The 115,343-nt window shown below is 56.1% G+C and carries 109 protein-coding genes and 1 pseudogene (2 of these 110 cut by a window edge); 71 read left to right on the top strand and 39 right to left on the bottom strand.

Annotated elements, in window-relative coordinates:
• The 3 genes from pyrC to grxB form a co-directional block, all read right to left on the bottom strand.
• Positions 1-598, bottom strand: partial view of a dihydroorotase gene (gene pyrC, locus IV493_RS10950; protein ID WP_195857139.1) — the 5' portion only. It extends 446 nt beyond the left edge of the window; the window shows 598 of its 1,044 coding nt (coding positions 1-598); its start codon is at positions 596-598; the stop codon falls past the left edge of the window.
• Between the two features lie 134 nt (positions 599-732).
• A complete protein-coding gene (locus tag IV493_RS10945) occupies positions 733-1,296 on the bottom strand; it encodes a lipoprotein (protein ID WP_013357430.1) in 564 nt (187 codons plus the stop codon).
• A gap of 115 nt (positions 1,297-1,411) precedes the next feature.
• Complete coding sequence (gene grxB / locus IV493_RS10940; protein WP_013357431.1) at positions 1,412-2,059, bottom strand: glutaredoxin 2; 648 nt, start codon at positions 2,057-2,059, stop codon at positions 1,412-1,414.
• Positions 2,060-2,347: 288 nt separating this feature from the next.
• On the opposite strand from grxB, the gene rimJ reads away from it, so the two are divergent.
• The 4 genes from rimJ to murJ all read left to right on the top strand — a co-directional run bounded on the left by rimJ (position 2,348) and on the right by murJ (position 6,174).
• Positions 2,348-2,941, top strand: coding sequence for a ribosomal protein S5-alanine N-acetyltransferase (gene rimJ, locus IV493_RS10935; RefSeq protein ID WP_013357432.1), 594 nt, complete (start codon positions 2,348-2,350; stop codon positions 2,939-2,941).
• 13 nt (positions 2,942-2,954) lie between these two features.
• Complete coding sequence (locus IV493_RS10930) at positions 2,955-3,593, top strand: DUF480 domain-containing protein (protein ID WP_147788400.1); 639 nt, start codon at positions 2,955-2,957, stop codon at positions 3,591-3,593.
• A 1-nt stretch (position 3,594) separates the two neighbouring features.
• Positions 3,595-4,515, top strand: coding sequence for a Gfo/Idh/MocA family protein (locus IV493_RS10925; RefSeq protein ID WP_195857138.1), 921 nt, complete (start codon positions 3,595-3,597; stop codon positions 4,513-4,515).
• Positions 4,516-4,635: 120 nt separating this feature from the next.
• Positions 4,636-6,174 (top strand): murein biosynthesis integral membrane protein MurJ, encoded by a 1,539-nt coding sequence (gene murJ / locus IV493_RS10920; RefSeq protein ID WP_033782617.1) that lies wholly within the window; start codon positions 4,636-4,638, stop codon positions 6,172-6,174.
• A 306-nt stretch (positions 6,175-6,480) separates the two neighbouring features.
• On the opposite strand, the gene flgN is transcribed toward murJ, so the two are convergent.
• The 3 genes from flgN to flgA all read right to left on the bottom strand — a co-directional run bounded on the left by flgN (position 6,481) and on the right by flgA (position 7,987).
• Positions 6,481-6,912, bottom strand: coding sequence for a flagellar export chaperone FlgN (gene flgN, locus IV493_RS10915; RefSeq protein WP_013357436.1), 432 nt, complete (start codon positions 6,910-6,912; stop codon positions 6,481-6,483).
• 5 nt (positions 6,913-6,917) lie between these two features.
• The gene (gene flgM, locus IV493_RS10910) at positions 6,918-7,223 is read right to left on the bottom strand and encodes a flagellar biosynthesis anti-sigma factor FlgM (protein WP_095707389.1); all 306 of its coding nucleotides are present in this window, start codon (positions 7,221-7,223) and stop codon (positions 6,918-6,920) included.
• A gap of 104 nt (positions 7,224-7,327) precedes the next feature.
• A complete protein-coding gene (gene flgA, locus IV493_RS10905) occupies positions 7,328-7,987 on the bottom strand; it encodes a flagellar basal body P-ring formation chaperone FlgA (protein WP_013357438.1) in 660 nt (219 codons plus the stop codon).
• A 154-nt stretch (positions 7,988-8,141) separates the two neighbouring features.
• Here flgA and flgB point away from each other — a divergent pair, with 154 nt between their 5' ends.
• From flgB to flgL, 11 genes are all read left to right on the top strand, one after another.
• A complete protein-coding gene (flgB, locus tag IV493_RS10900) occupies positions 8,142-8,555 on the top strand; it encodes a flagellar basal body rod protein FlgB (RefSeq protein ID WP_013357439.1) in 414 nt (137 codons plus the stop codon).
• Positions 8,556-8,557: 2 nt separating this feature from the next.
• Entirely contained in the window at positions 8,558-8,962 is a 405-nt protein-coding gene (gene flgC, locus IV493_RS10895) for a flagellar basal body rod protein FlgC (RefSeq protein ID WP_013357440.1), read from the top strand.
• A gap of 12 nt (positions 8,963-8,974) precedes the next feature.
• Complete coding sequence (gene flgD / locus IV493_RS10890) at positions 8,975-9,649, top strand: flagellar hook assembly protein FlgD (RefSeq protein ID WP_013357441.1); 675 nt, start codon at positions 8,975-8,977, stop codon at positions 9,647-9,649.
• A 26-nt stretch (positions 9,650-9,675) separates the two neighbouring features.
• A complete protein-coding gene (flgE, locus tag IV493_RS10885; protein WP_195857137.1) occupies positions 9,676-10,932 on the top strand; it encodes a flagellar hook protein FlgE in 1,257 nt (418 codons plus the stop codon).
• Positions 10,933-10,952: 20 nt separating this feature from the next.
• A complete protein-coding gene (locus IV493_RS10880; protein WP_013357443.1) occupies positions 10,953-11,708 on the top strand; it encodes a flagellar basal body rod protein FlgF in 756 nt (251 codons plus the stop codon).
• 17 nt (positions 11,709-11,725) lie between these two features.
• Positions 11,726-12,508, top strand: a complete 783-nt coding sequence (gene flgG / locus IV493_RS10875) for a flagellar basal-body rod protein FlgG (RefSeq protein ID WP_003849881.1) — start codon at positions 11,726-11,728, stop codon at positions 12,506-12,508.
• A 60-nt stretch (positions 12,509-12,568) separates the two neighbouring features.
• The gene (locus IV493_RS10870) at positions 12,569-13,279 is read left to right on the top strand and encodes a flagellar basal body L-ring protein FlgH (RefSeq protein ID WP_033732242.1); all 711 of its coding nucleotides are present in this window, start codon (positions 12,569-12,571) and stop codon (positions 13,277-13,279) included.
• 9 nt (positions 13,280-13,288) lie between these two features.
• Positions 13,289-14,398, top strand: coding sequence for a flagellar basal body P-ring protein FlgI (locus IV493_RS10865; RefSeq protein WP_195857136.1), 1,110 nt, complete (start codon positions 13,289-13,291; stop codon positions 14,396-14,398).
• The gene (gene flgJ / locus IV493_RS10860) at positions 14,398-15,360 is read left to right on the top strand and encodes a flagellar assembly peptidoglycan hydrolase FlgJ (RefSeq protein WP_013357446.1); all 963 of its coding nucleotides are present in this window, start codon (positions 14,398-14,400) and stop codon (positions 15,358-15,360) included. The genes IV493_RS10865 and flgJ overlap by 1 nt, the downstream gene beginning before the upstream one ends.
• Before the next feature lie 123 nt (positions 15,361-15,483).
• A complete protein-coding gene (flgK, locus tag IV493_RS10855) occupies positions 15,484-17,136 on the top strand; it encodes a flagellar hook-associated protein FlgK (RefSeq protein WP_095707387.1) in 1,653 nt (550 codons plus the stop codon).
• 14 nt (positions 17,137-17,150) lie between these two features.
• Positions 17,151-18,116, top strand: a complete 966-nt coding sequence (gene flgL, locus IV493_RS10850; RefSeq protein WP_195857135.1) for a flagellar hook-associated protein FlgL — start codon at positions 17,151-17,153, stop codon at positions 18,114-18,116.
• 348 nt (positions 18,117-18,464) lie between these two features.
• Here flgL and rne read toward each other — a convergent pair whose 3' ends face one another.
• Positions 18,465-21,875, bottom strand: coding sequence for a ribonuclease E (rne, locus tag IV493_RS10845; RefSeq protein WP_195857134.1), 3,411 nt, complete (start codon positions 21,873-21,875; stop codon positions 18,465-18,467).
• A gap of 573 nt (positions 21,876-22,448) precedes the next feature.
• Between rne and rluC the strand changes: the two genes are divergently transcribed.
• Positions 22,449-23,405 carry a 23S rRNA pseudouridine(955/2504/2580) synthase RluC gene (rluC, locus tag IV493_RS10840; RefSeq protein WP_013357450.1) on the top strand — a complete coding sequence of 319 codons (957 nt, stop codon included), beginning with the start codon at positions 22,449-22,451 and terminating at the stop codon, positions 23,403-23,405.
• A gap of 13 nt (positions 23,406-23,418) precedes the next feature.
• Here rluC and IV493_RS10835 read toward each other — a convergent pair whose 3' ends face one another.
• The gene (locus IV493_RS10835; RefSeq protein ID WP_013357451.1) at positions 23,419-24,006 is read right to left on the bottom strand and encodes a nucleoside triphosphate pyrophosphatase; all 588 of its coding nucleotides are present in this window, start codon (positions 24,004-24,006) and stop codon (positions 23,419-23,421) included.
• 140 nt (positions 24,007-24,146) lie between these two features.
• On the opposite strand from IV493_RS10835, the gene yceD reads away from it, so the two are divergent.
• From yceD to ptsG, 14 genes are all read left to right on the top strand, one after another.
• The gene (yceD, locus tag IV493_RS10830) at positions 24,147-24,668 is read left to right on the top strand and encodes a 23S rRNA accumulation protein YceD (protein WP_008925931.1); all 522 of its coding nucleotides are present in this window, start codon (positions 24,147-24,149) and stop codon (positions 24,666-24,668) included.
• 14 nt (positions 24,669-24,682) lie between these two features.
• Complete coding sequence (gene rpmF, locus IV493_RS10825; protein ID WP_003849870.1) at positions 24,683-24,853, top strand: 50S ribosomal protein L32; 171 nt, start codon at positions 24,683-24,685, stop codon at positions 24,851-24,853.
• A gap of 25 nt (positions 24,854-24,878) precedes the next feature.
• A complete protein-coding gene (gene plsX / locus IV493_RS10820) occupies positions 24,879-25,919 on the top strand; it encodes a phosphate acyltransferase PlsX (RefSeq protein WP_013357452.1) in 1,041 nt (346 codons plus the stop codon).
• Positions 25,920-26,873, top strand: a complete 954-nt coding sequence (locus IV493_RS10815; RefSeq protein WP_147788394.1) for a beta-ketoacyl-ACP synthase III — start codon at positions 25,920-25,922, stop codon at positions 26,871-26,873.
• 16 nt (positions 26,874-26,889) lie between these two features.
• Positions 26,890-27,822, top strand: a complete 933-nt coding sequence (gene fabD / locus IV493_RS10810) for an ACP S-malonyltransferase (protein ID WP_195857133.1) — start codon at positions 26,890-26,892, stop codon at positions 27,820-27,822.
• Between the two features lie 10 nt (positions 27,823-27,832).
• Positions 27,833-28,567, top strand: a complete 735-nt coding sequence (gene fabG, locus IV493_RS10805) for a 3-oxoacyl-ACP reductase FabG (protein WP_013357455.1) — start codon at positions 27,833-27,835, stop codon at positions 28,565-28,567.
• Between the two features lie 154 nt (positions 28,568-28,721).
• Positions 28,722-28,958, top strand: a complete 237-nt coding sequence (gene acpP, locus IV493_RS10800; RefSeq protein WP_003849865.1) for an acyl carrier protein — start codon at positions 28,722-28,724, stop codon at positions 28,956-28,958.
• A gap of 85 nt (positions 28,959-29,043) precedes the next feature.
• On the top strand, positions 29,044-30,285 hold the full coding sequence (fabF, locus tag IV493_RS10795) for a beta-ketoacyl-ACP synthase II (RefSeq protein ID WP_033782642.1): 1,242 nt from the start codon (positions 29,044-29,046) through the stop codon (positions 30,283-30,285).
• Between the two features lie 91 nt (positions 30,286-30,376).
• Positions 30,377-31,192: an aminodeoxychorismate lyase gene (gene pabC / locus IV493_RS10790; protein WP_195858179.1), complete on the top strand. Its 816-nt coding sequence runs from the start codon at positions 30,377-30,379 to the stop codon at positions 31,190-31,192.
• On the top strand, positions 31,189-32,208 hold the full coding sequence (gene mltG / locus IV493_RS10785) for an endolytic transglycosylase MltG (RefSeq protein ID WP_195857132.1): 1,020 nt from the start codon (positions 31,189-31,191) through the stop codon (positions 32,206-32,208). Before pabC ends, mltG begins: the two co-directional genes overlap by 4 nt.
• Positions 32,198-32,830, top strand: a complete 633-nt coding sequence (gene tmk, locus IV493_RS10780) for a dTMP kinase (protein WP_195857131.1) — start codon at positions 32,198-32,200, stop codon at positions 32,828-32,830. The genes mltG and tmk overlap by 11 nt, the downstream gene beginning before the upstream one ends.
• Positions 32,830-33,819, top strand: a complete 990-nt coding sequence (holB, locus tag IV493_RS10775; RefSeq protein WP_147788390.1) for a DNA polymerase III subunit delta' — start codon at positions 32,830-32,832, stop codon at positions 33,817-33,819. The genes tmk and holB overlap by 1 nt, the downstream gene beginning before the upstream one ends.
• 18 nt (positions 33,820-33,837) lie before the next feature.
• A complete protein-coding gene (locus IV493_RS10770) occupies positions 33,838-34,629 on the top strand; it encodes a metal-dependent hydrolase (RefSeq protein WP_013357461.1) in 792 nt (263 codons plus the stop codon).
• Between the two features lie 289 nt (positions 34,630-34,918).
• Positions 34,919-36,355: a PTS glucose transporter subunit IIBC gene (ptsG, locus tag IV493_RS10765; protein WP_013357462.1), complete on the top strand. Its 1,437-nt coding sequence runs from the start codon at positions 34,919-34,921 to the stop codon at positions 36,353-36,355.
• A 55-nt stretch (positions 36,356-36,410) separates the two neighbouring features.
• Here the strand turns inward: ptsG and IV493_RS10760 are convergent, their stop codons facing one another.
• Together IV493_RS10760 and IV493_RS10755 are read right to left on the bottom strand one after the other, a co-directional pair.
• A complete protein-coding gene (locus IV493_RS10760) occupies positions 36,411-37,550 on the bottom strand; it encodes a glycoside hydrolase family 105 protein (RefSeq protein ID WP_147788388.1) in 1,140 nt (379 codons plus the stop codon).
• A 3-nt stretch (positions 37,551-37,553) separates the two neighbouring features.
• Positions 37,554-39,152, bottom strand: a complete 1,599-nt coding sequence (locus IV493_RS10755) for an MFS transporter (RefSeq protein WP_095707377.1) — start codon at positions 39,150-39,152, stop codon at positions 37,554-37,556.
• A 360-nt stretch (positions 39,153-39,512) separates the two neighbouring features.
• On the opposite strand from IV493_RS10755, the gene hinT reads away from it, so the two are divergent.
• From hinT to IV493_RS10690, 14 genes and pseudogenes are all read left to right on the top strand, one after another.
• Positions 39,513-39,863, top strand: a complete 351-nt coding sequence (gene hinT / locus IV493_RS10750; RefSeq protein WP_013357465.1) for a purine nucleoside phosphoramidase — start codon at positions 39,513-39,515, stop codon at positions 39,861-39,863.
• 20 nt (positions 39,864-39,883) lie between these two features.
• Positions 39,884-40,252: a YcfL family protein gene (locus IV493_RS10745; protein WP_033732268.1), complete on the top strand. Its 369-nt coding sequence runs from the start codon at positions 39,884-39,886 to the stop codon at positions 40,250-40,252.
• An 11-nt stretch (positions 40,253-40,263) separates the two neighbouring features.
• Positions 40,264-40,863, top strand: a complete 600-nt coding sequence (gene lpoB, locus IV493_RS10740; RefSeq protein ID WP_033782651.1) for a penicillin-binding protein activator LpoB — start codon at positions 40,264-40,266, stop codon at positions 40,861-40,863.
• A 16-nt stretch (positions 40,864-40,879) separates the two neighbouring features.
• Positions 40,880-41,662 carry a thiamine kinase gene (thiK, locus tag IV493_RS10735; RefSeq protein ID WP_195858178.1) on the top strand — a complete coding sequence of 261 codons (783 nt, stop codon included), beginning with the start codon at positions 40,880-40,882 and terminating at the stop codon, positions 41,660-41,662.
• A gap of 39 nt (positions 41,663-41,701) precedes the next feature.
• Entirely contained in the window at positions 41,702-42,742 is a 1,041-nt protein-coding gene (nagZ, locus tag IV493_RS10730) for a beta-N-acetylhexosaminidase (protein ID WP_095707375.1), read from the top strand.
• A gap of 40 nt (positions 42,743-42,782) precedes the next feature.
• Positions 42,783-43,325: an alpha/beta hydrolase YcfP gene (gene ycfP, locus IV493_RS10725; protein WP_195857130.1), complete on the top strand. Its 543-nt coding sequence runs from the start codon at positions 42,783-42,785 to the stop codon at positions 43,323-43,325.
• 212 nt (positions 43,326-43,537) lie between these two features.
• Positions 43,538-44,842, top strand: coding sequence for an NAD(P)/FAD-dependent oxidoreductase (locus IV493_RS10720; RefSeq protein ID WP_013357471.1), 1,305 nt, complete (start codon positions 43,538-43,540; stop codon positions 44,840-44,842).
• A 548-nt stretch (positions 44,843-45,390) separates the two neighbouring features.
• Positions 45,391-47,109: a ShlB/FhaC/HecB family hemolysin secretion/activation protein gene (locus IV493_RS10715; RefSeq protein ID WP_195857129.1), complete on the top strand. Its 1,719-nt coding sequence runs from the start codon at positions 45,391-45,393 to the stop codon at positions 47,107-47,109.
• Between the two features lie 39 nt (positions 47,110-47,148).
• A complete protein-coding gene (locus IV493_RS10710; protein WP_195857128.1) occupies positions 47,149-57,486 on the top strand; it encodes a hemagglutinin repeat-containing protein in 10,338 nt (3,445 codons plus the stop codon).
• On the top strand, positions 57,486-57,869 hold the full coding sequence (locus tag IV493_RS10705) for a contact-dependent growth inhibition system immunity protein (protein WP_236263721.1): 384 nt from the start codon (positions 57,486-57,488) through the stop codon (positions 57,867-57,869). The genes IV493_RS10710 and IV493_RS10705 overlap by 1 nt, the downstream gene beginning before the upstream one ends.
• A gap of 222 nt (positions 57,870-58,091) precedes the next feature.
• Positions 58,092-58,619, top strand: a pseudogene (locus IV493_RS10700) (VENN motif pre-toxin domain-containing protein); the annotation flags it as partial.
• A complete protein-coding gene (locus IV493_RS18675) occupies positions 58,602-58,841 on the top strand; it encodes a DUF6862 domain-containing protein (RefSeq protein WP_370584679.1) in 240 nt (79 codons plus the stop codon). The pseudogene IV493_RS10700 and the gene IV493_RS18675, both read left to right, overlap by 18 nt.
• 30 nt (positions 58,842-58,871) lie before the next feature.
• Positions 58,872-59,528 carry a glycohydrolase toxin TNT-related protein gene (locus tag IV493_RS10695; protein WP_230299966.1) on the top strand — a complete coding sequence of 219 codons (657 nt, stop codon included), beginning with the start codon at positions 58,872-58,874 and terminating at the stop codon, positions 59,526-59,528.
• Between the two features lies 1 nt (position 59,529).
• Positions 59,530-59,940 carry an Imm63 family immunity protein gene (locus IV493_RS10690; RefSeq protein WP_230299965.1) on the top strand — a complete coding sequence of 137 codons (411 nt, stop codon included), beginning with the start codon at positions 59,530-59,532 and terminating at the stop codon, positions 59,938-59,940.
• A 54-nt stretch (positions 59,941-59,994) separates the two neighbouring features.
• On the opposite strand, the gene IV493_RS10685 is transcribed toward IV493_RS10690, so the two are convergent.
• Positions 59,995-60,225, bottom strand: coding sequence for a SymE family type I addiction module toxin (locus IV493_RS10685; RefSeq protein WP_107319537.1), 231 nt, complete (start codon positions 60,223-60,225; stop codon positions 59,995-59,997).
• 1,112 nt (positions 60,226-61,337) lie between these two features.
• On the opposite strand from IV493_RS10685, the gene IV493_RS10680 reads away from it, so the two are divergent.
• The 3 genes from IV493_RS10680 (at position 61,338) to IV493_RS10670 (ending at position 63,676) form a co-directional block, all read left to right on the top strand.
• The gene (locus IV493_RS10680; protein ID WP_013357475.1) at positions 61,338-61,901 is read left to right on the top strand and encodes an Ail/Lom family outer membrane beta-barrel protein; all 564 of its coding nucleotides are present in this window, start codon (positions 61,338-61,340) and stop codon (positions 61,899-61,901) included.
• A gap of 285 nt (positions 61,902-62,186) precedes the next feature.
• Positions 62,187-62,726, top strand: coding sequence for a hypothetical protein (locus IV493_RS10675; RefSeq protein ID WP_195857127.1), 540 nt, complete (start codon positions 62,187-62,189; stop codon positions 62,724-62,726).
• 407 nt (positions 62,727-63,133) lie between these two features.
• Positions 63,134-63,676 carry a glycine zipper 2TM domain-containing protein gene (locus IV493_RS10670; RefSeq protein WP_033732285.1) on the top strand — a complete coding sequence of 181 codons (543 nt, stop codon included), beginning with the start codon at positions 63,134-63,136 and terminating at the stop codon, positions 63,674-63,676.
• Positions 63,677-63,808: 132 nt separating this feature from the next.
• On the opposite strand, the gene mfd is transcribed toward IV493_RS10670, so the two are convergent.
• Complete coding sequence (mfd, locus tag IV493_RS10665; protein ID WP_041456757.1) at positions 63,809-67,252, bottom strand: transcription-repair coupling factor; 3,444 nt, start codon at positions 67,250-67,252, stop codon at positions 63,809-63,811.
• Positions 67,253-67,479: 227 nt separating this feature from the next.
• Complete coding sequence (locus tag IV493_RS10660; RefSeq protein ID WP_013357479.1) at positions 67,480-67,689, bottom strand: hypothetical protein; 210 nt, start codon at positions 67,687-67,689, stop codon at positions 67,480-67,482.
• 247 nt (positions 67,690-67,936) lie between these two features.
• Between IV493_RS10660 and lolC the strand changes: the two genes are divergently transcribed.
• The 4 genes from lolC (at position 67,937) to cobB (ending at position 72,057) form a co-directional block, all read left to right on the top strand.
• A complete protein-coding gene (gene lolC, locus IV493_RS10655) occupies positions 67,937-69,136 on the top strand; it encodes a lipoprotein-releasing ABC transporter permease subunit LolC (protein ID WP_195857126.1) in 1,200 nt (399 codons plus the stop codon).
• Positions 69,129-69,833: a lipoprotein-releasing ABC transporter ATP-binding protein LolD gene (gene lolD, locus IV493_RS10650; RefSeq protein ID WP_013357481.1), complete on the top strand. Its 705-nt coding sequence runs from the start codon at positions 69,129-69,131 to the stop codon at positions 69,831-69,833. The genes lolC and lolD overlap by 8 nt, the downstream gene beginning before the upstream one ends.
• On the top strand, positions 69,833-71,077 hold the full coding sequence (gene lolE / locus IV493_RS10645) for a lipoprotein-releasing ABC transporter permease subunit LolE (RefSeq protein WP_033782665.1): 1,245 nt from the start codon (positions 69,833-69,835) through the stop codon (positions 71,075-71,077). The genes lolD and lolE overlap by 1 nt, the downstream gene beginning before the upstream one ends.
• Positions 71,078-71,223: 146 nt before the next feature.
• Positions 71,224-72,057, top strand: a complete 834-nt coding sequence (gene cobB / locus IV493_RS10640) for a Sir2 family NAD+-dependent deacetylase (RefSeq protein ID WP_195857125.1) — start codon at positions 71,224-71,226, stop codon at positions 72,055-72,057.
• Positions 72,058-72,090: 33 nt separating this feature from the next.
• On the opposite strand, the gene potD is transcribed toward cobB, so the two are convergent.
• The 4 genes from potD to potA are packed head-to-tail and all read right to left on the bottom strand — an operon-like array spanning position 72,091 to position 75,875.
• On the bottom strand, positions 72,091-73,134 hold the full coding sequence (gene potD, locus IV493_RS10635) for a spermidine/putrescine ABC transporter substrate-binding protein PotD (RefSeq protein WP_195857124.1): 1,044 nt from the start codon (positions 73,132-73,134) through the stop codon (positions 72,091-72,093).
• Positions 73,135-73,145: 11 nt separating this feature from the next.
• Positions 73,146-73,919, bottom strand: a complete 774-nt coding sequence (gene potC, locus IV493_RS10630) for a spermidine/putrescine ABC transporter permease PotC (RefSeq protein ID WP_013357485.1) — start codon at positions 73,917-73,919, stop codon at positions 73,146-73,148.
• Positions 73,916-74,767: a spermidine/putrescine ABC transporter permease PotB gene (gene potB, locus IV493_RS10625; protein WP_095707367.1), complete on the bottom strand. Its 852-nt coding sequence runs from the start codon at positions 74,765-74,767 to the stop codon at positions 73,916-73,918. The genes potC and potB overlap by 4 nt, the downstream gene beginning before the upstream one ends.
• A complete protein-coding gene (gene potA, locus IV493_RS10620; protein WP_041456759.1) occupies positions 74,760-75,875 on the bottom strand; it encodes a spermidine/putrescine ABC transporter ATP-binding protein PotA in 1,116 nt (371 codons plus the stop codon). The genes potB and potA overlap by 8 nt, the downstream gene beginning before the upstream one ends.
• A gap of 313 nt (positions 75,876-76,188) precedes the next feature.
• Here potA and pepT point away from each other — a divergent pair, with 313 nt between their 5' ends.
• Complete coding sequence (pepT, locus tag IV493_RS10615; protein WP_095707365.1) at positions 76,189-77,418, top strand: peptidase T; 1,230 nt, start codon at positions 76,189-76,191, stop codon at positions 77,416-77,418.
• A 73-nt stretch (positions 77,419-77,491) separates the two neighbouring features.
• Here the strand turns inward: pepT and IV493_RS10610 are convergent, their stop codons facing one another.
• The 8 genes from IV493_RS10610 to rluE form a co-directional block, all read right to left on the bottom strand.
• Positions 77,492-78,616 carry a cupin domain-containing protein gene (locus tag IV493_RS10610; RefSeq protein ID WP_013357489.1) on the bottom strand — a complete coding sequence of 375 codons (1,125 nt, stop codon included), beginning with the start codon at positions 78,614-78,616 and terminating at the stop codon, positions 77,492-77,494.
• A 57-nt stretch (positions 78,617-78,673) separates the two neighbouring features.
• A complete protein-coding gene (gene phoQ / locus IV493_RS10605) occupies positions 78,674-80,134 on the bottom strand; it encodes a two-component system sensor histidine kinase PhoQ (protein WP_013357490.1) in 1,461 nt (486 codons plus the stop codon).
• 2 nt (positions 80,135-80,136) lie between these two features.
• Positions 80,137-80,805 carry a two-component system response regulator PhoP gene (gene phoP, locus IV493_RS10600; RefSeq protein ID WP_003849836.1) on the bottom strand — a complete coding sequence of 223 codons (669 nt, stop codon included), beginning with the start codon at positions 80,803-80,805 and terminating at the stop codon, positions 80,137-80,139.
• A gap of 104 nt (positions 80,806-80,909) precedes the next feature.
• The gene (purB, locus tag IV493_RS10595; RefSeq protein WP_195857123.1) at positions 80,910-82,280 is read right to left on the bottom strand and encodes an adenylosuccinate lyase; all 1,371 of its coding nucleotides are present in this window, start codon (positions 82,278-82,280) and stop codon (positions 80,910-80,912) included.
• A gap of 44 nt (positions 82,281-82,324) precedes the next feature.
• Entirely contained in the window at positions 82,325-82,966 is a 642-nt protein-coding gene (gene hflD / locus IV493_RS10590) for a high frequency lysogenization protein HflD (protein WP_033732295.1), read from the bottom strand.
• 42 nt (positions 82,967-83,008) lie between these two features.
• Positions 83,009-84,121, bottom strand: coding sequence for a tRNA 2-thiouridine(34) synthase MnmA (mnmA, locus tag IV493_RS10585; protein WP_195857122.1), 1,113 nt, complete (start codon positions 84,119-84,121; stop codon positions 83,009-83,011).
• 42 nt (positions 84,122-84,163) lie between these two features.
• Positions 84,164-84,637 (bottom strand): NUDIX domain-containing protein, encoded by a 474-nt coding sequence (locus tag IV493_RS10580; RefSeq protein ID WP_033782677.1) that lies wholly within the window; start codon positions 84,635-84,637, stop codon positions 84,164-84,166.
• A gap of 44 nt (positions 84,638-84,681) precedes the next feature.
• Positions 84,682-85,344: a 23S rRNA pseudouridine(2457) synthase RluE gene (rluE, locus tag IV493_RS10575; RefSeq protein WP_195857121.1), complete on the bottom strand. Its 663-nt coding sequence runs from the start codon at positions 85,342-85,344 to the stop codon at positions 84,682-84,684.
• A 104-nt stretch (positions 85,345-85,448) separates the two neighbouring features.
• Between rluE and icd the strand changes: the two genes are divergently transcribed.
• The 4 genes from icd to IV493_RS10555 all read left to right on the top strand — a co-directional run bounded on the left by icd (position 85,449) and on the right by IV493_RS10555 (position 88,910).
• Positions 85,449-86,699 carry an NADP-dependent isocitrate dehydrogenase gene (gene icd, locus IV493_RS10570; RefSeq protein ID WP_033782681.1) on the top strand — a complete coding sequence of 417 codons (1,251 nt, stop codon included), beginning with the start codon at positions 85,449-85,451 and terminating at the stop codon, positions 86,697-86,699.
• A 341-nt stretch (positions 86,700-87,040) separates the two neighbouring features.
• A complete protein-coding gene (locus IV493_RS10565; protein ID WP_013357527.1) occupies positions 87,041-87,238 on the top strand; it encodes a hypothetical protein in 198 nt (65 codons plus the stop codon).
• A gap of 163 nt (positions 87,239-87,401) precedes the next feature.
• Positions 87,402-87,602 carry a hypothetical protein gene (locus tag IV493_RS10560; RefSeq protein WP_013357528.1) on the top strand — a complete coding sequence of 67 codons (201 nt, stop codon included), beginning with the start codon at positions 87,402-87,404 and terminating at the stop codon, positions 87,600-87,602.
• 297 nt (positions 87,603-87,899) lie between these two features.
• Positions 87,900-88,910, top strand: a complete 1,011-nt coding sequence (locus IV493_RS10555) for a glycosyltransferase family 9 protein (RefSeq protein ID WP_195857120.1) — start codon at positions 87,900-87,902, stop codon at positions 88,908-88,910.
• Here the strand turns inward: IV493_RS10555 and IV493_RS10550 are convergent.
• The 4 genes from IV493_RS10550 to IV493_RS10535 form a co-directional block, all read right to left on the bottom strand.
• On the bottom strand, positions 88,904-89,233 hold the full coding sequence (locus IV493_RS10550; RefSeq protein WP_033782756.1) for a DUF1493 family protein: 330 nt from the start codon (positions 89,231-89,233) through the stop codon (positions 88,904-88,906). The two genes, IV493_RS10555 and IV493_RS10550, sit on opposite strands and share 7 nt — an antisense overlap.
• The gene (locus IV493_RS10545) at positions 89,233-90,294 is read right to left on the bottom strand and encodes a glycosyltransferase family 9 protein (RefSeq protein WP_195857119.1); all 1,062 of its coding nucleotides are present in this window, start codon (positions 90,292-90,294) and stop codon (positions 89,233-89,235) included. Before IV493_RS10545 ends, IV493_RS10550 begins: the two co-directional genes overlap by 1 nt.
• A gap of 355 nt (positions 90,295-90,649) precedes the next feature.
• A complete protein-coding gene (locus IV493_RS10540; RefSeq protein ID WP_013357533.1) occupies positions 90,650-90,820 on the bottom strand; it encodes a hypothetical protein in 171 nt (56 codons plus the stop codon).
• Positions 90,821-90,983: 163 nt separating this feature from the next.
• Positions 90,984-91,232 (bottom strand): YqjD family protein, encoded by a 249-nt coding sequence (locus IV493_RS10535; RefSeq protein WP_013357534.1) that lies wholly within the window; start codon positions 91,230-91,232, stop codon positions 90,984-90,986.
• 180 nt (positions 91,233-91,412) lie between these two features.
• Here IV493_RS10535 and IV493_RS10530 point away from each other — a divergent pair, with 180 nt between their 5' ends.
• The gene (locus IV493_RS10530) at positions 91,413-91,625 is read left to right on the top strand and encodes a DUF2767 family protein (RefSeq protein WP_013357535.1); all 213 of its coding nucleotides are present in this window, start codon (positions 91,413-91,415) and stop codon (positions 91,623-91,625) included.
• Between the two features lie 19 nt (positions 91,626-91,644).
• On the opposite strand, the gene IV493_RS10525 is transcribed toward IV493_RS10530, so the two are convergent.
• The 3 genes from IV493_RS10525 to IV493_RS10515 form a co-directional block, all read right to left on the bottom strand.
• Complete coding sequence (locus IV493_RS10525) at positions 91,645-92,655, bottom strand: Ppx/GppA phosphatase family protein (RefSeq protein ID WP_147788324.1); 1,011 nt, start codon at positions 92,653-92,655, stop codon at positions 91,645-91,647.
• 23 nt (positions 92,656-92,678) lie between these two features.
• On the bottom strand, positions 92,679-93,236 hold the full coding sequence (locus tag IV493_RS10520) for a hypothetical protein (RefSeq protein ID WP_013357537.1): 558 nt from the start codon (positions 93,234-93,236) through the stop codon (positions 92,679-92,681).
• A gap of 61 nt (positions 93,237-93,297) precedes the next feature.
• Positions 93,298-93,627, bottom strand: coding sequence for a hypothetical protein (locus IV493_RS10515; RefSeq protein ID WP_135909192.1), 330 nt, complete (start codon positions 93,625-93,627; stop codon positions 93,298-93,300).
• 214 nt (positions 93,628-93,841) lie between these two features.
• Here IV493_RS10515 and IV493_RS10510 point away from each other — a divergent pair, with 214 nt between their 5' ends.
• The 3 genes from IV493_RS10510 (at position 93,842) to IV493_RS10500 (ending at position 95,019) form a co-directional block, all read left to right on the top strand.
• Positions 93,842-94,021: a hypothetical protein gene (locus IV493_RS10510; protein WP_013357539.1), complete on the top strand. Its 180-nt coding sequence runs from the start codon at positions 93,842-93,844 to the stop codon at positions 94,019-94,021.
• A 186-nt stretch (positions 94,022-94,207) separates the two neighbouring features.
• Positions 94,208-94,591: a hypothetical protein gene (locus IV493_RS10505; RefSeq protein ID WP_095707355.1), complete on the top strand. Its 384-nt coding sequence runs from the start codon at positions 94,208-94,210 to the stop codon at positions 94,589-94,591.
• A gap of 14 nt (positions 94,592-94,605) precedes the next feature.
• Positions 94,606-95,019: an N-acetyltransferase gene (locus IV493_RS10500; RefSeq protein ID WP_195857118.1), complete on the top strand. Its 414-nt coding sequence runs from the start codon at positions 94,606-94,608 to the stop codon at positions 95,017-95,019.
• Here the strand turns inward: IV493_RS10500 and IV493_RS10495 are convergent, their stop codons facing one another.
• Complete coding sequence (locus IV493_RS10495; protein WP_033782762.1) at positions 95,020-95,682, bottom strand: MBL fold metallo-hydrolase; 663 nt, start codon at positions 95,680-95,682, stop codon at positions 95,020-95,022.
• Positions 95,683-95,704: 22 nt separating this feature from the next.
• Positions 95,705-96,628 (bottom strand): muramoyltetrapeptide carboxypeptidase, encoded by a 924-nt coding sequence (gene ldcA / locus IV493_RS10490; RefSeq protein WP_195858175.1) that lies wholly within the window; start codon positions 96,626-96,628, stop codon positions 95,705-95,707.
• 166 nt (positions 96,629-96,794) lie between these two features.
• Here ldcA and emtA point away from each other — a divergent pair, with 166 nt between their 5' ends.
• Positions 96,795-97,424: a membrane-bound lytic murein transglycosylase EmtA gene (gene emtA / locus IV493_RS10485; protein ID WP_081093833.1), complete on the top strand. Its 630-nt coding sequence runs from the start codon at positions 96,795-96,797 to the stop codon at positions 97,422-97,424.
• A gap of 10 nt (positions 97,425-97,434) precedes the next feature.
• On the opposite strand, the gene IV493_RS10480 is transcribed toward emtA, so the two are convergent.
• Complete coding sequence (locus IV493_RS10480; RefSeq protein ID WP_195857117.1) at positions 97,435-98,391, bottom strand: sugar-binding transcriptional regulator; 957 nt, start codon at positions 98,389-98,391, stop codon at positions 97,435-97,437.
• 183 nt (positions 98,392-98,574) lie between these two features.
• Here IV493_RS10480 and IV493_RS10475 point away from each other — a divergent pair, with 183 nt between their 5' ends.
• The 8 genes from IV493_RS10475 to IV493_RS10440 all read left to right on the top strand — a co-directional run bounded on the left by IV493_RS10475 (position 98,575) and on the right by IV493_RS10440 (position 107,621).
• A complete protein-coding gene (locus IV493_RS10475; RefSeq protein ID WP_195857116.1) occupies positions 98,575-99,516 on the top strand; it encodes a D-ribose ABC transporter substrate-binding protein in 942 nt (313 codons plus the stop codon).
• 2 nt (positions 99,517-99,518) lie between these two features.
• Entirely contained in the window at positions 99,519-100,118 is a 600-nt protein-coding gene (locus IV493_RS10470) for a DUF2291 family protein (protein WP_195857115.1), read from the top strand.
• Positions 100,118-101,632, top strand: a complete 1,515-nt coding sequence (locus tag IV493_RS10465) for a sugar ABC transporter ATP-binding protein (protein WP_195857114.1) — start codon at positions 100,118-100,120, stop codon at positions 101,630-101,632. The genes IV493_RS10470 and IV493_RS10465 overlap by 1 nt, the downstream gene beginning before the upstream one ends.
• Before the next feature lie 2 nt (positions 101,633-101,634).
• The gene (locus tag IV493_RS10460) at positions 101,635-102,741 is read left to right on the top strand and encodes an ABC transporter permease (protein WP_195857113.1); all 1,107 of its coding nucleotides are present in this window, start codon (positions 101,635-101,637) and stop codon (positions 102,739-102,741) included.
• Between the two features lie 183 nt (positions 102,742-102,924).
• Positions 102,925-103,755, top strand: a complete 831-nt coding sequence (locus IV493_RS10455) for a transketolase (RefSeq protein ID WP_033732315.1) — start codon at positions 102,925-102,927, stop codon at positions 103,753-103,755.
• Positions 103,748-104,692 (top strand): transketolase family protein, encoded by a 945-nt coding sequence (locus IV493_RS10450; protein ID WP_013357551.1) that lies wholly within the window; start codon positions 103,748-103,750, stop codon positions 104,690-104,692. The genes IV493_RS10455 and IV493_RS10450 overlap by 8 nt, the downstream gene beginning before the upstream one ends.
• A 2-nt stretch (positions 104,693-104,694) precedes the next feature.
• A complete protein-coding gene (locus IV493_RS10445) occupies positions 104,695-106,182 on the top strand; it encodes an FGGY family carbohydrate kinase (RefSeq protein ID WP_195857112.1) in 1,488 nt (495 codons plus the stop codon).
• A gap of 20 nt (positions 106,183-106,202) precedes the next feature.
• Entirely contained in the window at positions 106,203-107,621 is a 1,419-nt protein-coding gene (locus tag IV493_RS10440) for an L-fucose/L-arabinose isomerase family protein (protein WP_195857111.1), read from the top strand.
• A 120-nt stretch (positions 107,622-107,741) separates the two neighbouring features.
• Here IV493_RS10440 and IV493_RS10435 read toward each other — a convergent pair whose 3' ends face one another.
• Both IV493_RS10435 and IV493_RS10430 read right to left on the bottom strand, forming a co-directional pair.
• Positions 107,742-108,872 carry a mechanosensitive ion channel family protein gene (locus IV493_RS10435; RefSeq protein ID WP_013357554.1) on the bottom strand — a complete coding sequence of 377 codons (1,131 nt, stop codon included), beginning with the start codon at positions 108,870-108,872 and terminating at the stop codon, positions 107,742-107,744.
• A gap of 96 nt (positions 108,873-108,968) precedes the next feature.
• Positions 108,969-109,703 (bottom strand): flagellar brake protein, encoded by a 735-nt coding sequence (locus IV493_RS10430; protein WP_195857110.1) that lies wholly within the window; start codon positions 109,701-109,703, stop codon positions 108,969-108,971.
• A gap of 209 nt (positions 109,704-109,912) precedes the next feature.
• On the opposite strand from IV493_RS10430, the gene IV493_RS10425 reads away from it, so the two are divergent.
• Positions 109,913-110,161, top strand: coding sequence for a GlsB/YeaQ/YmgE family stress response membrane protein (locus IV493_RS10425; RefSeq protein ID WP_013357556.1), 249 nt, complete (start codon positions 109,913-109,915; stop codon positions 110,159-110,161).
• A gap of 66 nt (positions 110,162-110,227) precedes the next feature.
• Here the strand turns inward: IV493_RS10425 and IV493_RS10420 are convergent, their stop codons facing one another.
• Positions 110,228-112,327: a TonB-dependent siderophore receptor gene (locus tag IV493_RS10420; RefSeq protein WP_195857109.1), complete on the bottom strand. Its 2,100-nt coding sequence runs from the start codon at positions 112,325-112,327 to the stop codon at positions 110,228-110,230.
• Between the two features lie 191 nt (positions 112,328-112,518).
• Positions 112,519-114,204 carry an alpha,alpha-trehalase TreA gene (gene treA / locus IV493_RS10415; RefSeq protein ID WP_195857108.1) on the bottom strand — a complete coding sequence of 562 codons (1,686 nt, stop codon included), beginning with the start codon at positions 114,202-114,204 and terminating at the stop codon, positions 112,519-112,521.
• A 210-nt stretch (positions 114,205-114,414) separates the two neighbouring features.
• Between treA and ghrA the strand changes: the two genes are divergently transcribed.
• Positions 114,415-115,343, top strand: partial view of a glyoxylate/hydroxypyruvate reductase GhrA gene (ghrA, locus tag IV493_RS10410; protein WP_110331745.1) — the 5' portion only. It continues 13 nt past the right edge of the window; the window shows 929 of its 942 coding nt (coding positions 1-929); the start codon lies at positions 114,415-114,417; its stop codon lies off the right edge, out of view.

The following is a 115,343-nucleotide window of genomic DNA, read 5'->3' as shown; positions in this document are numbered from 1 at the left end:
TAATGGTTGCGCCCAGCGTCTCACCGGCATCAGCAACATATTCAGCGGCGTCCTGCGTCGTAATGTGCTCCATCACCACTTTCAGTGCCGGAAACTGGCTGCGGAGCGGCACCATCACGGTTTCGATAAAGCGGGCTTCGCGGTCAAAAATGTCGATATGTGCATCAGTCACTTCACCATGGATCAGCAGTGGCATACCGAGCGTCTGCATCCGATCCAGCACGCGGGCAATCGACGCGATATTGGTCACGCCATGACTGGAGTTGGTGGTAGCGTGCGCCGGATAGAGCTTCGCCGCGGTGAACAGACCGGCGGTGAAACCGCGCTCAAGCTCATCAGGATCCAGCGAGTCGGTCAGGTAGCAGGTCATCAGCGGCGTAAAGGCGTGATCGGCGGGCAGTGCCGCCAGAATGCGATCACGGTATGCTTCACCGTCCGCCACGCTGGTTACCGGCGGCACCAGGTTTGGCATCACAATGGCACGACCATTCACCGCGCTGGTATAGGGCAGGACCGTTTTGAGCATCTCATCATCCCGAAGATGAATATGCCAGTCGTCAGGGCGACGCAGGGTAAGTTGCTGAGGTTGTGCTGTCATCAGTGAAGCTCCGGCAGAAAGGAAACAAAAGGCGTGTTTTGGCCGGGGTCTAAGCATAAGGATTCAGGCAACCGTTTGCACCTGCTTTTTATGCCGCCAGAGAAAATCCGCGCCAGTAGGCGCGGAAATCGGGATTACTGCGTAAAGGGAATGACCAGTTCGCCGGGCTTCACTTCCAGTCCTTTGGCAAATTTTTTCGCCAGCGATTCGCCTTTGCTGCGGTCAGCGCTGAGCACATAGGCGGGTTTTTGATCAAAATAGCTTTTCAGCGACTGATTCAGATAAGGCGTCAGCGTCTTCATGATTGAGGCCATTTTTTCCGGGGCAACCTGGGCATCGACAATCTCCAGATCGCGCAGATAAATTGCGCCCTGCTGCTGATCATAAACCGGCTGAGCACGCATCTTCAGTTGCATATCGGCCTGCTGCGGGCCAAACAATGAGGTCACATTAATTTTAGCGTTGCCGGAGAGCGTCACTTTACCCGGCTCTTCGCGGCCAATCTGACTGGTCAGGTTGTTCAGCACGATGTGTGCGTTAACCAGTCCGGAAACGCCAATATCCTTCTCGTAGTTGTTGTGCTTCTGCAGCGCCTGGTTTACTTCCTGTTCGCTGATGGTGTATTGCGTCAGTTGATTACAGCCGCTGACCAGCAGCGCCATCAACAGGGCAGTCAGCCCGAAAAAAGCCTTTTTCATCGATCTTTATCCTGAATATCAGAGCCAGTAAACAGGCCATAGCCTGCCTGAATGCGTGACGGGTGTCATCAGGAAAGGGATGAGAAACGCCGCAGCGTCTCTCATCAGGGCGGGACTAATGCGCTATCGAAGAAAGCAGATTAACCTGGGTCTGTTTGGCCATGTTATCGCGGTAGTCCGCCACCCGGCTCGGCCAGTCGATACCGGCGACCAGCGTCAGGGAGCGCAGTAGCGGGAAGAGATTAAAATCATCTTCCGACAGTTCGCCGTTTACCGCATTAGGCTGAACGATGAGTTTGTCCAGTTTGCGCAGATCCTCACTCACATTCTTAATCAGCCCGGCAGAGTGACTCTTCAGCGTTTCAAAATCACCGAGGCTCGCCTGTTTTTTGCTGCGGAAATAGGCACGCGCCTCAGGCGTCGCGAATTCGGCAAAGGCCGCTTCGGCAATGCGCGGCAGCAGCAGTTTATTGACATAGCTGTTCATGTGGCGCAGCCAGTCGCCAATCGCCGGGTTCAGCGCGCCGGTGATCAGCGGCGCGCCATCCTGCTGATCGACGTAATGCACGATCTCCATGCTTTCAGGCATTGCGCTGCCATCCTGCTTTTGCAGAATCGGTGCCATTTTCTGCCCGATCAGTCGTTTTGGCGTCTCTTCATCGTCGTTGAGCATCACCACCAGCTCAACCGGCTTATTCTTCAGACCGAAAATCATTCGCGCCTTAACGCAGAAAGGACAGTGGTCATAGATATAGAGTTTCATCCTGATCTCCGGGATTTTTACAGGTTTAGTGTTTAACAGAGTGAATCAATTCATCCTGTTTTCGGGCGCTCAAAAAGTATGGAAGAGATTACCCTGCAGGGCAAACCTGCCAGCCAAGATTGGTGGCTGTAGCCGGGCGAACCGACGGGTCATCGCTGTGATAACAGAGCAAAATCAACCTCTTTAAAGCTAAACCGCTGTAACGTTTTACCGCAGCCCAGGCGGCGGTTATAGTGAAAGCCGGGTAATGACGGCTATCACTCACAGCCATTGATTTCAGGAGTCAGGATGTTTGGCTATCGTTCTGCCGCGCCCAGGGTGCGATTAACCACCGATCGACTGGTGGTCCGTCTGGTTCACGAACGTGATGCCTGGCGAATGGCAGATTACTATTCGGAAAACCGCCTGTTTTTAAAACCGTGGGAGCCGGTGCGCGATGACAGCCACTGCTACCCGTCGGGCTGGCAGGCGCGCCTCGGGCTGATTTCCGACATGCATAAGCAGGGGTCGGCCTTCTATTTCATTTTAATGGACAGCGATGAAACCGAAGTGCGGGGCGTGGCGAACTTCAGCAACGTGCTGCGCGGTTCCTTTCACGCCTGTTATCTCGGCTATTCACTGGGTGAAAAGTGGCAGGGGCAGGGGCTGATGTTTGAAGCCTTGCAGTCGGCTATCCGCTATATGCAGCGCCAGCAGCATATTCACCGCATCATGGCGAACTACATGCCGCACAACCAGCGCAGCGGCGATCTGCTGGCGCGACTCGGTTTTGAAAAAGAGGGTTACGCGAAAGATTATCTGCTGATCGACGGACGCTGGCAGGATCACGTGCTGACGGCCTTAACCCTGCGGGAATGGACGCCTGACCGGCGTGGACAATAATGAGGACGCGAGCATGAAGATGGCTTTATCCGCGCAGGCATTGCGCGTGCTGGGCTGCCTGCTGGAGAAGCAGGTCACCACGCCAGAGCAGTATCCGCTGTCACTGAATGGCGTAGTGGTGGCCTGTAATCAGAAATCGAATCGCGAGCCGGTGATGGAGCTGAGTGAAAGCGAGGTACAGAATCAGCTCGATCAGCTCGAAAAGCGTCATCTGGTCACCGGCAGCAGCGCCGCCGGACAGCGGGTGGTGAAATATGAGCAGCGTTTCTGTAATTCCGCGTTTGGTACACTGAAACTCAATAGTGCGGAAGTCGCTCTTCTCACCCTGCTGCTGTTGCGCGGGCCGCAGACGCCAGGCGAACTGCGTACCCGCAGCGGACGTCTGCACGAGTTCAGTGATGTCGGCGACGTCGAGCAGACGCTGGAAGGCTTGATGCAGCGCGAAGACAGTGCACAGGTCATCCGCCTGGCGCGTGAGCCAGGCAAGCGTGAAAGCCGCTTTATGCATCTGCTGGGCGATGAAGATGACGCCCATCAGGCTGCCGACGCGCCGGAAGAGCAGGGCGACCTGGCGGCGCGCGTCACTACGCTGGAACAGCAGGTCGCCGCGCTTCAGGCACAACTCACCCAATTGCTGCAACCGGAGAGCTGAGATGACATTACGTATTGGCGTGGTGGGATTGGGCGGTATCGCACAGAAAGCCTGGCTGCCGGTGCTGTCGGCCGCAACAGACTGGACGCTGGTGGGGGCGTTTTCCCCGAATCAGGCCAAAGCCCGCCCGATCTGTGACAGCTATCGCATGCAGTGCTTTGGCTCATTGAATGAATTAGCCGCAGCCTGCGACGCGGTGTTTGTTCACAGCAGCACCGCCACCCACTATGAGGTGGTCAGGGCGCTGCTGCTGGCAGGAAAAGATGTCTGCGTCGACAAGCCGCTGGCTGAAACCCTGGAGCAGGCTGAAGCGCTGGTGGCGCTGGCGGAAAAACGCCAGCGTAAACTGATGGTGGCATTTAACCGCCGGTTCGCCCCGCGCTATCAGCAGCTGCGGGCGGAGATGGCTGGCGCGGCTTCTCTGCGGATTGAAAAGCACCGCAGCGACAGTGTTGGACCATGGGATCTTCGCTTTACCCTGCTTGATGACTACCTGCATGTGGTGGACACCGCGCTCTGGCTGGGCGGCAAGCCGTTTCGCCAGGTTCACGGACGCATTGATACCAACGAGCAGGGGCAGATGCTCTATGCCGAACACCATTTCGCGGTTGAAGGCCTGGCGATCACCACCAGCATGCACCGGCGCGCAGGCAGTCAGCGCGAGCGGGTCAGCGCAGTGTGTGACGGTAAGTGCATCGACATCAGCGAGATGCGCGACTGGCAGGAAGAGCGCAGTGATGGCCTGCTAATCACTCCGCCGCCTGCCTGGCAGAGTCATCTGACGCAACGCGGCTTCAGCGGTGCCGCACGCCATTTTATTGACTGCATACAAAATCAGACGAAGCCTGAAACCAGCGGTGAGCAGGCGCTGATGGCGCAGCGTGTGGTGGAAAAACTGTGGCGTGAGGCGACGCAGGAATAACGCCTTGTAACACTCCGTGCTGGTCATTTCCCTCCGTGGCAGTAGACTGTCGCCGGGCATCCTCGGGTGCCCGCGCTAATTCTCTTTTTTGCCGATTCTTTTCAGGATGCGCCGTCAATTATGAATTTGTTGAAATCGCTGGCAGCGGTCAGTTCTATGACCCTGTTTTCCCGCGTACTGGGCTTTGCCCGTGATGCCATCGTGGCGCGGGTGTTTGGTGCCGGAATGGCAACCGATGCCTTCTTTGTTGCGTTTAAACTGCCCAATCTGCTGCGCCGTATTTTTGCTGAAGGCGCATTCTCTCAGGCGTTTGTGCCGATTCTGGCTGAATATAAAAGCAAGCAGGGTGAAGAGGCGACGAAACTGTTCCTGGCGTACGTCTCAGGACTGCTGACGCTGGCACTGGCGCTGGTCACGGTGGCGGGGATGATCGCTGCGCCCTGGGTCATCATGGTCACGGCCCCCGGCTTTGCCGACAGTGCCGATAAGTTTGCCCTGACCAGCTCGCTGCTGCGGGTGACGTTCCCCTACATTATGCTGATTTCGCTGGCCTCGCTGGCGGGGGCGGTGCTGAACACATGGAACCGCTTCTCGGTGCCGGCGTTTGCGCCAACCCTGCTGAATGTCAGCATGATTGGTTTTGCGCTGTTTGCTGCGCCGCACTTTCATCCACCGGTAATGGCGCTGGCCTGGGCGGTAGTCGCGGGCGGCGTGCTGCAGCTCGGCTATCAGCTTCCTCACCTGAAAAAGCTGGGAATGCTGGTGCTGCCGCGTCTTAATCTGCGCGACGCGGGCGTGTGGCGAGTGATGCGTCAGATGGGACCGGCCATTCTGGGCGTTTCCGTCAGTCAGATCTCGCTGATCATCAACACCATCTTCGCCTCGTTTCTGGTTTCGGGTTCGGTCTCCTGGATGTACTACGCGGATCGCCTGATGGAGTTTCCTTCGGGTGTGCTGGGCGTGGCGCTGGGCACCATTCTGCTGCCGTCGCTGGCTAAAAGTTTTGCCAGCGGCAACCATGATGAATATTCCCGACTGATGGACTGGGGTCTGCGCCTCTGCTTCCTGCTGGCGCTGCCGAGTGCCGTGGCGCTGGGCATGCTCTCCGGTCCGCTGACCGTGGCGCTGTTCCAGTACGGTAAGTTCACCGCCTTTGATGCATTGATGACGCAGCGTGCGCTGATCGCCTACTCCGTCGGACTGATGGGCCTGATTGTGGTTAAGGTGCTGGCGCCGGGCTTCTATTCCCGTCAGGACATCAAAACGCCGGTGAAAATCGCGATTATCACGCTGATCATGACGCAGCTAATGAACCTGGCGTTTATTGGCCCGCTGAAACATGCCGGTCTGTCACTGTCGATTGGTCTGGCGGCCTGTCTGAATGCGTCGCTGCTCTACTGGCAGCTGCGTAAGAAGAATATCTTTATGCCGCAGCCGGGCTGGAGCAGCTTCCTGCTCCGCCTGCTGATCGCTGTAGTGGTGATGGCCGGCGCGCTGTTTGCCATGCTGCAGTGGATGCCGGCCTGGGAACAGGGCGCCATGCTGTGGCGACTGCTGCGTCTGGCGGCGGTTTGTGCTGTCGGCGGCGGGGCTTATTTCCTGGCGCTGGGGCTGCTGGGCTTCCGGCTGCGTGACTATGCGCGGCGCACGGCTGTGTAAAGCTTGCCGCAATAAATAAACTCAACGCGCAGGTAACAGGGGCAGAGGAGGAAAGCGTCCCGCGCCCTGGACAAAAACGCCGGGAGCGTTTTTGAACAACGCGAAGCGTTGGCCCGGCAACGGGCGCACCTCAGGGATGAGGTGCGTAATCGCGCGGGACGAGCGGCCAGGGATTGGCTTTAGCGTCTTTCCGATCTGCCCCTGTTCCCTGTGCAGGCTCAATTTCAAAGCTAATCATGGTGAAGGAAAAAACGCACCAATAAAAAATCCCGCACCAGGCGGGATTTTTTTTCGCTACTTTTCGGATCAGGCTTTACGACTTAACGTCGCCTGGCCTTTACCCATCCCATCCGGGCCATAGAAGGCCTGAGTCTGATGCGGCTTCAGCACTTCAAGTGCATTTTCCGTGTAGCGAATCTGATGCTGCAGCAGCATGCCATTATGAACATTGGCATCCTGCAGACGACGGGTATGCTGCTGAATAGTGTCCCAGCGGCGCGCCATGTCGTTCTGACCACGATAAGGTGCCGATGTCGCCTGACTCTGTTCAGCGGTGCGGCGCATCTCATCCAGATAGTTCAGCGTACTGAGCAGCGCACTTTTATCTTCGGTGATGCGTTGTAACAGGTTGCTGTTAATGCTGCCCGCTGCCAGTTGCTGCTGCTCTTCTTCCAGCACCGCTGAAAGCGACGCCAGCACGTCCTGCATCTTATCTAATGTGGTCTGCAAATTACTCATGGGAATTAATTACCCTCTAAATACGCCTTAGTGTCGGCAATCAGCGCATCGGCGATTTTGCCGGCATCCATCTTCAGTTCGCCATTACGAATGGCGGTTTTCAGTTGTTCAACGCGCTCGACGTTAATATCTTTGCTGCTCGGCTGCATCAGCTGCGACTGCGCGCTGCTCAGGCTGACCTGAGCTGCAGCGGGGGTCGTGGCTGCTACCGGGCTGGCACTCTGACGCACTTTGCTGCTGCCAGACTCACTGCTGTCGCGGCTCTGTACGGTGCTGGCGGGTTTCAGAGGTTGCGTTCTGTCAATGCTCATATTCGGGCTCCTGTACGGTCAGGGGAAGTCTGCCACCTGAATCATAATAGCGTTATCGCTTTGTTGATTCTTCTATCGGCATCACTGCGGGCTTCTTTAACACTTTACAGCGTTATAAGAATATTCCCATCCTCGCGCACCTTACCGCTGACAATCTGGCCATTTCCCATCCTCACCCGAACTGACTGCGAGCGGGCGGCATTGTTCAGCGCCTTGCCTTCACCGCTGGCGTCAAAGCCGTCGCCGCTGGCAATCACCATCACATTCTGACCCGCCTTAACACGCCATGGCTGACGCAGCGTGGAGGGATTAATCGGCTGTCCTGGCTGGATATCACGCAGCACTACGGCGTCTGCGACTGCGTCCGCATTCAGCAGGGCGCGGGCAGGCAGGGTATCAAGGCGGCCGGTCTGCAGCGTGAAATCACTTTCGCTGACGCTGCTGCCCTGGTTCAGCAGCCGGGTCGCCACCAGATAGGAACCGGTGACCTGAACCTGTACCTGGATATAACGGCGATTCTCATCGCAGTTTGCCGCCACGCTCATGTTGCCCCATAACCGGCTATTGCCTGGCAGGGTAAACTTAGGCGTCTCACAGGCTGGCCATTGCTCTTTCGGCGTGCGAACCACTACCACCATGCCTTCAGCATGCTGAGCGTCACGCGCTTTAAAAAATTGATTCAGTTGTGCATTGAGATCCCCGGCAGCAGCCGGCAGGGCGATCACGACCAGCAGGCTGGTCAGAAGAGTCAGATATCGACGCATTGTGCAGTTCCTCACTGATGATGGCGACGAGTGTACCCGTTAAGAAAAATCCTCAATTGTCAAAATAGCGGTCATTTAAGGCGTTATTCAGACGATGACGGCTTGCTTTTTCAAATTAAGCTGCGAGCTCGAAATTCTCATACGCGGAGGAAACATGCTCGACAAACTGGATGCGGCGCTGAAATTTGGAACGGAGGCCCTCAACCTGCGTGCTCAACGTCAGGAGATCCTGGCGTCAAATATTGCCAACGCCGATACCCCTGGTTATCAGGCCCGGGATATCGACTTTGCCAGCGAGCTGAGTCGGGTGATGTCCAATGGTCGTGCGGAAGGCAGCAGCATGGCGTTAAAAGTCACATCAGCTCGCCACATTGAAGCACAGACAAACGGGGCGCCATCAATGGATATGCTTTATCGCATTCCTGATCAGCCGGCTGCCGACGGCAACACCGTAGATATGGACCGTGAGCGTACACAGTTCGCGGATAACAGCCTGAAATATCAAACCGACCTCACCCTCATCAGTAGCCAGATCAAAGGCATGATGAGCGTGTTACAAGGGCAATAATTATGGCCTTGCTGAATATTTTTGACATTGCCGGCTCAGCGATGACCGCGCAATCACAGCGATTAAACGTCAGTGCCAGTAACCTGGCAAACGCCGACAGCGTCACCGGCCCCGATGGCAAGCCTTACGTGGCAAAGCAGGTGGTCTTCCAGACTGATGCGGCACCGGGTTCAGCGACCGGCGGTGTGAAAGTGGCACGCGTCGTGGACGATCCTACCCCTGCGAAGCTGGTCTATGACCCGGGCAACCCGATGGCCGATGCCAAAGGCTACGTGAAGATGCCGAACGTGGATGTGGTTTCTGAAAGCGTCAACACCATGTCGGCGTCACGCAGCTACCAGGCCAACGTCGAGGTGCTCAACACCGTGAAGTCGATGATGATGAAAACCCTGACGATCGGGCAATAACGGAGAAAAATTATGGCTATCGCGGTAGGCGTTAATGAAAAGCTGGACCCCACGGTCCTTAGCTCATCCAGCACCAGTGGCACCGGCAACAACGCGCAGGATCTGCAGAATCAGTTCCTGACCATGCTGGTGACGCAGTTAAAAAACCAGGATCCAACCAATCCAATGGATAACAGCCAGCTCACCACGCAGCTGGCACAGATCAATACCCTGAGCGGCATTGAAAAACTGAATACCACACTGGGATCGATCTCCGGACAGATCAGCACCAGCCAGTCGCTGCAGAGCTCCACGCTGATTGGGCATGGCGTGATGGTTAATGGCGGACAGATTCTGGTAGGCAACGGCACCACAACGCCATTTGGCGTGGAGCTGGCTTCCGCCTCTACCGGCGCATCCGCCACCATTAAAGATGCCAATGGCACGGTGATCGACACCGTCGATCTGGGCGCGCTGAGCGCTGGCGTCCACACCTTCTCGTGGGATGGCAAGCTGACTGATGGCTCTGTCGCACCGGATGGTAAATACAGCGTTGCGATTGCCGCAAGCAATGGCAACACACAACTGGTGGCACAACCGCTTAACTACGCCTACGTCAATGGGGTGAGTACTGCGAACAACACCACAAAACTGGATCTCGGCACCATGGGCTCCGCCACCCTTGACGACGTACGTCAGATTCTCTGATTAACCTGTAGACAGGAAACAAACACATGTCATTTTCCCAAGCGGTCAGCGGCCTTGGTGCTGCTTCAAGTAACCTTGATGTCATCGGTAACAACATTGCTAACTCCGCGACAGCGGGCTTTAAATCCAGCACCATCGCGTTTGCCGATATGTTTGCCGGTTCTAACGTCGGTCTCGGTACCAAAGTCGCTGCGGTGATCCAGAACTTTAACGATGGCGCGACCACCACGACCAGCCGTGGCCTGGACGTTGCGCTGAGCGGCAACGGTTTCTTCCGTATGACCGACAGCAGCGGCGGCGTCTTCTATTCACGTAACGGCCAGTTAACGCTGGATGCCAACCGTAACCTGGTGAACACCCAGGGTCTGAACGTGACCGGCTATCCGGCAAGCGGTTCACCGGCCACCATCCAGGCGGGTGCGAACCCGGTGGCGCTGAAGATCCCTACCACGCAGATGTCAGCCCGCGCCACCACTACCGCCGGTCTGGTTGCCAACCTGAACTCAACGGATACCACGCCAACGGTGACCACCTTCTCGACGGCGAACGCAGACAGCTACAACAAGAAAACCACCGCCACCGTGTTCGATTCGCAGGGTAATGACCACGCGCTCGACATGTATTTCGTGAAAGACACTACCAGCAACAGCTGGACCGTCCACACCATTGATGGCAACACCGGCACCTCAGCGGGTGACTTCAGAATGGCGTTTGACACCAGCGGTAAGCTGACCAGCGTCTCTAAGCTCGATGCCGCCGGTGCCGTTGTGAGCACCACCACGGATGGCACCGTCGGCCTGACGCTGAACGTAGGCGGCGCCAATGGCGCGGTCGCCAATCAGCCGATCAACCTGAGCATGCTGGGCAGCCTGCAGCAGAACACCGGCGCTACCACCTTTGGCAGCCCGACGCAGGATGGCTATGCGCCAGGCGATCTGACCAGCTACGCGATCAATGATGACGGCACCATTACCGGCAGCTACTCAAACCAGAAAACCCAGCTGCTGGGTCAGATTGTCCTGTCGAGCTTCTCAAACCCGGAAGGTCTGGAATCGAAAGGCGACAACGTCTGGCAGGCTTCGAGTGCATCCGGTCAGGCAGCCATTGGTCTGGCTAACACCGGCACCTTCGGCTCACTGACGGCGGGCGCACTGGAATCGTCCAACGTCGACATGAGTAAAGAGCTGGTGAACATGATCGTCGCACAGCGTAACTATCAGGCGAATGCGCAGACCATCAAAACTCAGGACCAGATTCTCAACACGCTGGTTAACTTACGTTAATTCGCTAACAGGATTGCCATATGGATCACGCGATATATACCGCGATGGGCGCGGCCAGCCAGACGCTGGATCAGCAGGCGGTTACCGCCAGCAACCTCGCCAACGCCTCTACCCCCGGTTTTCGTGCACAGCTGAATGCGCTGCGCGCGGTGCCGGTGAGTGGCTGGTCGCTGCCGACCCGTACGCTGGTCGCCGCCTCTACACCCGGCGCCGACATGAGTCAGGGCGCGATGGATTACACCGAGCGTCCGCTCGATGTGGCGGTGCAGCAGGATGGCTGGCTGGCGGTGCGTACCGCTGACGGCAGCGAAGCCTATACCCGCAACGGCAATATGCAAATCAGTCCGACCGGTACGCTGACGGTTCAGGGCAATCCTGTGATGGGCGATGGCGGTCCGATTGTGATCCCGCAGGGTACGGAAATCACCATTGCGGCAGACGGCTCCATCACCGGGCTGAATGCCGGTGATTCACCGAACGCCACGGTTCAGCTGGGCAAGCTGAAGCTGGTCAGGGCAACCGGGCAGGAGCTGCAGCGCAGTGATGACGGCATGTTCCGTCCTACTGCGTCGACGCAGGCGACCCGCGGTGCTGCACTGCAGGCTGACGCCACTATGCAGGTGATGCCTGGCGTGCTGGAAGGCAGCAACGTCAAACCAGTGGAAACCATGGTCGATATGATCGCCAACGCCCGACGTTTTGAGATGCAGATGAAAGTCATCACCAACGTCGACGAAAATGAACAAAAAGCCAATCAGCTCCTGAACATGAGCTAAGGCGCGAGGATAACAACATGATTCGTTCTTTATGGATCGCTAAGACCGGTCTTGATGCGCAGCAGATGAACATGGACGTCATTGCCAACAACCTGGCAAACGTTAGCACCAACGGTTTTAAACGTTCACGTGCCGTGTTCGAAGATCTGATGTACCAGACTATGCGCCAGCCGGGCACGCAGTCATCAGAACAGACAACGCTGCCATCGGGCCTGCAGATCGGTACCGGTGTTCGTCCGGTGACCACTGAGCGTCTGCACACCCAGGGCAACCTGTCGCAGACCAGTAACTCAAAAGATATCGCTATTAACGGTCAGGGTTATTTTCAGATTCAGATGCCGGACGGCACCTCTGCGTATACCCGTGATGGCGCGTTTCAGGTTGATCAGAACGGCCAGCTGGTGACCAACTCCGGTTTCCCGGTGCAGCCAGGCATTACCATTCCGGCCAACGCCACCAGCATTACGGTGTCGCGTGACGGTGTGGTCAGCGTGACGCAGCAGGGGCAGGCCCAGGCCGCGCAGGTCGGTCAGTTAACACTGAGCACCTTTATGAACGACGCCGGTCTCGATAGCGTGGGTGAAAACCTCTACAAAGAAACGCAGGCATCGGGCGCACCGACAGACAGCACCCCAGGCCAGAACGGCGCGGGTCTGCTCTATCAGGGCTACACCGAAACCTCGAACGTAAACGTGGCGGAAGAGCTGGTCACGATGATTCAGACGCAGCGCGCTTACGAAATCAACAGCAAGGCGATCAGTACCTCTGATCAGATGCTGGCGAAATTAACTCAGCTTTAATCCCGAACAGGGCCAGCCCGTGCTGGCCTGAATGACAGACATTAATAAGGTCGTGACGCCGTGGCGAAGCAACAGATTCTCAAGCCTGGACATTGGTTAGTCGCCTCGTTGCTGCTAACCCTCAACGGATGTGCCCTGGTCCCGCGTACCCCGCTGGTCGAAGGTGCAACTACAGCGCAACCAATGCCGTCCGCGCCACCGGTGGTCAACGGCTCTATATTCCAGGGCGTCGCGCCACTTAACTACGGCTATCAGCCGCTGTTTGAAGATCGCCGTCCACGCAACATCGGCGATACCCTGACCATCACGCTGCAGGAAAACGTCAGCGCCAGCAAAAGCTCCTCAGCCAGTGCCAGCCGCGACGGCAGCAACAGCTTTGGTGTAAGCGGCGTGCCGACGGGTCTGGCAGGCCTGGTGGGTGCAGGTGGCGAAAAAGCCAATCTCAGCGCCGAAGGCAAAAACGACTTCGCAGGTAAAGGCGGCGCATCTGCCAATAACACCTTTACCGGCACCATTACCGTCACCGTGGATCAGGTGTTGTCAAACGGCAACCTGCACGTGGTCGGTGAAAAACAGATCGCCATTAATCAGGGCACGGAGTTCATTCGCTTCTCGGGCGTGGTCAACCCACGCACCATCAGCGCCAGTAACGCCGTGTTATCTACCGCTGTCGCCGATGCACGTATTGAGTACGTCGGAAATGGTTACATCAATGAGGCGCAGACCATGGGCTGGTTCCAGCGTTTCTTCCTGAACATCTCGCCGATGTAAGAGGTTTCAATGAAAAAGTTAACGCTGTTACGCGCCGGACTGGCGCTGCTGCTGGGCGTCAGCCTGCTGGCCAAAGCCGATTTGATTCGCGATTTAACCACGATACAGGGCGTACGTGATAACCAGCTGCTGGGCTACGGCCTGGTCGTGGGCCTGGATGGCACCGGTGACCAGACCACGCAGACGCCATTTACTACCCAGACAGTGAGCAACATGCTGTCACAGCTTGGCATCACCGTGCCTGCGGGTACCAACATGCAGCTGAAAAACGTGGCAGCCGTTATGGTGACCGCTAAGCTGCCGTCGTTTGCCCGTCAGGGACAGAACCTGGATGTAGTGGTCTCATCACTGGGTAACGCCAAAAGCCTGCGCGGCGGCACGCTGTTAATGACGCCGATGAAAGGGGTTGATAACCAGGTCTATGCGCTGGCGCAGGGCAACATCCTGGTCGGTGGTGCGGGTGCCTCTGCGGGTGGCAGCAGCGTTCAGGTCAACCAGCTGAACGGTGGCCGTATCACCGGCGGTGCAACGGTTGAACGTGAACTGCAGAGCAACTTTGGTTCGCAGAACACCATTAACCTGCAGCTTAATAACGAAGACTTCTCAATGACGCAGCGTATTGCTGATGCGATCAACGCCCGTGGCGGTTATGGCGCAGCGCAGCCGCTGGATGCCCGTACCGTGCAGATCCGCGTGTCACCGAATAATGGTGCGCAGGTGCGTCTGCTGGCCGAGATCCAGAACATTGATGTCTCGATTCCGGTTGAAGATGCCAAAGTGATCATCAACTCCCGTACTGGCTCAGTCGTTATGAACCGCGAAGTCACGCTGAATCAGTGTGCAGTGGCGCAGGGCAACCTGTCAGTGACGGTTAACCAGCAGCAGAACGTCAGTCAGCCTGATACACCGCTGGCCGGTGGTCAGACCGTGGCGACGACGCAGACCCAGATCGATCTGCGCCAGACCGGCGGTGCGCTGCAGCGCGTCAATGCCAGCGCTAACCTGAACAACGTAGTGCGTGCGCTGAATGCGCTGGGTGCATCACCTATCGAACTGATGTCGATTCTGCAGTCGATGCAAAGTGCCGGCTGTCTGCGTGCCAAACTGGAAATTATCTGATGGCTGATATGCAATCTGTCACGAGTCCGGCTTTCGACAGCCGCTCCCTGAATGATCTTAAACGCCAGGCGAGCAACGATCCGAAAGGACATGCGTTGCAGGTTGCACGTCAGGTCGAAGGGATGTTTGTACAGATGATGCTGAAGAGTATGCGTGATGCGTTGCCGCAGGACGGCATTATGGGCAACGAGCAGACCAAACTCTTTACCTCTATGTATGACCAGCAGATTGCACAGGAGATGGGCAAGCGTGGCCTCGGCCTGGCGGAAACCATCGTCAAACAGATGCAGCCCGCCACCGCGCCGGATGAAAAAGCCGGTACGGTGCCGATGAAGCTGGATAACAGCTTTATTCTCAGCACCAGCGGGGCCACACCACTGCCCGCCCAGCAGCTGGAGCAGATGGTGCGTAAGGCGATGCCGCGTCTGCCGCCGGTCGCATCACCGACCGGGCTGCCGAGCGACAGCCGTGAGTTTATCGCCCAGCTGACGCAACCGGCACAGGCTGCCAGTCAGCAGAGTGGCATTCCGCATCACCTGATTCTGGCGCAGGCTGCGCTGGAGTCGGGCTGGGGCCAGCGTCAGATCCTGACCCGCGACGGCAAGCCGAGCTATAACGTGTTTGGCATTAAAGCCAGTGGCGACTGGAAAGGTGAGACCACCGATATCATGACCACCGAATATGAGCAGGGTGCAGCGAAGAAAGTGCGTGCCAGCTTCAGGGTGTATAACTCCTATTTCGAGGCGCTGACGGACTACGTCAAACTCCTGTCCAATAACCCACGCTATGCGGCGGTAACCAACGCCACATCGGCAGAGCAGGGTGCGCAGGCGTTACAGGCGGCAGGCTACGCCACCGATCCGAAATATGCGCAAAAGCTGGTGGGAATGATTCAGCAATTCAAAAGTATGGGCGACAAAGTCGTCAAAGCGTACAGCCAGGATATGGGCGACCTGTTCTGATCATTACGCCTCAAGTTTCACTTAAGCAAGCCGATAACATCCCTATAGCCAGAAGCGTTTTCGCCTGCTGGCGCCCACTTTGATGTCTGCCAGCCCGGTTGACGGGGAACGTAAGGAACCGAGATGTCCAGCATAATTAACTCCGCGATGAGCGGATTGAGTGCCGCGCAGGCCGCTCTGAGCACCACCAGTAACAACATTTCTAACTACACCGTGGCGGGCTATTCACGTCAGACCACGGTACTGGCGCAGGCGAACAGTACCCTGCAGGGCAACAGCTATTATGGTAACGGCGTGAATATCACCGGTGTACAACGTGAATATGATGCGTTCATTGCTACGCAGCTGCGCGGTTCCAGCGCGAACTACAGCGCGGTAAGCACTCAGCACAGTCAGATTTCAAACATTGACGACCTGCTGTCGACCTCGACGACCAGCCTGTCGACCTCGCTGCAGGGCTTCTTTACCAACCTGCAGAACGTGGTGAGCAACGCCAACGATCCGTCCGCGCGGCAATCAATGCTCAGCAATGCCCAGGGTCTGGTCAGTCAGTTCCAGACCTCAGCGCAATACCTGAACAATATGCAGAACAGCGTCAATGCGGATATCGGTTCCAGCATCAAGCAGGTCAACACGATTACCAGCCAGATTGCCGATCTTAACAAGCAGATTGGCAAACTGAGTACCGCCAACGGTGCCGCACCCAACGATCTGCTCGATAAGCGCGATCAGCTGGTGAATACCCTGAATAACGTGGTTGGCGTGACCGTATCGCAGCAGGATGGCGGCGGCTATACCGTCGCGATGGCGAATGGCCTGACGCTGGTGAATGGCGACAAATCTCACGATCTGGTGGCGATGAATTCCAGCAGCGATCCGACGCGCACCACTATTGGCTATGTCGATAAGCAGGCGGGCAACGTTGAGATCCCGGAAAAACTGATCACCACGGGTTCGTTGGGCGGTCTGCTGGCCTTCCGTACTCAGGATCTGGATCTGGCACAGAATCAGCTGGGTCAGTTAGCGGCTGCGTTTACTACCAGCTTTAACGATGTCCACAAGCAGGGCTTTGACAGCAACGGCGACCAGGGCGTCGATTTCTTTAATATCGGCAGCCCGCTGGTCGTGAGCAACAGCAAAAACAGCACCGCTGCCTCGGTTACTGCAGAGTGGACCGATACCAGCGCGCTGAAAGCCACTAACTATAACGTCAGCTTTGACGGCACGAACTGGACTGCCACGCGTGCCTCTGACAGCACCGCAGCCGCCATCACGCAGAGTACCGATGCCAGTGGCAATACCACGCTGAGCTTTGACGGCCTGAAACTGACCGTTGGCGCCACGCCTGCACCTGCCGCTAAAGACAGCTTCCTGGTGAAGCCGGTCCAGAATGTGGTTAACGACATGTCCGTCGCCATCACCAATGAATCTCAGGTGGCCGCAGCAGGTGCCGTAGGCGGTGAGAGTGATAACCGCAATGCACAAAAGTTGCTGGCTCTGCAGGACGCGAAGCTGGTCGGCGGCAATGCCACGCTGTCACAGGCTTACGCGACCATCGTCAGTAGCGTGGGCAATAAAACCAGTTCACTGGAAACCACCAGCGATACACAGAAAAGCGTGGTCAGTCAGCTGACTGAGCGCCAGCAATCGGTCTCTGGCGTAAACCTCGATGAGGAGTACGCCAACCTGACTAAATATCAGCAATATTACATGGCCAATGCGCAGGTGCTGCAGACTGCCAGCACCGTGTTTAATGCATTGATCAATATTCGCTAAGGGCAGGAGATAACATGCGAATCAGTACAAATATGATTTTTGAGCAGCAGGTGCGTGGCATCACTGACTCACAGGCCTCCTGGCTGAAATCAGGTGAGCAGCTCTCCAGCGGCCGCCGTGTGAATAATCCTTCGGACGATCCGATTGCGGCGTCCCGTGCTGTGGTGTTGTCACAAACCCAGCAGCAGGGCAAACAATATGCGCTGGCGCGTACCTTTGCCGAGCAGGGCCTGTCACTGGAAGAGAATACGCTGAAAGGCGTCACCGATGGGATCATTGCTGCACAAGGACTGATCGTCAACGGTTCAACCGGTACCCTGAGCGATAGTGACCGTGGATCGATTGCCACCCAGCTGGAAGGTATTCGCGCCCAGTTGCTGAACCAGGCAAACAGTCAGGATGCCAATGGCCGCTATATTTTTGCCGGTTATAAAACCGACAGCGCGCCGTTTGTGGATACGGCGGGCACCGGCGTAAGCTACGCAGGCGGCACCGATGCGATTACCCAGAAGGTTGACACCAGCCGGACCATGACCGTGGGACATACCGGTGACAATATCTTTATGGCAATCTCCGGCAATGCCACTAAGGAGCCGGATGGCAGCGCCAGTGAAACCAACGTGTTTAAAATGCTGGATAGCGCCATTGCGGCACTGAAAGTGCCACAGGATGATGCGGACGCTGCAACCAAACAGACCTTCCAGGATGCGATGGATAAAACCAACCGCGGCCTGGGTAACTCACTGAATAATGTTTTAACGGTGCGTTCTGAGATTGGTACTCAGCTGTCAGAGATTGATACGCTGAATGCGCAGGGCGATGACCGTAGTGTGATTTATGACTCGCAGATGAGTGACCTGGTTAACGTGGATTTAACGGAAGCGGCGTCCAGCTATACCATGCAGCAGACAGCACTTCAGGCCTCTTATAAGACCTTCACTGATATGTCCAAGATGTCTCTGTTTCAGATGAATTCGTAGTCTGACCTGAAATTTTGAGCGTACTTTAACCGGATGCGCTTACTTTTTCCCACCCTCCTGCTAAAGGAGAGTGGGATTTTTTTGCCTGTAATTCAGCTGGTGGCAGGGCGATTTGTCATAAAGCCTGCCTGCGTGGCTTTTCTGCTTCCACACCTGACGTTATCCCGTATCCATGCATGCCTGATGCTTCCCGCACTTTGTTACGGCCAAAATGACTGACGCCGTCTTTCCTGATGGCTGACGACGTAAACGGGGCGGTATTAATTCTTTGTCTGCCTGCGGACTGAATTGATGCCATAAAAAAACCCCGGCTTTCAGGCCGGGGTTCAGTTCACAACAGCTTATGCGTTACGGCTTTGTCGCCGGGGCAGTGGCCTGATGGGTGGCGCTATGACCACCCGCAGAACCGCGACCGTCGAACTCATACGGCGCGCGTACCCAGTCACTGTGCGGAGCGGGTTCTGACTGCCAGACCGGCGCAGGCGCTTTAGTCATCGGCGCAGAGGCATAGTGCTTCCAGCGCGTACCGTCATTTGGCACCGCTTCAGCAGCCGGCGCTGATGAGACAGACTCGACCGCCGTTACCGGTGCTGCAGGCGCGACATCACGCGCGGCAACCGGCGCATGAGGTTCACTGACTGGCGCGATTTCAGCGTTAGCAGCAACCGGCGCGTTCAGCACTTCTTCCACCTCTGCTGCGATCGCTTCGCTGACATCAGTAGCTGACTGCTCAGCAACGTCGGCAGACTGTGCAACGTCGACAGGCTGTGAAACCTCAGCAGCTGGCGTTACCACCACTGTTTCGGTGACCGGCTCAGCAGGCACAGCTTCAGCCGCTACAGCTTCCGCTTTGGCTTCATCAGCAGCCGGAACAACAGAAGGCTGCTCATCAACCGGGGCGTCGATAGCACGGGTATCGTCAGTGTTGACCATCGCCACCGGCGTTTCTGCCTGCGGCTCGGCCTGTTGCACTGGCGCGTCCTGAGCAACCGATTCAACGGCGGCAGCAACCGGCAGCGCAGGGGTCGCGTCTGCGATCTCTTCGCTGTTATAAGCTGGCGTCTCATGCGTTACATTCTGAACCTGCTCTTCGCTGGCCTGGCTCACCGGATAGCGAATCCAGACTTTGCCAGATGCCATTTCAGGTGAAGCAGCGGCAGCGGCCAGTGGCATAGCTGACTGCGTCGGGTAACGCTCATCACGGTAACGACGACGACGCTGTCCGCTGACGCGCAGATGACGTGGTGAACGACGTGAACGACGCGGCATATTGGCGTTATCACGGCTGTCGTTGTCATCCTGCTCGTCACTCTGCGAAGCCTGGAACTCAGGCTGTGTCTGAGCAACGTCAGCTGGCTGTGACTGACGCACTTCAGCAGGCTGGGCAATGTCGCTGGCTTCGGCTGGCATAGGCGGACGGTTATCATCCACACGCACCTTCTGGTTAAGCTGACGCGGCTTACGACGCGGCATAACCTGAACGCGTTCATCATCCTGCGCCTCAGTGACGTCCAGAGCTTCAGCAACGACGGCTGGCTGCTCAGCGGCTTTGGCCGCTTCTTCACCGGCACGTTTCTCTTCCTGACGACGACGCTGACGTTCAGCACGCTGTTCACGGCGCTGTTGCTGCTGCTCATCACGCTGCTGACGCGCTTCTTCGCTCAGTGCCGGACGCTCTTCGCGCACTTCACCCGTCTGAGACTGACGCTTGTTGCGACGGTTGTCGTTGCCATCGCGCGGCTCGCGGCTTTCACGTGGCTCACGACTTTCGCGCGGTTCACGGCTTTCACGCGGCTCGCGACTTTCGCGTGGTTCACGGCTTTCACGGGACTGTGCATTGTCACCGTTACGCGGCGTACGTTCACGGCGATTGTTGTTACGACGGTTGTTATTGTTGCTGCGGCGCTCGCCACGACCACTGTTGCTTTCCTGCTCTTCAGTCGCTTTCTGCGGTTCAGCAACCTCAGTGGCCACTGGTGCAGCAGCAGGCGCTTCTTCGCCAGCGAACATTTTTTTCAGGCCGCCAAGCAGACGCCCGAAGAAACCGGTGCTGACGGTCGCTGGTGCAGCAACAGTCGGGGCTGATTTTGCTGCTGGCTGAGCTTCAGTGCGCTTCACTTCTGGCTCAACTTCTACCGGCGCAGGAGGCGCATCAGGCATCACAAAGGCGGCCAGAGCAGGCTGCTCAGGACGACGGCGCTCAGCATGTTCCTCTTCCGATGGCATCGCCATTTCGGCTTCATGCAGCTTCGGCAGATGATAACTCAGGGTCTGCGTCTCTTCGCCTTTACGTACGCGCAGTACGGAGTAGTGCGGGGTCTGCATCTTGTCATCAGGAACGATGATTGCCCGAACGCCACCCTGGCGTTTTTCGATCGCGTTAACCGCTTCACGTTTTTCATTCAGCAGGTAAGAAGCAACCTGAACCGGAACAATGGCGTGAACTTCTTTGGTGTTGTCTTTCAGCGCTTCTTCTTCAATCAGACGCAGAATGGACAGCGCCAGTGACTCGTTATCACGGATGGTGCCGGTGCCGCTACAGCGTGGGCAGACGTGATGACTGGATTCACCTAATGACGGGCTCAGACGCTGACGGGACATCTCCAGCAGGCCGAAACGTGAAATGTGGCTGATCTGAATACGGGCACGGTCCTGACGGACAGCTTCACGCAGACGGTTCTCAACGGCGCGCTGATGGCGTACCGGCGTCATATCGATGTAATCGATAACGATCAGGCCGCCCAGGTCACGCAGGCGCAGCTGACGGGCAATCTCATCGGCCGCTTCAAGGTTGGTGTTGAAGGCCGTCTCTTCGATGTCACCGCCACGCGTGGCGCGAGCTGAGTTGATATCGATAGCGGTCAGCGCTTCGGTACTGTCGATCACAATCGAACCACCGGAAGGCAGGCGGACTTCACGCTGGAAGGCGGATTCGATTTGCGATTCGATCTGATAGTGGCTGAACAGCGGGATTTCACCGGTGTAGAGCTTAATTTTGCTGCTGAAGTCCGGACGACCCAGCGCCGCGATATGCTGACGCGCGAGTTCAAGCACTTTCGGGTTATCGATAAGGATTTCACCGATGTCCTGACGCAGATAGTCGCGGAAGGCACGCACAATCACGTTGCTCTCCTGATGGATCAGGAACGGAGCAGGGCGGTTTTCAGCGGCTTTCTTAATCGCTTCCCAGTGTTTGAGACGGAAGCTTAAATCCCACTGCAACGACTCGGCAGATTTACCAACGCCGGCAGTGCGCACAATCAGGCCCATGCCTTCCGGCAGATCCAGCGCTGACAGGGCTTCTTTCAGTTCGGTACGATCGTCACCTTCGATGCGGCGAGAGATACCGCCTGCACGTGGGTTATTCGGCATCAGTACCAGGTAGCTGCCCGCCAGAGAGATAAAGGTTGTCAGCGCAGCGCCTTTGTTGCCGCGTTCTTCTTTATCGATCTGAACAATGACTTCCTGGCCTTCACGCAGCACGTCTTTAATATTCGGACGACCATGTGCGTTATAGCTGGAGGGGAAATATTCGCGGGAAATTTCTTTTAACGGGAGGAAACCGTGACGCTCTGCGCCATAATCGACAAACGCAGCTTCAAGGCTGGGTTCGATGCGAGTGATTTTACCTTTGTAGATGTTGGCTTTTTTCTGTTCGTGTCCAGGACTTTCGATATCCAGATCGTACAGACGCTGACCGTCAACCAGGGCAACGCGCAACTCCTCCTGCTGAGTTGCGTTTATTAACATTCTTTTCATCGTGACTTACTCGTTATTCTTTCATGAGTGATTACAGCTGCGGGCATAGTTACCCTGGACGAGTATCAACCGATGGCCCCGTGACTTAGTGCAATGTCGTCAGCCTCACGGCTGTCGACCGCGCGAGGGGCGCAAATAACGTCGGTGGCCTGTTTTTCATAAGGGAAAACAGCACCAGATAGTGGAAATGCCTGAGAGAATAATGAAAACCCGTGCATCCCATACTGTTGTCCAGGCCGCAACCCGCAGCCCGCTAAGTGCCTGATTTCGCATTACGTCTTACGCCATTGCTGCGTGTCTGCTCAATCCGGCAAAATGACAATTTCGCTCGGTTTCTGCTCTGAAATGCTTCAGTTAAGAAACTCAGGCATTATTCCATTGCTAACCTTCATATAGCAAGGCGACTTTAGCCAGCTTGTGAAGTTTCTTTACATTTAACTTGCTAATGTGTCGGACAAAGCAGCGGTTTGCTGAAAAAGCCAGCAGAGAAGCGACCTGCCATCACATCAACCCCAGAGTTAAGCACAGAAAAAGGGGTGGCGCTATCAGGGGACACTATTTAGAATCGCCGCCATGAAAACAGAGAATCCCGGCGTACATTTTGTCGCCATCACGGCTGAAAATGCCGGACAACGTATTGATAACTTTTTGCGCACCCAGCTCAAGGGTGTGCCAAAGAGCATGATTTATCGCATCGTACGCAAGGGCGAGGTGCGGGTGAATAAAAAGCGCGTCAAGCCAGAGTACAAGCTGGAGGAGGGGGATGAGGTTCGCATTCCGCCGGTCCGGGTCGCGGAGCGCGATGAAGACGCCGTATCACCTAAGCTGGCGAAGGTCGCTTCGCTGGCGGACGCTATCCTCTTTGAGGATGAGTCGCTGCTGGTGATGAACAAGCCGTCCGGCACGGCCGTGCATGGCGGCAGCGGGCTCAGTTTCGGGGTGATTGAAGGGCTGCGTGCGCTGCGCCCGGAAGCGCGCTTCCTGGAACTGGTGCATCGCCTGGATCGTGATACCTCGGGCATTCTGCTGGTCGCAAAAAAACGCTCGGCGCTGCGTTCACTGCATGAGCAACTGCGTGAAAAGGGGATGCAGAAAGATTATCTGGCCCTGGTACGCGGCAACTGGCCGTCGCATCTGAAGGTCGTTCAGGCTCCTCTGCTGAAAAATATTCTCCAGAGCGGTGAGCGTGTCGTGCGCGTCAGCAGCGAAGGTAAAGCCTCTGAAACCCGCTTTAAAGTGGAAGAGCGGTTTGAGTTTGCCACACTGGTGAAAGCCAGTCCGGTCACCGGACGCACCCACCAGATTCGTGTACATACGCTGCATGCTGGTCATCCCATCGCCTTCGACGATCGCTATGGCGAACGTGACTTTGACAGTCAACTGGCATCAACCGGTCTGAAACGCCTGTTCCTGCACGCAGCGGCACTGACCTTTACCCATCCCGCCACTGGCGAAGTCATGCGTGTCGAAGCACCACTGGATGAGGGCCTGAAGCAGTGCCTGAATAAGCTGCGTCAGCTGAAAGCATAACGGTTCCCCGGCATCACTCCGTTAAAGGATTGATGCCGGCCTGCTGCAACATCCCGTTGAGCGCAATCAGCGGCAGCCCGACCAGCGTATTAGGATCGCGCCCCTCCAGCCGGTCAAACAGACAAATTCCCAGACCTTCACTTTTAAAACTGCCTGCACACTGCAGCGGCTGCTCCTTTTCCACATATCCGGCGATTTCAGCGTCGGTCAAGGTGCGGAAATGCACCACGAAGGGTTCGCAACACTGCAGCAGCCTGCCACTGGCCGGATGAAACAGCGCCAGTCCGGTGTAAAAGGTAATCGCCTGACCGCTGGCGGCACGCAGTTGCGCCCGCGCATTCTCAGCCGTGTGTGGTTTACCGGCGATCGCGCCATCCAGCACGCAGACCTGATCTGAGCCGATTATCCAGTGGCGGGGATAGGTTCCAGCCAGCGCCTGCGCTTTCGCCACGGCAAGACGAATCACCAGTGCTTCGGCATTTTCACCGGGCTGCGGTGACTCATCCACCTCAGGCGCAGCGGCAATAAAAGGCAGGCCCAGCTTGCGCAGTAATGCCTGCCGGAAGGGCGAGGTTGAAGCTAAAAGAATCGATGGCGTCATTTTTTTTCAATAGTGATAGCGAATTGGTGACAGTCATTTTAAACTGTGCGCCGCACTGGATGCGAATAGTGGTTGAAAGATGCTGTTTAACGGCCTTTTTCTTTGACTCTATGACATTACAAAGTTAATATGCGCGCCCTATGCAAAAGGTAAAATTACCCCTAACGCTGGACCCTGTCCGCACCGCTCAGAAGCGCCTTGATTATCAAGGTGTCTACACATCTGTTCAGGTGGAGCGTGTGGCCGAGTCGGTCGTTAGTGTGGACAGTGATGTGGATTGTGCCATGTCGTTTGCGGTTGATAACCAACGTCTGGCGGTACTGACGGGTACTGCTGAAGTACAGGTGACGTTACGTTGTCAGCGCTGCAACCAGACCTTTCCCCATCACGTAAAAGTGAGTTATTGCTTCAGCCCTGTCTCTTCTGAAGAGCAGGCCGAAGCATTACCGGAAGCGTACGAGCCGGTCGATGTCAACGAGTTTGGTGAAATCGATCTGCTGGCGGTTGTCGAGGATGAACTGATTCTCGCGCTGCCGGTCGTTCCGGTGCACGATTCTGAACACTGTGAAGTGTCCGAGGCGGACATGGTCTTTGGCAAACTGCCTGCAGAGGCGGAGAAACCAAATCCATTTGCCGTATTAGCCAGTTTAAAGCGTAAGTAATAGGAGTAAGGTCCATGGCCGTACAACAGAATAAACCCACCCGTTCTAAGCGTGGTATGCGTCGTTCACACGATGCGCTGACCACTGCTGCTCTGTCAGTAGATAAAGTTTCTGGCGAAACTCATCTGCGTCACCACATCACTGCGGACGGTTACTACCGCGGTCGCAAGGTTATCGTTAAGTAAGTTTCTTGCTTAGCAAGGCGATACCTTGACACGTTTGACCCTGGCGATTGATGCCATGGGCGGGGACTTCGGTCCCTGCGTGACAGTGCCTGCAGCATTGCAGGCACTGGCCTCTCATTCGGAACTATTCCTTCTTCTGGTCGGACATCCCGACACTCTCACGCCATTGCTTGCCAAAGCGGATTCCTCCCTGACGGGGCGTTTGCAGGTGATCCCTGCCGAATCGGTTATTGCAAGTGATGCGCGGCCCGCTCAGGCCATCCGGAACAGTCGCGGCAGTTCAATGCGCGTGGCACTGGAGATGGTGAAAGAGGGACGTGCAGAGGCCTGCATCAGCGCCGGCAATACCGGTGCGCTGATGGGGCTGTCGACACTCTTATTAAAACCGCTGGATGGAATTAAGCGTCCGGCGCTGATGTCCGTTTTACCGCATCAGCAACAGGGTAAAACCGTGGTGCTGGATCTGGGTGCGAATGTGGGCTCAGACAGTGCGATGCTGGTGCAGTTTGCTGTGATGGGGTCGGTGATGGCTGAGCATGTGCTTGGTATTCCACGGCCCCGTGTCGCGTTGCTCAACATTGGTCATGAAGAGACCAAAGGGCTGGAAACCATCCGCGATGCCGCAGTAGTGCTGCGAGAATCACCGCAAATCAACTATATTGGTTACCTCGAAGGTAACGAGCTGCTCACCGGCAAAACGGATGTAATGGTCTGTGACGGTTTTGTCGGAAACGTCACGCTGAAGACGATGGAAGGCGTGGTAAGAATGTTTCTTTCTCTGCTGAAGTCATCAGGGGAAGGTAAAAAACGGTCATGGTGGCTTCAGTTGCTGGGGCGCTTAATCCAGAAACGTCTGGCGAAACGCTTCGGGCAACTCAACCCTGACCAGTACAATGGCGCTTGTCTGTTAGGATTGCGCGGAACAGTGATCAAGAGTCACGGCGCAGCAAATCAACACGCCTTCGCCGTGGCGATAGAACAGGCAGAGCAGGCGGTGAGGCAGCAAATTCCCGAGCGAATTGCTGCGCGCCTTGATGCTGTATTAGCCAGGAGTGACAAAGCCTAGATGTATACCAAAATTATCGGTACGGGCAGTTATCTGCCCAACCAGGTTCGCACCAATGCCGATCTGGAAAAAATGGTGGAGACGTCGGACGAGTGGATTGTTACCCGTACCGGCATCCGTGAGCGTCGCATTGCTGCGCCTGACGAAACCGTCGCCACCATGGGATTCAGCGCGGCGCAACGCGCGCTTGAAATGGCAGGCATTGAGGCGAACGATGTTGGGCTGATTATTGTCGCCACAACCTCGTCCAGCCATGCTTTCCCCAGCTCCGCCTGCATGATCCAGCAAATGCTGGAGATTAAAGATTGCGCGGCATTTGACCTTGCTGCCGCCTGTGCGGGTTTCACCTATGCACTGAGCGTAGCCGATCAATACATCAAAAATGGCGCAGTTAAGCATGCTCTGGTTATCGGCGCTGATGTCCTGGCGCGCGCGCTGGATCCGGAAGATCGCGGCACCATCATCCTGTTTGGTGATGGCGCGGGTGCGGTCGTGCTGGGCCAGAGTGAAGAGCAGGGGATTATCTCTACTCACCTTCATGCTGATGGTCGCTATGCGCAGCTTCTGACGCTGCCTTATCAGGATCGTGCCCATCAGGATCAGCCCGCCTATGTCACCATGGCAGGTAACGAAGTCTTCAAGGTCGCCGTCACCGAACTGGCCCACATCGTTGATGAAACGCTGCAGGCTAATAATCTCGATCGTGAAATGCTGGACTGGCTGGTTCCGCATCAGGCGAACCTGCGCATTATCAGCGCTACCGCGAAAAAACTCGGTATGACCATGGACAAAGTGGTCGTCACACTGGATCGCCATGGCAATACCTCTGCTGCATCGGTGCCAAGCGCACTGGATGAAGCGGTTCGTGATGGCCGCATCAAACCCGGACACCTTATTCTGCTGGAAGCCTTTGGTGGTGGATTCACCTGGGGTTCTGCGCTGGTTCGCTTTTGATTGACAGGAACAGAAGATGACGCAATTTGCATTTGTTTTTCCAGGTCAGGGTTCACAGACCGTGGGCATGCTGACTGAATTAGCAGCAACCTATCCGCTGGTAGAAGAGACCTTCCGTGAAGCCTCTGACTCGCTGGGTTATGACCTGTGGCAGTTAGTGAGTCAGGGTCCGGCTGAAGAGCTGAACAAAACCTGGCAGACTCAGCCTGCGCTGTTAGCTGCCTCTGTGGCCATCTACCGTGTCTGGCAGCAGCAGGGCGGTGAACAGCCTGTCCTGATGGCCGGTCACAGCCTGGGCGAATATTCGGCGCTGGTTTGTGCGGGTGTGCTTAACTTTGCTGACGCAGTGAAGCTGGTAGAACTGCGTGGCAAACTGATGCAGGAAGCGGTGCCAGAAGGCACCGGCGCAATGCAGGCGATTATTGGCCTGGATGACGCGGCTATTCGCAAAGCCTGTGAAGAGAGCGCGCAGGGCCAGGTTGTCTCACCGGTTAACTTCAACTCGCCAGGCCAGGTGGTTATTGCGGGTAACAAAGAAGCCGTTGAGCGTGCAGGCGCTGCCTGTAAAGCTGCGGGCGCTAAGCGTGCCCTGCCACTGCCGGTCAGCGTGCCTTCTCACTGTGCACTGATGAAGCCTGCCGCTGATAAACTGGCGGTTGCGCTGGAGAGCATTACGTTTAATGCACCAGCGGTGCCGGTGATCAATAACGTCGATGTGAAAGCGGAAACTGACGCTGCGGCCATCCGTCATGCGCTGGTTCGTCAGCTCTACAGCCCGGTTCGCTGGACCGAGAGCGTGGAAGCGATGGCGGCACAGGGCGTGACACAGCTGCTGGAGATGGGTCCAGGTAAAGTCCTGACCGGTCTGACCAAACGTATTGTCGATACCCTGACAGCGGCTGCCGTTAACGATACAGCATCCCTGACGGCTGCACTCGGTAAGGAATAAGAGGAAAATCATGAGCTTTGAAGGTAAAGTTGCGCTGGTTACCGGCGCGAGTCGCGGCATTGGTCGTGCGATTGCAGAAACCCTGGCGGCACGTGGTGCCAAAGTGGTAGGAACTGCAACCAGCCAGAGTGGCGCCGACGCCATCAGTGCTTACCTTGGCGACAAGGGTAAAGGCCTGTTACTGAACGTGACTGACGCTGATTCAATTAACAGCGTTTTAGAGAATATTCGCGCTGAATTTGGCGAAGTGGATATTTTAGTCAATAATGCAGGCATTACGCGTGATAATCTTCTCATGCGCATGAAGGACGATGAGTGGCAGGATATCCTGGATACTAACCTCACATCGGTATTCCGCCTTTCTAAGGCGGTCCTGCGTGCCATGATGAAAAAACGCGTGGGCCGTATCATCACCATTGGTTCCGTTGTTGGCACCATGGGTAACGCGGGCCAGGCAAACTACGCAGCAGCAAAAGCGGGTTTGATTGGCTTTAGCAAATCACTGGCGCGCGAAATCGCGTCACGTGGCATTACCGTCAACGTCGTGGCTCCAGGCTTTATTGAGACTGACATGACGCGGGCACTGAACGAAGATCAACGTTCCGGTATTTTGGCGGAAGTCCCTGCGGGTCGCTTAGGCGACGCACAGGAAATCGCCAATGCTGTGGCATTTTTAGCCTCTGACGAAGCAGCCTACATCACAGGTGAAACGCTGCACGTCAATGGCGGAATGTACATGGTCTGATAAATCACGAAATCATTTGCTTTATTTGCGGTTAAAACCGCAAAATAACGCAAAATCGTGGTTCGACCAGCCGGGATTTTGTTGCATCTTTTTCACCATTTTATACACTACGAAAACCATCGCGTAAGCGAGTTTTGATAGGAAATTAAATAGTATGAGCGATATCGAACAACGCGTTAAGAAAATCATCAGTGAGCAGCTGGGTGTGAAAGAGGAAGAAGTCACCAACTCTGCATCTTTCGTAGAAGACCTGGGTGCCGATTCTCTTGATACCGTTGAGCTGGTGATGGCTCTGGAAGAAGAGTTTGATACTGAGATTCCAGACGAAGAAGCTGAGAAAATCACTACCGTTCAGGCAGCGATCGACTACATCAATAGCCATAAAGGCTAATGAATATCTTCAGGCGGTCGCTCGACCGCCTGATTTTTTTGTTTGTCCCACATAGTTCCCTATTTCCCCTCCCTGGAGGACGAACGTGTCTAAGCGTCGTGTAGTTGTGACTGGTCTTGGCATGTTGTCTCCTGTCGGCAATACCGTAGAGTCTACCTGGAGTGCTCTCCTTGCCGGTCAGAGCGGCATTACCCTGATCGACCATTTTGATACCAGTGCTTATGCAACCCGTTTTGCAGGTCTGGTAAGAGATTTTAATTGTGATGACTACATCTCGCGCAAAGATCAGCGCAAGATGGATGCCTTCATCCAGTACGGCATTGTGGCCGGTATGCAGGCCATGCAGGACAGCGGTCTGGTTATTACCGATGAAAATGCAAGCCGTATGGGCGCAGCAATTGGCTCCGGCATCGGTGGCTTAGGTCTGATTGAAGAGAATCATACCTCACTGGTCAACGGCGGCCCGCGTAAAATCAGCCCATTCTTTGTGCCTTCAACCATCGTTAACATGGTGGCGGGTCATCTCAGCATCATGTATGGCCTGAAAGGTCCAAGCATCTCTATCGCGACAGCCTGTACCTCTGGTGTGCATAACATCGGTCATGCCGCACGTATCATCGCCTATAACGATGCTGACGTGATGCTGGCGGGTGGCACAGAGAAAGCCAGCACGCCATTAGGCGTCGGTGGTTTTGGTGCAGCACGCGCCCTCTCAACCCGTAACGACAACCCGCAAGCGGCCAGCCGCCCGTGGGATAAAGATCGTGATGGTTTTGTGCTGGGTGACGGCGCTGGCATTGTGGTGCTCGAAGAGTACGAACATGCGAAGAAACGTGGTGCGAAAATCTACGCAGAAATCGTAGGTTTCGGTATGAGCAGCGATGCCTACCACATGACGTCACCACCAGAAGATGGTTCGGGTGCAGCGGCGGCAATGATCAATGCGCTGCGTGATGCTCAGCTTACGCCAGAGCAGATCGGCTATGTCAACGCACACGGCACCTCCACGCCAGCCGGTGATAAAGCTGAAGCGCAGGCGGTGAAATCGGTCTTTGGGGCAGCAGCCAGCAGCGTCATGGTCAGCTCAACCAAATCAATGACCGGACACTTACTGGGTGCCGCAGGTGCGGTAGAATCGATTTACTCGATTCTGGCACTGCGCGACCAGGCCGTTCCACCGACCATTAACCTGGACAATCCGGATGAGGGCTGCGATCTCGACTTCGTGCCGCACACCGCGCGTCAGGTTCCTGGACTGGAGTACACGCTGTGTAACTCCTTCGGTTTCGGCGGAACCAACGGTTCGTTGATCTTCCGTAAAGTGTAATCGTTGCAGATTGCTAAAAAGGCCCGCGATGCGGGCCTTTTTTTATCCTGCAAAATGCGCTGAAATCACGTCTCACGCTCAGGAGAGAATGATGTGGATTAACGGAGTCAAACAATCGACGCTGGCTGCCAGCGACCGCGGCATGCAGTTCGGCGATGGCTGCTTTACCACCGCCGCCGTCCTTCAGGGTAAAATCCTGCTGCTGGAGAGCCATCTGCTGCGCCTTAAAGCAGGCTGCGAGCGGTTATGGATCGGCGGCGTCGACTGGGATCAGCTGGAGGCTGAGATGAGACAGGCCGCACAGGAGCAGGCGCAGGCAGTGCTGAAAATCATCATCAGCGCGGGCAGCGGCGGACGGGGTTATAGCCGCCTGGGCTGTGGTGAACCCACGCGCATCGTCTCATTAGCGCCCTGGCCGCAACACTACGCCGGGTTACAGCAGCATGGTGCTTCACTCCGGCTGAGTCCGGTTCGTCTGGCGCGAAACCCGCAGTTTGCCGGTATCAAGCACCTTAACCGTCTGGAGCAGGTGATGATTCGGGCTCATCTTGACCAGACAGACGCTGACGAGGCGCTGGTGCTTGACACTGAAGGTTGGGTGGTGGAATGCTGTGCGGCCAATTTATTCTGGCGGCAGGGCGGACAAATTTTTACGCCCGATGTATCCGCGTCAGGCGTGGACGGCATTATGCGGCGAAGTCTGATGGCGCAACTTGCAGCAGCAGGTCACGCTTGTCAGGTGATAAAAAGCGAACCGGCACAGCTGCTGGATGCTGATGAAGTGGTGATATGTAACGCGCTGATGCCGGTTCTGCCGGTCCGACAGATAGAAGCCGTACAGTTTACTGAGCGCTCGCTGTTTAATCAGTTGCACGCTAGCTGTAAAAAGATAATGGATGCATCATGATTCGAAGCAAAAAAATTCTCGTCAGCCTGCTGGCGATTGTGGGTCTCGCGGCTGTGCTGAGTTACTGGCAGGTTAAGCAGTTTGCGGCCACCCCGTTGACCATTAATCAGGAAACTATCTACACATTGCCAGCCGGTACAGGCCGGGTCGCACTCCAGGCGCAGCTGGAAGAGAAAAACATCATTCCGCACAGTATCTGGTTTGGCGCGCTGCTGCGTCTGCAGCCGGAGCTGGCGACCTTTAAGGCGGGCACCTATCGCCTTGAACCGACCATGACCGTGCGCGCGCTGTTACAGCTGCTGGCCAGTGGTAAAGAGGCGCAGTTCCCTGTGCGGTTTGTGGAGGGGCAGAGGCTGAAAGAGTGGCTCAGCGAGCTGCGTAAAGCGCCCTATATCCGCCACACTCTGAAAGATGATCAGTTCGCCACCCTTGCCAGCGCACTCAACGTGGAGCCAGAGCAACTGGAGGGCAACTTCTTTCCGGACACGTATCTCTACACCGCCAACACGACTGATATGGCGCTGCTGCAACGTGCGCATGCTCGGATGAAGAAAACCATCGATGAGGTGTGGCAGGGACGGGCGGATAATCTGCCTTACAAAACGCCACAAGATCTGGTGACCATGGCCTCGATCATTGAGAAAGAGACCGGCGTCAGCGAAGAGCGCGCGCGCGTGGCCTCGGTGTTTATTAATCGCCTGCGCACAGGTATGCGTTTGCAGACCGATCCCACAGTGATCTATGGCATGGGTGACAGCTACAACGGTACACTGACCCGCAAAGATCTTGAGACGGCCAGCGCGTACAATACCTATATTATTAATGGCCTGCCGCCTGGACCGATCGCGATGCCGGGCAAAGCCTCATTGCAGGCAGCGGCCCATCCCGAGAAAACGAACTATCTCTACTTTGTTGCAGACGGCAAGGGCGGACATACGTTTACCACCAACCTCGCCAGCCATAACAAGGCGGTGCAGGTCTACCGGCAGACGCTGAAGGAAAAAAATGAACAGTAAGTTTATCGTCATTGAAGGCCTGGAAGGCGCCGGAAAAACCACCGCGCGCGACGCCATTGTCGCTACACTGCATGCCCGTGGTATCAGTGATCTGGTCTTTACCCGCGAGCCTGGCGGTACGCCGCTGGCAGAACAGCTTCGGGTTTTGGTTAAGCAGGGTATTGAAGGTGAGCAGGTGACGGATAAAGCCGAACTGCTGATGCTCTATGCAGCGCGGGTTCAGCTGGTAGAGACCGTAATAAAACCGGCGCTGGCTCGCGGTGCCTGGGTAATCGGCGATCGTCACGATCTCTCCTCGCAGGCTTATCAGGGTGGCGGTCGGGGTCTTGACAGCGGACTGATGCAGACGCTGCGCGATGCGGTATTAGGCGATTTTCGTCCCGATCTGACGCTCTATCTTGATGTCACGCCTGAGATCGGTCTGCAGCGCGCCCGTGCGCGCGGTGAGCTGGATCGTATTGAGCAGGAGTCGCTGCGCTTCTTTGAACGTACCCGAGCGCGCTATCTGGCCCTTGCTGCAGAAGATTCCACTATCCTGATCATCGACGCCACTCAGTCGCTGACCGAGGTGACAGCGTCACTTCAGGTGGCGCTGGCGAGCTGGCTGGCGGAGCAGGCGTGATGAACTGGTATCCGTGGCTGAATCAGCCTTATCGCCAGGTGATTGGCCAGCATCAGGAGAATCGCGCGCATCATGCGCTGTTGATCCAGGCGATGGCTGGCATGGGCGATGACGCGCTGGTCTGGGGGATGAGTCGCTGGCTGATGTGCCAGCAGCCGGATGGACTGAAAAGTTGTGGATCGTGCCACGGTTGCCAGCTGATGCAGGCTAATACTCACCCTGACTGGTATCGGTTAGAGGCGGAGAAGGGCAAAAGTACCCTGGGCATCGATGCGGTGCGGCAGGTGACAGAAAAAATGTATCACTTTGGCCAACAGGGCGGCGCGAAAGTGGTCTGGCTGCCGGATGCTGCACAGCTTTCGGAAGCGGCCGCTAACGCCCTGCTGAAAACGCTGGAAGAGCCGCCAGCCAACAGCTGGTTCTTCCTCAGCAGCCGCGATCCGTCACGTCTGCTGGCCACACTGCGCAGTCGCTGCATGACGCTGCATCTGACGCCGCCCGATGAAGGACAAAGCCTGCTCTGGCTGAAGAAGCAGTCCTCGCACGATGAACAGATGCTGCTGGCGGCGCTACGCCTGAGCGCCGGCGCGCCGGGGGCGGCGCTGAGCCTGCTGGAAAACGGGCCGTGGCAGACGCGGCAAAAGCTCTGCGATGCGCTGCCCGCGGCATTGCAGCAGGACATCCTGCAACTGTTACCTGCGCTGAATGCTGACGATGCGGCAGCACGTATCGGCTGGCTGCTCTCTTTGCTTCTGGATGCGATGAAATGGCAGCAAAATGCAGGTCAGTGGCTGAGTAATATTGACCGCCAGGATGTGGTGCAGTTGCTGGCCGGATGCTTTTCAGCCTGCGCACTCAACAGCAGTACCCTGGCATGGATGCGCTGTCGCGAGCAGTTACTGCATGTGGCGTCAGTGAATCGCGAATTATTGCTGACCGATCAGCTTCTGAGCTGGGCGGACCAACAGAAGCCTGCGCTGGTCGGCTAAACCTATCTGAGAGTAATTATGTTTATTGTGGATTCCCATTGCCATCTCGATGGCCTGGATTATGAAAAGAACCATCGTGACCTTGATGATGTGATCGCTAAAGCGGCGGCACGTGATGTGAAATTTATGCTGGCTATCGCCACTACGCTGCCGGGTTTCCATACCCTGAAGAGCCTGGTCGGCGAGCGGAAAAATATTGCGCTCTCCTGCGGCGTGCATCCGCTGAATCAGGAAGAGGCTTATGACGTTGAAGAGTTTCGCCGGCTCTCTGCCGATCCTCAGGTGGTAGCGCTCGGTGAAACCGGGCTGGATTATCACTATCAGCCAGAGACCAAAGATCAGCAGCAGCGCTCATTCCGGGAACATATCCGAACCGGGATCGCGCTGAATAAGCCGATCATCGTCCACACCCGTGATGCGCGCGAAGATACGCTGGCGATTCTGCGAGAAGAGCAGGTTGAGCGCTGCGGCGGCGTGCTGCACTGTTTCACTGAGGATCAGCCCACCGCCGCTAAGCTGCTCGATATGGGCTTTTATATCTCCTTTTCCGGGATCGTCACCTTCCGTAATGCTGAACAGCTACGCGAAGCTGCGCGTTATGTGCCGCTGGACCGGATGCTGGTGGAAACGGATTCACCTTATCTGGCACCCGTGCCGTATCGTGGCAAAGAGAATCAGCCTGCTTATACGCGCGATGTTGCCGATTACCTGGCGGTACTGAAAGGTGTCGATGTGGAAACGCTGGCTGCCGCTACCACGCAAAATTTCTCAACGCTGTTCCATATCCCGATGAGCCAGCTCGGCGCCTGATCGGCTTTTATTTCAGCCTCTGTAATTAATCTGTAACCTGCCTATATGACCCTGTTTTTTCAGACAGGGTCAGCGTTTTATCGTCAATTACCGATGCACGTCAGTGAGAAATTTCGTAAAGTGCGCCCCTGTGATTGTCGAAACGTGATAGCCATCAAAGTAACAAAAGGGGATTTATTTTACCCTTCGTAATAAATCAAAAGGCGGTCACCGCCAGCCCGGCAAAGAATCCTCCCTCTTTGCCATGCGCATTGCGCAAATATGCACTCATACTCAGGAGCTTCACGCTATGTTCAAAAATGCTTTTGCCAACCTTCAAAAGGTCGGTAAATCGCTGATGCTGCCGGTATCGGTTCTGCCGATAGCCGGTATTTTGTTAGGGGTCGGTTCAGCCAATTTTAGCTGGTTACCTGCAGTGGTTTCGCATGTAATGGCAGAAGCGGGTGGATCGGTGTTCGCCAACATGCCGCTGATTTTTGCTATCGGTGTGGCGCTGGGCTTTACCAATAACGATGGCGTTTCGGCGCTGGCAGCAGTTGTTGCCTATGGCATCATGGTGAAAACCATGGCGGTGGTTGCGCCGCTGGTGCTGCATATGCCTGCGGCAGAGATCGAGGCTAAACACCTCGCCGACACCGGGGTACTGGGCGGTATTATCGCGGGTTCCATCGCCGCCTATATGTTCAACCGCTTCTATCGCATTAAACTGCCGGAATATCTGGGCTTCTTTGCCGGTAAACGTTTTGTGCCGATTATTTCCGGTCTGGCCGCTATCATTCTCGGCGTGCTGCTCTCCTTTATCTGGCCACCGATTGGTTCCGCGATTCAGGAATTCTCGCAGTGGGCGGCCTATCAGAACCCGGTTGTCGCCTTTGGTATTTATGGCGTAATCGAACGCGCACTGGTGCCGTTTGGTCTGCATCATATCTGGAACGTTCCTTTCCAGATGCAGATTGGTGAATACACCAATGCGGCAGGTCAGGTGTTCCACGGTGATATCCCACGCTATATGGCGGGTGACCCGACCGCAGGTAAACTCTCAGGCGGCTTCCTGTTCAAAATGTACGGTCTGCCAGCGGCAGCGATTGCTATCTGGCATTCAGCGAAGCCTGAAAATCGCGCTAAAGTGGGCGGTATTATGATCTCCGCTGCGCTGACCGCATTTCTGACCGGTATCACCGAACCGATTGAATTCTCATTCATGTTCGTCGCACCGATCCTGTATGTGATCCATGCGCTGCTGGCAGGTCTGGCATTCCCAATCTGTATCCTGCTTGGTATGCGTGATGGCACCAGCTTCTCACACGGTCTTATCGACTTTATCGTGCTGAGCGGCAACAGCAGCAAAATCTGGCTGTTCCCGATTATCGGTATCATCTACGGCCTGATTTACTACACCATATTCCGCGTGCTGATCGCCAAACTGGATCTGAAAACGCCTGGCCGTGAAGAGAGCAGCAACAGCGAGCAATCTACCGCGACCGGTACAGAGATGGCGGGCAAACTGGTGGCGGCGTTTGGTGGTAAAGAGAACATCACTAACCTGGATGCCTGTATCACCCGTTTACGCGTCAGCGTCGCTGATGTGGCTAAAGTGGATCAGACTGAACTGAAAAACCTCGGCGCCCGTGGCGTGGTGGTAGCCGGTTCCGGTGTGCAGGCAATTTTCGGGACTAAATCCGATAACCTGAAAACCGATATGGATGATTACATCCGCAGCATGTAATGATTCAGCGAAATGAAAAAGCCCCGCTTAGCGGGGCTTTTTTTTGGGGCGCGTGTTACAGGTAAACGCGCAAGTACTCAGTCAGGCAGAGCAGGGCCATCGCCTGACCGTAAGGCATTGAGGTGAGAGGAACAGTGCGGTAATAGTCCAGGTCACTGCCCATCGCGGTTCCAAAGGAAACCTGTTTCAGCTCGCCATCGTCATCGATATTCGCAATCACGCCGCGCAGCGCTTTTTCTGCTACCTCCAGATACTCCGCGGGGAGATAGCGCTTGCGAACCCCTTTCAGAATGCCATAGGCAAATCCTGCCGTGGCAGAGGCTTCCAGGTAGCTGTTCGGGTCATCAAGCAGAGTGTGCCACAAGCCGCTGCTGTGCTGACAGGCCTTAAGCGCTTTGACCTGGGTCTCCAGAACCTGCTGCAGGAAGCGGCGGGTCGCGTGATGCTCAGGCCAGTTCATCATCTCCAGGAAGTCAGGAATCACAATCGTCACCCAGCTGTTGCCACGCGCCCAGCGTGCATCAGCAAAGTTATGGCGACCGTCGAAGTTCCAGCCGTGGAACCATAAGCCGGTTTCACGATCCATCAGATACTGGGTGTGTAGCAGGAACTGATAGCTCGCTTCTTCCACCCACTCATCGCGTTTCAGCAACTGGCCGATTTTGGCCAGCGCCATGACGCTCATCATCAGCGTATCGTCCCAGAGCTGCTGGGTGTTTTCATTGTTATAGACGATGTGCTGCAGGCCGCCCTGTTCGGTGCGCGGCATTTCATACATGACCCACTCAGCCCAGCGCTCAAGTACCGGCACCCAGGCCGGGTTACCGGTCTCTTCATAACGGTAAGCCAGCGTCAGAAAAGGACAAACGGTATTCACATTTTTGGTCGGCGTTCCTTCCGCCAGACGCTCAGTGAACCATTCATCAATGATCGCCAGCGTCTGCTGGTCGCCGGTTTGCTGATAGTAGTGCAACATGCCATACAGACCGATGCCATGTGTCCATTCCCAACCCGCCCAGCCTTTGGTATCAATCACCCGGCCATCGTCCAGCCGCAATAAAAATTCGCCTGTCTCATCGGTGATGTTAACCAGATTTTGTGTCAGCTTTTGAATCAGCTGTACCAGTTCGCTGCGTGGCAGCAGATGCTCAGGTTGGCACAATAATTTGCTGTGTTTAACGGGAAATACAGTCATGGTTTATTCCTGTCGTTTTAAGGTCGAGTTTATAGAAGGGTGTAAAGAGGGATGCGCGGACAATTTTTCCGGCGCTGGCTTATTCCGGTTAAGGAAGCCAATGTTATTGTTGCCCCACAGATTTTCGTAAGGCATGCCAGCCAGTGTTTCAACTATCCCGCGTGCTTCCGGGGTGATGCTTTCCGGCACGATGCGGTCCGCTTCACGCATTTTCAGCGTTTCCTGGCGCAGGACAGTATGGGTCTGCAGATTAAGTTTAAAGCGCAGTGACACGATAAAGCCGCAGGCCAGAACGGCCACTGTACCGATACTCAGGATCGCCAGGATGGTGTGGCTGACGCCGGGTACCTGGGTTGCCTGGCCAGAGACAAAACCAGAGAGCTGCAGCACGATACCGACCAGCATGACGGCACCCGCCTGCGACGCTTTACGCGTCAGGGTCATAATGCCGGCAAAAATGCCTTCACGGCGCTGACCGGTGATGGCCTCATCGACATCCGCGATATAGGTGTAGGTGTTCCATGGCACATAGTTAATGCCGCCACGTCCCAGACCTGCCAGGGCAGAGATCACTAACAGCAGTGACATATTGTCGTTCATGCCGGCATACCACAATCCGGCATAGGATAGCGACGCCAGGCCAAACAGGATGGCCACCAGACGGTAGGCAGGTGCAGGCCCCATGCGGATACAGAGCGGGATCATCGCCATCACAGCAATAAACTGCAGCACTGCCATGGTGCCCATCAGGCTGGAGGCAACCTGAGCACTCTGCATCAGCACAAACACCACATACCAGGTAAAGACGGCATTAAACACATCCTGGGCGATATAGCCGCCGAGATACATGCCAAGGTGCTGGCGGAAGATGCGAATACGTAAAGTTGAGGCCAGCTCAACATAGAGCCGTTTAAGGTTCTGCATCAGCGTCAGCTGCTGTTTTTCCTGCTCAGCACGCCGCGACTCGGCAGAGAAATCATCCGGGTGACGTTCCCAGGTAAAGCACCACACCAGCGTCAGCACCAGTGCGCAGATTACCGAGAACACCAGGCTGGCGTAGAAAAAGGAGTCGGGATTATCTTTGCCCAGCATACCCAGTAAAATGCCGGGTAAAAATGCGGCCAGAATGGCTGAGAGCTGCGCCAGACCAATACGCGCGCCGGAGAACCGGGTTTTCTGTTTGAAATCGTCAGTCATTTCCGGGACCAGCGTTTCATAAGGTACCAGGATCATGGTGTAGACGATATCAAACAGCAGGTAAGTGCAGAGATACCACCAGAAGCTCATGTCGCTGACCCACATCAGGCTATAACTGAATACACAGGGTATGCCTAACAGGATAAAGAATTTGCGGCGGCCAAAGCGTTTGCCCAGCCAGGTTGAGCCAAAGTTGTCGGTAATAAAGCCCATGAGCGGGCTGACCACGGCATCCAGCACGCGAGCGGTAGCAAAGATTAAGGTGGCCTGAATCGGGGTTAATCCACAGAAGGTGGTATAAAAATAGAGCAACCAGGCGGCTGTGAGCGCCGTGGTGCCTGCTCCGAGAAAATCTCCGGAACCATAGGCCAGATAGTGGCCAAGACCAATTTTACGTGAGCGCATGGCTAATGCTCCTTGATGTTATATGGCGGTATATCCCTGGTGACGCCGGACTTCTCACCCGGACTGGTTAGCAAAGTAGAGCTGACCGGGCGGCTAAACCTTCGCAATTTGGCTAACGCCTGGGCTGAAGTGGCAGCCATATAAAGAAAAGGGTGGCGAAATTCTAATTTATAAAACAGCGTTTCATTTTAGTGGTATGGCAGGCAGCTTGCGAGCATCTGGAATGCTGTTCAGGTGACAGAGGAGAGGAGCTGCTGCAAAGGCAGGCGAACAATGCAAGAAAAGTGGTACTGAGGTTGAAAGAAAACAAATTTCTCCCGCATACTGATTGATTACGACTCAGGCTCAAGGAATTGCACCATGGCTGAAGAAACCATTTTTAGTAAAATTATCCGCCGCGAAATCCCCGCTGATGTGGTTTATCAGGATGAACTGGTTACGGCTTTCCGTGACATTTCGCCTAAAGCACCGACCCATATTTTAATCGTGCCAAATGTGCTGATCCCAACGGTCAACGAGGCGGAAGCGGCCCATGAGCATGCGCTGGGACGTATGTTTACCACCGCAGCGAAAATCGCCCGTCAGGAAGGGATCGATCAGAATGGTTATCGGCTGATTGTGAATTGCAATCAACATGGTGGTCAGGAGGTCTATCACATCCATATGCATCTGCTGGGCGGCGAACCGCTGGGCCCGATGCTCTCAGACTGACCTGATAACGGAAAAAAGCTATGCGATCCTGGCTGACTGGCCTGCCGATCCTGCTCTGCCTGACGGCCTGCAGCAGTGAAAAACCGATGATCAATACCTCACAGTCGCTGGTGATGGAGTCTTCTGTGCTGTCAGCAGGGATCATTACCGATGAACCGACGCTGGATGAGAACGATGGACTGAAACGAGCCACCAGCGTGCTCTATAATCAGCGCGAAACACCGGTCGTTGTGCACTATCGTTATTACTGGTATGACGACAAAGGTCTGGAAATCACCCCGCAGGAACCGGCGCAGACCGTTACCGTTCCGGCGCAGGGCAGTATTGTCGCCACCTCGCAGCTGGGTAACCTGACTGCCAGCAAGGTTCGTCTTTATCTCTATCTTTAAGGATTTTCTACGTGATACGCAGTGTTAATCGTACCGGAGCGCTCCTGATGGCGCTCATTCTGACCGGCTGTGTAGTGAAACAACAGCAGCCGGCCACAGTTGAACCGACCCAGCCAGCCGAGCCGGTGCAGCCTGTTCCGCAACCTGAGCCGGTGCCACAACCGCAGCCTCAGCCTGTGCCACAGCCACCGAAGCTGGTCACTATCAACTGGGATGCCAGCGTACAGCCGCTGGTGGCGCAGATGTTGCAGGCCGCCAGCGCCGAGCCGGGTAGCGTGTTGCTGGTCGACCGCATCAAAAACAGCACCAATGGCGCGCTGCAAAGCGAGAAAGCAACAGCGGCTATTCAGAATGCGCTGAACAACAATGGCAAATTCACGCTGGTTTCTGCCGATCAGCTGGCGCAGGCCAAGCAGACGCTGGGATTATCGCCGGAGGACAGCCTGAACTCGCGCAGCAAAGCGATTGGTCTGGCACGCAACGTTAATGCCCAGTATGTGCTCTACAGTAACGCACGCGGCGATGTTAAAGCGCCAGCTCTGCAGATGCAGCTGATGCTGGTTCAGACCGGCGAGATCATCTGGTCCGGCAACGGCATTGCACAGAATTAATCCCGTCTTTCAGCGGATAATTCAGCAGGCGACCGGCGAGCCAGGAAAGGTATCAACTATCCCGCTGGCCGGTCTGACCGGTCACAGTCAGAAGATTGTCAGCTCGTGCGGTACCTTCATCGCGCGGGCGGCGCCACAACCGGCAATTCCATTTGTGGATCGGCAGCGCGAATTCCGGCTGTTGCGAAAAATGCGAGCCAGCGGACTGGCACCGCAGCCCGTTGCTGGTCATCGTCAGGGCATTGTGCTGACCTGGTGCGCAGGCGACGCGCTGGATGAACAACGCTTCAGCCAGCAGCGTCCGCAGATTGTGGCACTGCTGCGGCATCTGCATCAGCAGCCGTTAACCGGCTATCGCCTGCAGTTGTTGCCGCTGTTATGGCGCTACTGGCAGCTCTCGCCACAGCGGCATCACCGCTGGCTGCGGGCGCTCAGACGTCTGACGCAGCAGGGTGAACCTCAGCCATTAAGGCTGGCACCGCTGCACATGGATCTGCATGCCGGAAATGTCATACAGAGCCCGGAGGGCCTGCGTCTGATCGACTGGGAATATGCCGCTGATGGCGATGTGGCGCTGGAGCTGGCGGCCGTCTGTGCCAGCGATCCGCAGCATCAGACCGACTGGCTGGCAGAGTACGCCGCAGCGATGCAGCTGCCGCTTCCGGTGCTGGTGCAGCAGGTCAGACGCTGGCAACCGTGGCTGCGTCTGCTGATGGCCAGCTGGTATCAGCTGCGTGCCGGTCAGGGTGACGACGACACATTACACCAGCTGGCCCGACAGAGCTGGGAACAGATTTAATCGCGTTATGCAGGTGCGTAACGCTACAGGATTCAGGTTATGAGATCACATTTACCCGGCCCGCTGATGCTCGACGTTGAGGGTTATGAACTGGATGGCGAAGAGCGCGAGATCCTTAAGCATCCACTGGTAGGCGGCTTAATTTTATTTGCCCGAAACTATCACGACCCGGCCCAGCTGGCAGAGCTGGTGCGGCAGATCCGCGCGGCCTCTCACGCCCGGCTGGTGATTGCGGTGGACCAGGAGGGCGGTCGCGTGCAGCGTTTCCGTGACGGCTTTACCCAACTGCCCGCCATGCAATCTTTTGCGGCGCTTCACGATGCAGAAACCGCCGGTGAAATGGCGCAGCAGGCGGGCTGGCAGATGGCAGCCGAGATGATTGCCATGGATATCGATATCAGCTTCGCGCCGGTGCTCGACATTGGTCATATCAGTGCTGCGATTGGCGATCGTTCTTTCCATGCCGATCCGTCCATCGCGCTTGCTGTTGCCCGCCGCTTTATTGCGGGGATGCATGAGGCAGGCATGAAAACGACAGGCAAACATTTTCCGGGACATGGCGCGGTCAGCGCTGATTCGCATAAAGAGACGCCACGCGATCCACGCGATGAAAAGACGCTGCGTGAGCACGACATGGCGATTTTCAGCAAGCTGATTACCGAGCAGGCACTGGATGCGATTATGCCTGCACATGTCATCTACACTGACGTTGATCCGCTGCCCGCCAGTGGTTCGCCCTACTGGCTCAAAACCGTGCTGCGTGAGCAACTGGGCTTCGACGGTGTGATTTTCTCCGACGATCTCTCAATGGAGGGCGCCGCCGTGATGGGCAGCTATCCTGAGCGGGCGCAGCAGTCTCTTTCTGCCGGTTGTGACATGATTCTGGTCTGCAATCAGCGTCAGGGTGCCATTAGCGTGCTGGATAACCTGATCCCGGTCGGGTCAGAGCGGGTTACGCAGCTGTATCATCAGGGCAGGTTCACCCGCGATGAGCTGCAGGCAACGCATCGCTGGAAAAACAATGCCCAGCAACTGAGTGCACTTCAGGAACGCTGGCTGGCTCACAAAGCGTCGTGGTAAGCAGTGACTGCCCGGCGCTATCACTAACCTGAGGATTATCATGATCATCTATCTGCACGGTTTTGATTCCAGTAGTCCGGGCAATCACGAAAAGGTGCTGCAACTGCAATTTATCGATCCTGATGTCAGGTTGCTCAGTTACAGCACCCTCCATCCTAAACATGACATGCAGTTTCTGCTGAAAGAGAGCGATAAAATGCTGACGCTGTCCGACGACGATCGTCCGCTGATTTGCGGCGTCGGGCTGGGCGGCTTCTGGTCAGAGCGCATCGGTTTTCTGTGTGGTATCCGGCAGGCAATCTTCAATCCCAACCTCTTTCCGCAGGAGAACATGGAAGGGAAGATTGACCGGCCAGAAGAGTATCAGGACATCGCCACCAAATGCGTCAGCGATTTTCGCGAACGCAATCGTGACCGCTGTCTGACCTTTCTCTCCCGTCAGGATGAGGCGCTGGACAGCCAGCGCACCGCCGGGCAGCTGCATCCTTTCTATGAAATTGTCTGGGACGAGACAGAAGGGCATAAATTCAAAAACATATCCCCACATCTTCAGCGGATAAAAGCTTTCAAAACATTAGGTTAAGCAGGACAGGCACCGCAAGGTGCCTGTTTTCATTACGTAATTATCCGAGTTTTATTTCCCCGCTTTGATGTATATCAATATTCTTATGTTCTCCTCTTCCCGCCATGCTATTCTGCGAGCAGATAGCGATTTTAACTTCGCCAACCCTATGTTTCTTAAGGTTTAATTTAACCTTTGGTTAACTTTTGGTTCACAATTTGAGGGGGTCTTTGTTGACTACGTCTGTTAAGAGAATTGTTATTGTCGGAGGGGGAGCGGGCGGCCTGGAAATGGCGACGCAGCTGGGTCATAAACTGGGTCGTAAAAAGAAGGCCGAGATTATCCTGGTGGATCGTAACCATAGCCATCTGTGGAAGCCGTTGCTGCACGAAGTTGCTACCGGTTCGATGGATGAAGGCATTGATGCGCTGAGCTATCTTGCCCATGCACGCAATCACGGTTTCGAGTTTCAGTTGGGTTCGCTTACCGACATCGATCGCAGCCGCAAAGTGATCCGTCTGGCCGAAGTGCTGAACGCACAGGGCGAAGTGCTGGTGCCACAGCGTGAAGTGGCCTATGACCAGCTGGTGATGGCGCTGGGCAGCACCTCAAATGATTTCGGCACGCCGGGCGTCAAAGATCACTGCATCTTCCTGGACAACCCACATCAGGCACGCCGTTTCCACAACGAAATGCTCAACCTGTTCCTGAAATTCTCTGCCAGCGAAGGCAAGGTCGAGAAAGTTAACATCGCCATCGTAGGCGGCGGTGCAACGGGCGTTGAGCTGTCAGCGGAGCTGCACAATGCGGTCAAACAGCTGCACAGTTACGGTTTTAAAGGGCTGGGACGCGAAGCGCTGAACGTAACGCTGGTCGAAGCGGGCGAACGTATTCTGCCTGCACTGCCACCGCGCATCTCTGCTGCAGCGCATCAGGAGCTGACCAAACTGGGCGTGCGCGTTCTGACGCAGACCATGGTTACCAGCGCTGAGCAGAATGGCCTGAATACCAAAGGCGGTGAGTTTATTGAAGCCGATCTGATGGTCTGGGCGGCGGGCATCAAAGCGCCGGACTTCCTGAAAGAGATTGGCGGACTGGAAACCAACCGCATCAATCAGCTGGTGGTAAAAGAGACGCTGCAGACTACGCTGGATGATGACATCTACGCCATTGGCGACTGCGCCTCCTGCGCATTGCCGGGCGGCGGCTTTGTGCCGCCTCGTGCCCAGTCAGCGCACCAGATGGCCTCACGCGCAATGGACAACATCCTGGCGCAGCGCCACGGCAAACCGCTGAAGGCTTATGTCTACAAAGATCATGGTTCGCTGGTGTCGCTCTCCCGCTTCAGTACGGTCGGCAGCCTGATGGGCAACCTGATGCGCGGTTCAATGATGGTGGAAGGGCGCATTGCGCGCTTTGTCTACATCTCTCTTTATCGTATGCACCAGATCGCACTGCACGGCTATTTCAAAACCGGCTTGATGATGCTGGTCGGCAGCATCAACCGGGTTATCCGCCCGCGGCTTAAGCTGCACTAAGCAACTGCGCTTAATCTGGTAAAGGCTGAGCCTCCTCCATTCTGAGGGGGCTTTTTTATGCCCTGAAAAGTGGCTGAAACCGATTCCGGCAGCAGAAAAAGACCTTAATCTCGCCAGCATTAATACATTGATTAACACGGCTTAATGAATTGCCTGTAGCGATCGCCAGCTGACAGGGAAGGGGGACTGGAATTACGTGCCATCTTAAATAAGAGGTAAGTCCGGGTGGTCAGATTTAATCGTGGACCCTCTTTCCAGCGTGTCCGACATCCATTTAAGTCGGAACATCCGTGCTGCAGATTTTACCCAGCTTGCTGCGTCGACGATTCAACACGAGCTGATGCACGGCTGAACAGGCTTCTGTCCCTGCTATGAGCGGATTTCTGGTCAGGGATGGTACGTTTTTAAATGGGGCGCGCAGTTTGCTATTGTAAGTTTTATGTAAGTTTTTCTGCATTTTTTCTTGAGATTTAAGATTGCGGCGGCATAATGTGCGCAGAGTAAGCAGCCATATACATTTTGTAACATCTTAACCACATGGACAGGTTATGCGGCCCGATAAAAATGGACTTCTCGCAGCGCTGGCACTTCTGCCCGGCGCGCTGCTGATCAACGCCCTGGCAGTGCACACGGTGCAGGCGGCACCCGGTGATGAGCAATTGCAGCATCAGCAGGCGCAACAGAAAGCGCGTCAGCAGCGGCTGATGCCGCAGGTGCCTGATGTGCGTCTCTCAGAAACGGTTCCGTCACCTTCCCGTCTTAAGTTTCCGCAGGAAACCCCCTGTTTTGTTATTCAGAAGGTCAGCCTGTCCGGGCAGGAAGCGCTGCCACACTGGGTGCCTCTGCAACGTCTCGCCAGTCAGGCGAATGGCCACTGTCTCGGCGTAAAAGGGATTAGCCAGTTAATGGGCACGCTGCAAAACCGGCTGATTAATCACGGCTGGGTGACAACGCGCGTACTGGCTCCGCAGCAGGATCTGCGTCAGGGCGTGCTGCAGCTGCTGATTGTGCCCGGCCGGATCCGCAATGTGGAACTGTCACCCGCCTCATCACGCTACGTCAGCCTGTGGCCGACATTACCCGCTCATGCCGGCAATCTGCTGGATTTGCGGGATATTGAACAGGGGCTGGAGAACCTGCAGCGTCTGCCGACGGTAGAGGCGCACATGGCGCTGCGCCCTGGCCTCAATCCGGGTGAAAGTGACATTGTGATTGAACGCACGCAGCATCGTTTCTGGCGACTCGGCGCATGGCTGGATGACTCGGGCACCGAAAGTACCGGGCGTTACCAGAGCGGGATCATGCTGGCGCTGGATAATCCCACCTCCCTCAGCGATCTCTTCTACCTGACCGCCAGCCGCGACCTGGGATTTGCGGGCAGAAAAAGCAGCAAAAGCCTGTCAGGACACTACTCGGTACCTCTGGGCTACTGGCTGTTTGGCGTTACCGCCAGCGACTACGATTATCATCAGACGGTTGCCGGTTACAGCCGCGATTTTCTCTACGCCGGTAAGAGCCGATCGCTGGATGTTCAGGCCAGTCGGGTGATCTACCGCAATGCGACCGCCAGAACCACCGTCAGCGCTGATGTGCTGGTCAAAGCGTCACGCAACTTCATCAACGACACCGAAATTACCAGCCAGCAGCGTCGTACCAGCGCATGGCGACTCGGCCTGTCGCACCGGCACTATATCGGCGCCGCCACGCTGGACGCCGGTGTCAGTTATCAGCGCGGCACGCGCTGGTTCGGTGCGCTGCCCGCCTGGGAGGAGTCCTATCAGGATTCCACCTATGCCACCGCGCTATCAAAAATTCTGACCTGGCAGGCGGGACTCACCACGCCGTTCACGCTGGGTAATCAGCATTTAAGTTACAACATCCAATACCGTCGCCAGATGAGCAACACCCCGCTGACAGCGCAGGATGAGTTTGCGATTGGCAACCGCTGGACCGTGCGCGGTTTTGATGGTGAACGCACCCTGAGTGCCAGCCGGGGCTGGACCGTTCAGAACACGCTGGCCTGGCAGACGCCGCTGCCTGCGCAGGAACTCTACCTGGGCGCCGACTATGGCGAGGTAGGGGGCAACAGTGCCTCACAGGGTGGGCCACTGGGACGTCATCTGGCGGGTGGCGTCATCGGGCTGCGCGGCGGCATCACGCCCGCCGGTGTCAGTTACGACTTGTTTGCCGGAATGCCTCTGTCGAAACCGGACGGCTTCAAAACCGATCCTGTAACGTTTGGTTTCAGCGTGAACTGGAACTACTAAATCCTTTATCAATATTGCTGACAATGGACTGTGCGCATTATGAATAAACTTTGCTATCGCCTTATCTTCAACCGGGTTCGCGGCATGTTAATGGTGGTGTCCGACATCACCCGCAGCGGCTATTCGCGCGTTGCCCGCAGCCCGAAACGCACCTCACTGTCAGAGACACGGGTAAAGATCTCACCGCTCAGCTTTGCACTCTGGCTGGTGGCTGGGGTAATCAGCCTGCCAGCGCAGGCTAACATTGTGGCCGACAGCAGCGCGCCGGGCAGCCAGCAGCCTACCGTTATGGCCACTGCCAACGGTCTGCCGCAAATTAACATTCAGACGCCCAACAGTCAGGGCGTTTCCCGCAATCAGTACAGCCAGCTCGACGTCGATGCGCGTGGCGCAATCCTCAACAACAGTCATCAGAACACCGCGACTCAGCTGGGCGGTATGGTGGCGGCAAACCCCTGGCTGTCAAAGCAGGAAGCGACGGTCATCCTCAATGAGGTGAACAGCCGTAACCCGAGCCAGCTGAACGGCTTTATCGAAGTGGCGGGTAAACGGGCGGCGGTAGTGATTGCTAACCCTTCAGGCATCACCTGTAACGGCTGCGGATTTATCAATGCCAGCCGCAATACGCTCACCACCGGGCAGGCGCTGATCGAAAATGGTCAGCTTAAAGGCTTCGATGTGAATGGCGGCCGCATCAATATCGAAGGTAAAGGCCTGAATGACAGCGATGCGGACTACACCCAGATCATTGCGCAGTCGGTAGCGGTGAACGCCAGAGTGCATGCCCGTGAACTTAATGTGGTCACGGGCAGGAACCAGGTCGCGACTGAAAGTAACGTCACGACGGTTAAAGCGGATGATGGGGCGACACGGCCTGAGTTTGCGCTTGATGTGGCGGCAATTGGCGGCATGTATGCCAATAAAATTACCCTGACCGGGACTGAAAAGGGCGTTGGCGTGCGGAATGCCGGTGAACTGGGGGCCAGTGCCGGTGAGCTGCATCTGACGGTAGATGGCCGGCTGGAGAACAGCGGCACGCTGCAAAGTCAGGCCGCACTGCAGATAGCCAGCAATGGCGACCAGGATAACCGCGGGAATATCGTCTCACAGCAGGATGTTACGCTGACGTCCGGCGGTACGCTGCGCAACAGCGGTCTGGTGAGCGCGGGCAGAAACGCCACGCTCTCTGCCGGCACCCTGCAGAGTAGCGCTGAAAGCACGCTGGCGGCAGGCGTTGACGGCAACGGTACACTGAGTCAGCCCGGCAATCTGCTGCTGAACAGTCAGGGCGAGCTGAAAGCTCAGGGTAAAAATCTGGCGCATGACCAGATTCAGGCGCGGGGCAGTCGGGTCGATCTGGCCGGCAGTCAGACCTCAGCCGATGCGATTGCGCTGACCTCCACCCAGGCGGATATCAGTACCCAGGGGGCAACGGTAGCGGGCCGCACGCTCGGGATCCAGGCCGCAACAGCGCTTAACAATGATGATGGCAAACTGTCTGCTGGCAGCCTGGCCATCACAGCCCAAAACGTCAGTAACAATCGCGGTCTGCTGCGCCAGCAGAACCGTGAAGCGCTGACTCTCTCCACCGGTTCATTACTCAACAATCAGGGTACGCTGAGCAATGAAGGCGATACCCGGCTGCAGGCACAGCACATTGAAAATCGCGGTGGACTCATCGCAGGCAACGGTGATTCGCTGCAGCTTGATACGCCATGGCTGGATAATCAGGGCGGCACGGTGCAGCTGGCGGGCAACGGCGCGCTGACCCTTAATGCAACCCGGCTTGAAGGCAATAAGGGCAATCTGCTGTCAGCGGGTGCGTTAACGCTCAGCGGTGACAGGATCGATCTCTCAGAGGGACATACCCAGGCAGAGGCGCTGACGCTGACGGCGGGCACGCTGGATCACCATCAGGGTCTGCTGTCGCAGCGTGGCACAGGCGAGATGGCGATCGCGGTTTCAGGTGATGCAGACAACCGCGGTGGACGGATTGAGAGCGGCGGTAACCTTAATCTCGCCTTAGGCAGCCTGGATAACAGTAGTGGCACCTTGCTGGCGGCGGGCAGCGGCGATCTGCAACTGCAGGTTCAGGAAACCCTGACGAACGTACAGGGGGCGCTGCAGGCCAGCCACAATCTGCAACTTAATAGTGCTGGCCTGAGTAACCAGCAAGGTCGCATCACTGCCATCAGCGGCGATGCCACATTAACGACCAGTCAGGCTATCGATAATGAGCAGGGCCGCATCGAAGCGGGCCAGCAACTCACCCTGCGCAGCCAGGGAGTAGATAACCACAGCGGAACCGTGCTCGGTGATGGGGTAACCCTCAATACCCAACAGGGCCAGATCGGTAACACCGGTGGAAATCTGGTGGCCCGGCGCGATTTGAAGATCTCCAGCGGTAAAACGGATAATAGCACCGGCCTGATACAGTCCGGCGGCGATCTGGCGATCAATACTCACGACCAGGCCCTGATCAACCGTGACAGCGGTAAAGCCGGAATAGTCAGCGGCGGCGCACTTGCCATCACCAGCGGCGACTTTGATAACCAGAACGGCGTAATAGCAGCGGCCTCGGCAGCGACGATCAGTAGTGCAGGTGTGACCAACGGTGACGGCACGCTGCTGTCGGATGGCGCACTCACGCTGAACAGTGGCGCGTTCGATAATCAGCGCGGCCTGATCCAGTCCGGTGCATCGCTGTCGCTGGACACCCACGGCGCGCAGCTGACCAACACGGCCAGTGGCGACCGCGGCGGCATTGTGGCGCGCGGTGATCTGCAACTTTTAACCGGAACGATTGCGGGCGACCACGGCGTCATTCAGGGACAAAACCTGTTCATTGATAGCCGGGGCCAGGCTGTCGATATTGAAGCGGGGCTGGTCAGTGCCAGAGGGGAAGTGCAGCTGAGTAGCGGTGCGCTGAATAATCGCGCCGGACGGCTCCAGTCTGGCGGTGATATGCAACTGGATACGCAGGGAGAGTCGCTGAATAACGCGGCATCCGGCGTTATGGTGGCGGGCGGCAATCTGCGCGTGAGTAGCGGTGATATCAACAACAGCGGCGGTTCACTGGTCTCGGCGGGCAACGCCCAGCTCAACAGCGCTGCGGTAAATAACACTGACGGCACCCTCACTGCCGATCGTGCGCTGACGCTGGAGAGCGGCAGCGTGGATAACCAGCATGGCCTGCTGCAGGCGGGTGAAACGCTGTCGCTGAACACCCATGGCGCGCAACTGACCAATACCGCCAGCGGTGAACAAGGGGGGATCGTTGCGGGTGGCGATCTGCTCCTCTCCACGGGCCAGATCGATGGCCAGAACGGGGTGATGCTGGGCCAGAATGTCCGCATCGACACCCATCAGCAGACCTTCGATCATCAGCAGGGACAACTGGGTGCTAAAGGCACGCTGCAACTGGACAGCGGGCTGCTCAACAACCGTGCAGGCAGGATTGAGTCGGGTGGCGATCTCAATCTGGATACTCATGGCAACGACTTCATTAACCGTGACAGTGGAGCGGCAGGCGGCCTGTTCAGTGCGGGTATCCTGAAGCTCTACAGCGGCACGCTGGATAACCTGCGCGGCTTTATCACCGGCAGCAAAGGGGCACAGATTGCGGCAGGCGACATTCACAACCAGTCCGGCACGCTGACGGGCGGTAAAGGACGGCTTGATCTCACCAGTGGCGAGCTGCAGAACCAGGGCGGTCTGTTACAGGCCGGCAGCGACATGACGCTGGACACCCAGGGCCACGCCCTGATCAATCGCGACAGTGGCAGTCAGCGCGGCATCGTTGCCCTGAACAGTCTGGATTTGCGCAGCGGTGCGATTGATAACCAGACGGGCTTTATTGCCGCTGGAAACCAGGCCACGATCGGTGCCTCTGAGCTGAACAACAGTCAGGGACAAATCGCAGGTAATGGTGGGCTGTTGTTCAGCGGTCAGGCACTGAACAACAGTGACGGTAAACTGCAGTCGGCGGGGGATATCACCCTTAACACATCCGGCCAGACGCTGGCTAACCAGCGCGGACTGATTGCCAGTGGCGGTAACCTTCACATCGACAGTGGCGCGCTGGATAACCAGCAGGGGCAGATACAGGGCGGCACCGATTTGACGCTCAATGCGGGACAAAATGCACTGTTTAATCAGACAGGCAAACTCCTCTCGGCAGGCACGCTATCACTGACGGCAGGTCAGCTCACCAACAGTGACGGACTGGTGCAAAGCGTCGGTGACGGCTTACTGTCGCTGAGCCAGCAACTGGATAACCGGAGCGGGCTGATTCAGGGCGGCCAGCAGATGACGATTACCACGCCATCGCTGATCAACCGCGATACCCGACAGAGCGGCAAAGGGATCGAAGCGGGCAGCTTAACCCTCGAAGCCGATACCCTGGATAACAGCCAGGGTGCGTTACGTGCAAATCAGCGGCTGGCATTAATCGTTCAGCAGGCGCTGGACAACGTCAGCGGGCTGATCTCATCCGCCGATACCCTGACCATCCAGCAGAGTGCGCCAGCCCGGTCTGCTGCCTCTAAAACCCAGCAGCGTCGGATGCTGGCCATCAATAATGCGCCGGGTCAGACGCTGACTATCAACAACCAGCAGGGCACCCTGATCGCCGATCACGACGCGCAGATCAACGCGGCTGCGCTGAGCGGCGACGGGCAGGTGTTATCGCAGGGCGATCTTGGCATCACCCTGGCGGGTGATTTCCATAATACCTCGGCGGTCAAAGCCAATGGCACACTGCGCCTGACGACAGGGGGTGACGTCATCAACGACGGCACCCTCGCGGCCCAGCAGGCGCTATTTCTGACTGCACAGAATGTCAATAACCAGGCAGGTGGTGAGATCAGCGGCGGACAGACCGACATCACGGCTGCGGATACCCTGAATAATCGTGGTCTGATTGACGGTGGCCTGACGCATCTGGTGGCGGGCGTTCTGAATAATAGCGGCACCGGTCGCATCTTTGGTGATCACATTGCCATTACGGCTTCGTTGCTCAATAACCTCAGTGAAGAGGGCAAAGCGGCGGTGATTGCTGCCCGACAGCGACTGGATATCGGGGCGGGCACCCTGAATAATCGTGACCATGCGCTGATTTACAGTGATGGCGATCTGCATATTGGCGGCCAGCTGGATGCGAATTATCAGGCCACCGGACAGGGGCAGCAGCTCAACAATGACGGGGCAACCATTGAGGCAGGGCAGGATGCCACGATCAGCATGGCGGAAATCAACAATACCAACCGTCATCTGACCACGCAGGTCGTTACGACTGAAGATAGCCAGCACCATGACGCGGTGCTCAAAGGCCATACTGACCGCTTCGACTGGGCCAAAGTGGACACCAGCAAAAAAAATAAATATGGCGTGCACACGGCAAAAATGCCGGACGGCACCAGCGGCAGCGAGTTTTATGAGTATGACTACCGAAGGGTAGTGAAAGAAACCCAGATCCAGGAGAGCGATCCGGGCAAAATCCTGTCAGGCGGCAACATGACCTTTAGCGCCGGCCGTCTCAATAATCAGGACAGTCAGATTGTCGCGGGAGCCGTGCTGGGCGGTCAGATAGGTGAGCTGAATAATCAGGCGACGAAAGGGACGCGCGTCACCACGGACGACGGGAAATCGGTGCGCTGGTACGCGAAGAAGAAGAAAAAGAAATTTGGCGGGACCGAAACCTCGCAGGGCAAGGATCGGAAAACCTATCGCCCGGCCCCCGTAACGGAAACCATCGATCTGCAGACGCTGAGCTGGCAGGCGAATGCCGCGCCGCAGGGTAATGGCTACCAGACCGGCAACCGGCAGCAGCAGGGTGTCACTGCGCAGGCCGACAGTATTGGCTCGCCTTCTCTTCAGCAGGCGGTTACCGCCGTGGCGCTGAGTGCCACGGATAGCGGCAGTACCTTACTGCCCGCCGGATTGCGCTATGACAGCGCACTGACGCTGGACAAACTCGGCAGCCTCAAAGACCGGCCGCTGCTGTTACCTGCCGGGCAGCAGTTCTCGCTGACGCTGCCCGCGAAGGTGGTCGACGGACAGACGATTACGCCTGTGATCCGCGCCGTCTCACCGGACATCCGTCTGCCGGATAACAGCCTCTACCAGTTGCAACCCGGCAGTGACAGCCACTACCTGGTTGAGACCGATCCGCGTTTTGTGAATCAGAAACAGTGGCTCAGCAGCGACTATATGCAGAATGCCCTGACCACCAACAGCAGCCTGATTCTGAAGCGGCTGGGTGATGGTTATTACGAGCAGCGGCTGGTGCGTGATCAGATTATTCAGCTGACCGGCAACCGCTATATCAGCGGGTATGGCAGCGATGAAGATCAGTATCGCGGGCTGATGAATAATGGGGTAGCCTTTGGCAAAGCCTACAACCTGGAGCTCGGCGTGGCGCTGACTCCGGCACAGATGGCACTGCTCACCAGCGACATCGTCTGGATGGTGAACCAGACCGTAACGCTGCCGGATGGCACACAGCAGACCGTGCTGGTGCCGCAGGTTTATGCGAAGGTAAAACAGGGTGACTTAACCGGCGACGGCGCGTTGATCGGGGGCGGTAGCGTGGCGCTGAACGCCCGCGATGACATCACCAACAGCGGGACCATTCAGGGACGTGATGTGACGCAGCTGACGGCGCAGTCGCTGACTAACAGCGGTTACATCAGCGGCAACACCGTTAATCTTACCGCCCGCCAGGATATCACTAACCTCGGCGGTACCCTGCGTGGCGACAGTCAGCTTACGCTGCTGGCGGGGCGCGACATCACCAGCCAGTCCACGCTGCGCGGCGACGGCACCGACCGCTGGATCGATCGTCCGGCCGGTATCTACGTGCAGGGCAGTGACGGTGCGCTGACGCTGAGTGCACTGAACAATATCAATCTGGCCGCCAGCGATATCGGCAACGCCGGAGAGAAGAGCACCACGAACATTCAGGCGGGCAATGACCTGACGCTCGGCACCCTCAGCACGCAGCACAGTGAAGATGACAGCTGGAACAGCAGCAACTACCGTCGCCTGTCACAGCAGAGTGATGTCGGAACACGCATCAGCGCCGGTGGCGCACTGCAGCTGAGTGCCGGACAGGATATCCGCGCGACCGCCGCTGACGTCACGGCGGGCGGTGCACTGACCGCCAGTGCCGGACGCGACATCGTGCTCAGCGCGGGCAACAGCCGGACCGATCTCACCGAACACAGTAAGCAGACCAGCAAAGGACTGCTGTCGGGCAGCAGTCTGGAAACTCACGACGAGCTGCACAGCAGTCAGGCGCTCAGCACCACGCTGAGCGGCGACAGCGTCCGGCTTCAGGCGGGCCGCGATATTGCCGTGACCGGCAGCAACGTCGCTGGTACGCAGGATGTGGCGCTGACGGCGGGCCGCGATCTCAGCATCACGACCGCCACAGAAACGAATAATGAAGTGCATCAGCGCGAGGAGAAAAAATCGGGCCTGATGGGCAGCGGCGGCATCGGTTTCACCGTGGGTCAGGCAATGCAGAAGAGCAGCACCGACGCCAGCGGCGCACTTAACCGGGGCAGCACGGTGGGCAGCAGCGACGGCAGCGTGACCCTCAGCGCCGGTAATCAGCTTACCGTGCACGGCAGCGACGTGATCGCCGGTAAGGACCTCTCCCTGAGCGGCAGCGACGTGACCCTCAGCGCGGCCGAAAACAGCCACACGGCGCTGACGAAAACCGAGCAGAAACAGAGCGGCCTGACGCTTGCGCTGTCCGGCACGGTGGGCGCGGCGCTGAACACGGCGGTGCAGACCGCCCGCACCGCCGATGAGAGCGATGATGGCCGGCTGAAGGCACTGCAGGGCACCAAAGCAGCGCTGACTGCAGCGCAGGCCGCGCAGGCTTACCAGATGGACGGCGCGCAGACCGACGCGGCGAACGCCAGAAACACCGCTTCGGGCCTGAAGCCGGGCCAGGAAGGTTATGAAGAAGGCTCGACCAGCTCGGTCGGCATCAGCCTCTCGTACGGCAGCCAGTCGTCGAAAAGCGAGACCCGCTCCGAAAGCCGCGAGGCGCAGGGCAGTACGCTGGGTGCGGGCGGTAACCTGAATATCACCGCCACCGGCGCGCAGCCGGGCAGCGCGGGCGATATCCTCGTGCAGGGCAGTCAGCTGCAGGCGGCGGGCGACCTCGGGCTGACGGCGAAAAACGACATCAGCCTGCTCTCTGCGCAGAACAGCGAGCGCACCGACAGCACCAACAGCAGCAAGGGCGGCAGCGTCGGTATCGGGCTGACTGCCGGATCGGGCGGCTACGGCATCAGCGTGTCGGCCAGCGTCAACGCGGGCAAAGGCCGCGCAAACGGCAACGGGCTGACCCACACCGAGACCACGCTCACGGCGGGCAACGGGCTGAGCCTGAACGCCGGGCGCGACACCACGCTGACCGGGGCACAGGTGCGCGGCGAGAGCGTGAAGGTCGACACCGGCCGCAACCTGACGCTGACCTCAGAGCAGGACAGCGACCGCTACGACAGTAAGCAGCAGAACGCCAGCGCGGGCGGCAGCTTCACCTTCGGCTCGATGACCGGGTCGGCGAGCGTGAACCTCAGCCAGGACAAAATGCACAGCAACTGGCAGAGCGTGGCCGAACAGACCGGCATCTTTGCCGGTAAGGGCGGCTTTGACGTGACGGCCGGTGAGCACACCCAGCTCAACGGTGCGGTCATCAGCTCCACCGCCAACGCGGATAAAAACCGGCTCGACACCGGCACGCTGGGCTTCAGCAACATTGAGAACCACGCGGACTACAAAACCGAACACCAGAGCGTGGGGATGAGCACCGGCGGCAGCATCGGCAGCCAGTTTGAGGGCAACATGGCGAACGGCCTGCTGGCGGGGCTGAACGGCAGCGGGAGCGCCTCGTCGGTGACGAAGGCGGCGGTAAGCGACGGCACGATTGTTATCCGGGATAAGGCGAATCAGACGCAGGACGTGTCGGCGCTGAGCCGCGACGCAGAGGGGGCGAATCCGGGGCTGGATAAAATCTTCGATAAGGATAGAGAGCAGCGCCGGATGGAGACGGCGCAGCTGCTGGCGGAAATCGGCAGCCAGGCGGGGGACATCGCGCGGACGCAGGGCGAGATAGCGGCGACAAAGGCCGCTACTGAGAAGATGAAAAACATCTCGCCGGACCAGAGAAAGGACGCCGAAGCGCAGTGGCGGAAGGCGAATCCGGGTCATGAACCCACCACGGCCGACATCACGGGTCAGGTGTATCAGACGCTGTACAACCGGGCGATGCTGGACAGCGGAATGGGAACCGGCGGGGCAGTGCAGCAGGGTATCAGCGCGGCGACGGCGGCGATACAGGGGCTGGCGGGAGGCAACATCGCCCAGGCGCTGAGCGGGGCGGCGGCACCGTACCTGGCGGAGCAGATACATACGCTGACGACCACGAAAGGCCCGGACGGTAAGGATGTGGTGAACGTTCAGGCGAACCTGATAGCGCACGCGGTGGTGGGTGCGGTGACGGCATACGCATCGGGCAACGCGGCACTGGCGGGAGCCTCGGGCGCGGCGATGGGCGAGTACATCGCGCAGCAGATGTATCCGGGGGTCAAGCGCGAGGACCTGAGTGAGGAGCAGCGCCAGACCATCAGCGCGCTGGGGACGCTGGCGGCGGGCCTTGCGGGCGGCATTGCCGGAGACACTACGGGCAGTGCGGTGGCGGGCGCGCAGGCGGGTAAAAATGCGCTGGAAAATAATAGTCTTCTCCTGCCAAGGCCTGTGCCGGTACCCGTTCCGGGATTACCATTGAGTCCTGGTGATAAGGCAGTTCTGAATGCGAATAACAAAATTGCATCGGAACTGGATAAGACCCTGAAAGGGTCAGGAACTGAGGCGGATACGCCACCGATTACTGATGGTCGTGCAATCGTTGAAGCGCGTGATGAGGCTGCCAAATCGCGCGATCCAAATGTGGCGAAGGATCTGACGGATGCTGAGAAAGCGGAGCTGGGAGGAACAGGATCAGGAAGTGTAACACCACCACCTCCAGAAAATGATCCTAAGCAGCAAAATGAAAAACCTGTACAAAAGCTCAATCAGAAGCAAGAAAGTGCTATCCGGAAAATTGATAATACTATAAAAAATGCCCTGAAAGATCATGATATAACTGGGACACTTAAGGATATGGATGGTAATCCAGTCCCTAAAGAAAGCGGAGGGCATTGGGATCATATGCAGGAAATGCAGAATACGCTCAGAGGATTGAGGAATCATGCGGATACGTTAAAGAACGTAAATAATTCCGAAGCGCAAGCCGCTTATGGCAGAGCAACGGATGCTATTAATAAAATAGAATCAGCTTTAAAAGGACATGGGATATAATGACTTTTCGTGAATTAATAGGAAATATTAATATAGCTAAAGATTTAGGTCAGAAGTCTCCGCTTGAACTCTGGTTCGAAGGTGTAATTGATACACCTATTGAAGAGCTAACTGTGGAAGATCTATGTCGTGCAATTCGGCAGGAAATATGTATAGCTCAATTAATGCCGCGAGTTTTGGCGATTTTGAAAAATGATCCGTTGGCTGGGGAGTATTACGATGGTGAACTAATAGCTGCAATATCGACGATAAAAGAAAATGAGCTAAAAGATCAGGTGGATATTTTTATCCAAATACAGAAAATTGTAAACCAACTACCTCCCTCAGAAATTAATGACGACTTGAGGAGGGATATCCTAAATATCAATAAAATAATCACATAGCTCATCCTGGGTAGCCAGCCGGGATTTTTAGCATTAAGTCACTAATCCAGTGGGTTTCTCCAACTGAAACCGGAGCATAACAGGACAGCGATAATTTCCGGCTTTTTATTACTTTTAATACAGAATAATACTCAAACCGGCCAACCTATGGTCACCGATAATTACTTCAATGTTATCCGCTGCTAAGTTCGCGTCCACATCTTGCTACTGTTACTTACTTGGCTCAACGGACAGATTTATCAGACGCTGTATAACCGGGCGATGCTGGACAGCGGAATGGGGACCGGCGGGGCAGTGCAGCAGGGTATCAGCGCGGCGACGGCGGCGATACAGGGCCTGGCGGGAGGCAATATCGCCCAGGCCGTGAGCGGGGCGGCGGCACCGTACCTGGCGAAGCAGATACATACGCTGACGACCACGAAAGGCCCGGACGGCAGGGATGTGGTGAACGTTCAGGCGAACCTGATAGCGCACGCGGTGGTGGGTGCGGTGACGTCATACGCATCGGGCAACGCGGCACTGGCGGGTGCCTCGGGCGCGGCGATGGGCGAGTACATCGCGCAGCAGATGTATCCGGGTGTTAAGCGCGAGGACCTGAGTGAGGAGCAGCGCCAGACGATAAGCGCGCTGGGAACGCTGGCGGCGGGCCTTGCGGGCGGCATTGCCGGCGACAGCGCCGGCAATGCGGTGGCGGGCGCGCAGGCGGGTAAAAATGCGGTTGAGAATAACTGGCTGAGCGTTCAGGAAGCCGACAGAAAGAAACAGCTGGAGACGAAGCGCGACTACCTGAAACAGGAACTGACATCGGCTGAAACGAAAGAACTGGCAGATATTAATCAGTCAGATAAAGCGCGTAATAAAGCAATAAAGTCGGTCTGCACTGATGGCAATAAAGGTGGAGCAGCCTGTGGTGCTCTGATTGGCCCGGCACAGGATGCGCTGAAGAAGTACGGTGAAAATGCCACCTACTAATTATTGTACAAAGATTTATACCCACAGGATGTGAAAAATCTGGAAGGTGTTTTGCAGGGACTGGATGCAGGCAGCATCAGCCGCGACCAAGCCATCACAGCAATAGCACAGGCCTCCGGTGTAAGCTGGGAAACAGCAGCTGGCCGTTATGATACAGCAATGCAAACTCAGGAGCTGACTGCCGCTCTGGCTGGTGCTTATGGGCTGAAGAGTGTAATTAAGGAACCGACAAAAGAGAGTTCAGCTAAACAACAATCTCAGCCTTCAACGGGAAGAACAGCAGAGCCAAATAGAATTGCTGCTGACGAGGAAGCTTCAGGATGGCCACAGTACAATAAATACCGTAATGAAAGTGGAGACTGGAACTGGCCTGCAAAATTAGGTTTTGCCGAAGAACCAGTAAAAGCAACGCTTCCTGTAGGTACTCGTTTGGATAGGTATGGAGAACCAAGTGGGTCTTTTCTGGCACCTAAGGGAACTCCTTATGAACAGCGCGCTCTTGCTCCTGGAGCGGGCGCAGAAAAATATTATGAATATGAGGTCATTAAACCTTTGCCAGTCATACAAGGAAAAATAGCCCCTGCTTTCGGTGAGGCTGGAGGAGGCATTCAGATTCTGCCTAATATGCAAGAGCGTGTGAATGTTGAATGGCTTCTGAAAAATGAATATATCCGTGAGGTTCACTAATATGCTAAGTATTGAAGAATTGCAAAAGAAAGTTGATGAACTGATTTTCAAAGCAGGCCTGCCAAGGCTTTCAGTTAATCTTTGTACAGCTCCTATTGGTGATGGAACTCCTTATATTTCATTTGAGAACGGAAAGTATAATTACATTTGTTCCGAAAGAGGTTATGAGTTCTCCAGAAAGGTTACAGATTCAACAGATGAGCTACTTTATTGGATTATGTCAGAGCTTGCTTATAAGATCGCATTTCAATATGAATTAGAAAATCGTATTGGGGGTAGAGATGGAAGGCGTATTGCTTTTCCAAATTATATTGAGCTAATGACGAAAATGAATTCGTCATGGAAATCAAAAGCAGAAGATGAAATCGAAAAAACTCTTGCTGCCAGTCCTTATGACGATAGACTCTACTAATGCTTTTAATTCAATTAATCCCGGCTACCGAGCCGGGATGTCTTTACTTGTCGATTACACCCCAGCCAGCCGGATGATCAACTGCCCCGGTCCAGTGATCACCTCGATCTTCTGCCCGGTCGTAAATCCCAGCGTTTCCAGCCAGCGGCCTTTAATAGTCAACTGCGGCAGCGGGTTCGGCTGGCCTTTATTAGGCCGGTAACCCACTTTGTAATAATGCACCTGCGATTCGCTGGCGGTAGTTGTGGGCATGTGCGTCTCTGGCTTATGATGCGTATCAGCCATGATCAACTCCTTATCAGTTGGTTGTGGTTAGCGGGCTGTTGGTGTTCCACCACCTTCAGTCCGCGCTAAAATCTCTCGTTACGCTCTTCCTCTCCTGTTTTCTCCTGTTCAAATATACACCTTCCGTCGGGTAAACTCGCTGAAAGCGAAGTAGTAAACTGCGAGGCATCTCTGAAAACGGATTTTTTTTCCGGTCTGCATTTCGCTTATCCCTTCTTCATATCGCCTTACGGAATATTCTTTCCTGGCGGAATGCCACACTATGATTCCGCATTAACCTGCCTTCATTCTGTCTTACTGATTACGCCTTACCTCCACTAAAATCGTTAACAACGGCTGGGACGTGACGCAGCTGTAACATGATTGTGGATGAGCACTTCCGGCAGAAGGGAGCATTAACAGCCTCCATAGCTACAGTAAATAAAAATCGTTCCGGCATCAGATTGCAGAACTCCGGCAACATCGGGAACAATGTGCACTGCACAACAGAGCACACTGGTGGGAGCATAAGCATTGGCAGTCAGTTTCAGGTCAGCATTTTTGAATAAGTGCAGGTGTAACTCGCCAATTGCATTTTTCCATACAGGTCAATTTAAATAGAACTGTAACTCAGAGTCTGAATAAAGGGGAGCCTTGCGGTCAGGTTGAGAATCCGTGTTAATAGACGGTATAAAACCGTGTGGTTTTCTGGATGTATTAGCGATAATATTTTCGGTGATTTTTCTTTTTTTTGTGGCGATGCGGTCTTGATACCTCTGATTATTTTTGGTCTAATAATGCCCTGAAAATGGATTGATAAATAAAGTACATTAGTTATTCAGGTGGTGAAATTCCTGACTTAACTAAAATTAAATGGACGAAATGCCATTGTCAACGAGTGGGATTTAAATCCCAGATTTCCACAGGTCAGCCTGTTTTAAAACACCCGGGTATAAACAGATGCACTCCGACCCTGTCTGAGCATAAGGCGCGGAGCGCTAAAGGAAATTCCTGACCGGTACAGGCGGATTGATAAAACGATAACCAGTCCGTCGGGTATGGGTGATTCAGGGAACGAAGTCCTGCGATAAGCGCATGGAAATAATGTTAAATTATGAAAAGGAATTAACCAGATGACCTCTAAGTTAACGATGCTGGCATTACTGTGTGGGGGTTTGTTCGTGGGCAGCAATGCGCTGGCTGATAATCACACTGTCTCGATCGGCTATGCTCAAAGCAAAGTTGATGACTTCAAAAACATTCGCGGTGTCAATGTTCAGTATCGCTATGAGTGGGACTCTCCTCTCAGCGTTATTGGTTCGTTCAGCTATCTGAAAGGCGATCAAAGTTTTTCTGAGCGCGAAGATTTTTATGGCGATGTCAGCGGGTATGACGGCAAAACTAAAGTGAAATATTACTCACTGATGGCTGGTCCGGCATATCGTATCAATGACTATGTCAGCTTCTATGGATTGATCGGTGTTGCCCATACCAAAGTGGATGAGAACGTGACTTATCTCGGAGCGTATTCCGAAGATTATAGCGAAAATAAATCCTCTTTTGCCTATGGCGCAGGTATTGTCGTGAATCCAGTCAGTAACCTCTCTGTGAGTGTTGGCTATGAAGGTACTCGCGTGAAATATAACGAAGATGTTGCTATCAATGGTTTCAACATTGGTATCGGCTACCGTTTCTGATTTAACGCTAAAATCTGCAACCCTGATCATCTGGTCAGGGTTGTTTTTTTGCGGCCTGTGAAGGGTAGTATGTAATGAATCTCAGGTCTTAGTTAGTTGTCAGATATAGATACCTTATTTTATTTTCCTCGCAGGATTAATAAAGTCTTTGCACAATGATTTGGCCAGCCATTTTGTTTAATAGTTGCATCGCCCCATAAAGACTGTGCAACGCAACAGGCACCCGGCTCCGACATCATTAAAATAATCCCATTTTTATTTCAGTTAAATTAAGGACAATAAACAATGGCGGCAAAAATCATCATCTCCGGATTGATAGCACTATTATTGAGTGGCTGCACCGCAGGTTTCAGACCTTCTCTGGATGATTATAAAGGACAGGATGCGGCCCGGATTCGCGTCGCTTCAGAGGGCAATACGGCTCTTCAGTTCTTTGAAAAGCAGGGTTCAGGTTGCTATAAAAAAGTACTGGAACGCCGTATTACTTCTGGCTTTGCCATTCTGGGTATCCCTGTCACAGGGAATAAACGAATAGGTATGCCAGCCTCATCTGATAATAATGGTGTTTTCATCAATGAGTTCACCCTGAAGCCGGGACAAATGATTCGGATCATCCACTACTGGACTGAGACTGGGTACTACCAGAACACTCAAAAATCTGCCACTGCTGAATTTATTCCTCAGGCTAACCATGACTACGATATCGTGGTCAGAGGCTCTGAATATTCAGGCGATAGCGTGTCCATCAAAAATCTCACTCCAGACGGCGCCGTAGTGGGCTGGAGCGACGTGAAGGAATGCCCGTCAGAGGGTATTTTTGATTAGTTTTCTCTTCCTTCATTCCTGAAGCCTGGTTGCTTAAGGAATGAATGTCCACGTTTACGGCATAGTCAGTCACCTGCTTACAGGTAGCAATGGAAATGCCGTTACCAGAACAGGCAGTCAGCGTCTTTATAACGCTTTGTAAAGGTTTATCACATTGATTTAAATACTTAAATTTCTGGCTTAAATCGGTACCAGTAATAATTCGCTGTACCTCAGAACTCTCCTAAAAACTGGCCCTGATAGCAAAGTGACCAATTTCCTCCATTTATCTGATGTTGCATTTTCGGTCCATCTGTAAAACTTCATCTCAACAAACACGGCGCGTCGCGCACGCCGGTTATACCTCAGTTACTGAGGATGCTTTAACAGCAGGATTGCGCGGTAACACTTTTCAGGAGGAACTTCCTGTGAATAAATCAATGTTAGCGGGTATCGGTATTGGTGTGGCAGCAGCGCTGGGTGTTGCCGCCGTAGCAGGCATGAACGTGTTTGATCGCGGTCCTCAATACGCTCAGGTACTGGCTGCAACGCCAATCAAAGAGAGCATCAGACAGCCACGTCAGGAGTGCCGTAATGTCACACTGACGCATCGTCGGGCCGTACAGGATGAAAACCGTCTTGCTGGCTCTGTATTAGGTGCAGTGGCAGGTGGAGTGCTGGGTCACCAGTTCGGTGGCGGTCGCGGTAAGGATGTTGCGACGGTAGCAGGTGCATTGGCAGGCGGTTATGCGGGTAATCAGGTCCAGGGCGGACTGCAGGATCGTGATACCTACACGACAACCGAACAGCGCTGTAAAACAGTGTATGACAAACAAGAGAAAAAACTGGGATATGACGTGACCTATAAAATAGGCGATCAGCAGGGTAAAATCCGTATGGAAAATGACCCCGGCACGCGTATTCCACTGGATCGCAATGGTCAGCTGATTCTCAACGGTGACCAGGCGTAATTGGGCAAAGCTTTGCCGCACTCGCGGCCACACAGCAAGACGTAATGAAAAAGGCGCATCTCAAAGATGCGCCTTTTTTATCGCCATTTTCCTGCACTTTACCGATTAGCTCAGCAAAGCGCGGGCAGAGGGTTACGCCTGATGCTCAGCCAGTTGTGAAACGAAGCCCTGCACCCAATCCATACGGATTTTTCTTTCCGACAGCTCGCGGGTAAATCGCAGGCGTGTTGGCCCATCCAGTTTCCACTGCTGCGGCTCTTTCTGCAGCAGACTAATCAGCCATGCCGGATCGACCTTGTTCTGCGGCGCAAAATCGAAATAGCCACCTTTGTCGCTGGCTTCAATCTTACGCAGACCGACCGCGCGGGCTTTCAGGCGAATAATCGCCACGTCCAGCAGATTACGCGCAGGGTCAGGCAGCAGGCCGAAGCGGTCGATCATCTCAACTTTCAGCTCCTGCAACTCCTCTTCAACCTCCGCGCTGGCAATGCGCTTATAAAGTGAAAGACGGGTGCTGACATCCGGGATAAAGGTCTCGGGCAGTAGCGCTGGCATGCGAAGTTCCACCTCGGTCTGGTTGCTGGTGAGATCCTCCAGTGACGGCTCGCGACCCGCTTTCAGCGCATCGACGGCATTCTCCAGCAGCTCCATGTAGAGCGTGAAGCCCAGCGTCTCCATCTGTCCGCTCTGCTCATCACCCAGCAGTTCGCCCGCCCCGCGAATCTCCAGGTCATGGGTTGCCAGCGCAAAGCCGGCGCCCAGATCTTCGAGTGAGGCGATCGCCTCCAGGCGTTTATGCGCGTCCGTGGTCATAGACTTCGGATGCGGCGTCAGCAGCCAGGCATACGCCTGATGATGCGAACGACCGACGCGACCACGCAGCTGATGCAGTTGCGCCAGACCAAAGTGATCGGCCCGCTCAATGATGATGGTGTTAGCGGTCGGAATGTCGATTCCGGTTTCGATGATGGTGGTACAGACCAGCACGTTGAAACGCTGATGATGGAAATCGTTCATCACCCGCTCCAGTTCACGCTCACGCATCTGTCCATGACCAATCGCCACCCGCGCTTCCGGCACCAGATCGCTGAGACGCTGCGCCGCTTTCTCAATATTTTCGACGTCGTTGTAGAGGTAGTAAACCTGGCCGCCACGCAGAACTTCACGCAGAATCGCTTCACGGATCACCAGATCGTCGTATTCACGGACAAAGGTTTTTACCGCTAAACGGCGGGCAGGCGGGGTAGCGATAATCGAGAGATCGCGCATGCCGCTCATGGCCATGTTCAGGGTGCGCGGGATCGGCGTGGCGGTCAGGGTCAGGATGTCCACATCGGCACGCATCGCTTTAATGCGCTCTTTATGACGCACCCCGAACCGGTGCTCTTCATCGACAATCAGCAGGCCGAGATCGTGCCACTTGAGGTCACTCATCAGTAGTTTGTGGGTGCCGATCAAAATGTCGATCTTGCCCTCGCTGGCCTGTTCCAGTACCTGCGCCTGCTCTTTGGCGGTACGGAAGCGGGAGAGCATCTCAATGCGAACCGGCCAGTTGGCGAAGCGATCGCGGAAGTTATCGTAGTGTTGCTGTGCCAGCAGGGTGGTCGGCACCAGCACGGCCACCTGTTTGTGGTTTTCTACCGCCAGAAACGCGGCGCGCATCGCCACTTCCGTTTTACCAAAGCCCACGTCGCCGCACACCAGTCGATCCATCGCCAGCGGCTGACACATATCGCTCAGCACGGCGTTGATCGCCTGTGCCTGATCGGGCGTAGTTTCAAACGGGAAACTTTCGCAGAACAGCTGATACTGCTCGCGATCATGCTTAAAGGCAAAGCCGGTTTTAGCGGCGCGCTGGGCATAGATGTCCAGCAGCTCAGCCGCCACATCGCGTACTTTCTCCGCCGCTTTCTGCCGCGCGCGTGACCAGGCATCGCTGCCCAGCTTATGCAGTGGCGCGTTATCGTCAGCCCCGCCCGCATAGCGGCTGATCAGGTGCAGCGATGAAACCGGCACATAGAGTTTGGCGTCATTGGCGTAAGAGAGCATCAGGTATTCCGCCTCAATGCCGCCTGCTTCCAGCGTAGTCAGGCCGATATAGCGGCCCACGCCGTGCTCCAGATGCACCACCGGCTGGCCGGGATGCAGCTCCGCCAGGTTACGAATCAGAATGTCCGGGTTAATGGTGCGACGGGTATCCTGACGGCGACGGCTGACGCGTTCGCCCAGCAGATCGCTTTCGCAAATCAGCGCCCGGTTGCCCTGGGTATCGATAAAACCGCGCTCGCTGGCCCCAATCATCAGCGTGAAACGATCGTCGACGGTTTCATCAAAACGGTGCACCGGCTGAGGACGCAGTTTAATCCGTGCCAGCAGCTCCTGCAGGCTCTCGCGGCGGCCTTCACTCTCTACCGAGAAGACCACGGCGCCGCTGAAGGTCTCAATAAACTGCCGCAGATGATCGAGCGGCGCTTTCGCCTGCGCCTGAACGGTGAGGTCTGGCAGCGGGGTATAACCGAGATTGGTGTTGGCAGCTTTGGCAGGCAGCACCTCATTGGTCATCTGGATGCGCGGCCAGGCTTTCAGTTCACCCATTAACGCATCGGGACGCAGCCACAGAGTGACCGGCTCCAGCAGCGGACGCATCGGGTCCACCCGGCGGTTCTCATAGCGCGCCTCAGCATCCTGCCAGAAGCGGGTGGCACTGCCTTCAAGGTCGCCGCAGTTCACAATCAGGGTGTTGTCAGGCAGATAGCTGAACAGGCTGGGTAACGGCTGCTCAAAGAACAGCGGCTGCCAGTATTCGATGCCCGCTGGCAGCGTGCCTTTGCTGACCTGCTGATAGATGTGCTCCGACTCGCGGCGCACATCAAAAATTTCGCGCCAGCGGCTGCGGAACAGCTCAATGGCGGCTTTGTCGCTGGGAAATTCATGCGCAGGCAGCAGGTTAATTTCTGCCACCGCTTCCAGCGTGCGCTGATTATCGACGTCGAACAGGCGCAGGCTGTCGATCTCATCATCGAAAAAGTCGATGCGATAGGGCTGATCGCTGCCCATCGGGAACAGGTCGAGCAGGGCGCCGCGCGTGGCGTATTCGCCGTGCTCCATGACCTGATCGACATGACGATAACCCGCCTGCTCAAGCTGATCGCGCAGCCGGTCGCGTGACAGCTTTTGTCCCTGCTTCATCACCAGCGCATGACCGTGCAGGAAACTGTGCGGACAGACGCGCTGCATCAGGGTGTTGACCGGCATGATCAGCATGCCGCTCTGCATCACCGGCAGCTGATAGAGGGTCGAGAGGCGCGCGGAGATAATATCCTGATGCGGCGAGAAGCTGTCATACGGCAGCGTCTCCCAGTCGGCGAGGTGCACCACCGGCAGATCGGTAAACTGACGGATTTCATCCAGCAGACGCAGGGCGGTTTGGGTATCGGGGGTAATCATCAATACCGGGCCAGCATGACGTTCGGTAATGCTGGCACACTCTACCGCATGCGCAGCGCCGATGAGCTGGCCGAGCTGGCGGTGGTCGCCGGATTTAACGGGCAGGGTATAACGAGTCTGTTCGGGCATGGGATCTCGGGGTTGCTCCATTTTTCCAGGACCTAATCATTCCATATTATGTCAGGGGGATCACCTTTGCGGCACAATTTTCCTGCCGCGCCGCGCTGAACACGGGGATCGGTCAGCCATTACCGGGCGTCGGCGGTAATACAGCGGATAGAGAGAGGATAGACGAGTCTGGAGCGGGATCAGAAAAAACCGCCGTCGCTCTGCAGCGACGGGGTTAAACGGGCATTCTATTTTATGGATTGCTGTGTGTAATACATGCGTGGGCGGTCGATATTTGCCCAGGATAACTCCTGCTCAGGATGATAGCTGAGGTTGCCGTCGTCCCACTTTACGTAGTAGCCGGCTGGTGCGCTTCCCTGCTCAAAGACGTTGATGATTTCGCCTCTGATTTCCCCGGATTGATGTTTAACGATACTGCCTTTGGGAAATTTCAACATGGCCGCTACCTCTATCGCTGTGCGATAAATACCCTCTTATCCTGTTACAGATTGTAGTCTACGCGCCAGGGCGCTGGATAATCAGCCAATAAGCGATGGCTTTATCGTCTATTCTGCGGCTTTGGTCGTGAATGTGACGTATCCTGACGCAACTTTGCTGCCGACTCAGAGGGTTAGAGGTTTCATAAAGCGAGCCGCTCCTTTATCATCCCCCTACCTATTTTCAGGCAACGGCTAACTGGATTCCATGTATCAACCTGTCGCGCTATTTATCGGTCTGCGTTACATGCGCGGACGAGCATCGGATCGCTTCGGTCGCTTTGTCTCCTGGCTCTCAACGATTGGCATTACGCTCGGCGTGCTGGCGATGGTCACCGTGTTATCGGTGATGAATGGTTTTGAGCGTGAACTCGAAGGCAATATTCTTGGCCTGATGCCTCAGGCGCTGATCACCAGCGACAAAGGCAGTCTCAATCCCCAACAGCAACCCGCTGACTCGCTGAATCTGCAGGGTGTCAGCCGCATCGCACCGCTGACCACCGCCAGTGTGGTGCTGCAAAGCCCGCACAGCGTCTCGGTTGGCGTGATGCTGGGCATTGAGCCGGATGAAAAGGATCCGCTGACGCCGTTCCTGGTGAACACCCAGCAGAGCGTGCTGCAGGCCGGGCAGTACAATATGATCCTCGGTGAACAGCTGGCGTCACAGCTTGGCGTAAAACGTGGCGATCAGCTGCGTCTGATGGTGCCGTCGGTCAGCCAGTTTACCCCGATGGGACGCGTGCCGAGCCAGCGTCTGTTTACGGTGGCGGGCACCTATGCCGCCAACAGCGAAGTCGATGGTTATCAGATTCTGGTTAATCTTCAGGATGCGTCGCGCGTAATGCGCTATCCGGCCGGGAATATTACCGGCTGGCGGCTGTGGCTGGATAAACCGCTATCGGTTGACAGCCTCAGCCAGCAGACGCTGCCCCAGGGTCTGGTCTGGAAAGACTGGCGTGAGCGCAAAGGCGATCTCTTCCAGGCGGTGCGCATGGAGAAGAACATGATGGGCCTGCTGCTGAGCCTGATTATCGCTGTGGCCGCTTTTAACATCATCACCTCATTAGGCCTGCTGATCATGGAGAAGCAGGGCGAAGTGGCGATCCTGCAAACCCAGGGCCTGACGCGCCGGCAAATCGTGGCGGTGTTTATGGTGCAGGGTGCCAGCGCCGGGATTATCGGCACGCTGCTCGGCACGCTGCTCGGTGTGCTGCTCGCCAGCCAGCTCAACAATTTAATGCCGGTGATTGGCCTGTTCCTCGATGGTGCCGCGTTGCCGGTTGATATCAATGTGTGGCAGGTGGTCACCATCGCCCTCAGCGCGATGATTGTGGCGCTGTTGTCTACGCTCTATCCTTCGTGGCGCGCTGCCGCCGTTCAACCTGCTGAGGCTTTACGTTATGAGTAACACTCCTTTGTTGCAGTGCCGCGACCTGTGCAAACGCTATCAGGAAGGCAGCGTGCAGACCGATGTGCTGCGCAATGTGGCTTTCAGCCTCCAGCCCGGTGAACTGACGGCGATTGTCGGCAGCTCCGGTTCCGGTAAAAGTACGCTGCTGCATCTGCTGGGCGGTCTGGATGCGCCGACGTCGGGCGATGTGGTGTTTGATGGTCAGTCGCTGAACGCCATGTCCTCGTCGGCCAAAGCCGAGCTGCGTAACCGCGAGCTGGGCTTCATCTATCAGTTCCACCATCTGCTGCCAGACTTCAGCGCGCTGGAGAACGTGGCGATGCCGCTGCTGATTGGCAAAATCGCGAAAGCGGAAGCGCAGGAACGCGCCCGCGAGATGCTGGCCGCCGTCGGGCTGGACCACCGTGCCGCGCACCGGCCGTCTGAACTGTCCGGCGGCGAGCGTCAGCGCGTGGCGATCGCCCGTGCGCTGGTCAACCGACCACGGCTGGTGATGGCGGATGAGCCCACCGGTAACCTGGATGCGCGCAACGCCGATGCTATTTTTGAACTGCTGGGCGAGCTGAACGTTCGTCAGGGCACCGCCTTTCTGGTGGTGACGCACGATCTGATGCTGGCAAAACGCATGACGCGTCAGATGGAGATGCGTGATGGTCAGTTAAGCGATCAGCTCACTCTGGCAGGAGCGCTGTAATGGGTTCGTCGTTATCCCTGTTGCTGGGCCTGCGCTTCAGCCGTGGACGCCGTCGTGGCGGCATGGTTTCGCTGATTTCGGTGATCTCCACCATCGGGATTGCGCTAGGCGTGGCGGTGCTGATTATCGGCCTCAGCGCCATGAACGGTTTTGAGCGTGAGCTGAATAACCGCATTCTGGCGGTGGTGCCGCACGGTGAAATCGAGGCGGTTAATCAGCCGTTCCAGCACTGGCAGTCGATGATTGCGCCGATTGAAAAGGTGCCCGGCATTGCGGCGGCAGCCCCCTATGTCAACTTCACTGGCCTGATTGAGAGCGGTGCCCGGCTGGAAGCGCTGCAGGTGAAGGGCGTTGATCCTGCCCAGGAGCCGCGCCTCAGCGCACTGCCACAGTTTGTCGCCGGTAACGCCTGGTCCTCTTTTGCCGCCGGTAAGCAGCAGATCATTCTGGGCGGCGGCATTGCTGAATCGCTGAAGGTGAAGCAGGGCGACTGGATCACCATCATGATCCCGAATAACGATGGTGATAACAAACTGCTGCAGCCAAAACGCATCCGGCTGCAGGTCAGCGGTATCCTGCAACTCAGCGGCATGCTTGATCACAGTCTGGCGCTGGTGCCGCTGGCCGATGCGCAGCACTATCTGGATATGGGTGACAGCGTCTCTGGTATCGCGCTGAAGATGACCGACCCGTTCCAGGCCGTCAAACTGGTGCGCGATGCCGGTGAAGCAACCCGTTCTTACGTCTACATTAAGAGCTGGATTGGCACCTACGGCTATATGTACCGCGACATTCAGATGATCCGCGCCATCATGTATCTGGCGATGGTGCTGGTAATTGGTGTCGCCTGCTTTAACATCGTCTCCACGCTGGTGATGGCGGTGAAGGACAAGAGCAGCGATATCGCGGTGCTGCGTACCCTCGGCGCGAAAGACCGGCTGATCCGCGCCATCTTTATCTGGTACGGCTTGCTGGCGGGCCTGCTGGGCAGCGTCAGCGGCGTGGTCGCGGGCGTGCTGGTGGCGCTGAATCTGACCTCACTGGTGCGCGGGCTGGAGTCAATCACCGGTCATCATCTGCTGGCAGGAGATATCTACTTTATTGATTTCCTGCCCTCGGAACTGCACTGGATTGACGTGTTCTCAGTACTGATTACCGCCATTCTGCTGAGCCTGCTGGCGAGCTGGTATCCGGCCAGACGCGCCAGCCGCATTGACCCGGCTCGGGTACTAAGCGGTCAGTGATAAAAATGCGGCGCGAGTGATTTCGCGCCGCATCTGTTTAAGACCTTTGCTGTTGGGTCATGCCCTCAGCAACCGTTACTATCGGGTGATGTTAACCCGGAATCTGTTTAGAGCGGCTCGCCGCAGCTGCTACGCCAGGAGATTTTATGCGTACACCACGTCGCCGCATACGACTTGCCCGCCTGAAGAAAACCCGGAGAAAAGTGCATCAGCGCTTTCGCCAGCGCATTTTTGAGCGCGATCGTCAGGCCGAACTGGCCGCTCATCCCCAGCCGCATGTTGTGGTGCTGACCGGCGCAGGCATTTCCGCGGAGTCCGGCATCCGGACCTTCCGCGCGGCTGATGGCCTGTGGGAAGAGCACCACGTTGAAGACGTTGCCACGCCCGAAGGCTTTCAGCGCGATCCCGCGCTGGTGCAGCGTTTCTACAATGCGCGTCGTCAGCAGCTGCAGGAAGCCGACATCCAGCCTAATGCCGCCCATCTGGCGCTGGCGGAGCTGGAGCAGGTGTTAGGCGATAATTTCCTGCTGGTCACGCAAAACATCGACAACCTGCATGAGCGTGCCGGAAACAGCCGGGTGCTGCATATGCACGGTGAACTGTTAAAAGTGCGCTGTGTCACCAGCGGTCAGGTGATTGAGTGGACCGGCGATATCACCCCGGACGATCGCTGCACCTGCTGCCAGTTCCCCTCTGTGCTGCGGCCGCACGTGGTCTGGTTTGGCGAGATGCCGCTGGGCATGGAGCAGATTTACCAGGCGCTGGAACAGGCCGATTATTTTATCGCGATCGGCACGTCAGGCCATGTTTATCCGGCCGCGGGCTTTGTGCATGAGGCCAAACTGCAGGGCGCGCACACCGTTGAGCTGAACCTGGAGCCGAGCCAGGTGGGTAACGAGTTTGCCGAACGGCATTACGGCCTGGCGAGTGAAGTGGTGCCGGAGTTTGTCCACAAGCTGTTGCGTGGATTGTATAAGTAAGCGGAGCGGCTAATGCCGCCCCTTTAATCAATTTTAACGGCCCGCTTTAAGCTGCTGGAACAGGGTTTCGTACTGAAGACTGGCGTCGCCCACATCATCCTGCCATTCACCGTGCTTAATTACGTCAGCAGGTGGATAGAGTGACGGATCGTTCGCCACGGCGGGTGGTAGCAACGCCTTTGCCGCGAGGTTCGGTGTAGGATAGCCGATAGTTTCCGCCACTTTCGCCGCGACGTCAGGACGCAGCAGGAAGTTAATCAGCTTCAGCGCGCCAGCCTTGTTCTTCGCGTTAGCCGGGATCGCGAGGTTATCCATCCAGAAAATGCCGCCCTCTTCAGGCCAGACGATCGCTAATGGGGTGCCCGCCTGACGTGCGACATACGCTGAGCCATTCCAGAGCATGCCCAGATTCACTTCGCCTTCCATATAGGGATTACCGGGATTATCAGAGTTGAAGGCCAGCACATTGGGCATCAGCTTTTTCAGTTCAAGATATGCCGCTTTGATCTGCTCAGGATTGCGGGTATTGCCGGAGTATCCCAGCTTGCGCAGCGCCATCTGGAACACTTCGCGCGCGTCGTCGGTCAGCAGCAGGCTTTGCTTATATTCCGGCTTCCACAGATCGGCCCAGCGGGTCACGCTTTTCACGTCGATCTCATCGGTATTGACACCGATTGCCGTCGCGCCCCAGATATAGGGAATCGAATAGTTATTGTCAGGATCGAAGGGTTTATTCAGCAGGTCGGGATCGAGGTTGCTGAAGTTGCTGAGCTGGCTTTTGTCGATCTTCTGCAGCATCCCTTCGTTACGCATTTTTGCCACGAAGTAGGTTGACGGTACGACCAGATCGTAAGCGCCATCTTTCCAGGTTTTCAGTTTGGCGTACATGCTCTCATTGGATTCATAGGTCGAATAGATCACTTTAATGCCGGTCTCTTTCGTGAACTGCTCCAGCAGCCCCGGCGGCACATATTCGGTCCAGTTGTAAAAATAGAGGGTATTACTGTTGTCTGCCTGCGCCACGTTCATACCTAGCAACAATGCACCTGCCGCCAGCCAGTGAGATCTCTTTTTCATCCTCAATCCTCTTATTTATTTCTGTCACGCAGCAGCCACTGACTGGCCGCGACCAGCAGCAGTGACAGCAGCATTAAAATAGTGGCCAGCGCATTCACTTCCGGTGAGACGCCAACTTTTACCATTGAGTAGATCTTCAGCGGTAAAATCTCAAACGTCGGACCGGTGACAAAGGAAGAGACCACCACATCATCCATCGACAGGGTAAAGCTCAGTAACCATCCGGCGGCGACGGCTGGCATCGCCAGCGGCAGAATGATTTTGCGCAGAATGGTGGTTTCGCTGGCCCCCAGATCTTTGGCTGCTTCCAGCATGCGCACATCAAAGCCTTTCAGGCGTGAGTAGACGGTAATCACCACAAACGGCAGGCAAAATGTAATGTGGGAAAAGAGCAGTGACCAGAAGCCCAGCGAAATGCCCAGCAGCATAAACAGCACCAGCAGGGAGATAGCCATCACAATGTCCGGCGACATCATCACCACGAACAGCATGCCACTGACAAAGGGCTTGCCGCGAAAACGATAGCGAAAGAGAGCGACAGCGGTGAGTGCGCCGATCAGTGTGGCACAGCTGGCTGAGAGCACGCCCATGATTAGCGAGTGCTGCGCCGCCTGAATCAGACTGTCATTGTTCAGCAGCAGGCTGTACCAGCGGGTCGTGAAACCCTGCCAGTTAATGCCAAAGCGGGAGGCGTTAAACGAATTCACGATCAGAATAACAATCGGTATATAGAACCAGGCGTAAATAATCGCCATAAAACTGCCGCGTAACAGGCGTGCCATCATCCTAAATCCACCCGGTTATTCAGCAGTCGCGCCGCGCGCCAGTAAATCAGCAACAGCAATCCCATCAACAGCGTCATCACAATGCTGGTAGCCGCGCCAAATGGCCAGTCGCGGATGTTGAGGAACTGACTTTTGATGACGTTGCCAATCAGCAGATTCTTTGCGCCGCCCATCAGGTCGGCGACGTAGAACAGCCCCATCGCCGGGATCAACACCAGCAGACAGCCCGCAATAATGCCCGGCATGGTCAGCGGCAGAATAATACGGAAAAAGGTCTGCAGTTTACCGGCACCGAGGTCGCGCGCCGCTTCCAGCAGCGGTCTATCCAGCTTCTCCAGGCTGGAGTAGAGCGGCAGCACCATAAACGGCAGCAGAATGTAGATCAGCCCGAGGATCACCGCTTCCGGGGTATACATGATGCGAAACGGCTTATCGATCAGCCCCAGCGACAGCAGGAAATCATTCAGCCAGCCACGGGTGCTGAGGAAAATTTTCAGGCCGTAAATACGGATCAGCGAGTTGGTCCAGAAAGGCACAATTAACAGAAACAGCATCAGCGGACGCAGGCGCGGTGTGAGTTTTGTCAGACACCATGCAAAGGGATAGCCGAGCAGCAGACAGCCGATCGTGGCAATCAGCGCCATGCTCAGCGAGTGCAGCAGCACCTGCGCATAGAGCGGGTCGAGCAGCCGGGTGTAATTACTGAAGGTCAACACCGCGCTGACGAAATGTGCATCATCGCGCGTCAGAAAACTGGTGACAAAAATCATCAGGTTGGGCACAAAGACGAACAGCGTCAGCCAGCCGACAATCAGGGCGATGACCCCCTTCTGAAAACCATTACGCATCCGCTTCATAGGGCAGTACCACCTCCCATCCCGGCACCCAGCTCACGGCCATCTTCTGATTAAGCGAGTGATCAACGTCCGGGTCATCTTCATTAAAGAACTCACTGACCGTAACCAGCTTACCGTTCTCCAGCTCTACCGCAGACTCCAGCGTCATGCCTTTGTAGTTACGTTCGCGCACATAGCCAATCAGGCCATCTGATGCGCTGTCACCGTGGATCTCCTGCACCCGCAGATCTTCCGGACGCAGCAGCACATGAAGCCGGTCACCCACGCTGACCGGGAAAGTACAGTGGATCTCGCACTCGCGTCCCTCGACCCGGGCACGCACGTCTGGCGCGCGGTCGCTGGCGAGCACTTCAGCATCAAAGACATTAATTTCGCCGATAAAGCGGGCAACAAACAGGTTTTCGGGCTCTTCGTAGATTTCGCGTGGCGTACCGTCCTGCACGACCTTGCCGTCGCGCATGACCACGATGCGATCGGACATGGTCAGCGCCTCTTCCTGATCGTGGGTGACAAAGACAAAGGTGATGCCGAGCTTACGCTGCAGGGCTTTCAGCTCGTTCTGCATCTGGCGGCGCAGCTTATAGTCCAGCGCAGAGAGGGATTCGTCCAGCAGCAGCACTTCAGGACGATTGACTACCGCGCGAGCAATCGCCACTCGCTGTTGCTGGCCGCCAGAGAGCTGATGCGGGCGGCGATCGGCAAAGCTTTCCAGCTGCACCATTGCCAGCGCGTCATTGACTCTGGTCGTTATCTCCGCCGCCGGGGTTTTCTGCATCCGCAGGCCAAAGGCGACGTTCTCAAATACCGTCATATGCGGGAACAGCGCATAGCTCTGAAACACGGTATTGACGTGACGGTGTTCGGCCGGGGTATCAGTAATGTCCTGATCATCGAGCGAAATACGGCCGCGATCTGCCGCTTCCAGCCCGGCAATCAGGCGCAGAATGGTGGTTTTGCCACAGCCCGACGGGCCGAGCAGGGTGATGAACTCACCGTGATGGATGGTCAGGTTAAAATCATCAATGATGGTCTTACCATCAAAAGCTTTACTGATGCCAGAAAGCGTAACCAGCGCCTGCTGTGCGCGTGTTTGCGTCATTTTAGTCTCAGTCTGTCTAGGGTCGAACAGGTAACAGAATAGCCGCTCAGCGCAGCCAGCCAGCAAAGAGGGGCGGATGATACCTGAAAAATAAGGCATTGCCATGTTTTGCCCGCCTGGCCGCGGCAATTTGACCGGCTGTTAACAACATTGCGAGGTTTGCCGCAACAATCACGTAATCAGCCGTTTTTTTCGGGCTTATTACTTTCACAAAGGTCACTGACAGCGCTAACCTGTCTGCGAATGATTTTACGCAACGTTGTGACCGGCGGGTCTGTGAATAATACCGGACGGCACTTTTAAAGGATGGGATATGGAACAGTTACTTGAGCGCTTTTTAAGTTATGTGGCAGTTGAGACACAGGCTAAGCCGCAGGCGCGCCAGGTGCCCAGCAGTGAAGGGCAGTGGACGCTGGCGCGTCAGCTGCAGGAGGAGCTGCTGGCCCTGGGTTTTGTTGATGTCACCCTGAGCGATCACTGTTGCGTCATGGGCACACTGCCCGCCAATGTTGACTGGCCGACGCCAGTTATCGGTTTCATCTCCCACATGGATACGTCGCCTGATTTCACAGCGAAACATGTGAATCCGCAGATCATCGAAGATTATCGCGGTGGCGACATTGCGCTGGGTAATGGCAATGAGGTTCTGTCACCCGTGATGTTCCCGGTGCTGCACAAGCTGATTGGGCATACGCTGATTACCACCGATGGCAAAACCCTGCTGGGCGCGGATGATAAAGCGGGTATTGCCGAGATTATGACGGCGATGGCGCAGCTGGCTAGCAGCGATACGCCGCACGGCGCGATCCGTGTCGCCTTCACGCCCGATGAAGAGATCGGTCGCGGCACCTCTCACTTTGATGTGGAGGCGTTTGCGGCTGACTGGGCCTACACCATTGATGGCAGCGACCTGGGCGAGTTTGAGTATGAGAACTTCAATGCCGCCTCGGCTACGGTCAAAATCGTCGGTAACAACGTGCATCCAGGCTCCGCCAAAGGCGTGATGGTCAATGCGCTGGAGCTGGCTAACCAGTTTCATGCGGCCGTACCGGCCGGCGAAAAACCGCAGTACACCGACGGCTATCAGGGCTTCTACCATCTGCACCAGATCAAAGGCAGCGTCGAGCACGCCGAGATGCTCTATATCATTCGTGACTTTGAAACCGGGAGTTTCGAACAGCGTAAACAGACGCTGCTGCAGATCGCCGCGGAGATCAACAAAACCCTGCACCCGGATTGCTCGGTCACGGTTGAAATCACTAACAGCTATCGCAACATGCGTGAAAAAGTCGAGCCGTTCCCGCATATCATTGATCTGGCTTTGCAGGCGATGCGTGACTGCGGCATTGAACCGGTGGTGAAACCGATTCGTGGCGGCACCGATGGGTCGTCACTGTCGTGGAAAGGGTTGCCTTGCCCGAACATCTTTACCGGGGGCTATAACTATCACGGCAAGCATGAGTTCGCGTCGCTGAATATCATGGCGAAGTCAGTGGAAGTCATTGTGCGTCTGTCCGAACTGGCAGCACAGAAGAAGGATTAAATGAAAAAAGGCTCTCTGCCAGTAAAAGCCAGAGAGCCTGTTTCAGCCGCAGCGCACGGTTCCGCGCTGCGGGTTATTCCTCGCCGAAGTACCAGTAACCAGCATTCACCAGACCGGCGATCTGCGCCAGCACGGCCGGATCATCCAGCGCATCACCCAGGTCGTCGAGCGTGATGCGATAGTGATTCGCCAGAACCGCCATCACATCGGGGCGTGAACACTCAACCCGCTCACCATTGATATAAACAGCATCACCAATCGTCAGGACACGCAGGCCACCCAGCCGGCTCAGGGCATCGCCCTGTTGCAGCGCATCATAAATTTCATCAGGCTGATAAGGCGGTTCCGGCGGCGCGACATCGAGTTCGTGGCGTGACTGCGAAATGAATTCGCCGAACCACTGCTCAAATTGCTCCGGCTGATTGACCACATCCAGCATCAGCTGGCGCACGCCTTCAATCTCCTGCGGCAGGATCTGTGACGGGCAATCGCGTGCAGGCACATCCGGATCGCTGAAGCGCAGGCTGCCCAGCTCATTGGCCAGGGCGTAGTCGGCAAAGCCGCTGATTAACTCACGACCGCTGGGGGCGCGGAAACCAACGGAGTAGTTCAGGGCGTTTTCCAGCGAGTAGCCTTCATGCGGGAATCCTGGCGGAATGTAGAGAATATCGCCCGGCTCCAGCTCTTCATCGATGATGGCATCGAAGGGTTCAACCTGTAGCAGGTCCGGATGCGGACAGTGCTGCTTCAGCGCCACTTTTTCACCGACGCGCCAGCGACGGCGGCCCGTACCCTGAATAATGAAAACATCATACTGATCAAAATGGGGACCGACGCCGCCGCCAGGCACGGCAAACGACACCATCAGGTCATCGACACGCCAGTCAGGCAGGAAGCGGAAAGGGCGCATCAGCGCGGCAGAGGGTTCATGCCAGTGATTGACCGCCTGGACCAGCAGCGACCAGTTGTTCTCTCCCAGGTGATCATAGCTCTCAAACGGGCCGTGGCTGACCTGCCATTTGCCGTCCTGATGGCTGACCAGGCGGCTGTCCACCTCGTTTTCCATTGCCAGTCCGGCCAGTTCATCCGGTGAAAGAGGATCAACGAAGTTTTTAAAACCACGCTTCAGCACGACCGGGCGTTTCTGCCAGTAGCGCTGAATAAAATCGGGCCAGTTAATATCGAGCTGATAGTCCATACAAGGGTTCCGCTTAGGGCTGTAAATGCCAGCTAGTATAACAGCCCGGACGGTTTTCTACTCGCGACGATGTTCGACTTCCTGGCGCTGAAAAACCACTTCCATACGTGTTCCGCCAAGCGCACTGCTGGTGGCGATGACGTTACCCTCATACTGTTCCAGAATATCGCGCACCACCGCCAGACCTAATCCCTGGCCCGGACGCAGCGTATCGGCGCGCTGCCCCCGCACAAACACTAAATCGCGCTTGCTCTCAGGAATACCCGGGCCATCGTCGTCGATATAGAGATGCAGCGCCTTTTCGCTCTGATAAGCACTGACTTCGATAAATTCCAGGCAGTACTTGCAGGCGTTATCGAGTACGTTACCCAGCACTTCCATAAAGTCATTCTGGTCGCCCACAAAGGTCAGCTCCGGTGAGATATCCAGCGTTATCGCCACGCCTTTGCGCTGATAAACTTTATTCAGTGCCGAGCAGAGACTGTCGAGCAGACCGGAAACGGAATGAAGATCGCGCTGCAGCGGATTGTGATCGGCCTGCATACTGGCGCGATGCAGGTAGTATCCCACCTGCTGTGAGATGCGGCTTATCTGCTCCAGCATCACTGGCTCCGCCTGTTCCACCGTCAGCTCTTTACCATTGCGCAGCGATCGCAGGGTACTCTGCAATACGGCCAGCGGCGTTTTCAGGCTGTGGGTCAGATCAGAAAGGGTGGTGCGATAGCGGGTGTAGCGCTGCCGTTCATTGGTCAGCAGCAGATTGAGGTTGCGCACCAGACTGCGCAGCTCCTGCGGCGGATTATCCGCCAGATTCTCACGCTGACTGGTCTCGAGTTCGCGCACCTGTTGTGTCAGCGCACCAATTGGCCGCAGACTCCAGTGCGCCGCCAGCCACAGCAGCGGAATAATCAGTATCAGGTTAGCCGCCAGTACATAGCTGAACCACGACCAGACCACATCAGAGTGCTGCAACTCCTGCGGAATAGAGTCGACCACAACGATGGTGAGCGCGGGCAGATTCGTCGTGGCATCGTAACGGTTAACGGCCACCGAGTGGGTAAAGGTGTCGTTACTGTCGGTGTCCCAGTCATTAAGCCGTTGCTTCGCATTGAGATTATTGCCCATCGCGACCATGCTGGTGCGGTTACTGGTATCGATCTCGTAGAAGTCGGGCTTCAGCAGCCATTCGCGGCGGATCTTTTTGCGAATATCCGGCACGTCGCGTTGCTGCCACAGCAGCTTGCCGTGCTCATCGTAGATGAAGACCAGCGTCGGAAAGTTCAGCGTCATGCGTTCCGGCTGCGCGATGGTGAGCTTGTTGTCATGCCATTGCGCCAGCGTGAAGAACAGATTGCTCTCGCCGCGCATCACCCGGTAGGTATTTTTATCGAAACTCACCACATAGCCAATGACTGCGACCATGCCGTAAGAAAGAGAGAGGAACAGGACTATCGCTGCGGAGGCCAGCAGAAAGCGAGCGCGCAGCGAAATAGGGCGGTAACGATTAAACCAGGACATGGTCAGAGATCAAAGCGGTAACCCTGGCCACGCACGGTGGCAATGACATCAGTAGGGTGCAATGCCAGAATCTTTTTGCGCAGACGACCCATCAGGACGTCGATGGTGTGGCTTTCACGCAGTTCAGCGTCAGGATAGAGCTGCAGCATCAGCGAGTCTTTGCTCACCACTTTGCCCGCATTTCGAATTAGCGTCTCGACAATGGTGTACTCAAAGGCGGTGAGTTTTACTGGCTCTTCATTCACCGTCAGCTCACGGCGTGAGAGATCGACCTGAAACGGGGCCATATCGATGATTTGCGACGCATGACCGCTGTTGCGGCGCATCAGCGCCTGCAGGCGTGCCGCGACCTCTTCAATGTGAAACGGTTTGGTGACGTAGTCATCCGCACCGGCTTCCAGCGCTTCGACTTTTGCCTGCCAGCCCTCACGGGCGGTCAGCACCAGAATCGGCTGACGCACGGCATCACTGCGCCAGCGACGAATCAGCGACATGCCATCTTCATCCGGCAGGCCGAGATCCACCAGCGCGATATCGGGCAGATGTTCGCGGAGAAAATAGTCAGCTTCTTTGGCGTCTTCGGCGGCATCGACCTGATGGCCCATGTCACGTAACTGGACGGCGAGATGATGGCGCAGCAGGGCATTGTCTTCAACAACCAGAACACGCATAGAAATTCCTTACACTCTGTTTGAGTCAACCTGCAGAAAGTATACGCGAAATGTATTAAACAAGATGTTAACGCAGACCGGACTGGGCCGGTCTGCGGCGGGCATTATTTCAGATCGTCAACCATCTGGATAGCGCGACCAATATAGTTTGCAGGCGTCATCTGCTTCAGACGCACTTTTTCCTCTTCCGGCAGCGCCAGGCTGTCGATAAAGGCCTGCATGCCAGCAGCGTCTACGCGTTTGCCGCGCGTCAGCTCTTTCAGCTTCTCATACGGCTTCTCAATGCCGTAACGACGCATCACCGTCTGGATCGGCTCTGCCAGCACTTCCCAGTTATGATCCAGCTCGTCCAGCAGACGATCGCGGTTCACTTCCAGCTTGGAGATACCTTTCAGCGTCGCCTGATAGGCGATCAGCGCATAGCCCACGCCCACGCCGAGATTACGCAGCACGGTGGAGTCGGTCAGGTCACGCTGCCAGCGTGAGACCGGCAGTTTGCTGGCCAGATGCTGCATCACGGCGTTCGCCAGGCCCAGATTGCCTTCGGAGTTTTCGAAGTCGATCGGGTTTACCTTGTGCGGCATGGTTGAGGAGCCGATCTCGCCCGCGATGGTTTTCTGTTTGAAGTGGTTCAGCGCCACATAACCCCAGATATCGCGATCGAAATCGATCAGGATGGTGTTAAAGCGGGCAATGCAGTCGAACATCTCGGCGATATAGTCGTGCGGTTCAATCTGCGTGGTGTACGGGTTCCAGGTGATCCCCAGCGAAGTAACGAAGTTCTCGCTCAGTTCATGCCAGTCCACTTCGGGATAGGCGGCAATGTGGGCATTGTAGTTACCGACTGCGCCATTGATTTTACCCAGCACTTCAATCTGCTTCAGCTGACGTAACTGACGCTCCAGACGGTAGGCGACGTTGGCCATCTCTTTACCCATGGTCGATGGCGTCGCCGGCTGGCCGTGGGTGCGTGAGAGCAGCGGAATGTCACGGTATTCGCTGGCAAGCCCTTTCACGGCGCTGATCAGCTGGTCCCAGTAAGGCAGGATGACGTCACGGCGGGCCGTTTCCAGCATCAGGGAGTGCGACAGATTGTTGATATCTTCAGAGGTGCAGGCGAAGTGGATAAATTCAGAGACGGCATGCAGGGCAGGGATATCGGCCACTTTCTCTTTCAGGAAATACTCAACCGCTTTCACATCGTGGTTGGTGGTGCGCTCAATGGTTTTGATGCGGGCGGCATCGCCTTCTGAAAAACCGGCGACAATTGCATCAAGGAAAGCGTTTGCGTCGGCATCAAATGCAGGAACTTCCTTGATCTCTGCGGTCGCGGCCAGTTTTTGTAACCAGCGAACTTCAACCTCAACGCGGAATTTCAGCAGACCGAACTCGCTGAAAATCGCACGCAGCGGGCTGACTTTATCGCCGTAACGACCATCGACAGGTGAGACGGCGGTCAGAGAGGATAATTCCATCAGTGCAACTCCTGAATCATTTAGCAGTGTTTTGCCGCACCGACTTAGTAAGTCAGTGGCAGCCGGGATAAGAGGGTTTTCGCTTCACGCAGCAAACGCTGGCGCGAGAACATCAGTTGCAGTCGGCCACCGCCGACCTGCTGCCACAATACGGCAGCGCGGATACCGGCTAACAGAGTGGCACGTACTTTACTCTGAACCTGCGTATTCTGCAGCACCGCAGGCGAACCGGTAACCTGGATACGCGGTCCAAGCGGGCTGATCACATCCACATAGATGCCAGCCATCGCGCTGAGGATGGTGTCTGACTCCAGTTCATAATGTGCCAGCTGGCGATCCAGCTGCGTAATGCGCTGTGCCAGCGTCGCCATGGCGGATTTACTGGCGCTGAGCTTGCGCTCCAGCACCATCATGCTCAGGGTGTAACGCGTCAGTTCAGCGCCTGCGCCCTGGCGACTGCTGCTGTTCAGCACCGCCATCAGGGTTTCAAGTCCGAGGCGCAGGTTGGCTTCATTGTTGCCGAATACCGCCAGCGTGGAGCCAGGATTCAGGTCCAGTACGCTGCGCAGCGACACGGTCAGCGCTTCGGGCTGGCAGTGACCCTGCTGAGCCAGCTGCTGCACCAGATGGGCGGACTGACAGATGCCCGCCAGCGCCAGCGTGATTTCCTGATAATTTTTCGCCACGGTTACTCCTGTTTACGCGTCATCAACGCGGGCTAAGCCCGTTTACTCCGCCACTAACGGCAGGCGCTGTTCGATAATACCGCCACCGAGGCAGACATCGCCAAGGTAAAAGACCGCAGACTGACCTGGCGTGACCGCAGCAACCGGCTCCTCAAAGCGCACCTCAATCCGATCGTCGCCCTGCGGAATAATCTCACAGGGAATGTCGGTCTGACGATAGCGGGTTTTTACAGTGCAGCGCAGTGGGACGGTAATCGGCTGACGATTAACCCAGTGCAGCTGCTGCGCAATCAGGCCAACGGACATCAGACGCGGATGATCGCCGCCCTGGGCGACAATCAGACGGTTACGCGCCACATCTTTGTCAACCACATACCAGGGATCATCTTTGCTCTCTTTCAGGCCGCCGATACCCAGACCTTTACGCTGTCCCAGAGTATGGTACATCAGCCCCTGATGTTCACCGACGATCTGGCCTTCCGTGGTTTCTATTTCGCCTGGCTGAGCCGGGAGATAGCGCGCAAGGAAGTCGCGGAATTTGCGCTCGCCGATAAAGCAGATGCCGGTCGAGTCTTTTTTCTTCGCGGTAATCAGGTCCAGCTGTTCCGCAATGCGGCGCACTTCCGGTTTTTCCAGCTCGCCGACCGGGAACAGACTTTGGGCAATCTGTTCGTGGCTCAGGGTATAGAGGAAGTAGCTCTGGTCTTTGTTACCATCCAGTCCGCGTAACAGCTGGCTCTGACCATCGACGTCCTTGCGGCGCACGTAGTGACCCGTAGCGATGAAATCCGCGCCCAGGTCTTCCGCTGCGAACTCCAGGAACGCTTTGAATTTGATCTCTTTATTGCAGAGGATATCGGGGTTCGGCGTGCGGCCTGCTTTGTACTCTTCGAGGAAATGCTCAAAGACGTTATCCCAGTACTCTGCGGCAAAGTTAACTTTATGCAGCTTTATACCGAGCTTGTCGCACACAGCCTGCGCATCCGCCAGATCGTCCGCGGCGGTACAATACTCCTCGCCATCGTCCTCCTCCCAGTTCTTCATGAACAGGCCTTCAACCTGGTAACCCTGCTGCTGCAGTAACCAGGCGGAAACGGAAGAATCGACGCCGCCGGACATACCGACGATCACTTTTTTCTGGCTGTTGTCAGACATGACACGCTCGCATTACGATAAAAAAACAGGCGGCGCATTCTATCATGCAGAAGGCAGACGCGCACCCTCGTGAAACGGCCACTGGAACGGGCTGACCAGATGTAGCGGGTAGCGCGTGCCCTGTTGCCAGAGGCGTACGCTTTCCGCGACCAGTGGCGAACGCAGGTTAGATGCAGTGAGAATCTGCGCTGGCGGTAGCCACCAGCAGCAATCGATGTCGCTGTCCTGCGGCTGGGTTGGCGCTTTTTTGGCCAGATCCACGCCAAACAGAAAACGCACAAAAGGCGTACTGTCGGGCGCGATCCACTGGTTTATCCCGATGAAATAGTGCATCGATGCCGCGATGCCGGTCTCTTCATAGAGTTCGCGTTCGGCGGCTTCCAGCAGCGTTTCATCCGCTTCGAGATGTCCGGCAGGCTGGTTCCAGGTGGCACGACCGTTGATCGTCTCTTCCACCACCAGCAGTTCACCTTCGGCCTGAACCAGACAGGCGACAGTAACATGAGGTTTAAACATCACTTCTCCGCAATTGTTAACCTGAGGTTATAAAAAATCGGTTTTCAGGTGGGGCTCTCGCTGATTTCACGCCACGTACCTGAAGCCAGATCGTCGAGTGAATAGCTCCCCATGGCGTAGCGGATTAACCGCAAGGTGGGAAAGCCAATATGGGCTGTCATGCGGCGCACCTGACGATTACGGCCTTCATACAGTGTGACTTTCAGCCACTGCGTCGGGATATTTTTGCGCTCGCGGATTGGCGGCTGACGCGGCCAGAGCCACGCTGGCTCAGCCACTTTTTCCACGCCAGCGGGCAGCGTCATGCCATCTTTCAGATTAACCCCATCCCGCAGAGGCTGCAGATCCGCTTCCTGCGGATCGCCTTCCACCTGCACATAATAGACCTTGCCGGTGCGTTTGCCGGGCTGCGTCAGCGCGGCTTGCAGGGCACCGTCGTTGGTCAGTACCATCAGGCCTTCGCTGTCGCGGTCAAGGCGACCCGCAGCATAAACGTCTGCGACGCTGACAAAATCTTTCAGGGTGCGGCGACCCGCTTCATCGGTGAATTGCGGCAAAACGTCGAACGGTTTGTTAAACAAAATCACGCGGCGCGGAGCCGCAGGGCGGGCAGGGGCACGCCGGGCATCACGCGTCGGGCGGCTGAATCGTTTATCCTGGTAAATTCGTTGAGTTGTTTTTCGCATGGGCTTTGCAGTCAGAAACATTCGGCGCATTATAACGTGAAATTGCGGTGATTGGCGTGACGGAAATATTCAAGTAGTATTGACGCGCATCTTACAAATCATTAACAAACGCCCAGGAGAGGTTAATGGAAAGCAAAGTAGTAGTTCCGGCGGAAGGTCAGAAAATCACCCTGAATCAGGGCAAGCTTACAGTGCCAAACAATCCGGTCATTCCTTACATTGAGGGTGACGGTATCGGTGTTGATGTTTCCCCGGTGATGCTGAAAGTCGTCGACGCGGCGGTGAAGAAAGCCTACAACGGCGAGCGTAAAATCTCCTGGATGGAGATTTACACCGGTGAGAAGTCAGTTGAACTCTACGGTCAGGACGTCTGGCTGCCACAGGAAACGCTCGATTTAATCAAAGAATATCGTGTGGCTATCAAAGGCCCACTGACCACTCCGGTCGGCGGCGGTATTCGTTCACTGAACGTAGCACTGCGTCAGGAGCTTGACCTCTACGTCTGCCTGCGTCCGGTACGTTACTACAAAGGCACGCCAAGCCCGGTTAAACGCCCTGAAGAGACCGACATGGTGATCTTCCGTGAAAACTCCGAAGATATCTATGCGGGTATCGAGTGGAAAGCGGGCTCTGCCGAAGCGGACAAAGTGATCAAGTTCCTGCGCGAAGAGATGGGCGTGAAGAAAATTCGCTTCCCTGAGCAGTGTGGTATCGGCGTTAAGCCGTGTTCAGAAGCGGGTACCAAACGTCTGGTACGCGCGGCAGTAGAATACACCATCACCAACGATCGTGATTCACTGACCCTGGTTCACAAAGGCAACATCATGAAGTTCACCGAAGGCTCTTTCAAAGACTGGGGATACCAGTTAGTGAAAGACGAGTTCGGCGGCGAACTGATCGACGGCGGCCCGTGGATGAAGTTCAAAAACCCGAACACCGGTAAAGAGATCATCGTTAAAGATGTGATTGCCGATGCGTTCCTGCAACAGATCCTGCTGCGTCCGGCAGAATATGACGTTATCGCCTGTATGAACCTGAACGGTGACTACATCTCTGACGCCCTGGCGGCGCAGGTTGGCGGTATCGGTATCGCACCAGGCGCTAACATCGGTGATGAGTGTGCACTGTTCGAAGCAACCCACGGTACTGCGCCTAAGTATGCCGGTCAGGATAAAGTGAACCCAGGTTCAGTGATTCTGTCAGCAGAAATGATGCTGCGTCACATGGAGTGGTTCGAAGCGGCTGACCTGATTGTTAAAGGTGTTGAAGGCGCTATCGCTAACAAGACCGTGACTTACGATTTCGAACGCCTGATGGATGGCGCTAAGCTGCTGAAATGTTCAGAGTTTGGTGACGCGATCATCGAAAATATGTAATGTCTGCTTAAGCCCACATCGCGTTAAACGCGATGTGGGCTTTTTTATGCCTGCTCTTTCACGCTTTTCCCTTCTCTTCGCATCCTCTCCTCAGTCATAACGTCTTCAGCATTGATGCTCTTACTAAGGCAATTAACAGGTGTTCAGTATCCTCTTCAACGTATGAATGAATGACTTTTCATTATCAACATCCTGATAAATTCTTACCTGCGACTGAATATTTTAATATTTCTGCAAATTGCATTATCTGATGCCACTACAAAAGAAACTGTGAACGCAAAACTGGCATCTGTTTGTGACTGAATATCGTTACTGTAATACCTCACTCATAAGGAGGATTTATGGACGCTAATTATACAAAAGACGCGATTTATATCTGTCGCCTGATGTTTGGGCAGGCTGTGCTGGAATTATTAGCAGATAATCAGCCGGTCACTAACCGCGCTCTGGAAGCAAAAATAAAGGTGATGTTACCTGATGCGCAGCCTGCGCTGATTTACAATGTCGCTCTTGATCTGTTAAATGAAACGCTAAGTTAATCTTCTGCCTGTCTGATAAGCGCCCGGCATTCAATATGTCGGGCCTGGCTATCAGCACGTGACAGCTGATTCATTTTTGTAACGCGTGCCGCAAAAAAAAGAGTTGAACAGGATCCCGTTGTCACAGAGGTGTACGCTTCTGCGAATACACAGGGAGAATATTATGGACGATGAAGCTTTAAGTGATGCGATTGCGGCATGCCGACTACTATTTGGTCAGGCTGTTATGGAAATTGTGGCTGAGGATAAGCTGGTAACCCGCGAAGCCATTACTGAAAAAATTCATCAAATGTTTACCGGTATTGAGCCTGAACCTGTTATGAGACTGGCTATCAACCTGCTGTCAAATAACGTCCACTGCTGATACCGCTGAATGCAGTGATGACACTGGCCGCCGTAGGTGGCCTTTTATCTCTTCCTCACGCTGACGCCCCGCGCAAGTTTTTCTTAATCATTCACCCGGCTAATGAGCCCGGCATAACGCTTGCCTGAAAAGCGCCCATCGCCTTTCAACAACATGGCGATCATTGAACCAACCTCGATCTGCGCTGACTAATTTGCTGACTTATGCCGTTACGTTAACGCTTCAGAGACGTTAATTGTGCGAGTCTCACTTTTATTCAGCCAGAACGGCGTAGCCAGTGCGCAGAGGATGTCAGACATGCGGGTTTTAATTATTTGTCGGGATAATATTGGCGATACCTTGCTGACCACGCCACTCATCAGTGCGCTGGCGCAGTCGGGCCAGTATCAGGTCGATGTACTGACCAACAACTACGCTGCGCCCGTGTTGCAGCATAATCACGATATCCGGCAGCTCTTCTATTACACCAAGTTGCATCACCGTGAGGCAGGGCAGGGACGACTGGCCTGTGTGTTACAGCGACTGAAGCTGATGCTGAATCTGAAAAAGCAGCGTTACGACATAGTGATTCTGGCCAAAAGCCGCTGGGATCAGCATGGCCTGAAGTGGGTTAAAATCGTGCGTCCCGCCAGAGTGATCGCGCTGGGGCAGCAGCCGCATCCGCTGATCAGCGATTTACTGCCGCCGCCCGGCCAGTCACCCTGTCATATCAGCGAAACCCTGTTTAGCCTGGGACGGGATTTGCGTCTCAGCGCCACCGCGCCAGGCAAACTGACGCTGCGGCCGGATGCGGCTATAGCGGCCAGCCTGCGAGACACCTGCGCGATTGATTCCACTCTTCCGGTCTATGCACTCCAGATCAGCGCCCGCAAGCCGAGCCAGCAGTGGGACGCCGCCCGATTTGCCGGGCTGGCGGAGAAAATTTCGGCGCATCATCCCTGCCAGATCATGCTGCTCTGGTCACCTGGCAGCCGCGATAATCCGCGTCATCCGGGGGATGATGAAAAAGCGCGTGAAATCATGGCGCTCTGCCCGCACCTGCCGATAAAGGCGGTGGCGACTACCAGCCTGCCGCAGCTGATTGCGGCTATGTCGTTATGTCAGGGGCTGGTGAGCAGTGATGGCGGGGCAATGCACATCGGTGCCGCACTGGGCTTACCGGTGGTGGCGCTGTTTGGTGACAGCGATCCGGCGTGCTGGCATCCGTGGCAGGTTAACTATCAGGTGCTGCAACCGGCGTCACGTGAGGTCAACGCGCTGAGCAGCCGCGAGGTTTATGACGCCTTCGCCCAAACGATTATTCAGTAATCTGCTTCAGGCCAGCGTCCACGGCTGGCCGCTTCACAAAGCATCGCGATCGTTACGGGAGAATATCCGCCAGATGTAAACCACTTCATCGGTGTCATATGCCGCGGGTGCGCCGCCGGAAAATAGCGGGCATCATCATAATGCTCAGAGCAGACGTTGAACGTGGCAAAAAAATCATTCATCAGAATCGCGAACTCCACCTCATTCAGCGGCAGCTGCTGCAGATGAAAACCCGCCCGATCCACTTTCCGGAACCGGCCCAGGGCGGTTGGCTGATTGTGGTATTCAATCAGCGCAATAATAGCGTGAGAGAGATCGTTCATTACCCCACCAGTTTGGCCACGGCCTGCTCGACTTCTTCGGCCTTAATCGACGCCATCGGATGCTGTGACGCCGTTTTATCCGGGCGATGAATAACAATATGGCGATCGCTGTCCTGGCAGGGGCCGGTATAGCGTGGATTGGCGGTAGAGAACAGGCTGACCGTTGGCGTCTGTGCCGCCACCGCGATGTGCAGTGGGCCGGTATCGCCGGTGACCAGCAGGTCCAGCGTGCGGATCAGGGTAATGAGGCCGCTGAGATTCGTTTTGCCTGCCATTGGCGTCACACGCTTACGGCAGTGCGGCGGCAGGCTTTCGATAAATTGTTTCTCAAGAGACTGCTCAGCAGCTGTACCGGTGACAATAATTTCAGCGTCAGGCCAGCGTTCGAGCAACGCGGTCGCCAGCTGGCTGAATGAAGCCAGCGGCCAGCGGCGAATATCTTTAGATGCGCCTAACTGAAAACCGATACGGCGATGGCTGGCTGTTGCAGCAGGGCGGCTATTTACCTCGGGCAGATGCATCCGGGTCTGCTCTGTCTCTGCGCCCAGCGCTTCGATCAGCTTCAGCTTGCGCTTGATGGTGTGATCGTCGAAATAGCCTGAATAGTGATCAAGATATTTATTCAGCACCGGGGATTCGCTGCCGTAATGATCGCGCACAATCGCCTTACTGCCAGTCAGTACTGAGCTCATAATATCGTAGGGAAAATGGGCGTGTAATATCACTGACAAATCCGGTTTCTGGCGACGCAGTTTGAAAAATAGCGGCAGGAAATTAGCCACTTTGTTATCCCAGATATAGATCTTATCGAACCAGTTATAACGGCTGACCAGGTCCTTATTTTTCTTACTGGAAACAAGAATAAATTTGCTGGTGGGAAAGCGATTCTTCAGGCTCCAGATAGCGGGTGTATTCATCAGAAAATCGCCCAGTGCCGTAGTGGAATAAATCACTACCGTGCCGGGTGTCAGCGCCTGCAGGGCCTGCGGTTTTGTTCTGCCTGAAAATCGAGAATAAAGCGTTAAAAGTCGGTCTATCAGATAAATCTTTTTTTTCTTCACGTCTGAATTCTCTTGAACGTATCAATAATATTAAACAAAAGGTGTTGTGCATTATTAGAGAATATTCTTACGTCTAAAGTTCAGCAGGGGGAAATCTTTTTTATTGGTCGTAGAATATTTGTTTAAACTTTTTCCACAATTTTAGTGTTGTTTATTCAGGGTATATATACAGAATTGTGTAAAAGAGGTAGGCAATTTTCGAAAAGAGTTGGGATGATTCTTATAATAAGAATAATATTTCAGGATTTTTTAATCCCGCCCTTAATTACTAGCAGGTTAACTATTAGCAAATTTATTTTACGGGAGCTATTGAATATAAAAAAACAAACCCCGGCATGCGTGCCGGGGCAGGGTATTACGACTGAGGCTGACCCACCGGGCCTGATCCCAGGGTGCCGCCCGGAGAAGACTGGCCACTTGGCGCATGGGGACGGCCATCTTCTTTAATGGCGTCGCTCTTATGCGAGCAGCCCGCCAGAGAGGTTAAGGTCGCTGCCACCAGCAGCAAAGCAGGAATCGTTTTCATGAGGTCACCTTGATGTTGTCAGAAAGAGAACGTAATTAAGACTGGAGACTCACCGTGCGCTGGCCTGTGAAGGCTTATCATTCAGATGTTTCTCAGCATACGGTCAGCTACAGCCAAAAAAAACGGAAGCCAGTGGCTCCCGTTCTGTTGACGTGTGGCGGTATTACTTGCGACCCAGCAGGAAGCCGATAAATACGCCAACGCCTGCAGCAATGGCCAGACCTGCAGCAGGATTGGACTGAACCTGATCGCGAATGGTCTCAGCTGCATCACGTGCAGCATAGCTTGCCTGGTTGGTGTAACGACGCGCTGCGCCCTTAGCCTGATGCTCGGATGAACCGGTTGCAGCACCCCATTGTTCCTGAACTGCGCCAGCGGCTTCTTTTACTTTATCTTCGATTTTTCCTGACATTTAAATGCTCCTTGGTTTTGAGTAAGACTCTCAAAGCGTAGCAAAGATAGAGAGTTCTGCTCCGCCAGCGCCCGATAAGGCGTTAAAAAATCATTTCTGGCTGTTAATAGCGCTGCGTTTGCGGGCCAGCCATTTCCTGTCTAGCCTTTTGAGAAGAGAGTCACAGCCGGAGGAGAAACGATGAAACGTGATGCACTGAATGATGATGACTATGATGAAGTCTGCCGCGTTATTGGCGATGCAGTCATTGTGCTGATGGAGCGCGGTCATGATACCCGGCGTGGCGAAATCTATGACCTGCTTAAACGAACCCGGCAGCAGCGCGCCCACAGTGAACGGGATGAGCAGCGAATGCTGGATCACGCTATCCGGCTGGTTAAGCCCGACGTTTAGCGAATGTGGAAGCGTTGCGCTACTGCAGCAGCACGCCCTGAATCAGGCTGGCTTCAACAATCTCCACCTCATTGATTTTCAGCGCCTGCATATATCCTTCCACCAGTAACAGATTACTCACGTCCGTGGCGCGATAGTCGCCAGACAGCTCACTGTCGCCTTTCCAGACCTGCTGCTGCGAGAGCTGGCTCAGGGTCGCCAGCGTATAGTGGTCGGGTTTGCCCGGTAACTGATTGCGAATCGAAAAACCGTGCACGCCCCCGATGCCAATTACCCGACGACCGGCCACATCCTGTTTGATCTGCGGGCTGACTTCGTTAGTCGCATAAAACTGCACAAAGCGCAGCACCGACTGCCGCCAGGAACCAATGGGATTGGGGGATTCCGCCTTCGGGCTGTTCTTGAGCACCGTCAGAATAAAGTTTTTCAGCGTCACCGAAGCCAGTCTGCCCTGATAGATATCTGCTACCGGCTTGCCCGCCTGCTGCCGCCATGCAGTCATCTGCATTGACCCGCCGCCAATATCCCAGACCAGTAACTGCTCATCCCGGACCATTGGATCTTTAAGCGCGGCTCTGGCAGAGAGAAAGCCAAGCGTCGCCTCCTGCTGCTGCGAAATAATGCTGATTTGCGCACCGCTCTGGCGCTGCAACTGTTCAATGACGGCCTGACCGTTGCTGGCGTTGCGAAACACCGCCGTCGCCACGCCGCTGATTCGCTGCGGATGAAAGCGCTGTGCGTGCGCCACCAGTTGCTGCAGTGCGGCGGCACCTTCATGAGTTACTGACGGACTCAGCTGGTTATCCGCTGAATGGGCTAATGCGTCGTTCCAGGCCACGGCGCGCTGATCCTGATACAGCACTTTTTCGATGCGCTGCTGGCAGACATTGACGCGCGCCACCGCAATTTTGGTGGTACCGGAACCGATATCCAGACCGGCGCGGATTTGCTGGCAGCGATCGGCCTGGGCCGATGCGACAAAAAACAGCGAGCAGAACAGCGTAAAAACAGACAGCGCAGCAGGACGCATAGCGACTCCGGGGGCAGAGGGGATCAGAGTGAACGGGTGGCGATGCAGGTCGGGTAGACGCTCACCAGGAAATGACGCAGATGGTCAAAGCACCATTCGGCGTCATCAGCCTGCGGACAATAGAACTGGATGGTAATTTTTTCGTAATCGCGCTGACGCTGACGCAGCGGCGACCAGCTCCAGTCGAGCACTGAACGGGCATAGTTAACCAGTGTCCCGGCGGGCAGCTGATGTTGCTGCTCCTGTCCGGTCAGGTAACGATGAAAGCTCGCTTCCAGTTGCAGGGCTTCCTCAAAGTCGTGCTGCGGCAGGTCAGGACGAAAAGCCACATCGATAAAACCACAGACCGCCTTTTCCTGCTGCTGCCAGTCACAGGCCAGGGTCATAAACAATCCCTCCTGCAGGTTAACCTCCTCGACCAGTCGCCGCAGATTCGCTGAGCGATTCAGCACGACGATCTCTTCAAGGCGACCGGTTTCCAGCGTCAGATCAAAGCCACAGGGATTAACCGAGCCATCTGCATTGCGCGTAGCGGGGAAGGGGAAGTCGATATAACCGTTGTTATCCAGACGCTTTTCCATCGGGGAGCCCTGCTGCTTGACGTTTCCTGACAATAAACCATCTGGCAACAGGATTCATCCCTTATGGACAGGTCCAGGTAATTTGGGTGTCCTGGTAAGGATTAATCAGGCGGAACTGCTTATCTGACAGGCGCTGCGCATAGTAGCCTTCACGCGTTACAGCGGAGGGGACATATTTAAACCGATCCAGCGACTGCAGCGGGCCACTGTTTACGCTGACATTGTCCCGTGTCACGGTGAAGCTGTTAACCAGGTCAAAAATCACGCCCTGAGTCTGTCCCATCGACTGACCATAAATTGTCGAGACCTCACCCGGACATTCCACCCCTTTCGGGCCAGATGAACATCCAGTCATCATCGCGATGAGGATTAAAATGCTGAGTCGCATCATGATTTTCTACCTGCTTCGTTCCCTGGGAGTATTGTGGCGCAGAGTCTATCCTGTTGCACCACCAATCACTTAATTATAGCAGTTTCCGCTACGCTTCCTGTTTGTGATTTGTTTAATCGTTAAGCAACAGGAATGTAAAGGGGTGACTTTGCTTATCAATAAACGTTATTCTTGGCTCCTTTGCGCACCACTTAGGCAAATCCAGGGATAAATGATGAAAGAAGAAGAAGCAAGTCTAATGATTATTCGCCACGCGATTGACGAGCTGGAAGCCGATAAGAAGCAACAGGTGCTCGCCTGCTCAGCGAATATTCGTGCAGCCATGCAGGCTTATGATAGCGAAAATGCCGGGCTGGCGCTGATGTTAGTGGCCGCCGAGGTGGCAGCCGAATAGTCACTATCCGGCCAGACAGGCACGCTGTCAGACTGGCCGGATTACTTTATCTTTTCTCAACTTTCAGGTTTTTTCGCACACCGATTCCACCTTTTAATGGTCTCAGTCACGCTCGCCTCACGTCTCTCCTCTGGTTTTTATATGTTAAACTAAGAAAATTCTCAATGAAATCAGTGGAGACACAGCATGAAGGCAGCGTTAATTGCCCTGGGCCTGCTGGCCTGTCACATCGCACCCGCCTGGAGTGAAACCGAATATCAGCTTAACTGTCCCGGCCGGCCGACTATGACGGTTTCGCGTGCCGAATATGGTTTAACCACCCTGATGTGGCCGGATAATCACTTCCAGATTGCCGCCGGTCAGCAGCGAACCCGCTTAGAAGCGGGCGATCAGGTGGCGATTACCCGCTTTCGCAATGGCGATCAGCTGATTGTGAACCAGCGCAGCCAGGCAACCTTCTTTGTTTACCGCGACAGCGATAAACTGCTGCCCTGCAGCCGCAGCGAAAAACGCGATGTCGATGCGCTGACCCTGGAGCGCTACGACGATCGTCAGCGTTCCGACAGTTAACCCCGGGAGCCACTATGCAACCTGAGATTACCGACAACGTTACCGCGCAGGATCTGGATGAGGTCAGGCTGGGCCTCAATGCCTTCAACAGCAAATTTATTGATGTGAATACGATCAGGTCAATTGGGGTGTTTATCCGTGATGAGCAGGGCAAAAAGCTGGCCGGGCTGACCGGCTCAACTACCGGTCACTGGCTGCGGATTGATATGCTCTGGGTGAGTGAGGCGCTACGCGGGCAGGGGGCAGGGAGTAAGCTGATACAGGCTGCCGAGCAGGAGGCGCGGGATCGCGGCTGCCGTTATGCACAGGTGGATACCGCCAGTTTTCAGGCGCGGCCGTTTTATGAAAAACTTGGCTACACTCTGCGGCTCACGCTGGCGAACTACATAGATGATTATCAGCGGCACTATCTGACCAAAGAACTGTAATCAGAACAGCGGATTTTCCCGCAGATCCAGAGGATGCTGTTCAGCTTCATCAATGGCAGCCAGCCAGCTTTGCAGCGTCACTTTTTTCCAGGAAAGATGCCCGCGCGTGGTGCTCATCAGCACCACGTCGGGGCGCAGCGAGCGGTAAAATTCCAGCGTCTGACTCAGCTCAGCCGGATTACTGTCCGGCACCAGCACCGTGATCCAGTTGTCATGAGAACGGGTCACGGTATCGCCGACAAACAGATAGGTCAGCCCCAGCGGCGAGGTATAGAGAAAGCTGCAACTGCCCGGCGTGTGCCCGGGCGTCGGCAGCAGATGGAAATCGCCGAAGTGCGTCTCCGGCTGCGAAAAGGTGTCATCAGGCTCCGCAAAACGGCTGATGGGGCCTAATGAGCGGCTGTGGCAGTAAAGCGCGCTGCTGAAACGCTGCTGGATCACCGCCGCACCAGGCGCGGATTCGTGCCAGTGGGTCAGATAGTGACGGATCACGCCGCCGGTATCGGCAATCACTTCATGATCGAGCGGATTTTCTACGCGGCCAATCAGCAGATTACCGCGCGGGTGACGCAGCATAAAGCCATGCATCATCAGGTCATTAACGGCATCTTCCACCGGGAATTCCGGGGTTGAGATCCACAAATCGTCATACAACGGCTTCAATGTCGATCTCCTGAAACGCTCTCTAATCCCGCAGGACGGGATGCCCGGTCGCCTGCAAATGGGCGTTGCCCTGGCTGACCGCTAATCGTGCGCTGGCACCCAGCGGCAGTGTGACGGTATCAGCGGCATGACCAAAATCTAATCCACAGATCACTGGCAGACCGGTAGTATCACGCACGCGCTGCCAGACGGTACTGAAATCAAACCCATTGTCATAGTCCGACAGGGCCGTGCTGGTGAAGCTGCCGGTGACGATTGCCCGCTGTCGCGCCAGAATGCCGCTCTGCTCCAGCTGAATCAGCATGCGTTCAATGCGGAACGGATGCTCATTCACATCTTCTATCACCAGAATGCCGTTCTCAATCTGCGGCATCCACGGCGTGCCGATCAGCGAGCAGATCATCGCCAGGTTTCCGCCCCACAGCGTACCCTGCCAGTCGCCCTGGTCTGGGGTTTCGCTCTGCCATTTCACCTCTACTGTAGGTGATGTCAGTGCCTGCCAGAAGTGGTGCAGGGTAAATTCAGATAAGGTCGCGGCACCGAAGTTACCTGCCAGCATCGGTGCACTGAAGGTAATCAGGCCAACCTGTGCCAGCAGCGCCAGCTGAATCGCGGTGAAGTCGCTGTGGCCGCACAGCGCCAGCGGCTGATTCAGCAGGCGGCGTTGCAGGCCAACATAGTCGATGGATGCCAGTAACCGGCTGGCTCCGTAACCGCCGCGCACCGCCAGCACCACGTCGGGCAGCGTAGTGAGGCTGGCAAGCTGGTTGATATCCGCAAGGCGTTCCGCGTCGGTGCCGGAGAAGCGCTGAAAACGGCGGGTGATCACCTGCTCGTTCTCCACCTGATGGCCCGCCGCGCGCAGTCGTGCAATGCCCTGCAGCGCCGCAGGCTGATTATGACAGTAACCGGAGGGGGAGATAAGACGAACTGAACGTGAAATCATCATACTTTCCTGCTGTTAGCGCTCATGACTGACGGCGATGATGGCGAAAAGCCCCGCTGAAGTCACGGTGCACGCCGCATAATCGTGTATTTAGGATAAACGGTAATTTTGCTCTCAGGCTGCCTGGGTATGATAGCATTCGCCACAACCGCGATGAGACGAAAAATTGCTGAAAATCCGACACCTTATACTCTCGGCTTTACTCCTGACTGGCTGTGCCAGCGAGCCACCGCACCATGCCGTTAAGCAGCGCAACACGCCGTTAACGCAGGCACCGCCTTCCAGCGTCAATGGAACCTGGGCCATGTTTACCGAAGATGCCGCCAGTCATTATGGCGTTGATGAGAAGTTGATCAGCGCCATTATCAGTGTCGAATCGGGTGGAAATCCGGGCGTAGTGAGCCGTTCCAATGCGGTAGGGCTGATGCAGATTAAAGCGTCGACTGCGGGGCGCGAAGTCTATCGCACGCTGGGCCGCAGGGGCCAGCCGTCGAATGCCGAGTTGCGCGATCCGGCCAAAAATATTGATATCGGCACCGCCTATATCCGCATCCTGCAGGACTCTGCGCTGTCGGGCATCCGCGATCCGCTGACCCTGCGCTACGCCACCATCGTCTCTTATGCCAACGGTGCCGGTGCGCTGCTGCGAACATTTTCCCGAGACCGCGATCGGGCCATTGCGATGATCAACGCCATGTCACCGGATGAGTTCTATCAGCATGTGCAGAACAGGCATCCGGCGGCGCAGGCGCCGCGCTATCTCTGGAAAGTCACCACCGCTTACCGCACCATCTGACCGGTTTTGACTACGCCTGCGGCGTGAGCAGCAGCCGCGCCGTGGGATAGTCAATAATCAGTACCTTGATATAACCGCCCAATAGCGCACCGCGAATCGCCTGCGCTTTCTCCCGTCCCCCAGCCAGCCCGACGACCTGCGGGCACTGTTTCACCTGCGCCAGCTCCATTCCGATCACCGGATCTTCTTCCGCTTTCAATACCGGCTGGCCGCAGGCGTCAAAATAGTGCAGGCAGATATCACCGACCGCACCGCGTGCCGCCAGCGTCTGCAGCATTTTGCCATCATAGTAGTTGCCAGAATTGCGCAGCAGCGCCGACGGCTCCAGATCGCCGATGCCGACAATCGCCAGATCGACCTGCTCAAATTTACTCAGCACCTCGGCAACCTCGGCATTGGCCGACAGCCGCTGGCGATCGCTGACCGAATGCTCAATCGACTGCGACGGCAGCAGCCAGGCGGGGCAGTTCAGCAGCGCCGCCAGATTCTGGGTCAGAATGGTAGCCTGCACGTTGCCGTTGGCTCCGACGCCGCCCAGCAGCTGGATCACGCCCTTACAGGCGTTGTTGAGCGGATGCAGCGCATCTACCATCGCCCGGATAGTGCCGCTCCACGACGAAATACCAATCAGCTCATCGTTGCGCAGCCGGGTCTCCAGATAGTGAGCGGCCGCCGATCCAATCGCCTGCTTAATCTGCAGTGACGACGCCTGATCCGGCACATCCACCACAATTGCCTGCGGCAGGTTGTAGGTCTGCTCAATCGCCTTTTCCAGTTCCGGATAGACGTTGGCCGGCGGCACCACGCTAATCTTGACCACACCCTCTTTCACGCTGCGATTAAGAATGCGTGAGACAAACGACTGCGATAGGGTCAGCGACTGCGCGATCTCTGACTGCTTCAGCCCTTCGACATAGTAAAGCGTGGCAATCTTCACCATCAGTCGCTGTTCATCCTGTTTTGCCATCGGTTTTTCCCTCTCTGAATCTGCCCGGTATTGTTAACCAGGATGATCAAAATCACAACGCAGGCTAATTTGTGATCGTTTTCGCTTTTTAACGATCGCGCATTGGACGGCGCGTCAGCGCAGGCGCATAGTCATTATGCATATAAAATCGCGTATGAATATATATTCAAGCGGAGAAAGATAATGACTCGTCCTCTGATTAAACTGACCCTGCTGGCTTCGATGTTCGCTTTTTCTGCAACGGCGCTGGCGGCAGAGCAAGGCCTGCTGGCGATTATTACCCCATCCCATGACAACCCGTTTTTCAAAGCCGAGGCAGAAGGCGCGTTAGCCAGAGCCAAAGAGCTGGGTTACGCCACGCTGGTGGCGTCGCACGACGATGACGTTAACAAGCAAAACCAGCTGATTGAGACCGCGATTGCGCGCAAAGCGAAAGCGATCATTCTGGATAACGCCGGCGCGGACGCCACCGTCGGGCCGGTGCAGAAAGCCAAAGATGCCGGTATCCCGACCTTTCTGATTGACCGTGAGATCAACAAAACCGGTATCGCCGTGGCGCAGATCGTCTCCAATAACTATCAGGGCGCGCAGCTGGGTGCAGAGAAATTTGCAAAGTTGCTGGGCGGCAAAGGCGAGTACGTTGAACTGCTGGGCAAGGAGTCTGACACCAACGCGGGCGTGCGGTCGCAGGGCTATCACGACGTGCTGGATGACTACACCGACCTGAAAATGGTGGCGCAGCAGAGCGCTAACTGGAGCCAGACCGAAGCCTTCAGCCGCATGGAAACTCTGCTGCAGAAACACCCCAACATCGTTGGTGTGATCTCCGGTAACGACACCATGGCGCTGGGCGCGGAAGCCGCGCTGAAAGCCGCCGGGAAAACCTCGGTGATCGTGGTGGGCTTTGACGGCAGCGACTACACCCGCGATTCGATCCTCAACAAAGGCAACATCAAAGCGACGGTACTCCAGCCGGGCTGGGATCAGGCGCAGATGGCGGTCACGCAGGCAGACTACTACCTGAAGAACGGCAAAGCGCAGAAACAGGAGAAGCAGCTGATGGACTGTGTGCTGATTGACGACAGCAACGCCGCTAAGCTGAAAAACTTCAACCTGGCGAAATAACCATGAAACGGATACTGGCGGTATTGACCGGTATGGCGCTGCTCAGCGCCTGCACCGTGGTGGATCTGGATGCGGACGGTAACCCGATTCTGCCGAAAGATCCGCACGCGAAACCCAGTTATACCACCCAGACGCCGCAGCAGATTGCGGATGAGACCTGGCAGCCGCGGGTCATGACCACCGCGAACAGCCACGCGCTGAGCTGGGCGGACATGGAGGCGAAAAGTCAGACGGTTAAACCCGGCGGGCGTGAAAGCGTCTTCGTACGGGCCAGCGGGACGGCCAGCGCCCTGGATGAGAGTAATCCGCGTGAACGCACGCTGACGCTGACGCTCAACGGCAAACCGGTGGCAGTCAGCGTCGGGCCGGTGCTGCGCAGCAACGCTATTCGCGACGCCGCCGGGTTCCGTTTCGAGGAGTTTACAAATCAGGTGCAGTACGCCCAGCTGACGCGGGCGCTTAATCGTCATGCGGTGAAGCAGCTGCCGCCACTGGATGCCAGCTGGGTCAACCAGCCGGTACAGGCGCTGCTGGCGGTGAGCATCGGTCACAACAGCGTTGTAGAGGTGGTGGCGGTTGAGCTGAAGCGGGGGACGCCCTGATGAACGATGAGATCATTCTGCGGGCCGAACAGATATCGATACTGTTTCCCGGCACGCTGGCGCTGGATCGCGTCGACTACCGGGTCTGGCGCGGCAAAGTTAACGTCATCATCGGTGAAAACGGGGCGGGGAAATCGACCCTGATGAAGATTCTGGCCGGGGTGCAGCAGCCCAGCGCCGGTTCGCTGTTCCTGAATGGCGAGCCGCTGATGCTGAGCAGCACCCGTGACGCCGCCCGGCACGGTATCGGCATGGTGCACCAGGAGCTGAACCTGTTTGAAAACCTCACGGTGGCGGAGAACCTCTTTCTGGGCCGGGAGATCCAGCGCGGCCTGTCACCCATCAATGAGGCGGAGCAGGCACGCCGCACCGCCGCACTGATGGCGCGGCTCGATCAGCCGATTTCCCCCACTGAGCGGGTCGGCAATCTCAAAGTAGGTCAGCAGCAGCTGGTGGAGATCGCCAAAGCGCTGGCGGAAGATGCAGACATTCTGATCCTCGACGAGCCAACCTCCGCGCTGAGCAAAACCGAAGTGGAGATCCTGTTCCGGGTGATCCGCGACCTGACGCAGCAGGGCGTGACCCTCATCTATATCTCCCACCGGCTGGAGGAGCTGATGGCGATTGGTGACGTGATTACCATTCTGCGTGACGGACGTTTCCAGGCGGAAGCCCCGGTCAGCACCATCGATGTACCGTGGATCGTGCGCGAGATGCTGGGCAGTGAGCCGGTCACGACCTTTTTGCCGGATCGGCGTGAATTTGGCGCGCCGGTGCTGGAGGCGCAGCACATTACCTGCGTCAGTCCCAACGGCAATACGCTGGTGGATGACGTCAGTTTTCAGGTGCGGGCCGGCGAAATTGTCGGGATCTACGGACTGATGGGCGCGGGTCGCACCGAACTGTTTGAGTGTCTGCTCGGCAGCCAGCGCCACTATCTCGGCAGGCTGTGGCTCGACAGTAAACCACTGCCAACCCGTCTGCCGACCGCCGATCGCATCCGTATGGGCATGAGCCTGGTGCCGGAGGATCGCAAACGCGCCGGGATTTTCCCGGTCTCATCGGTCGCCAGTAATCTCACCATCGCCAGCCTGTGGCGGCGACTGTCGCACCGCTTTGCCATTGCGCATCAGGCGGAGCAGCAGGCGGTGAACCAGACGGTGGGCAACCTGGCGATCAAAATCTCGTCGCCGGACGTCGCCATCAGTGCACTCAGCGGCGGCAATCAGCAGAAAGTGGTGATTGGCCGTGCGCTGCTGACCAATCCACGTCTGCTGCTGCTGGATGAGCCGAGCCGCGGTATTGACGTCGGGGCCAAAGCCGAGGTGTTTCGCACCATGGTGGCGCTGTCGCAGCAGGGCATCGCCGTGCTGTTCTCCACCTCAGACCTGAAAGAGATTATGGCGGTAGCCGATCGCATCCTGGTGATGTCGGGCGGCAAACTTACGGCTGATCTTCCCCGCGACCAGGCGGAAGAGGCAGCGCTGGTGAAAGCAAGTGCGCAGGGGTTCTGAGCATGAAAAGCAATAACAGCGTCGCGCTGAACACACTTCCGGCTAAAGCGTTCAGTTCACGCGAAAGCATTCTGCTGCTGCTTCTGAAACTGCGCACCTTTATTGCGCTGATTCTGATTGTCGGCTTCTTCGCCATCACCGTGCCGGACTTTCTCGCCACCGGCAGCCTGGTGATCATGGTGAAACATATCGCCATCAACGCCTTTCTGGCGCTGGGCATCACCTTTGTCATTATCACCGCAGGCATTGACCTGTCGATTGGGGCCACCTTAGGGCTATGCGGCATGATCGCCGGCTGGCTGATCACTAAAGGGATTGTGCTGCCGATGTTTGGCATCGCTATCTTTCCCAGCGTCTGGGTCATTGTGCCGGTGGTGCTGTTGGTCGGCGCGCTGATTGGCGCGGGCAACGGCTGGATCATTACCCGCTACAATGTGGCCCCCTTTATCTGCACCCTCGGCACCATGTACATCCTGCGCGGGGCGGCAATGCTTACCTCTGGCGGCGAGACCTTTCCCGGTTTGCAGGGCAATCCGCTACTGGGCAATACCGGTTTCGACAGGATTGGTGCGGGGACGTTTCTCGGGCTGCCGTATGCCATCTGGATGATGGTGCTGCTGGCGCTGGTCATCGCCTATATCGCCCGTCGTCTGCCGTTTGGCCGTCAGGTCTATGCCATCGGCGACAACGAGCGTGCCGCTGAACTGTCGGGGGTGAAAATCCGGCAGGTGAAAATTCTGGTCTACACCCTGTCGGGCTTCTGTGCAGCCATTGCCGGCATCGTGGTCTCATCGCAGCTGGTCGCCAGCCATCCGGCGAACGGCACCGCGTTTGAGATGAACGCGATTGCCGCCGTGGTGCTGGGCGGCACCTCGCTGGCGGGCGGACGCGGCACCATTGTCGGCACGCTGATTGGGGCGTTTGTCATCGGCTTTCTGGCGGATGGCCTGATCATGATGGGTGTCAGCGAATTCTGGCAGATGGTCATTAAGGGCATTGTCATCATCATCGCGGTCATTATCGACCAGACTCAGAGCCGGATGCAGCAGAAGGCGGCGGTGGTGGCACAGAAAGCATTAATCGAGGAGGGCTCACCAGCAAAATCCTAAACGCACTGAGCCAGGCAGGCGGAACTGCTGCATGTTTCTGCTCACGGGGATGGCCTGCACGGGTTAACGGGCAGAGTGGCATACAAAGGGGAGCGCCAGTGTAAGGCACGCCTTTTCTGGCAGAAATTTTTTTAACCGACATGAATATATATTCATAACCGATTTAAAATTCAGAGGTAGTGTATGAATCCTTTCAATCTTCCGGTCGAAGACCTTGAGCGTCGGGCGCGTGCTATCCGTCGTCGCATTATCCAGCTGAATGCGGGCAGCCCGGCAGGTGGTCATACCGGTGCCGATCTGTCGCAGGTGGAGATCCTCACCGCGCTTTACTTCCGCATTCTGAACTGCGCCCCGGATCGCACTGACGACGATCAGCGTGACATCTACATCCAGTCTAAAGGACACGCGGTGGGCGGTTATTACTGCGTGCTGGCGGAAGCGGGCTACTTTCCGACCGACTGGCTGGCAACTTATCAGCATGCCGACTCACATCTGCCCGGCCATCCGGTGCGGCAGAAAACGCCTGGCGTTGAGCTGAATACCGGCGCACTGGGACACGGACTGCCGGTGGCGGTGGGCATCGCTATCGCAGCGAAAAAAGATAACAGCTCGCGCCGCATCTTTGTGGTGACCGGCGACGGGGAACTGGCCGAAGGCAGCAACTGGGAGGCAGCACTGGTCGCAGCGCATTACGGCCTCGACAACCTGATCATCATTAATGACAAGAACAAGCTGCAACTGGCGGGCGCGACCCGCGACATCATGAACACCGATCCGCTGCCGGAAAAATGGCGCGCCTTCGGGCTGGAGGTCACCGAATGCAACGGCAATGAGATGGCGGCGGTCGTCGACACTATTGAAAATCTGCCGAAGAACGGCAAGCCGCAGGTGATCGTGGCACATACCGAAAAGGGATTTGGTATCTCCTTTATTCAGAGCAAAGCCGAATGGCATCACCGGGTGCCGAAAGGCGAAGAGATCGCGCTGGCACTGGAGGAACTGAAAGATGAGTAATGCACAACATTTAGCAAGCGTCATGGTAACGGCCTTTATCGACGCGGTGAATCGCGGCGTGGATCTGGTGCCGGTGGTAGCTGACTCCACCTCAACCGCCAAAATCGCCCCCTTTATCAAGGCGTTTCCCGACCGGCTGATCAACGTCGGCATCGCCGAGCAGACGCTGGTGGGCACAGCGGCCGGGCTGGCGCTGGGCGGCAAAGTTGCGGTGACCTGTAACGCCGCGCCGTTTCTGGTATCACGCGCCAATGAGCAGGTGAAAGTGGACGTCTGTTACAACAATACCAACGTCAAACTGTTCGGGCTGAATGCCGGGGCCAGCTATGGCCCATTAGCCAGCACCCACCACAGCATTGATGATATCGCGGTGATGCGCGGTTTCGGCAATATCGAGATCTATGCGCCTTCCTGCCCGCTGGAGTGCCGCCAGATCATCGACTACGCCCTTGAGCATGTCGGCCCGGTCTATATCCGTCTGGACGGCAAAGATTTGCCGCAGCTGCACGACGAAAGCTACCGGTTCAGTCCGGGTGCGATCGACCTGTTGCGGGAAGGCAGCGACATCGCGCTGGTGGCGATGGGCTCAACGGTTCACGAGGTGGTTCACGCCGCTGAGCAACTGGCTGAACAGGGCATTTCAGCCGGTGTGATCGCGGTTCCATCGATTCGTCCCTGTGATACCCAACAGCTGCGCAACCTGTTAAATCACTACCCAGCGGTGATTACCGTAGAAGAGCACAACGTCAATGGTGGTGTCGGCAGCCTGGTGGCCGAAGTGCTGGCGGAAGGCGGCTGCGGCATCCCGCTGTTACGGCTCGGCATTCCGGATGGCGAATATGCGATTGCCGGCGATCGCGCCTCGACCCGTGCCCGTCATGGCATTGATGCCAGCAGCGTAGTCAACAGTGCAGCACGCATCTGCGCAGGAGCATAAACATGGTGGGACCCCTGATTCTGGCGATCGACGAAGGCACCACCAACGCCAAGGCGATTGCGGTTGATCGCAGTGGCCGCGTCGTGGCGCGCGGCAGCCAGAGTTTAACCCTGCAACATCCGCAGCCCGGACTGGCGGAGCAGGACCCTATGGCAATCTGGCAGGCGGTAAAGCAGGCAATCATCCAGTGTCTGTCAGCCTGTGATGGCGCGCCTGTTGCGGCCGTGGCGATCAGCAATCAGCGCGAGTCGGTGCTGATCTGGCAGCGGCGTGATGGTCAGCCGCTGACGCCACTGGTGAGCTGGCAGGATCGACGCTCAGAGGCATTCTGTCGCAATCTGCACCAGGCGGGCAAAGCGCCACGTATTACCGGCTTAACCGGGCTGGCCGTTGATCCGATGTTTCCGGCCGCCAAGCTGACCGGGATGCTGGCCGCCATTCCCGACGGTGCGGCGCGGGCCGCAGCCGGTGAGCTTTGCATCGGCACCGTCGACAGCTGGCTCAGCTGGCAGCTCAGCGCAGGTGAGGTATTCGTTACCGATCACGCCAACGCCGCCCGCACTCAACTTTATAGTCTGCATCTTAATGACTGGGACGACGAGCTGCTGTCGCTGTTTCAGCTACCGCGCGCCGCGCTGCCACGTATTACCTCCTCCGCCAGCGAACAGGGCGTGGTCGCGGTGCGTGACATTCCCGGCTTAGCGCCCGGCACGCCCATTCTGGCGCGCATCGGTGACTCCCATGCTGCGCTGCAGGCACAGCGGCGCGGCGAGTCAGAAGTGGTGAAAGCCACCTACGGCACCGGCTCCTCACTGATGATGTCGATGGCGACGCCGCTACTGACGGAAAATGGCCTCAGCACCACCGTGGCCTGGCACGACGGCACGCTGCGTTATGCGTTTGAAGGCAACATCACCCACACCGGTTCCGGTGCCGCCTGGCTGGGCAAACTGCTCGGCGTGCAGGATCCGCGTGTGCTGACCGCCATGGCGCAGCGCTGCGACGACAATCAGGGCATCTATTTTGTCCCGGCGCTCTCCGGCCTGGGCGCGCCCTGGTGGGATCTGCAGGCGCGCGGCATGGTATGCGGACTGACGGACGCCGCCACGCCCGACGTACTGGCGCGTGTCGCGCTGGAGTCGATCGTCTGGCAAATCGCCGACGTCTTTTTTGCGATGGAGCAGGCCAGCGGCCAGCAGCTCCCGGCCCTCTGTGTGGATGGTAGCGCCACCGAAAACAGCTGGCTGATGCAGTTACAGGCGGATGTGTTACAGCGGCCGCTGCAGCGGGTGCCGACCGCCGAAGTATCCGCGCTGGGCGCGGCGCTGCTGGCGGGCAAAGTACTGGGATGGTGGCAGCAGGGCAGTGATATGCAGGCGCTGCAGGGCGGGAGCGTCATCATGCCGCGTGAAGAGCACGCGCAGCGTATGCAGGAAAACTATAAAGGCTGGATCGACGCCGTTGCACGCTGTCGTTATCAGCCACATTAATCCTTAACCGGAGCAGAGCCATGTCAACACTTCCTCAGCAGTTAACCTTCGGTGTCATCATTGGCAACCGGGGATTTTTTCCCAGCTATCTGGTGGGCGAGGCGCGCCAGCAGGCGGTTGCGCTGTTTGAAAAGATGAACATTAATACGGTGATGCTGGATGAAACGCAGACCAATCTGGGCGGCGTCGAGACGCGGCAGGAGGCTAAAACCTGTGCTGCGCTGTTTCGTCAGCATCGCGAAGCAATTCACGGCATTGTGGTGCTGCTGCCTAACTTTGGTGATGAAAAGGCCATTGCCGAAGCGCTTCGTCTGGCCGGGCTGAATGTGCCGGTACTGGTGCAGGCGGAAGAGGACAACCTGGATAAAATGGGGCTGGCGACCCGCCGTGACAGCTTCTGCGGCAAAATTTCGCTCTGCAACAACCTGCGGCAGTATGGCATTCCGTTTACCCTGACCCGCCAGCACGTCTGCGCCCTGAGCGGCGAGGTTTTTCAGCAGGATTTACAGCGCTTCAGCCAGCTCTGCCGGGTAGTGAATGCGATGCGGCGGGTTCGCGTTGGCGCGATTGGTGCGCGGCCCGCCGGATTCAACACCGTCCGCTACAGCGAAAAGCTGCTGGAGAAGATGGGCATCGCAGTAGAAACCCTGGATCTATCGGAGATTTTTACCCGCACTAACCGGCTGCGTGATGACGATATCCGCGTGGCAGAGAAGCGCGAGATCCTGGAAGCCAACGCAGATGCGCGCGGCATTCCGGGCGACAAACTGGTGACTATGGCCAAACTGTTTGTGGTGATCAGCGAGTGGATCAGTGACAACGATATCGACACGACGGCTATTCAGTGCTGGACGTCGCTGCAGGAAAACCTGGGCATCAACGTCTGCTCTATCATGAGCGTGATGTCGGGACAGCTGATGCCCAGCGCCTGTGAAGTGGACGTGATGGGCGCGCTGTCGATGTATGCGCTCGCCAGCTGTTCGCTGAGTCCTGCTTCACTGGCGGACTGGAACAACAACTTTGGCGATGAGCGGGACAAATGCGTGCTGTTTCACTGCGGAAATTTTGCCAGCGCCAGCCTGGAGTCACCGACCATGGGCACGGCGGATATTATTGGCACCACCGTGGGCAAAGAGAACACCTGCGGTGCGGTGCATGGCCGGATGAAGCAGGGCGACCTCACCTATTTCCGCCTCTCGACCGACGACTTCAGCGGCGAAATTAAAGCCTATGTGGGCGAAGGCATGTCGGTCACCGATCCACTGGACACGATCGGCTGTCGCGCGGTCATTCAGGTGCCGCAGCTGGAGACGCTGCTGGCGTGGATCTGCCGCAATGGCTTTGAGCATCACGTGGCGATGAACCACTCTGCTACGGCCGGTGTGCTGCAGGAAGCATTCAGTGAGTATCTCGGCGTGAGTTGTTACCGGCATCAGTAAGCGATGAGAGTGAATCGCAGAACGCGATAAGGGCAATGCGGGCCATGAAGCCGATGCGACCACGGTTCTGGCCGCATCGGCTTCATAGCCCGCCATTTTCAGGACAGGAGGGCGGGCATGTTAGCGCGCCATTCTGCGCACTTCGCCATCGTCACTTTCCACGGCAACCAAATCCACCGGCGGCAGATTACCCCCGCTGAACTCAACCTGACGGATCGGGAAGGCGAAGCGGATATTGCGCTCTTCAAGAGCCGCCATGAGCTGCAGGTTAATCTCCTGCTGTATATCCATGTACTTGTTGTAATCCGCATCCAGCACAAAATAGACCACTTCAAAAGTCAGCTTTGAGTCCTCGAAAGCCAGGAAGTGGGCGCGGTCAAAACGGGTGGTCTCAACGCCCTGGATAATCTCTTTCACCAGCGGGCTGATCTGGCGCACCTGCTCAGAAGGCGTGGCATAGCTGATGCCAAACTTAAACACGATGCGGCGCTGCTGCATACGCTTGTAGTTGTGGATGGTCTGCTGCAACAGAATGGTGTTTGAGCAGACGATCTGCTCACCACTCAGGCTGCGCAGCCGGGTGGTTTTCAGGCCGATATGTTCAATGGAACCGGCTATATCACCAAAGACAATAAAATCGCCATGCTCGAACGGCTTATCGAAGCCTATCGCCAGCGACGCAAACACATCGCTCAGCACGGTCTGAATCGCCAGCGCAATCGCGATCCCCCCGACGCCCAGGCTGGCGACCAGTGCGGTAATATTGATGCCCATGTTCGACAGAATGGCCAGGAACATCATGATCCAGACCACGACCCGCAGCAGAATCCCGAGGATCACCGTCGTCACCGGGTTACGCACATGCAGCGGGTCGCGCAGCAGGCTTTTCAGCCAGAGCCGGATGCCGCAGTCGATCCACAGCGCGAGCTGTACGATCAGCGCCAGGAACCAGCCGTGTGCGATGGTCACGCTCCAGGATTCGGGCAGGTCCACAAACTTCAGGGCAATCAGCAGTGAAAAGATCAGCAGCAGGGTCTGGCTGGTGCTGCGCAGTATCTCCACCAGAATCGCGGTCGCGCGGACATGACGATGTTCGCTGTAAAGCGCAATCCGGTTGGAGATAAAGCGAATCAGGGTACGTAATACCCAGTAAATCACCAGCGTGGAAACCACCACGATGGCGCTGTTGAGCCAGAGTTCCTGATTAAAAAAGAGGGAGTGAAAACGACGTGAAGAGAGCCAGTTTTCCATTGGGGAGGGTCTCCTTGCTGGGTTCCGGTTTAAAAGAAAACAAGCAAGAAGCATAGCCTGGATGCGGCCCACCTGTGTGGCGCATCCCTGAAGACGTTACTGGAAACGGGTCGATTTATCGCGAGCCAGTCGCTCAAGAGCAAAAATAATCTGCTGAAGCTGCCGCTCCTGCGCCGGGTTCAGCGTGGCAAAGCGAAAGCTCAGTCGGGGCGTAATGCGGGTTTCATTCTTGCGGGTCACCACGCAACGCTCGCCAATGTGCAGCAGCTTCACCGGCACGTCAAAAATGCCATACTCGCCCAGCTCGACCCGGAACGAATTGAAGCTGTCGCCGTTCTGTAACCCGTCCGGCAGCGGTTCATCCACCAGCACGCCGATGCCGCCCAGTGACAGATCCTGTAAACGCAGGCGCGTTTTACTGCCATCCGGCCACAGGGTATGACACCAGAACTGCGGCTCCATCGGGGCGCAGACGCGGAAGAATTCCCGTCGCTGAATCTGCCACAGTAGCTCCGGCAACGGTGCGCTGAAGGCGGGTAATCCTTCAAACTCCACCCTCTCCAGCGAGGCAAGGCTGAACTCTACCTTCGCGCCATAGGTTTCAGCGGTAATGCTGAGATCGTCGCTGGTCAGGGCGTATTCGTTATCCAGATTATTACTGCCCAGGTCAAACAGCAGGCGATCTTCATCGGCAGCCAGCATCCGGCTGATAAACTGCCCGCGCGCGAAGCGCACCAGTAGTGGCGTCTGCAGGTGCAGCAGATCTTTCATTACGCCCAGAACCGCCAGCGTGCCACGTTTTAAATATTGTTCCTGGTCGGCTTCTTTCACGTCCTGCTCCGCAAGGGGTTACTGTATTTATGCTGTTTTTTTGCCTCATCCCGGTTATCGGCGCGGCAAAAAAAAGCTTTAGCCGGTGAATTCTTAAAAAATAGTGTGACCCGTGAGGCGTTTTTCAAAAAGCTGGCTATACTTATCGCGGTAAACCGCTTGATAAATCAGGCGTTCACGCTTTAATCATAAAAAGGAAGGAGCAACAGATGGGTATTATTTCCTGGATCGTCTTTGGCTTAATCGCGGGTATTCTGGCGAAGTGGATTATGCCGGGTAAAGACGGTGGCGGTTTCATTCTGACTATCGTTCTGGGTATTATCGGTGCCGTAGTGGGTGGCTGGATCAGTACGCTGTTTGGCTTCGGCCGCGTCGACGGGTTTAACTTCGGAAGCTTTGTGGTCGCTGTTATCGGTGCCATCGTGGTGCTGTTCGTATACCGCAAAGTACGCAGTTAACCGTAACGGTTTCAACAAAAAAGGGGACGAAGCGATTCGTCCCCTTTTTTTATCTTTTACTTTTAATCAGAAGTCGTAACCAACGGTCGCCATCACGCTGCGTTCCGCACCCCAGTAGCAGTAGCCTGTGCCGTAGCAGCCCGCCACATAAGTACGATCGGTCAGGTTGTTGGCGTTGACCTGAACCCAGGCCCCTTTCAGGCTGCTGTTCCAGACGCCAAGATCGGCCCGCACTGACGCATCAAACAGCGTCACTGACGGCACGCGCGTGGTGTTTTCATTGTCCGCCCACTGTTTGCCGATGTAACGCACGCCTGCACCCGCACTCAGACCGTAATCAAACTGATAGTGACCCCAGAGTGCTGCCATGCTGTTGGGGGTGACGTACGGTGTATGTCCGCTGTTGCCATCCACCGAATCTTTAAAGCGCAGATGATTCAGCGTATAGCTCGCCACGGTGCTCAGACGCGGGGTGAGCTGATTACGCGCTTCCAGCTCGATACCCTGTGAGTGAACTTTGCCTGATGGCGAATAGGTCGCCGTCAGCACGTTGCGGTTCGCCACATCTTTCTGCGTCAGGTCATAGACCGCCACGCTATAGAGATCGCGGGTGCCATTGGGCTGATATTTCACCCCGGCTTCATACTGCTCGGCGGTGGTCGGCTTCAGCAGATTATTGTTGGGATCGGTGAGCGCGGTCGGAGTAATCGCCTGGCTCCAGCTCACGTAAGGTGAGATACCGTTGTCGAAGGCATAGAGCAGTGCCGCGCGTCCGCTGATGTGATCATCCTGACGGCGATCGCTGCCGCTGTTATTGGCGACGATGCGATCGTAACGGCCGGAGAGATCCAGATGCCAGCGATCCAGCTTCATCTCATCCTGCAGATAGAGGCCGGTCTGGTAGTAGCGACGGGTTTTATCCGCCCAGCTCTGAGACGGCATTTCGCCCACCTGCTCGCCGGTCAGGGCATTGAGCTGGTTAGCCGAACCGCCCGCCTCACTGATCTCATTTTTATAACGATGATACTCGGCACCTACCGTGACGCGGTGCTCCAATTCGCCCGTATCAAACTCTGCCTGTAAACGGTTATCGGTAGACCAGGCAGAGAGCGACGAGCGCTCGCCAGAGTAGTAGCGGTTCAGCAGATCGGGATTATTTTCGTCCCAGCCAATCTGATAGACCTGATCGAGATCGACATTGGAGTGGCTGTAGCTGCCGGTTGAGGAGAATGACCAGACGTCGTTAAAGCGATGAGCGAAGTCGAAGCTGTAGATCTGCTCGCGGCGCTTGAACTGATCGAGGTCGCTGTTGCCCTCATAAAAGCCATTGCTCAGCTTGTAGCCGTTGTGTTCGGTGAGGCTGCCGTCGCCCGGCACGGACCCGTGATAACCACCTGACGGATCTTTCTGCAGATAGGCTTTCAGGATCAGATGGGTATCTTCATCCGGCTGCCACATCAGTTGCGGCATCAGCGCATATTTCTCTTCGCGGGTGTGATCGTACTGCGTATCACTGTTGCGGGTCACGCCGGTCAGGCGAAACGCCCACTGGTCGTTGATCGCATTGGTATAGTCAAACATCGTGCCGGTGGTGGCATTACTGCCTGCCTGCAGCTGGATGTGACCCTCCTCGGCGAACTGCGGACGTTTGGTCACCATATTGACCAGGCCGCCTGGCACTGTCTGACCATAGAGTGCAGAAGAGGGGCCTTTGATCACGTCGATGCGCTCAAGGAAGGCGTTATCGACCTGCAATACGTTGAAACTGCCGCCGTCGCTCATCAGCCGCATGCCGTCGAGGAAGGTGTTATCGACATCACCGCCGTGGAAACCGCGCAGCGCAATGGTGTCGTAACGGGTCGCGGCACCGCCAAAGTTGGTGAAGACGCCGGAGCTGTAGCCGAGTGCCTGGTTCAGGGTCAGCGCGCCCTGATCCTGCATCTGCTGGCGGGTGACCACGGATATCGACTGCGGCGTGGTGATCAGCGGACGATCGCTTTTGGTTGCGCCCTGGCTGGTCGTCGCCAGATAGCCCTGGGTCGGTGAAGTCGAGTCTTCCTGCGGTTGTGCAGTCACCACCATATCGGCAGCGAAACTCAGAGCAGGCGCGGTCAGCGCCAGGGTGCAGAGGCGAATATACCCTCTCAGCGACAGTGACAGTTTCATCGGAGTTCCTTTCATAGCAAAGATTAAGGCAGGTGAGTAAAGTTGTTAATAGGTAATCTCATTATCATAATGAGAATTATTACCTTTTGTAAATTGGCTGCAATTTTGCCTGTTGACGTAAGAAGGTCAAGTAAAATTCGCTGAAAAGGCGTGCGGATACCTCCGGTGAGGCCAGAGGTATCCAGAGAGGGTTAAGGTTGTGAGGCAGATGCCTGCGGAATATCGTGGGCGCTGTTACAGGTTTTATCTTTCGGACAATACTTATCGAGCAGTTTCAGCGTGACGCCGTTGGTCCAGCCAAAGCCGTCCTGGAGCGGATACTCACCGCCGCCACCGCCGCCGAGATTTTTGCCGTCGACGACATATTTCTCCACCAGCTTATGCTCACGGTCATAGGTTGTCTGGACGTTTTGCAGGAAGCGTAAGCCTACCTCTTTCGCCAGTTTTGGCTGGTTGTAATGCTCCAGACCTTCCACGGCAACCCACTGCAGCGGTGCCCAGCCATTTGGTGCATCCCACTGCTGGCCGTTGTTCACGGTGGTGGTTACCAGACCACCGGGCTTCAGCAACTGCTTCTCAACTGCGCTGGCGGTGCTTTCAGCCTGCTTGTCGCTGGCGACCTGCAGATAGAGCGGGAACAGCGCGGCAGCCGTCAGCTGCGGATGAACCTGCTTTTTCTGCCAGTCATAGTCGGCATACCAGTTCTGTTTACTGTCCCACAGATAGCGGTTGATCGCCGCCTGGCGCTTCTCCGCGCGATCGGCGTACTGCTTCGCCAGATCGCTCTGTTTGTTCATCTGGTAGCCTTTCGACAGGGTCTGCTCCAGATGGAACAGCAGGCTGTTCAGGTCAACCGGCGCCAGTTGGGTGGTGCGGATTGTCGACAGGTTGTGCGCGTCGGTAAACCAGCGTGAGCTGAAATCCCAGCCCGATGCGGCACCGGAACGCAGATCGCGGTAAAGTTCAGCTTTATTGCGCTGCGGCGCTTTCTGCGCGGTGGCAATATCATCCATCCAGGATTCGGTGCGTGGTACATCGCGCGCATCCCAGTAGCGGTTGAGCAGGGTGCCATCTGCCAGCTTAATCACCCGCTTGCTGGCTGCGCCCGCCGCGACGTTATCGCTGTCGGCCATCCAGTAGTCGTACTCTTTCTGCAGCTGCGGCAGATAGTGGGTATAAGCTTTGCCGTCATCGTGCGTCGCCAGCAGGTCGACCATCAGGCTGAAGAACGGCGGCTGTGAACGGCTCAGGTAGTAGCTGCGGTTGCCGTTGGGGATGTGGCCATAACGGTCAAGCAGCGAGGCGAAGTTATCCGTCATATCCTGGACTTTATCCCAGTGTCCGCTCTCGGCCAGCCCCAGCATGGTGAAGTAGCTGTCCCAGTAATAGACTTCGCGGAAACGCCCGCCCGGCACCACATAGGGCTTAGGCAACGGCAGCAGCGAGTCATACTGACCGGCGCTGCTGGTGGTGCGCGTCAGCACCGGCCACAGGCCATCGATGTGCTCACGCAGGTTTTGTCCGGCGGGCGGCACATATTTGTCGCCCGCAGCGGGCAGGGTAAAGTTAGCGTCAACAAAACGTTTGAGATCGAAATTGCGCTGTTTCTTCTGCATCTGCCAGTCGGCAAGAATCGAAGCGGGATCAAATTTCGGCACCGCATCGGCAAAGGTCTTCTGATCGGGATAGAACTTCGCCTGCTGCACGGCATTAAACAGCGGCCCTAAACGAACGTCCGGCGGCTGCGGCTGATTATTCAGCATGCGGCTGTTGTCGTCGGCATGGGCGGTGAAAGCGGGTACGCTCAGCAGCAACGTGAGCAGAAAGGGCGCATAACGCTGACGCCGTGAGTCGGCGTTTACCTCAATTTTTGTCATCGGTTTTTCTCCTTGTCCGAAATGCGGCCGCGCGTAACGCATTGACCACAGGACCAACTTTAGACCTTATCTGCCCACTTCACCCTGAAGCGAGCCGGAAATGTGAAGCCACGGGAATTATTTTTATGGAAAAAACCGCTTTTTCACGCGGGTTTTTTCTTGCTCTCACCTCACTTTTCCCCGACGCTGAAAGAAAAAAAGGAGAGCAGGATGGAGATCATCTGGTATCACCCGTCGCAGTCTGCAGCGGCCTGGATTAACGGTTTGCAACAGCGTCTGCCACATGCGCGTGTGCGTGCCTGGCAGCCAGGCGACAACGGACCAGCAGATTATGCGCTGGTCCGTTCACCCCCCGCAGAGATGCTGCAGGGACGTGCCACACTGCGCGGCGTCTTTGCGCTGGGTGCAGGCGTTGACGAGATCCTGAAACAGCTGCAGCAGCACCCTGAGATGTTGCCCGACAGCGTGCCGCTCTACCGGCTGGAAGATACCGGGATGGCGCGCCAGATGCAGGAATATGCCGTCCATAGCGTACTGAACTGGTTCCGTCGTTTTGACGACTACCGTCTTCAGCAGCAGCAACAGTGCTGGCAGCCGCTGCCTGCTTACCCGCGTGAAAGCTTCACCGTCGGGATTCTGGGCGCGGGCGTGCTGGGACAGAGCGTGGCAGAGAGCCTGAAACCCTGGGGATTCCCGCTACGCGTCTGGAGCCGTTCACCAAAAGCCATCGACGGCGTGACCAGCTTTGCCGGACGCGATGCGCTACCTGCGTTTTTGCAGGAGACGCGTGTGGTGATCAACCTGCTGCCGAGCACGCACGAGACCATTAATCTTATCGATCACGCCTTTTTAGAGCAGTTGCCGCACGGCGCGTTCTTCCTCAACATCGCGCGTGGCGCACAGGTGGTGGAAGCGGATCTGCTGGCCGCGCTCAATAGCGGTCAGCTGAAAGCGGCGGCGCTGGATGTGTTTCAGGTTGAACCGCTGCCCGAAGCGCATCCGCTCTGGTCACATCCGCGCGTCACGATCACGCCTCATAATGCGGCGGTAACCTTGATCGACGAAGCTATCGATTACATCGCCCGCGCCATCACCCAGGATCAGGCAGGCGAGCCGCCGCAGGGCAGGGTAGATCGTCA

Source organism: Pantoea sp. SM3640, from assembly GCF_015654165.1.
GTDB lineage: Bacteria > Pseudomonadota > Gammaproteobacteria > Enterobacterales > Enterobacteriaceae > Pantoea > Pantoea vagans.
The sequence above is the reverse complement of the archived record's forward strand: the minus strand, read 5'-3'. Positions and strand labels throughout refer to the sequence as shown.

Bases quoted from the DNA above. Each gene is read 5' to 3' on its own strand.
- IV493_RS10535 (WP_013357534.1), bottom strand. From the start codon at position 91,232: ATGTCAGGAAAAATCGAAGATAAAGTAAAAGAAGCCGCTGGCGCAGTT.
- IV493_RS10530 (WP_013357535.1), top strand. From the start codon at position 91,413: ATGAAACGTGATGCACTGAATGATGATGACTATGATGAAGTCTGCCGC.
- mnmA (WP_195857122.1), bottom strand. From the start codon at position 84,121: ATGTCTGACAACAGCCAGAAAAAAGTGATCGTCGGTATGTCCGGCGGC.
- yceD (WP_008925931.1), top strand. From the start codon at position 24,147: ATGCAAAAGGTAAAATTACCCCTAACGCTGGACCCTGTCCGCACCGCT.
- mfd (WP_041456757.1), bottom strand. From the start codon at position 67,252: ATGCCCGAACAGACTCGTTATACCCTGCCCGTTAAATCCGGCGACCAC.
- IV493_RS10435 (WP_013357554.1), bottom strand. From the start codon at position 108,872: ATGGAAAACTGGCTCTCTTCACGTCGTTTTCACTCCCTCTTTTTTAAT.
- lolD (WP_013357481.1), top strand. From the start codon at position 69,129: ATGAGTAACACTCCTTTGTTGCAGTGCCGCGACCTGTGCAAACGCTAT.
- IV493_RS10880 (WP_013357443.1), top strand. From the start codon at position 10,953: ATGGATCACGCGATATATACCGCGATGGGCGCGGCCAGCCAGACGCTG.
- mltG (WP_195857132.1), top strand. From the start codon at position 31,189: ATGATTCGAAGCAAAAAAATTCTCGTCAGCCTGCTGGCGATTGTGGGT.
- cobB (WP_195857125.1), top strand. From the start codon at position 71,224: ATGCGTACACCACGTCGCCGCATACGACTTGCCCGCCTGAAGAAAACC.
- lolC (WP_195857126.1), top strand. From the start codon at position 67,937: ATGTATCAACCTGTCGCGCTATTTATCGGTCTGCGTTACATGCGCGGA.
- IV493_RS10745 (WP_033732268.1), top strand. From the start codon at position 39,884: ATGCGATCCTGGCTGACTGGCCTGCCGATCCTGCTCTGCCTGACGGCC.
- IV493_RS10445 (WP_195857112.1), top strand. From the start codon at position 104,695: ATGGTGGGACCCCTGATTCTGGCGATCGACGAAGGCACCACCAACGCC.
- IV493_RS10710 (WP_195857128.1), top strand. From the start codon at position 47,149: ATGAATAAACTTTGCTATCGCCTTATCTTCAACCGGGTTCGCGGCATG.
- rluC (WP_013357450.1), top strand. From the start codon at position 22,449: ATGAAAACAGAGAATCCCGGCGTACATTTTGTCGCCATCACGGCTGAA.
- IV493_RS10760 (WP_147788388.1), bottom strand. From the start codon at position 37,550: ATGACTGTATTTCCCGTTAAACACAGCAAATTATTGTGCCAACCTGAG.
- flgK (WP_095707387.1), top strand. From the start codon at position 15,484: ATGTCCAGCATAATTAACTCCGCGATGAGCGGATTGAGTGCCGCGCAG.
- IV493_RS10470 (WP_195857115.1), top strand. From the start codon at position 99,519: ATGAAACGGATACTGGCGGTATTGACCGGTATGGCGCTGCTCAGCGCC.
- phoQ (WP_013357490.1), bottom strand. From the start codon at position 80,134: ATGTCCTGGTTTAATCGTTACCGCCCTATTTCGCTGCGCGCTCGCTTT.
- IV493_RS10420 (WP_195857109.1), bottom strand. From the start codon at position 112,327: ATGAAACTGTCACTGTCGCTGAGAGGGTATATTCGCCTCTGCACCCTG.
- rpmF (WP_003849870.1), top strand. From the start codon at position 24,683: ATGGCCGTACAACAGAATAAACCCACCCGTTCTAAGCGTGGTATGCGT.
- IV493_RS10680 (WP_013357475.1), top strand. From the start codon at position 61,338: ATGACCTCTAAGTTAACGATGCTGGCATTACTGTGTGGGGGTTTGTTC.
- potB (WP_095707367.1), bottom strand. From the start codon at position 74,767: ATGCGTAATGGTTTTCAGAAGGGGGTCATCGCCCTGATTGTCGGCTGG.
- IV493_RS10460 (WP_195857113.1), top strand. From the start codon at position 101,635: ATGAAAAGCAATAACAGCGTCGCGCTGAACACACTTCCGGCTAAAGCG.
- rimJ (WP_013357432.1), top strand. From the start codon at position 2,348: ATGTTTGGCTATCGTTCTGCCGCGCCCAGGGTGCGATTAACCACCGAT.
- tmk (WP_195857131.1), top strand. From the start codon at position 32,198: ATGAACAGTAAGTTTATCGTCATTGAAGGCCTGGAAGGCGCCGGAAAA.
- IV493_RS10555 (WP_195857120.1), top strand. From the start codon at position 87,900: ATGCGGGTTTTAATTATTTGTCGGGATAATATTGGCGATACCTTGCTG.
- IV493_RS10425 (WP_013357556.1), top strand. From the start codon at position 109,913: ATGGGTATTATTTCCTGGATCGTCTTTGGCTTAATCGCGGGTATTCTG.
- grxB (WP_013357431.1), bottom strand. From the start codon at position 2,059: ATGAAACTCTATATCTATGACCACTGTCCTTTCTGCGTTAAGGCGCGA.
- IV493_RS10930 (WP_147788400.1), top strand. From the start codon at position 2,955: ATGAAGATGGCTTTATCCGCGCAGGCATTGCGCGTGCTGGGCTGCCTG.
- flgG (WP_003849881.1), top strand. From the start codon at position 11,726: ATGATTCGTTCTTTATGGATCGCTAAGACCGGTCTTGATGCGCAGCAG.
- IV493_RS10525 (WP_147788324.1), bottom strand. From the start codon at position 92,655: ATGCGTCCTGCTGCGCTGTCTGTTTTTACGCTGTTCTGCTCGCTGTTT.
- nagZ (WP_095707375.1), top strand. From the start codon at position 41,702: ATGAGATCACATTTACCCGGCCCGCTGATGCTCGACGTTGAGGGTTAT.
- potD (WP_195857124.1), bottom strand. From the start codon at position 73,134: ATGAAAAAGAGATCTCACTGGCTGGCGGCAGGTGCATTGTTGCTAGGT.
- IV493_RS10500 (WP_195857118.1), top strand. From the start codon at position 94,606: ATGCAACCTGAGATTACCGACAACGTTACCGCGCAGGATCTGGATGAG.
- phoP (WP_003849836.1), bottom strand. From the start codon at position 80,805: ATGCGTGTTCTGGTTGTTGAAGACAATGCCCTGCTGCGCCATCATCTC.
- IV493_RS10660 (WP_013357479.1), bottom strand. From the start codon at position 67,689: ATGTTGAAATTTCCCAAAGGCAGTATCGTTAAACATCAATCCGGGGAA.
- IV493_RS10945 (WP_013357430.1), bottom strand. From the start codon at position 1,296: ATGAAAAAGGCTTTTTTCGGGCTGACTGCCCTGTTGATGGCGCTGCTG.
- flgJ (WP_013357446.1), top strand. From the start codon at position 14,398: ATGGCTGATATGCAATCTGTCACGAGTCCGGCTTTCGACAGCCGCTCC.
- murJ (WP_033782617.1), top strand. From the start codon at position 4,636: ATGAATTTGTTGAAATCGCTGGCAGCGGTCAGTTCTATGACCCTGTTT.
- IV493_RS10685 (WP_107319537.1), bottom strand. From the start codon at position 60,225: ATGGCTGATACGCATCATAAGCCAGAGACGCACATGCCCACAACTACC.
- IV493_RS10515 (WP_135909192.1), bottom strand. From the start codon at position 93,627: ATGATGCGACTCAGCATTTTAATCCTCATCGCGATGATGACTGGATGT.
- flgN (WP_013357436.1), bottom strand. From the start codon at position 6,912: ATGAGTAATTTGCAGACCACATTAGATAAGATGCAGGACGTGCTGGCG.
- IV493_RS10865 (WP_195857136.1), top strand. From the start codon at position 13,289: ATGAAAAAGTTAACGCTGTTACGCGCCGGACTGGCGCTGCTGCTGGGC.
- IV493_RS10610 (WP_013357489.1), bottom strand. From the start codon at position 78,616: ATGGACTATCAGCTCGATATTAACTGGCCCGATTTTATTCAGCGCTAC.
- flgC (WP_013357440.1), top strand. From the start codon at position 8,558: ATGGCCTTGCTGAATATTTTTGACATTGCCGGCTCAGCGATGACCGCG.
- fabG (WP_013357455.1), top strand. From the start codon at position 27,833: ATGAGCTTTGAAGGTAAAGTTGCGCTGGTTACCGGCGCGAGTCGCGGC.
- IV493_RS10520 (WP_013357537.1), bottom strand. From the start codon at position 93,236: ATGGAAAAGCGTCTGGATAACAACGGTTATATCGACTTCCCCTTCCCC.
- IV493_RS10705 (WP_236263721.1), top strand. From the start codon at position 57,486: ATGACTTTTCGTGAATTAATAGGAAATATTAATATAGCTAAAGATTTA.
- IV493_RS10565 (WP_013357527.1), top strand. From the start codon at position 87,041: ATGGACGCTAATTATACAAAAGACGCGATTTATATCTGTCGCCTGATG.
- IV493_RS10835 (WP_013357451.1), bottom strand. From the start codon at position 24,006: ATGACGCCATCGATTCTTTTAGCTTCAACCTCGCCCTTCCGGCAGGCA.
- IV493_RS10475 (WP_195857116.1), top strand. From the start codon at position 98,575: ATGACTCGTCCTCTGATTAAACTGACCCTGCTGGCTTCGATGTTCGCT.
- rne (WP_195857134.1), bottom strand. From the start codon at position 21,875: ATGAAAAGAATGTTAATAAACGCAACTCAGCAGGAGGAGTTGCGCGTT.
- holB (WP_147788390.1), top strand. From the start codon at position 32,830: ATGAACTGGTATCCGTGGCTGAATCAGCCTTATCGCCAGGTGATTGGC.
- fabD (WP_195857133.1), top strand. From the start codon at position 26,890: ATGACGCAATTTGCATTTGTTTTTCCAGGTCAGGGTTCACAGACCGTG.
- IV493_RS10690 (WP_230299965.1), top strand. From the start codon at position 59,530: ATGCTAAGTATTGAAGAATTGCAAAAGAAAGTTGATGAACTGATTTTC.
- IV493_RS10560 (WP_013357528.1), top strand. From the start codon at position 87,402: ATGGACGATGAAGCTTTAAGTGATGCGATTGCGGCATGCCGACTACTA.
- flgB (WP_013357439.1), top strand. From the start codon at position 8,142: ATGCTCGACAAACTGGATGCGGCGCTGAAATTTGGAACGGAGGCCCTC.
- IV493_RS10450 (WP_013357551.1), top strand. From the start codon at position 103,748: ATGAGTAATGCACAACATTTAGCAAGCGTCATGGTAACGGCCTTTATC.
- rluE (WP_195857121.1), bottom strand. From the start codon at position 85,344: ATGTTTCTGACTGCAAAGCCCATGCGAAAAACAACTCAACGAATTTAC.
- IV493_RS10505 (WP_095707355.1), top strand. From the start codon at position 94,208: ATGAAGGCAGCGTTAATTGCCCTGGGCCTGCTGGCCTGTCACATCGCA.
- pabC (WP_195858179.1), top strand. From the start codon at position 30,377: ATGTGGATTAACGGAGTCAAACAATCGACGCTGGCTGCCAGCGACCGC.
- flgL (WP_195857135.1), top strand. From the start codon at position 17,151: ATGCGAATCAGTACAAATATGATTTTTGAGCAGCAGGTGCGTGGCATC.
- treA (WP_195857108.1), bottom strand. From the start codon at position 114,204: ATGACAAAAATTGAGGTAAACGCCGACTCACGGCGTCAGCGTTATGCG.
- ldcA (WP_195858175.1), bottom strand. From the start codon at position 96,628: ATGATTTCACGTTCAGTTCGTCTTATCTCCCCCTCCGGTTACTGTCAT.
- flgE (WP_195857137.1), top strand. From the start codon at position 9,676: ATGTCATTTTCCCAAGCGGTCAGCGGCCTTGGTGCTGCTTCAAGTAAC.
- IV493_RS10815 (WP_147788394.1), top strand. From the start codon at position 25,920: ATGTATACCAAAATTATCGGTACGGGCAGTTATCTGCCCAACCAGGTT.
- IV493_RS10715 (WP_195857129.1), top strand. From the start codon at position 45,391: ATGCGGCCCGATAAAAATGGACTTCTCGCAGCGCTGGCACTTCTGCCC.
- IV493_RS10510 (WP_013357539.1), top strand. From the start codon at position 93,842: ATGAAAGAAGAAGAAGCAAGTCTAATGATTATTCGCCACGCGATTGAC.
- ptsG (WP_013357462.1), top strand. From the start codon at position 34,919: ATGTTCAAAAATGCTTTTGCCAACCTTCAAAAGGTCGGTAAATCGCTG.
- flgA (WP_013357438.1), bottom strand. From the start codon at position 7,987: ATGCGTCGATATCTGACTCTTCTGACCAGCCTGCTGGTCGTGATCGCC.
- IV493_RS10455 (WP_033732315.1), top strand. From the start codon at position 102,925: ATGAATCCTTTCAATCTTCCGGTCGAAGACCTTGAGCGTCGGGCGCGT.
- IV493_RS10480 (WP_195857117.1), bottom strand. From the start codon at position 98,391: ATGGCAAAACAGGATGAACAGCGACTGATGGTGAAGATTGCCACGCTT.
- lolE (WP_033782665.1), top strand. From the start codon at position 69,833: ATGGGTTCGTCGTTATCCCTGTTGCTGGGCCTGCGCTTCAGCCGTGGA.
- flgD (WP_013357441.1), top strand. From the start codon at position 8,975: ATGGCTATCGCGGTAGGCGTTAATGAAAAGCTGGACCCCACGGTCCTT.
- IV493_RS10675 (WP_195857127.1), top strand. From the start codon at position 62,187: ATGGCGGCAAAAATCATCATCTCCGGATTGATAGCACTATTATTGAGT.
- IV493_RS10770 (WP_013357461.1), top strand. From the start codon at position 33,838: ATGTTTATTGTGGATTCCCATTGCCATCTCGATGGCCTGGATTATGAA.
- flgM (WP_095707389.1), bottom strand. From the start codon at position 7,223: ATGAGCATTGACAGAACGCAACCTCTGAAACCCGCCAGCACCGTACAG.
- IV493_RS10755 (WP_095707377.1), bottom strand. From the start codon at position 39,152: ATGCGCTCACGTAAAATTGGTCTTGGCCACTATCTGGCCTATGGTTCC.
- potA (WP_041456759.1), bottom strand. From the start codon at position 75,875: ATGACGCAAACACGCGCACAGCAGGCGCTGGTTACGCTTTCTGGCATC.
- purB (WP_195857123.1), bottom strand. From the start codon at position 82,280: ATGGAATTATCCTCTCTGACCGCCGTCTCACCTGTCGATGGTCGTTAC.
- IV493_RS10465 (WP_195857114.1), top strand. From the start codon at position 100,118: ATGAACGATGAGATCATTCTGCGGGCCGAACAGATATCGATACTGTTT.
- acpP (WP_003849865.1), top strand. From the start codon at position 28,722: ATGAGCGATATCGAACAACGCGTTAAGAAAATCATCAGTGAGCAGCTG.
- hinT (WP_013357465.1), top strand. From the start codon at position 39,513: ATGGCTGAAGAAACCATTTTTAGTAAAATTATCCGCCGCGAAATCCCC.
- ycfP (WP_195857130.1), top strand. From the start codon at position 42,783: ATGATCATCTATCTGCACGGTTTTGATTCCAGTAGTCCGGGCAATCAC.
- IV493_RS10550 (WP_033782756.1), bottom strand. From the start codon at position 89,233: ATGAACGATCTCTCTCACGCTATTATTGCGCTGATTGAATACCACAAT.
- pepT (WP_095707365.1), top strand. From the start codon at position 76,189: ATGGAACAGTTACTTGAGCGCTTTTTAAGTTATGTGGCAGTTGAGACA.
- IV493_RS10440 (WP_195857111.1), top strand. From the start codon at position 106,203: ATGTCAACACTTCCTCAGCAGTTAACCTTCGGTGTCATCATTGGCAAC.
- IV493_RS10580 (WP_033782677.1), bottom strand. From the start codon at position 84,637: ATGTTTAAACCTCATGTTACTGTCGCCTGTCTGGTTCAGGCCGAAGGT.
- IV493_RS10925 (WP_195857138.1), top strand. From the start codon at position 3,595: ATGACATTACGTATTGGCGTGGTGGGATTGGGCGGTATCGCACAGAAA.
- icd (WP_033782681.1), top strand. From the start codon at position 85,449: ATGGAAAGCAAAGTAGTAGTTCCGGCGGAAGGTCAGAAAATCACCCTG.
- IV493_RS10540 (WP_013357533.1), bottom strand. From the start codon at position 90,820: ATGAAAACGATTCCTGCTTTGCTGCTGGTGGCAGCGACCTTAACCTCT.
- potC (WP_013357485.1), bottom strand. From the start codon at position 73,919: ATGATGGCACGCCTGTTACGCGGCAGTTTTATGGCGATTATTTACGCC.